This window comes from Streptosporangium sp. NPDC000563, from assembly GCF_040299985.1.
Taxonomy (GTDB): domain Bacteria; phylum Actinomycetota; class Actinomycetes; order Streptosporangiales; family Streptosporangiaceae; genus Streptosporangium.
Map to the genome: position 1 here is coordinate 285,270 of NZ_JBEPDA010000003.1, position 115,343 is coordinate 400,612.

The window sequence follows — 115,343 nt, forward strand, 5'->3', positions numbered from 1 at the left end:
CCGGTCACCGTTCTCCTTCGATCACCCCCCGAACACGTTCCCGTTCGGAAGGCGTCCGCGCGAGTCACGCGGAGCGCCGGTCCCCCGCCCGAGAAATCGAGGAAAGATGACATCCACCAGCGCGCAGCCCGAGTCCGTGGCCGCGGCGCCCACCTCCAGGAGAAAGGTGCTGCAGGCGCTGTCGGGACTGATGGTGGGCATGTTCGTGTCCATCCTGGCCTCGACCGTCGTGGCCAACGCCCTGCCCCGCATCATCACCGACCTGCAGGGCACGCAGACCGTCTACACCTGGATCGTCACCTCGGAGCTGCTGGCCATGACGGCCACGGTGCCGCTCTGGGGCAAGATGGCCGACCTCTACAACAAGAAGTTGCTGATCCAGCTCTCACTGGGGCTGTTCGTGGTGGGCTCGCTGATCGCGGGTCTCACACCGAACGTGGAGATCCTCATCGTCAGCCGCGTAGTGCAGGGCATCGGCGCCGGCGGCATGACCGCGCTCGCGATGATCGTGATGGCGGCCATGATCCCGCCGCGTGAGCTCGGCCGCTACGCCGGCGTCTTCGGCGCCGTGTTCGGCGTCGGCACCGTGGCGGGCCCGCTCATCGGCGGCGTGCTCGTGGACACCTCCTGGCTCGGCTGGCGCTGGTGCTTCCTCATCGGCGTGCCGTTCACGATCCTGGCCATCGTCCTGCTGCAGCGCACGCTCGACCTGCCGGTGGTGCGCAGGGACGTCAAGGTCGACTACCTGGGCGCCCTGCTGATCACACTGGGTGTGTCCACGCTGCTGATCTGGTCGTCCCTGGCGGGCAACCAGTTCGAGTGGGGCTCCTGGTGGACCGTCGCCCTGGTGAGCGGCGCCCTGGTCACCCTCGCGCTCGCCATCTGGGTGGAGTCGAGGGCGGCCGAGCCGATCATCCCCCTGACCATCTTCAGGAACCGCACCGTCACCCTCGCCACCGTGGCGAGTGTGCTGGTCGGCGTGGCCATGTTCGGCGGCACGGTCTTCCTGTCGCAGTACTTCCAGGTGGCGCTCGGCAAGTCGCCGACGGTCGCCGGCCTGCTGAGCCTGCCGATGGTGTTCGGCCTGCTCGTCTCCTCCACCGTGGCAGGCCAGCTCATCACCAAGTGGGGCCGCTGGAAGGGCTTCCTGGTGGCCGGCGGCGTCGTCATGCTCGCCGGGATGGGCCTGCTCAGCACCATCGACGGTCAGACCGGCATGGTGCTGCTCGGGATCTACATGGCGGTGCTCGGCATCGGTGTCGGCATGCTCATGCAGAACCTGGTCCTCGCCGCCCAGAACGACGTACCCGCCCACGACCTGGGGGTCACCACCTCGGTGCTGACCTTCTTCCGCAGCATGGGCGGCGCCGTCGGCGTCAGCGCCCTGGGCGCGGTGCTGGCCAACCGGATCACCGCGCTCATGACGGAGAGGCTCGGCCCGATGGCCGCCGGCGGCGCGGGTGGCGAAAGCGGGGCCGTACCCGACATCTCCAAGCTGCCCGCTCCCGTCGTCCGCATCGTCCAGGACGTGTACGCGACGGCAACCGCCGAACTTTTCCTCATCGGCGTGCCGCTCACCGCGCTCGCGCTGGTGGCGGTCCTGTTCATCAAGGAGAAGCCGCTCAACACGCTGTCGGGCGAGGAGCGGCTGGCCCGGGAGCAGGCCGCGGCCGCCGGTCACTGATCGGACCGCCGGAAACGGCGCTGGGGAGCACGCCGGAATCCGGTGGCGGGCCGTACTCACCGTCGGTTAACGATCTCTTAGCGTGCCCCTAGCAAAGTCTCCGCAAATCTTGACCCATGACACGAATCACCAGAATCACCGTCGGAGCCCTCGCAACCGCCGCCCTCCTCACCGGTGGAGGCGGCATCGCCCTCGCCGCGCACCAGACGGACGGTGCGGCGATCACCGCCACCGCGGCCACGACCGGCACGACCGGCGTGACCGCGGTCGGCACCACGGGTGCCGCCACCGCCCCCGTCACCACCTCGGCGTACATCTCCTCCGGCCAGGCCGTGAAGATCGCCAAGAAGCGAGTCCCCGGCGCGCGCGTGAGCAAGGTCGAGCGCGAGTGGGAGCACGGCCGGCGCGCCTGGAAGGTCGAACTGCACAAGGGGGCCTGGGAGTACGACGTCTACGTGTCCGCGAAGACCGGAAAGATCATCAAGTTGAAGCGCGACTACGACGACTGATCAGCAGGATTTGAGGACGTCCTCCATGGCGTCCTTCTCCCCCTGCGTCACCCACATCTCGTACTTGACCTTCACCTTGATCTGACGTTCCACATAGGGGCACCGGTAGGCGCGGTTCGGCGGCAGCCAGGTCGCCGCGTCTCCGGCGCCCTTCTGGCTGTTCAGCGGCCCGTCCACCGCCAGCAGGTTCAGCGGGTCGTTGGCGAGTTCCTTCCGCTTGGAAGCGGGCCACTGCTGGGCGCCCTTCTGCCAGGCGTCGGCGAGCGCGATCACATGGTCGATCTGCACCGCCATGCTGGTCCGTGTCCCGCGCTCGAACTTGATGGTCTTGCCGCTGTAGGGGTCCTCAAGAATTCCGGACTGCACGATGCAGCCCTCCTCGCCCTTCTTGAAGACCTCCTCCTTGAGGTCGCGAATGAGAATGTCGTTGCGGGTGTCACAGCCGTTCTTGTCGACGTCCGACCACGCGGGACCGAACTTGTCGCGGTTGAATCCCGTCATCGGGGCGCGCCCCTTGACCTCGAGTTTCCTCAGGTCCTTGAGCGCCTCGGAGGCGGAGTTCCTGTCCCCGGAAGCCCCTCCTGAGGACCGCGTCCCCTCGTCCACGCCTCCGTCGGGAAACGGGCCGCAGCCCGCCACCGTGAACGCGATCGTCGCGACGACCACGCCTCGTACCAGTGCCGTCCGCACCCTGCCACCTCTCACGTGCTCACCAACTGAAGCGGCAAATTACCTCAGATGCCGCCCTCAATCTTAAAAGCCTTAAGAAGCCTTTGGGAGAACGAGAGAATTTCTGACCCATCAATCCATGCCTTACCAGCATCTTTCTCGCTCGATACGGACAAAAGCTACCAAAGACACTCCTCTCGGAGCAGCCGGATCAGGTGATCAGGATCCCGCCGTCGACAGGGATCACCGCACCGGTGACGTACGAGGCGGCGTCCGAGGCGAGGAAGATCGCGGCGGCGACGAGCTCGGCCGGGTCTCCCGCGCGCTTCATCAGCACCCGCTGCTCAAGCTGCCTGGCCAGATAACCCTCGGCGTACTGCTCGGTCATCTCCGAGGCGAAGAACCCCGGCTCGACGCAGTTGACCCGGATGCCGCGCCGCTCCGTCCACTGCTGGGCGAGATCGCGCGTGAGGCCGACGACCCCCGCCTTGGAGGCGCTGTAGGCGGCCTGCGGCAGACCGGCGGTCGTCTCGCCCAGAATGCTCCCGATGTTGACGATCGAGGAGCCGGGCCTCATCACCCTGGCACAGGCCTGCGCCATCCAGTAGGTACCGTGCAGGTTGATGTCCACGACCTGCCGGAACTGCTCGGGCGTCTCCTTCAGCGCCGGGACCGCCGAGCCCACACCCGCGTTGTTGATCAGGATGTCCACCGCGCCGAGTTCGGCCACCGCCGTCTCGGCCAGTGCCCGGCAGTCCTCCGGCCTGGTCACGTCGGTGGCGAGGGCCACGCACCGCCTGCCGGTCTCCTCGACCAGTGCGCGGGTCTCCTCAAGGCGGTCCTTCCTACGGGCACCGATCACGATGTCCGCGCCCGCCTCGGCCAGCCCTCTCGCGAACGCGACACCCAGCCCCGAGGACGCGCCGGTGACGATCGCGACCTTGCCGTCCAGCCGGAATCGTTCCAGCATCGGGGTCCTCCCTCATCCGTCCAACATGCCGAATGAGATTCTAGTGACCGTGCCGGAAACCGCCCGCGAGGGGTCGGTCCACTCGCGGGCGACGCGGTGTCCTGTGCTCGCCGGTGATCCTGGCGGGTCACCGGCGATACGGGCTCCGAGTGGGTCACGAATGACCGCGCCCCTCCCTTCCTGAGGCGGCGCGCGGACCACACCTCCCGAAGAGCGGGCGGCGCCACGGACCGCCGGGCACGGCCGTGGCGAGCCGTCCTACAGGCCGTACTCCTTGGTGATCCGCTCGTGCCGCTCCACCTCGACGTCGACGGCCTTGGCCAGGTCGAGCCAGGCCAGCGGGTGCACCCAGCGCTCGGTGGCGTCGTCCAGAAGCGCGTCGAGCTCGACCGGGCTGACATCCGGCGGGACCGCGATCCAGCCGAAAACGCCGGGCAGCGGCTCGCCCGAGGTCGGGTGGGTCACGGTGTAGTTGTCGTCGCTGTAGACCCACATCGGCCAGCCGCGCTCGACCATGACGTCGTTGAACTCCGTCCAGTCGGCCTGGCTGGGAGCGGCGCCGTCGAAGAACCAGCTGGTGTAGCCACCCGGACGGAGCATGCTGACCGCGGCGAAGGGCGGGACGAAACTCTCCTGCTCCTCTGCACTCTCCGGGATCGGCTCAAGCAACTGCGGCTCGAAGACGACCAGGTCACCGGCGTTGTACTCCATACCGGGAGGCTGGGGGATGGCCAGACGCGCCGTCGCGGGGCCGGTGCGCACGCTCAGGACCTGCCGCTGGCTGCCGTCCGGGGCGGGAAGGATGATGCGCACCAGGCCCATCTCCTCCTCGATCGGCCCCTCGGTCGACTGCAGCGGCATCCCGATCTTGGCGGTGCCCAGACGGACGGTCTCCCAGTCCTCCGCGGCCGTCGCCATGACGATCATTCGCCAGACGTCCTGCTGCTCGATCTCCTCCGAGTCGAGGAGATCACGCAGCACGCCGGCGCCCTTGGCGTTGTCGCCGAGCTGCTGCGCCGCGGCCGACCACAGGCGGACCGCCTCGATGCCGCCGCCCGCGGCGACCGCCGCCTCGCCCTCGGCCGCCGCCTGCTCCCAGCGCTCCCGCGAGGTGTACAGGCGGCCCAGGGCCATGTGGCGCTGCGCGGCCGGCAGCCGCTCCGCCACCTGCTCCAGGCGCTCGTCCTGGCGGGCCTCGATCAGCAGGCCGCTGAGATACGAGGCGTCCTGCGGGTCCGCGGTCTCGATGTCACCGGACTCGACCAGCATGGTCCAGTAGATGTCGGCGCCCTTGGCCGGGTAGCCGAGGAAGCCCAGCGTGGTGGTGTGGCGCCGGGTGGCCTCCACGTCACGGCCGGACAGCGGGGCCAGCCAGCCCACCCAGCGCTCCGGGTCGGCGTTGAAGCCGTCTGCTGCGTCGAAGTAGCCGACCAGCTCGTCCGTGGGACCCGGGGCAGGAAGCGCGGTGGCGGAGTCCGCGGCGGCGCGCAGCTCGGTGATCCGCTCGGCGATGTCACCGGGGCTCCTGAGCTCCCCCGCCGCGGACTCCGCCAGGTCGGCCAACAGCCGCGCCTGCCAGATTCCCTGGCGCGCGACCGCCAGGTGCCCCGCGACGAGCGCCAGTTCGACCCGGGCGCGGTAGCCGCCCATCATCGCGAAGTAGTCGATCCACTGCTTGAGCACCCGGCCCAGCTGCCAGGTGTTGGTGATCTGCGTCGCTCCGGTGAGCGCGTGGATGGCGTGCGACCACTCGACCCAGACGCGAGGGTGGTCGCCGACCACGTCGAGGTCGGGCAGGGCGTCGACGGACTCCTGAACCCTGCCGAGGGTGGCGAGCACGAGTGAGCGGAGCACTCCCTCGCGGTGCTCCTTGGCCACCGGGTCGTCGGGCTTGAACCCGGTCGCGGCGTCGAGCGCGGTGAGCGCGTCCTCGGCTCGTCCGGCGGCGAGCAGCGCGCGGGCCGAGGCGGCCCCCAGCTCCCAGCTCGCCTCACGGTCGGCACCGCCGAGCGCCGCCACCGCGGTCTCGGCGTGGGAGACGGCCTCGTCGACGCGCCCCGCGTCGACGAGCGCCGCGACGTACTGCTCGGCGACGGAGGCGAAGGCCAGCGAGCCGGGCTCGACGTCCAGGGCCGAGAGCGCGGCCAGCCGCTCGGCGGCGTAACCGGGACCGTCCGCGTTCGCCTGCGCGATGACCAGCGCCACGACGGCACCGGGCACGGACGGGCACTCGCGGACGTCCTCCCGCTTGGTGAACTCCACCAGCGTCTCGGCGTCGGCGATCGCGACCGTCCCCTGCGCGCGGTCGCCGACGCGGCCGATCAGGTGCCAGTAGCGGGCGTAGAACTCCAACCAGGGCAGTCGCAGGTTCTCCGCCTGCTGCGCGATGGCGGGCGCGAGCACGTCGAGCTGCCCGTACCGGCCTTCCAACGCCTGCGCGGGCACGTCTCCGATCGCCATAGCCAGACCGGTGTTGCCTGCCTCATGCAGTTGCCGCTGGGTGTCGCCCACCCAGGCCCAGATGTCCACGTCCATGGGACGTCAGTCTGCCAGGTCGGGGAGCATGCCCCAAACGGCTTGGCGATCCCGTGCACCTCCGAGGCCTCACGGTATGGCCCCGCACGTGCGGATGAGCGTGTCCCCGCCGGGCGCGGGGCCCGCGGCGACGCCACGAGGGTCACGAAAGATTCACCTCCGCGCCCCGGAGCGTGTCCCCGGCGGGCACGACGCGCCCGCGCGACAGCGCGGGCGGCGAAGGCGGCGACGTCATGCGCACCGCTCGGAACGCGACCGGGACACGTACCACTCCGAACGCGACCACACAGGACACGGCCGAGGGAACGTGCCGTTCGGCGCGTGACCCACACCGGACACGACCCAGGACGCGCACCGCTCAGAGCGTGACCACACCGGAGGCGACCAGGACGGCGGGACCCGCCAGGTAACTGGTGTGTTCGTCGAGAGTGACGGTGACCGTGCCTCCGAGCACCTCCACCGCCCAGGTGCCGCCGCTCTCACCGGCCAGCCGCGCGGCCGCCACCGCCGAGGCGACGGCGCCGGTGCCGCAGGACCTCGTCTCACCCGAACCGCGCTCGAAGACCCGCATGACGACCCGGCGCGGGCCCACCGGATTGAGCAGCTCGATGTTGACCCCGCCGGGGAAGGTCTCGGGGTCGAACGCGGGCTGGTGACTCAGGTCGAGTTGGGCCACCGGGTCGCCGATGACGCAGGCCAGGTGGGGGTTGCCCATGTCGACGTGCAGACCCTCGTACTCGTGGCCCGCGACGGTCGTGCGACTCGATCCCAGCACCCTGGGCGGGCCCATCTCGACGGTCACGTCACCCGTCTCCGCCAGCCGCACCCGCTTGACGCCCGCCCTGGTCGCGACACCGAACTCCCCGGGCGCGGCGAGTCCCGCGTCGACCAGGTAGCGGGCGAAGACCCGCACCCCGTTGCCGCACATCTCGGCGACGCCGCCGTCGGCGTTGCGGTAGTCCATGAACCACTCGGCCTCGCCCGCCTGGCCGGACACCTCCGGGCTGAGCTTCGTCCGCGTCACGCGCAACACGCCGTCCGCGCCGATCCCCGCGCGCCGGTCGCACAGCGCCGCCACGGTCGTCGCGGACAACTCCAGCTCACCGTCCGGGTCGGGGAGGATGACAAAGTCGTTCTCGGTGCCGTGTCCCTTCACGAATCGCATTCACCAACCCTATCCGGGCACGCTTCCGCCCTCATCACCCCGGCCGGTCACCCGCGCCTCCGTCCGCACCCCGGCCGGTCACCCACGCCCGTATCCGCTCCCCGGCCGGTCACCCGGAGCGGTCAGCCGCGAATCGCGGCGAGCGCGCGCCCCAGAAGGTCGGGCTCCTGCTGAGGAAGCCAGATCACGCGAGGATCGCGGCGGAACCACGACTCCTGGCGGCGGACGAACCTCCGCGTCGCCCGCACCGTCTCCTGCTTCGCCTCCTCCTCGGTGCACTCCCCGCCGAGGAAGCGCAGCACCTGCGCGTACCCGAGGGCACGGCTCGCCGTACGGCCTCCGGCGAGCCCGCGCGCGGCCAGCTCCCTGACCTCGTCCACCAGCCCGGCCCGCCACATGTGGTCGACCCGCGCCTCGACCCGGGCGTCCAGCGTCGCCCTGGGCACCTCCACCCCCAGCTGGACGCTCTCGTAGACGGCGTCGTACGACGGCATCGTGGCCGAGAACGGCCGCCCGGAGATCTCGATGACCTCCAGCGCGCGGACGATCCTGCGCCCGTTGCCGGGGAGGATGGTCTCGGCGGCCTTCGGATCACGCTCGCGGAGCCGCTCGTACAGCGGGCCGGGGCCTCGCAGGTCGAGTTCGGCCTCCAGCCGGGCGCGGACCTCCGGATCGGTACCGGGGAACTCCAGGTCGTCCAGAGCGGCCCGCACGTACAACCCTGATCCGCCCACCAGGATGGGCACGACCTCCTTCGCCCGCAGGTCGTCGATGAGCGGCCGGACCAGCGACTGGTACTCGGCCACGCTCGCGGTCGTGGTCACGTCCCAGATGTCCAGCAGGTGGTGGGGCACTCCCCTGCGCTCCGCCACGGACAGTTTCGCCGTTCCGATGTCCATTCCTTGGTAAAGCTGCATGGAGTCGGTGTTGATCACCTCGCCCCCCAGTTCGAGGGCGAGATCCACGGCCAGGTCGGACTTTCCGGCCGCGGTCGGGCCGACGACGGCGATGACGGGTAGCTGAGGCACGAGGTAAGTCTGCCAACTCCCCGGGTATGGATGAGAGGCGATGTGTCCTCACATCGGAATTGGGGGATTCACCATGTCGATCCTCGACAAGGTCAAGCACATGCTGGGTGGCGGCGCCAAGACCGAAGAACTCGCCAAAAAGGGCATCGACAAGGCGGAACGGTTCGCCAAGAAGAAGCTGGGGCCGAAGCACGCCCAGCAGGTCGACACCGCCGCTCAGAAGGCCAGGGAGATGGCCGACAAGATCGACGAGCCGGACCGCACCACACCGCCGGGTACGACACCCGCGCCCGGACGCACCACACCTCCCGGACCTTCCGGGCGGGGAGACACCGCGTCCGGTCCCGGCACAACACCGCCGCCCTCAGGGCCCTAGACGATCCGTCGACGATTTGCCGGGCCGATTCCGGTCCCCGGCGTCAGTCCCAGTCGAGCATCGGCTGCAGGTAGCCCTCCAGGGTCAGCAGCCAGCGCTTCGACTCCACCCCGTCGCCACCGCTGAACCCGCCGAGCCCGTTGCCCGCGACCACCCGGTGGCACGGCACGATGACGGGGATCGGGTTGGCTCCCATGATCGACCCGATGGCCCGCGCGGGAACACCCGTCCCGCTGCGGGCCGCCAGCTCCCCGTAGGTCACCGCCTTGCCGTACGGGACCGTCTCGTACAGCGTGCCGAGCACCCTGCGCTGCACCGGCGAGGTCAGCCGCCAGTCCAACGGCACCCCGAAGACCTTCAGCCTGCCCGCGTAGTAGTCGCCCAGCTCGCCGAGCACGGCCGCCGTCATGCCGGGATCGTCCGTCTCCTCCAACCCCAGCCGTTCGAGCAGGCGTGCCCTGAACCGGGACGGATCCTCCCAGCCGACGCTCACCACGCCGTCCTCGGTCACGGCGACGGCCATGTCCCCCAGCCGCGTCGGAACGCTCCCGAACGCCACGGTCCCCGCCATCGGCCTCGTCTCCCCTTCGCGAGATCGTCGTCACCGACGCCTCTGGCGCCATCCCCGTCCGCCACGGTACAGCCACTTCCCTGCGGGATCACTCCGTCCAGCGGGCGACGAAATAGCCGACGCCGTAGGGCGCGTCGTCGTAGAGGACCTCGCCGCGCAGGGCGCCTCGGCACCCGCCGAGAACCTGCAGGGCCGCACGGCCCGCGACCCACAGCACGGCGGCCTCACCGGGGTCGAGCGCCGGGATCTCGGCGCGGGCCAGTGCCTCGACGATCGCCCGGTTGTACGGTTTCGCGCGGGGGTCCAGATATCCGGGGGACTTCTCGGTGAGGCAGGCCGAACCGTCGGCCATGACGAGCATCGCCACGCGACCGGCCGTGGCCGCCAGCCGCTCTCCCAGGGCCGCGCACTCCCCGGGAGAAGCGTCGAAGGAGATCGCGTGGAATCCCGAAGCGGTCAGACGCTCCGCGTCGAGGAGGCGGCGTCCGATCGTCAGGGACAGCGGCAGGACAGGCTCCCCCTCGCCGCCCCGGACGTCGACGCCCCAGGGCGCGAGGCTTCCCGCCGCGTCCGCGCCGTACGCCGCGGTTCGGTCGGCGCCTCCCACCACCACGACCTCGTCGGCTCCCGCGCCGCGCAACGCCCCGATCGCGGCCGCGCAGGCCGCCCTGAGGTCGTCGAGCTCCGAGGCCGCGGCCCCGGCCAGCTCGGGGACCAGCAGCGGGGGATGCGGGCACACGGCCGCGGCGACAAGCACCTCGCCAGACTAACGGAGCCCTCCCCCGGCGACCGTCTCGCGGTCTCGCGGCGAGGATGGTCTTACAAGATCCGGAAACGCGCCGGGGCGCGGTGCTTCTCGCACCGCGCCCCGGCCGTACCGATCATCTTTGGCTCATCGACCCTGGGTCAGTAGCCGCTCATCTTTGGCTCATCGACCCTGGGTCAGTAGCCGCCGACGGGCCCCTGGGGATGCACATAGCCGGCAGGGCCGTCGCTCAGATCGCCCTCCTGGGTGCCCTGCGGCTTCTGCGGGCTGCTCTGCCGCTGCTTCGACGGCTTGTCCTCCGCGGGCCTCCCGGCGGCCGGCTCGTTCCCGCCCGTTCCGCCGCCCCCGGCGTTGGCGTTGGCGTTGGTGTTGGCGCCTGAGCCACCGCCTCCGGTGGACGTGTCATCGCCTCCGGAGGCGACGTCCGCGCTCTTCTTCGGCTTCTGCTTCTCGTCCTGCGGCGAGCTCTGGTCCGGCTCGGGCTCCTGGACCGCCTCCTGGGCGCTGTCCGGCACCGCCGGCACTCGGGGATCGTCGCCCCCGGCGTTCACGAAGGCGAAGACGGCACCTCCGCCCAGGAGGGCGGCGGCGAGCACGGAGAAGACGGCTATGGCCAGGCCGCTTCTCCGTCGGGGCTTACGGGATTTACGTGACTGTCTGGGCTCGTCGGCGGGTCCGACGATGATCTCTGGTTCCTCGGGACTGCCCGAAGATGGAGGGACGTGCATGGGGAAAACTCCCTGCGGTTCTCGGGGGGAAACCTCCACGGCTTCCGCGGGTGCTGAACCACAGTAGCCACAGCAGGGAAATGCTCGCACATCAATCACGGATGAATCACGAAATATCATCCGTTAAGGGGCCGACGGCTACGGCGCACAGGTACTCCCTGGCAGGAGCGTCGGCGCTGCCGAAATCACCGCCCCCACCGGGGGTTCCGGCGATTCGATCATGGAATCGCACCGCTCGGAGAAGCATCCCAAAAACAATCGGAAGATCTCCTCCGAAGTGAGCAAATCCGAGAAAATCCCTCCTTCAAGGAGAGGGAGCGACGGTCCTCCAGCCGAGGGCACAGGCCCCTGCCGGGAGACGAGCGGGACCTTCTCACCGGGTGGAGCGGGGATTGCGATGACCGGATGCGCCGTGAGCCGCCCCACCGTTCGGCCCGAGCGCTCGCGGCCCACCGACCCCGGAGAACGCCCTCGGCCGCGACGACGAGGCCCGGGGATCACCGGGACCTCGCGGCCGACGACCGTCGTGTCTCCCGAAGGTCCCTCGGAAGGGCGGGACCCCGGAGGTCGGGAGACCGGACCCTCAGGAGACGGAGCAGCCCGAGGCCTCGGGGAGCGGGGCGGGGCGGCCGATCGAGGGCATGCCGAGCATGACCCCGGAACCGGCCCCGGCGGGGGCGCCCTGACGCGCCTGCCAGGCGTCGCCCGCGCGGGTGCGGCGGAGCCTCAGAGCCGGACCGTCGGCGACCAGGTGATGCGGCGCCGCGTACGTGACCTCGGCGCTCACCACGTCACCGGGACGCGGAACCTCCGCACCGGGGGTGAAGTGCACCAGACGGTTGTCGGGGGCCCGCCCCGACATACGGTGGGTCGCCTCGTCCTTGCGCCCCTCGCCCTCGGCGACCAGCACCTCGAGCGTCCGGCCGACCTGCTTCTTGTTCTCCGCCCAGGAGATCTCGGTCTGCAGGGCGACGAGCCGCTCGTAGCGCTCCTGCACGACCTCCTTGGGAATCTGGTCGTCCATGGTGGCGGCGGGGGTGCCCGGCCGGATGGAGTACTGGAACGTGAAGGCGTTGGCGAACCGCGACTCGCGCACCACGTCGAGGGTGCCCTGGAAGTCCTCCTCGGTCTCGCCGGGGAAGCCCACGATGATGTCGGTGGAGATCGCCGCGTCGGGCATCGCCGCGCGGACCCGCTCGATGATGCCCAGGTAGCGCTCGGCCCGGTAGGAACGGCGCATGGCCTTGAGGACCCGGTCGGAGCCCGACTGCAGCGGCATGTGGAGCTGGTGCATCACATTGGGCGTCTCGGCCATGGCCGCGATCACGTCGTCGGTGAAGGCCGCCGGGTGCGGGCTGGTGAAACGGACCCGCTCCAGCCCCTCGATGTCGCCGCAGGCCCGCAGGAGCTTGCCGAAGGCGAGCCGGTCGCCGAACTCCACGCCGTAGGTGTTGACGTTCTGACCGAGGAGGGTGATCTCCAGCACGCCCTGGTCGACCAGGGTGCGCACCTCGTTCAGGATGTCACCGGGACGGCGGTCCTTCTCCTTGCCGCGCAGCGCGGGCACGATGCAGAACGTGCAGGTGTTGTTGCATCCCACGGAGACCGACACCCACGCGGCGTAGGCGGACTCGCGCTTGGTCGGCAGCGTGCTCGGGAAGGTCTCCAGGGATTCCTTGATCTCGACCTGGGCCTCCCGCTGGACGCGCGCCCGCTCGAGCAGCACCGGCAGCGAGCCGATGTTGTGGGTGCCGAACACCACGTCCACCCAGGGCGCCCTGCGGACGATCTCCCCCTGGTCCTTCTGCGCCAGGCAGCCGCCCACGGCGATCTGCATGCCGGGGTTGCCCACCTTCGAGGGACGCAGGTGGCCGAGGTTGCCGTAAAGCTTGTTGTCGGCGTTCTCCCGTACGGCACAGGTGTTGAACACGACCACGTCGGCCGTCTCCCCCTGGGCGGCCGGGACGTATCCGGCGTCTTCCAGGAGGCCCGACAGGCGCTCCGAGTCGTGCACGTTCATCTGGCACCCATAGGTACGGACCTCGTACGTGCGGGCGCTCTCCACGGTGGCAGTCATCTCACGACAAGGGTAGGCGCTCCGCCGAACCTTCAGGTACGCCCTCGACCCACCGAACTCCAGGTAATCGAACGGTCACCCGGCGTCAATCTTCTCGCTAAGCTGGGGTTCCAAAGCCGCATGCGAGAATTAGGACTCGACCGACAGCTGAGAGTGGTGAGCCACGATGGCGATGCTCGTGCAGACCTCGGAGGCCCCGATGAAGGCCAAGAAGCCCGTCCAGAAGCCACGCAAGAAGCCGCAGGCGCCCGTGGCCCCGGCGGCGAGCTTCTGGGAGACGCCCGGCGAACTCAGTGTCGATGAATGGTTCGAGCTCAATTCACGGGACGACGGCGGTCGCTACGAGCTCATCGACGGGAGCCTCACTGTGTCTCCTGCTCCACCCGCCCAGCATCAGTGGATCGGCGACCGGCTCCGCCGGTTTCTGGAAGACGCCGCACCCGAGGAACTGATGGCCATCACCGCTACCGGACTCCTCCTGGATTCCAGGCCTGGCGTTATTCCAGACGTCATGGTGGTGGAGAGGCAGCCGATCCGCAACGGCGCACAGCTCATAGACCCGGAGTGGGTGCACATCGTCGTGGAGATCGTTTCCAGGTCCACCACGGCGATGGATCGGATCATCAAACCAGCCAAGTACGCACAGGCGGGGATACCTCACTTCTGGCGCGTCGAGATGAAGCCATTCCGAGGACAGGGATCCGACGAGCTTCCCGTGATCTTCACATATGTCCTCGACGAGAACGGCGAGTACCAGCTCATCCACCGTGTCGCCACCGGAGCGACCGTGGACCTGACGGAGCCGTTCAAGTTCAGGGTTGACCCTGAGGCTTTGAGCAGGATTTGATGATCAAGGCGTGAGCAGGACGTGATCTGATCGGTACCGCAGGGTTAGCCTCAGGTGCCCTTTACAGAATTACGTTGTCCAGCATGACGGAGAACGGGGACAAGACTCCTCTGGTCGTGCTTGAAGGTGTCAACAAGCACTTCGGCAGCCTGCACGTCCTTCGGGACATCAATCTGACGATCTCCCGCGGCGAGGTCCTCGTCGTCATCGGCCCGTCGGGCGGCGGCAAGTCGACCCTCTGCCGGACGATCAACCGGCTGGAGGCGATCGACGAGGGGACCATCACCTTCGACGGGCAGCCGCTCGCGGTGGAGGGCAAGACCCTGGCCAAGCTCAGGTCCGAGGTCGGGATGGTGTTCCAGTCCTTCAACCTGTTCGCCCACAAGACGATCCTCGAGAACGTCACCCTTGGGCCGATCAAGGTTCGCGGCGTCGCGAAGGAGGCCGCGGAGCGGCGGGGCATGGAGTTGCTGGAGCGGGTCGGTATCGGCGCCCAGGCGTCGAAGTATCCCGCGCAGCTCTCGGGAGGCCAGCAGCAGCGCGTGGCGATCGCCCGCGCCCTGGCCATGGACCCCAAGATGATCCTGTTCGACGAGCCGACCTCGGCACTCGACCCGGAGATGGTCCAGGAGGTGCTCGACGTCATGATCGGTCTTGCCCAGGAGGGGATGACGATGATGGTCGTCACCCACGAGATGGGCTTCGCCCGCCGCGCGGCGAACCGCGTGGTGTTCATGGCCGAGGGCCAGATCGTGGAGGAGAACACCCCCGAGGAGTTCTTCACCAACGCCCGGACCGACCGGGCCAAGGATTTTCTTTCCAAGATCCTCACTCACTGACGGCCTGCTCACCCCTGATGTTCCTGATGTCCCTGACGAAAAAGAGGTAGCAAGAATGCGTGTACGTCGTATTGGAGCCGTGGTCATCGCAGCCGCGGCGGCGCTGGCCGGCCTGACCGCGTGCGGCGACGACGGCGGCAGCGGAGGCGACAAGTTCGTCGTGGGAATCAAGGTCGACCAGCCCGGTCTCGGCCAGAAGCAGCCTGACGGCTCCTTCAAGGGTTTCGACGTCGATGTCGCCCGCTATATCGCCAAGGAGCTCGGCTACACGGACGACAAGATTGAGTTCAAGGAGGCCATCTCGGCCAACCGTGAGTCCTTCATCCAGCAGGGCCAGGTCAACGCTGTGATCGCGACCTACTCGATCACCGACGACCGCAAGAAGAAGGTCGCCTTCGCCGGCCCGTACCTGGTCACCGGCCAGGACATCCTGACCCGGGCGGACGACACCACGATCAACAGTGTCGAGGACCTCAAGACCAAGAAGGTCTGTGGCGCCCAGGGCTCCTCCTCCCCCGCCCGCCTGGTCGAGAAGTTCGGCGACGAGTGGAAGAGCGGCTTCCTCACCGAGCAGCAGGGCTACGGCGCCTGCCTGCCGCTGCTGGAGAACAAGCAGGTCGACGCGATCTCCACCGACGCGACGATCCTGGCCGGCTTCGCCACCCAGTCTCCCGGCAAGTTCCGCCTCGTCGGCCAGCCCTTCTCCGAGGAGAAGTACGGCATCGGCCTGAAGCTGGAGGACACGGAGACCCGCGAGAAGGTCAACGCGGCCGTGGAGAAGATGTTCACGGACGGCAGCTGGAAGAAGGCCATCGACGCCAACTTCGGCGAGTTCGGCAAGTTCTTCACCAACCCGCCGACCGTCGAGCGCTACTGATTCGGTCACACCTCGGCCGGGGCGTACGGACGCCCCGGCCTGTGACCACGGGAGGGATGAGTGCAGGCACTCTTCGATGAATACCAGGTCATTCTGGACGCTTTCTGGCTGACGATCCGGCTCACCCTCGCCAGCGGCCTGGTGGCGCTCGTGCTCGGGACGATCCTCGCGGGCATGCGGGTCAGCCCGCTGCCGGTCCTTCGCGGGATCGCCACGGCGTACGTGAACACCCTGCGGAACACCCCGCTGACCCTGGTGATCGTGTTCTGCGGGCTGGGGCTCGGCCTGGTCCTGGACGTCTCGTTCTCCGAGAGCCTGTCCACCAACTACCTGTGGCTCTCCATCATCGGACTGTCCGCCTACACGGCGGCGTTCGTCTGCGAGGCGATCCGCGCCGGGATCAACACGGTCCCGGTCGGCCAGGCGGAGGCGGCCCGTGCCATCGGGCTCACCTTCGGACAGAACCTGAGGCTGATCGTGCTGCCCCAGGCGTTCCGCGCGGTGATCGCCCCGCTGGGCAGCGTCCTGATCGCGTTGATCAAGAACACCACGATCGCCGCGGCCATCGGGGTGGGTGAGGCGTCCCTGACCATGAAGACCCTGTTCGAGGCGCACGGCGACGCGGTCATCCAGATCTTCGCCGGGTTCGCGCTGGGCTTCCTGATCCTGACCCTGCCGACCGGGCTGCTGTTCGGGTGGCTCGCCAAGCGCCTGGCGGTGGTCCGATGACCGCGGTGACCACGGAGCGACCCCCGGCACGCAAGCGGCGCGCCGAGAGCTCGGAACGCGTCAGCGTCCTGTACGACATTCCCGGCCCCAGGGCCCGGATCCGCAACAACGTTCTCACCGTGCTCGTCATCCTCGCCGTGCTGTTCGCGGTGTACGTGATGGTGACCAAGCTCGGCGAGAAGAACCAGCTCAGCGCCGAGTTGTGGACGCCGTTCCTGCGCGGCGACGTGTGGATCAACCTGATCCTGCCCGGCCTGGTGAACACGCTCACCGCGGCCGCGGTCGCCGCCCTGATCGCGGTGCCCTTCGGGTTCGTCTTCGGCATCGGCAGGCTCTCCACGAACGCCTGGATCCGGCGCGCCGCCGGTGCGGTCGTCGAGTTCTTCAGGGCGATCCCGCTGCTGATCATGATCTTCGCGGTGATGTTCGGCGGCAGCGCGGTCTTCGGGCTCACCGTGACGCCGTTCTGGGCGGTGGTGATCGGCCTCGTCCTCTACAACGGCTCGGTGCTGGCGGAGATCGTCCGGGCGGGCATCCTGTCGATCCCACGGGGGCAGAGCGAGGCCGCGCTCGCGGTCGGCATGCGTCCCGGCCAGGTGATGCGGATGATCCTGCTGCCGCAGGCGGTCACGGTCATGATGCCGGCGATCGTCGCGCAACTGGTGGTCCTCCTGAAGGACACCGCCCTCGGCTTCATCGTGTCGTTCGAGGACCTGCTGAACGCGGGGGCACGCGTGCTGCCCTCCAACTTCAACAACATCATTCCCGCTGTGATCGTCATCGCGATCATCTACATCATCATCAACGTGATGGTGGGCGCCGTCGCCACCTGGCTGGAGAGACGGAGCCGTCGCAGCAGGAAGACCGCGGCCAAGCCGATCGCCCGGCCCGACTCGCCGACGGCGGTCGAGGACGGCCCCGGCAACCCCGCGCCGTAGGAGCCACGCCGTAGGAGTACGGCAGCCGAAGGGCGGTCACCGGATCCGGTGACCGCCCTTCCGTGTGACAGGTGGGTAAAAACCTCCGCAGGCCGATTTATGCCAGAGATCGGGCCAACCGCCCTCACCTCATCATTCCCCCTGATCTCACGGCCCGCTCGGTTCACCGACGGCATATCTCCGATGACGCGAGCGTGATACCGGCGACACGCGACGGGTTATCGGGCAGGATTACGCCATGTCCCCCGAGCAGGTCGTCCTGCCGTACGCCACGTGGCCGTCGCCGGTCTCCACCTCCGACGTCGCCCGTTCCGGGCTGCGCCTCGGATACCCGACTGTTCTCGGCGAGGAGGTCTGGTGGACCGAGGACCGTCCCGCCGAGGGCGGACGGACCACCATCATGCACCGCAGTGCCGACGGAGCCCAGCGCGAGCTGCTGAGCGCGCCGTGGAGCGCCAGGACCAGGGTCCACGAGTACGGCGGGCGGTCGTACGCGGTGGTGCCCGGCGAGGGCGTGGTGTTCACCAACTTCGTCGACCAGCGCCTCTACCTACTGCCCGCCGGCGGTGAGCCCAGACCCCTCACGCCGGAGCCCGAGGAGCCGGCCGGCCTGCGCTACGCGGACCTGGTCGTCCACGACGGGCAGATCTGGTGCGTGAGGGAGCGCCACGACGACGGCCGGGTGAGCCGGTCGATCGTGTCCATCCCGCTGTCCGGTGAGGACGCGCCGCGCGAGCGGGCCGGCGGCCACGACTTCTACGCCTTCCCCACCCTCTCCCCCGACGGCGAGCACCTCGCCTTCGTCTGCTGGGACCACCCCCGGATGCCGTGGAACGGCACCGAGTTGTGGGTCTCCCGGCTCGCCGACGGCACCGCCTGGAAGGTGCGGGGCGGCGTCTCCGAGTCGGTGCTCGCCCCTCAGTGGCGTGACGAGCAGAGCCTCTACCTGATCTCCGACTGGTCGGGCTGGTGGAACCTCTACCTGGTCGGGATATACGGCACCGAGCCAAGGGCGCTCTACCCGGCGGAGGAGGAGTTCGCGGGTCCGCTGTGGCAGCTCGGCGCGGTGCCGTACGCACCGATGGCCGACGGGAGCCTCGCGGTCCTGCATGGGCGGGGCAACCTGCGTCTGGGGGTCTTCGACCCGGACAGCGGCGTGCTGAGCGACCTGGACGTGCCCTACGAGGGCTGGGACGCGGTGCTCGCCACCGACGGGCACGCCCTGGTCGGAATCGGGTACGGTCCCGCGCTGCCCCGGTCCATCATCCGGGTCGACACCGTGACCGAGCGGGTGGAGGAGCTCCGCAGGGACGTCAACGAGCTGCCCGACGCCGGTTACCTGCCACTCGCCAGGCCCGTGGAGTTCGAGACCCGGTTCGGGCGCGAGGTGCACGCGTTCCTCTACCCTCCGTCCAACCCCGAGGCGCGTGGCGAGGGCCCCGCGCCGTACGTCGTGTTCGTGCACGGCGGGCCGACCGGGCACAGTGTCGGCGCACTCGACCTGGAGAAGGCGTTCTTCACCAGCAGGGGCATCGGTGTGCTCGACGTCAACTACGGCGGTTCCACCGGCTACGGCCGCGTCTATCGCGAGCGGCTGCACGGCCAGTGGGGCGTGGTCGACGTCGAAGACTCGATCGCCGCGGCCGAGTGGCTGGCCGCGGAAGGTCTGGGCGACCCGGCGCGGATCGCGATCAGGGGCGGCAGCGCGGGCGGATGGACGGTCATGGCGGCCTGCTGCGCGTCCGAGGCGTTCGCCGGGGGTGTCTCCTACTACGGCGTGAGCGGACTCGCCAACTTCAGCGCGACCACCCACGACTTCGAGTCACGCTACGTCGAGTGGCTGATCGGCCCGGAGGATCCCGCCCTGTACGCCTCGCGCGAGCCTGTCGGCCGCGTGGCGGGGGTGAGCTGTCCCATGCTGCTCCTGCAGGGGCTGTCCGACCCGGTGGTCCCTCCGGCGCAGTCTCAGGCCTTCGTCGACGCTCTCACCGAACGCGGCGTCCCCTGCACCTACCTCACGTTCGAGGGCGAGGCCCACGGGTTCCGCCGCGCCGAGACCCGTAGTGCGGCCCTCGCCACCGAGCTCGCCTTCTATCAGCAGATCTTCCACTCCTGACCGGTCGGCGAGGTCAGCGGCTCAACGGGTTTTCAGCGGTTCGGCGGGGGCGACGGTTCGGCGGGGTCAGCGGGCGAACTCGGTGGCCCGCGATTCACGGACGACCGTGATGCGGATCTGGCCGGGGTAGGTGAGCTCCTCCTCGACCTGTTTGGCGACATCTCGGGCGATCACCTGGGCCTGGATGTCGTCGACCGCGTCGGGCTTCACCATCACCCTGATCTCCCGCCCCGCCTGCATGGCGAAGACCTTCTCGACGCCCTCGTAGGAGGTGGCGATCTCCTCAAGCCGCTCCAGTCGCTTGACATAGGCCTCCAGCGACTCGCGGCGGGCTCCGGGGCGGCCGCCGCTGATCGCGTCGGCGGCCTGGGTGAGGACGGCCTCGACCGTCTTGACCTCGACCTCGTTGTGGTGGGCCTCGATGGCGTGGACGACGTCCTCGTGCTCGCCGTAGCGTCTGGCGATCTCGGCGCCGATGAGCGCGTGGCTGCCCTCGACCTCATGGGTGAGCGCCTTGCCGATGTCGTGCAGGAGCGTGCAGCGCTTGAGCAGTGTCGTGTCGAGCCGCAGCTCGGCCGCCATGATTCCGGCGATGTGGGCGGACTCGATGAGGTGACCGAGCACGTTCTGGCCGTAGGAGGTGCGGTAACGAAGCTGGCCGAGAAGGGTGACCAGCTCGGGATGCATATCGGTGATGCCGAGCTCCACCAAGGCGTCCTCACCGGCGCGCACGCACAATTCCTGGACCTCCGCCTTGCTGCGCTCGTGGGCCTCCTCGATGCGCTGCGGATGGATGCGCCCGTCGAGGACGAGTTTCTCCAGGGTCAGTCGCGCGGTCTCCCTGCGGACCGGGTCGAAGCACGACAGCAACACGGCTTCCGGTGTGTCGTCGATGATCAGGTTGACGCCGGTGGTCGACTCGAAGGCGCGGATGTTGCGGCCCTCACGGCCGATGATGCGCCCCTTCATCTCGTCACCCGGCAGGTGCAGAACGCTCACCACGGACTCGGCGGTCTGCTCGGTGGCCACCCGCTGGACCGCCAATGTGACGATCTTGGTGGCGCGCTTCTCACCCTCCTTGCGGGCCTCGCTCTCGATCTCCCTGATGATCAGCGCGGCCTCGCGCTTGGCCTGGTTCTCGATCTCTCGGACCAACTCGGCCTTGGCCTGGTCGCTGGTGAGTCCGGACACCCGCTCCAGGATGGTCTTACGCTCCTCGGCGACCCGTTCGAGATCCTCACGGCGGTCGGCCAGCTCGACCTCCGTCTCGGCGAGCTTGCGGGCCCGGTCGGTCTGGCGCCTGGCCTCCTCGTCGAGACGCTGCTCCCGCTCGGCGAGCCGGTTCTCCCTGCGTTCGAGGTCGGACCGGAGCTCCTTGAGCTCGTACTTCAGGATCTTGCCCTCGGCCTCGGCCTCCTTGCGCATCTCCGCCGCCGCCTCGACCGCCGTCTCCGACTTGCGCAGGAGCTCTCCGGCGTCATCCCTGGCTCTCGCCCGAATGTCGGCGGCCTCGCGCCTGGCCTCCTCCAGATGGGTCTCGGCCTCGGCCTCCTGCTCAGGGGTGGGGCCCTTCTGCACGGGCCCGGCTCCACCGATACGACGCAGCAACACGACCAGCACGGCTGTCATCACGGCGAGAGCCACAACCGTCACTACCAACATGACGACCACGACCGGATCCATGCGCGCCTCACCTTCCTCGCGTCGCAAATATCAGGCACACGAGGGGTCACACGCACGGCACGGAAAGTCCAGGTGGCAGCGCTGTCGGGACAGAAGTGACCCCAGAGGGGATCACCTACCGGCTCTTCCCGCCGGTCCGTCGTTCCGTCCTCATCCGCCAAGCCTGTTTGCCCGTACTACACCGCTATGACAATCCGCACTGCGCGGAGTAACTCCTCACTGCCGTTGAGATTAAGCGTCAGAGAGGTAACGAGCAAGCAAAGACCCGCTGTCAAGCTGCTTTGGACTAGTCAAGCGGATAGCCCGAATCATCCGTGAATGACGATGTTTCCGCACCCTCGTCCTCCAGCACTTCGCGGATGACGCGAAAGGCCAGGCCGGGGCCGTATCCCTTCCGGGCGAGCATGCCGGCCAGTCTGCGAGTCCTGACCGCGGGCTCCAGGCTTCGGGTCGAGGAGAGCTTGCGCCGAACGAGGCGACGGGCGGTCTCCGCCTCCTCCTCGGGATCGAGCTGATCCACCGCTTCCTTCACGGTCTCCTCTTCCACCCCGCGATGGCGGAGCTCCGAGGCGAGGGCCTTTCTGGCGAGCCCCCGCCCGGCGTGGCGTGAACTCACCCATGCCGCGGCGAACGCCTCGTCGTCGATGAGTCCGACCTCGGAGAAGCGGTCCAGCACGGCGTCCGCCGCCTCCTGTGGCACCTCACGCTTGCGCAGCGCCTCCGCGAGCTGGGCTCGGGTGCGCGGCGCCATGGTCAGCAGCCGCAGACAGATGCCTCGCGCCACCGCCTGCGGGTCGGCCTCGGACTTCCGGCTCACCCCGGCCCGCTCGGCCGATCCGTCGGACCCGCCTGGTCCGTCGGGGCCGTCGGATCCTTCGGGAAGGAAACCCGGGGTAGCCCTCCCTGAGCGCCGCCCGCCACGACGGGAGGCACGTTTCCTCCGGCCGCGGGGTGCGTCGCCCGCAGCTTCCGCGGTCTCCTCGCGGAACCCTTCCTCGAAAGCGGACGAACCGAAGTCGCGCCCACGCCTGCCCGGTGAGGCCGCCCGAGGTTCGTCGGGCCAGGCGCCCCAGTCTCTCGGCCCGGCCTGGTCGGCCGGACCGGAGTCAGGTCCCGTCGTCATCGATCAGCCCGGACTCAGGCGTCACCCGGCTTGGGAGTGGCGGCCTTGGAACCGCGACCGGACCCGGCGGAAGACGCGGCACCGGCCGCACGGCCGGACGCGGCGGCCGGGGCCGAAGCCGCAGGGACGGGCGACGGGGCGGCCGGGCTGTCAAGGCGCGGGCCGACACCCAGCTTCTCCTTGATCTTCTTCTCGATCTCGTTCGCCATGTCCGGGTGGCTCTTGAGGAAGTTTCGCGCGTTCTCCTTGCCCTGGCCGAGCTGGTCACCCTCGTAGGTGTACCAGGCGCCGGACTTGCGGACGAAACCGTGCTCGACACCCATGTCGATCAGGCCACCCTCGCGGGAGATGCCGACGCCGTAGAGGATGTCGAAGTCGGCCACCCGGAAGGGCGGGGCCATCTTGTTCTTGACGATCTTCACCCGGGTGCGGTTGCCGACCGCCTCAGTGCCGTCCTTCAGCGTCTCGATGCGGCGGATGTCGAGACGGACCGAGGCGTAGAACTTCAGCGCCTTTCCACCGGTCGTGGTCTCGGGCGAACCGAACATCACGCCGATCTTCTCGCGGAGCTGGTTGATGAAGATCGCGGTGGTGCCGGTGTTGTTGAGCGCGCCGGCGACCTTGCGCAGCGCCTGGGACATCAGGCGGGCCTGGAGGCCGACGTGGCTGTCGCCCATCTCGCCCTCGATCTCGGCCTTGGGCACCAGTGCGGCGACCGAGTCGATGACCAGCAGGTCGACGGCGCCGGACCGGATCAGCATGTCGGCGATCTCCAGCGCCTGCTCACCGGTGTCGGGCTGGGAGACGAGCAGCGCGTCGGTGTCGACGCCCAGCTTCTGGGCGTACTCCGGGTCGAGCGCGTGCTCGGCGTCGATGAACGCGGCGATGCCGCCGCCGCGCTGGGCGTTGGCCACCGCGTGCAGGGCGACCGTGGTCTTGCCCGAGGACTCGGGACCGTAGACCTCGACGATGCGGCCGCGTGGGAAACCTCCGATGCCGAGGGCCACGTCGAGCGCGATGGAGCCGGTGGGAATCACCTCGATGGGAGCCCGGGTCTCGTCGCCCAGGCGCATGATCGAGCCCTTGCCGAACTGACGCTCGATCTGAGCGAGTGCGGTCTCAAGCGCCTTCTCGCGGTCGTTAGCTGCCATGGGAGCCCCCTGAAGGGTCGCGGGTTGGATCGGTTGCCAGAAAGCTACGGGGTGCCGCCGACATTTTCGGGAGGGCACGCCAGGAGTGGTGGCCTGTTCAATATAGCCGAACGACTGTTCGATCGCCGCCCGTTGGCACCACGGGTTGCGGGAGTCGCGAACCATCGCGGAGGTCACCCGCGCACGACCGGGCGCGACCGGGCGCCGACGAACACAGACGGACGCGGACGAACACGAGTGGGCGCGGACTGCGGGTCCGCCTTGACGGTCCAGATGTCGCGTGGCGGTCCGACGAACACGGGGGCGCGGACGGCGGAGCCACCGGCGAGGCGTGCGTGACACCGGGTGCGACAGGCATCATCGGGCATGAATGGCTACGAAACACATGAATAGCCGGTAACTGGCATAGAACACCACAGGTCTACGCAACCAGGCACGGGCGGCGGGGCCGCCGACGAGGCGCGTGGCGCCAGGCGCCGTGGGCACCGGCGGCGGGAGAACCGCCCCGGAGAACCCGGAACCCATCCGAAAGGCGACATTTCCAAGAATTACCTGGAGCCTGTTGTAACCGGGCTGACCTGGGGTGATCCTGAGGGGAAACGACCCGAGGTGCCCGACGTGCCCAACGCGTTCACACAGCAACGCCTAGCCCATCTCGACTCCCTCGCCGCCGAACTGCGACAACGGGGGATGGCGAGCCGCACCCTCGGCGGCACCGCCCCCGTGCTGTGGGTGTGGCATCCCGACAGTCACCGGCAGACGATCGTCTTCGCCACGCCGGTCAAGGACGGCTGGCTGTTCCTGTGGGCACCGGACGGCGAGGAGAGCGCCGACGATCCCGCGCACGCGGCCGAGGTGGTGGAGAGGCTCCTCGTCCCGCTTCCCGAATCCTGACCGGCTCTCAGCGGAGCCTGGGCGAGACGTCGGTCACCCCGCACACGGCGTGCCAGACCTCCTTCGCCCCCACGCCGTCGGCCAGCGCCTGGACCACGGTCCGGCCGCCGAGGTCGGCGATGACGTAGTCGTTGGCCCATGAATCGGCGTACCGGTCACCGAAGTGTGACTTCATCCGCTTCCAGAATTCCGACAGGCGCATACCCCAAGTATGGGTCCACTCCGGGGTGGGGGAGCCCGTTCCGAGACGCCGCCTGACCGCGAACCACCCCGTCTCCCGATCTCCCGTCCAGGCCCGCCGGGACCGGGACGGGAGACGTACGGGGAAGGGCCGTCGCCGGTGAGAACGCGGGCGGCCGAGGTCCGGGGTGAGGAGGCGGAGTCGTCAGAGCACTCGGGAGCCGTACATCTCGCCGAGGGGGTCGGCGAGCAGCTCCAGGCGTGCGCCGTCGGGGTCGGCGAAGTAGATGGACGCGCCACTCTCGACCTGGTGCGGCACTCCCGCCGCCTCCAGCTTGCCCCGCAGGCGCTCCCACGTGGAGGGATCGACGGAGATGGCGATGTGGTGGAGCCCGCCGAGAACCTCTTTGTAGGGGCCGAGGTCCAGGCCGGGGAAGTCGAAGAAGGCGAGGAGGTTGCCGTTGCCGATGTCGAAGAAGAAGTGGTTCGACCCCCGGTAGTCGCGGTTCTCGAAGATCTCCGTGAGCGGGAACTCCAGGAGGTCCTGGTAGAACGCGATCGTCGTCTCGACGTCGGAGGAGATCAGCGCGAAGTGGTGCAACCCCCTCGCGCTGCTCGGAGGGCGGTGCTCCCTGAGGTGCTCCGCCTTGATCCGCTCGCGTGTCGCCTCGATGGCCTGATGGTCGATGCTCACCGTTAGCTCACCACTCAATGCGTCGTGTGTTCGTCAAAGTCGTGTCCGTGACGACAGGGGGCCAACCTATCCCGGACGCCATGTCATGGCCGCAGGGCGTCGGGAAGACCCCCGGGAGACGTGATCTCCCTCGTTCCCGCCGCGAGGCCGGTTCGTGTGTCCGCAGGTGACGCGCGGTCCGTCCACTCCCGCCCGCCGGTCGGCGGTGGCGGGTTCTGTCGGTGGGACCGTGCAGTATGGGCGGTGACCCGGTTGGTCGGCCGGACCGGGAGCCAGGGGGGCGGCGATGAGCGAGACAACGGGCACGGGCGGCGCGCTCGACCACTTCACCCGGATGACCAGAGACTGGTTCACCGGGGCGTTCTCCGCGCCGACCGCCGCGCAGGAGGGGGCGTGGGCGGCGATCGCCCGGGGTGACAACACCCTGGTGGTCGCGCCCACCGGCTCCGGCAAGACGCTCGCCGCCTTCCTGTGGTCGCTCGACCGGCTCGCCTCCGCCCCTCCCCCCGACGCCGAGACCTCCGGTACGGGTCAGGCGGGCGGTGCGGGCTCGCGGCGCGGGCGGGGGCGTTCTCGCGGGGACGGCGAGCCGGCGAGGCGGTGCCGGGTCCTGTACGTGTCGCCGCTCAAGGCTCTCGCCGTCGACGTCGAGCGCAACCTCCGGGCCCCGCTCGCCGGGCTGAGGCAGACCGCGCGGCGGCTCGGTCTGCCGGTGCCGGAGATCTCGGTGGCGATCCGGTCGGGCGACACCTCCCCCGAGGAGCGGCGCCGGTTCGCGACCAGGCCGTCCGACATCCTGATCACCACCCCCGAGTCGCTGTTCCTGCTGCTCACCAGCCAGGCCCGCGAGGCGTTACGCGACGTGGATACGGTCGTCGTCGACGAGGTGCACGCGGTGGCGGCCACCAAGCGCGGCGCGCACCTCGCCCTCAGCCTGGAGCGGCTCGACACCCTCCTGCCCAGGCCCGCCCAGCGGATCGGCCTGTCCGCGACCGTGCGCCCGGTGAGCGAGGTGGCCGCCTTCCTGGGTGGGACGCGCCCGGCGACAGTGGTCCAGCCGCCCTCCGAGAAGGAGATCGCGGTCGAGGTGGTCGTCCCGATCGAGGACATGACCGAGCTCGACACACCTCCCCCCGCCCCCGCCCCCGACGACGACCGCTGGCTGACGGAGACCCCGGCCAGGCGGTCGATCTGGCCGCATGTGGAGGAGCGGCTGTTCGAGCTGATCGGCGACCACGCTTCCACGATCGTGTTCGCCAACTCCCGGCGGCTCGCGGAGAGACTGTGCACCCGCCTCAACGAGCTGGCGTGGGAGCGACGGGACGACGGCGGGGAGCGGGCGGCGGAGGAGGGCGCGGGAGCGGAGCCGGTGCACTGGGCCGAGGGGTTCCCCGTGCCACCGGCCTCCATCTCCACCCCTGCGGCGATGATGGCGCAGGCCGGTGCGGCCAAGGGGGTCGTCCCTGAGATCGTGAGAGCCCACCACGGTTCGGTGTCGAAGGAGGAGCGCTCCCAGATCGAGGAGGCGCTCAAGTCCGGGCGGCTGCCCGCCGTGGTCGCGACCTCCAGCCTGGAGCTCGGCATCGACATGGGCGCGGTCGACCTGGTGGCGTGTGTCGGGGCACCGCCGAGCGTGGCGAGCGGCCTGCAGCGGATCGGCCGGGCCGGGCACCAGGTGGGGGCCGTCTCGCGCGGCGTGATCTTCCCCAAATACCGGGGGGACCTGGTCCAGACGGCGGTGGTGGCCGAGCGGATGAGGAGCGGGGAGATCGAGGATCTGCGCTACCCGCGCAACCCCCTCGACGTGCTCGCCCAGCAGATCGTCGCGATGACCGCGCTGGACGAGTGGACGGTCGACGAGCTGGAGGAGGTCGTGCGGCGGGCCGCCCCCTACCGGACGCTGCCCAGGAGCGCGCTGGAGGCGACGCTCGACATGCTCGCCGGGCGATACCCGAGCGAGGAGTTCGCCGAGCTGCGGCCGCGCATCGTCTGGGACCGGGTGACCGGCACCCTGCGGGGCCGTCCCGGAGCCCAGCGGCTCGCGGTCACCAACGGTGGCACGATCCCCGACCGGGGGTTGTTCGGAGTGTTCCTGGTCGGGGAGAAGTCCTCCCGGGTGGGCGAGCTGGACGAGGAGATGGTCTACGAGTCGCGGGCCGGGGACGTGTTCGTGCTGGGCGCGACCTCCTGGCGGATCGAGGAGATCACGGCCGATCGGGTGCTGGTCACGCCCGCCCCCGGCCAGCCGGGAAAGCTCCCGTTCTGGCACGGCGACACCGCGGGGCGGCCCGCGGAGCTGGGGAGGGCCATCGGCGCGTTCCTCCGCGAGATGTCGGCGGCGGGCGCGGACGCCGGAGTGGGAGGCGGGGGCACCCGGAGCCCGGGGACGGGAGCGGCGAAAGCCGAAGACGGAGCGGCGGAGGCGAGAAGCGCCGGAGCGGGAGGGACGGGGAAGACCGGAGCGGGAGGCACGGGAGACGGAGAGAGGAGGAAAGCGAAAGCGGGGGACGGGAAGACGGGTAAGGCCGAAGCGGGCGACGCGGCGCGGGAGGGCGCCCTGGAGAGGATCAGGGCGGCGGGACTGGACGAGTTCGCCGCGGCCAACCTGCTCTCCTACCTGGCCGAGCAGCGGCAGGCGACCGGCTACGTGCCGGACGACAGGACGTTGCTGGTCGAGCGCTTCCACGACGAGCTGGGCGACTGGCGGGTGGTGGTGCACTCCCCGTACGGTGCCCGGGTGCACGCGCCGTGGGCGCTGGCGATCGGGCGGCGGCTGCGGGAGCGCTACGGCGTCGACGTGCAGGCCGTGCACTCCGACGACGGGATCGTGCTGCGTGTTCCCGACACGCTCTCCGATCCTCCGTCCGATGTCGCGATCTTCGACGCGGACGAGATCGAGCGGATCGTCACCGAGGAGCTGGGCGGCTCGGCGCTGTTCGCGGCGCGGTTCCGCGAGTGCGCGGGAAGATCCCTGCTGTTGCCGCGCCGCGTGCCGGGCAGGCGGTCGCCGCTCTGGCAGCAGCGGCAGCGCGCCTCACACCTGCTGAGCGTGGCGGGCCGCTACGGGTCGTTCCCGGTGGTGCTGGAGACGATGCGCGAGTGCCTCCAGGACGTGTTCGACGTGCCGGGGCTGGTCCGGCTGATGCGTGACATCGAGGCGCGGCGGGTCCGGCTGGTGGAGGTCGAGACCGGCCAGGCGTCGCCGTTCGCGGCGTCGCTGCTGTTCAACTACATCGGCGCGTTCATGTACGAGGGCGACGCCCCGCTGGCCGAGCGACGCGCCCAGGCTCTCGCGCTCGACACGAGCCTGCTGGCCGAGTTGCTCGGCCAGGCGGACCTGCGCGAGCTGCTCGACCTCGATGTGATCACCGACACCGAGCGGGAGCTGGCCCGGCTGGACAGGCCGCTGCGCGACGCCGAGGACCTGGCCGACCTGCTTCGCTCCCACGGCCCCCTCGTGGCCGAGGACGTCGGCGTGCGCGAGGGCGACCCCGCGTGGCTGACCGCGCTGGAGGGCTCCCGGCGGGCCATCAGGGTGCGGGTGGCGGGGCAGGAGCGGTGGGCGGCGATCGAGGACGCCGCCCGGCTGCGCGACGCGCTCGGCGTGCCGCTGCCCGTGGGTGTGCCGCACGCGTTCCTGGAGCCGGTCGACGATCCGCTGGGCGACCTGCTCGCCCGGCACGCCCGTACGCGCGCCCCCTTCCTCGCGAGCACCGCCGCGGCCAGGTTCGGCCTCGGTGCCGCGGTCGTCACCGAGGCGCTGCGCCGCCTGGCCGCCTCGGGGCGGGTGGTGAGCGGGGAGTTCAGGCCGGGGGGCCGCGGTGAAGAGTGGTGTGACGCGGGGGTGCTGCGGATGCTGCGCCGCCGGTCCCTCGCCAGGCTCCGCAAGGAGGTGGAGCCGGTCTCCCCGGAGACCCTGGCCGCCTTCGCGCCCGCCTGGCACGGCATCAGCGGCTCTCCCCCACGGGGCAGGCCGCCGATCGACGCGCTGGTGGGCGCGATCGAGCAGTTGCAGGGTGCGGCGGTGCCCGCGTCGGCGTTGGAGACGCTCATCCTGCCCTCGCGGGTGCCCGGATACGACCCGTCGCTCCTGGACGAGCTGACCGCCTCGGGCGAGGTGGTCTGGGCAGGGCAGGGGTCCCTGCCCGGCGGTGACGGCTGGGTGTCGCTCTACTTCGCCGACACCGCGCCGCTGCTGATGCCCCCTCCCGCCGACGTCACCCTGACGCCGGTGCACGAGGCGGTGCTGGAGGTTCTCGGCGGCGGGGGCGCGCTGTTCTTCCGCGAGCTGGGCAGCCGGGTCGGCGCGCTCCTGACCGGTTCCGTCCCGGACGACCGCGCCCTGTCCGCCGCCGTGTGGGATCTGGTGTGGTCGGGCCGGATCACCGGTGACACGCTCGCGCCGCTGCGGGCCGTCCTCGGAACGGGACGCCCCGCGCACCGCCCGGCCCCGACCAGGCGCCGTCGGGCGGTGCTGCCGACGAGGAGCGGCCCGCCCACCGTGAGCGGGCGCTGGTGGGCACTGCCCGCCCTCGCGGAGGACACCACCCAGCGCGCCCACGCCCAGGCCGAGGTGCTGCTGGAGCGACACGGCGTGGTGACCAGGGGAGCGGTGACCGCCGAACGGCTGCCGGGCGGGTTCGCCGCCGTCTACCAGGTGCTTCGCGCCTTCGAGGAGAGCGGCCGATGCCGTAGGGGTTACTTCGTGGAAGGGCTGGGCGGCGCCCAGTTCGCCCTTCCCGGCGCCGTCGACCGGATGCGCTCCACATCCCTCTCCCCCACCTCGCCGGAGACGGCGCCGGCGCCCGACCCGTGGAGCACGCGGAAGCCGGAGAGGGCGGAGGCGAGCACCCGGCGGGCGGTGGTGCTGGCGGCCGCCGACCCGGCCAATCCGTACGGCGCGGCCCTGCCGTGGCCCGCCCATCCCGGGGAGGTGTCCCACAAGCCGGGCAGAAAGGCCGGGTCCCTGGTGGTGCTCGTCGACGGGCACCTCGCCCTCTACGTCGAGCGCGGCGGCAAGACCCTGCTCTCCTTCTCGGGTGACGATCGTCTCCAGCCCGCCGTCGACGCCCTCGCGCTCGCCGTGCGCGACGGCGCCCTGGGCAAGCTCACCGTCGAGCGGGCGGACGGCACCGCCGTCAACGACTCCCCCCTGGGCGCGGCCCTGGAGTCCGCCGGGTTCCATCCGACCCCGAGAGGGCTGCGTCTGCGGGCATAGGGCACCGTGACCTGTCGTCCGGTCCCATCTCGCGTCGACGCGCGTGCCACGTGACCTGTCATCCGGCCCTCGTATCGATACGTGCGCTCCATGTCCCGTTGTCCGGTCCCGCCCGTATCGATACGCGCGCTCCATGACCCGTCATCCGGTCTTGCCCGTGTCGGCGCGTGTGCTCGGCGAGGCGATTGCAGTCGTCCACCACTGGTTCGCAACCGGAGGTTGGGACATTGGCCGCGTTGTCAGATCGAAAGGGGAAACAACGATGGCCAAGGCCAAGCCTCAGCTGTCCGAGCTGGCCGGGATCGGCACCGAGCTGGAGGAGAGCCAGCTCGCGCAGGTCAACGGTGGGTACTACTGGGATTTCTACCACTGGGAGGACTTCGCCCCCGGTGGCTGGGCGTACTGACGCCGCGCGGGTAGCCGGACAGGCATGAGAGGACGGGGCGTGGTCGTCGACCGCGCCCCGTCCGTTTTCTCTTCACCCGTTCCTTCCGGCCCTCTCCGAAAGAGGGCCGGGGTTACGCCGCTCAGGACGGGGTCGTCGTCTTCCTGATCGGTTCCGGGAGTAAGCCATCCGGCGGACTCCCGGTGGTGGCCGCCGGCAGGTGAGCACTCTGTGTTCCCTGGCCTTGAGTCCTGATGAAAGACCGCGCCTCTGCCGGCCGGCCGGGAGAAGTGATCGCTTTCAGCGTGGAGACCCCGCCTTCGGGCGCGGGAAGGACGTCATCTCCGAATCGAGATCACCTCGGCGGTCGGCTCGCCGCGCTCGCGTTCCTCACGCTCGCGCTCCTGGCGCCTCTGGATGGCCTGGAAGCCGACCAGGTCGTCCGGGAGCGCGTCGGGGACGTCGGTGTCGAACCTGGACAGCGTGCGGGTCCGCATCGCGACCAGCGCCGTGACCACGATGGCGACGGCGAACAGCACGTACATCAGGCCGACGCCCCGGCCCTCGCCGGTGCCGAGCACGAGGCCGACCGTGTCGGCCAACGGCCCTCCGGGGAGCATCAGCGGTTCGAACAGCTCGCTGCCGTACGGGGCGACCAGGCCGAAGCCGACCGGCAGGGTGGACCAGGCGACGAGCGTGTTGAGCGCGATGACGCGGCCGTGGAAGCGTTGCGGCACCTTGACCTGGATGATCGTCGCGTAGACGCCGTTGAGCATGGTCAGCCAGAACGACATGCCGAAGGCGCCGATCCCGATCAGGATCAGGTTCTGCTGCAGACCGGTGACCAGGCAGAAGACGCCGAGCACGAGGGTGGAGAGCATGACGCCGCGCAGCCGCTGCCGTCGCGGGCCTCCCCAGACGGTCATGGTCAGGCCGCCGAGAAAGACGCCGAGACCGCCGAAGAAGGAGATCCGGCCGACGTCGTCCAGGGTGGCGAAGCCCAGGACGAGCGGTGAGATGAGCAGGAACAGCGGGGACAGGAAGATGTTCAGCACCGCGAAGAAGAACAGCATGCCGCGGAAGCCCCGGTTGCCCCAGGAGAACTTCCAGCCCTCGACCATCTCGGCGACCAGCGACTCCCTGCGCTTCCACGCCATCGTCTTCGGGAAGCGGACGAAGAGCAGCACGCTGATCGCGAAGACGTACGCGGCGACGTCCAGGACGAGGATGCCCTCCAGCCCGATCGCGGCCATCAGACCGACCGCGGCCAGCGGGACGACCAGCTGAGCGGTACCGGTGACCATCTGGACCACACCGTTGGCGTGCCCGAGGAAGCGTTTGGGCACCAGTTGCGGGATGGCGGAGTTGTAGGCGAGGCGCTGGAAGGTCAGCGCGATCGACAGCAGCACCAGGAGCGGGTAGATGTGCCAGATCTGCAGGTTGCCGGTCCACAGCAGGATGCCCAGTGTCAGCTGGGTGCCGAATGCGCCGATGTCTCCGGCGATCATGATCTTGCGCCGGTCGTGGCGGTCGACGAGGGCTCCGGCCAGCGGGGAGACCAGCATGCCGGGAACGAGCGCGAGGACGGAGAAGAGGGCGAATCTGGCGAGCGAGTCGGTGGTGATGTAGATCCACAGCGGGATGGCGAACTCGGTGAGCGACGACCCGACGATCGAGACGAGCTGCCCGGCCGCCACGACGGCGAACCGTTTCATGCTGGGCGGAGGTCCCGAGCGTGCCGGGGTGCCCGTCGCGAGCGGGTCTGTCGTCCCCGGTGGCGCGCCGCCCGTGCCGGAGCCGGGAAGGGCGGACGCCGCGGAGTCAGGACCGGCGGAGTCAGGGCCGGCGGGGGCGACCGGTCCCGCGCCGGTGATCGCGGGTGCCGTCGTCGCCGGGGCGACTTCGGCGAGGTCGTCCTGGGTGGAGACGCCGCCGAGCCACCAGGTGGACCGGTCGGTGCGGGCCAGCTTGGCCGTGTCACCCGAGGCGATGGCCCGGTGAGTGCCGGTCACGATGGTCGCGAGCTCTTCCGCCCGATATTTCAGGAAAAAGTGTCCGGCCTCGTCGAGGACGACCACGGCCGTGGAGCCGGTGAGGAGATGCCACTCGCGATAGCGCTCCTGATAGAACTCGGTGGCCGGGTCGCGGTCACCCGCCACGGAGATGATCGGTGCCTTGAGCGGCTCGACGCCCTCCTCGAAGAGGCGGGTGAAGTAGCGCTCCGCCTCCTTGGTGCCCTTGCGACGGTTGTCGATCATCAGCTTGAGCTGGTCGCGCTCCAGGTCCTCCACGTCGAGACCCGCGGCCTGCAGGGCGTTCGCCCAGACCTGGTCGCTGCGGAGGCGGTCGGTGAGGTTCGACAGCTTGGCCAGCACCGAGGTGGGGCGGGCGAAGGGGAAGATGCCGCCGAGGTAGATCGCCTCGACCGGGCGGCCCGCGGCCTCCAGGCGACGGGCGATCTCCACGGTCAGCATGACGCCGAGCCCGCAGTGCCCGTACAGCGCGAGCGGGCCTCGGATGTCCTTGAGGATCTCGTCCACGCAGCCCTGCGCGACCTCCGCCACCGGCCGGGTCTCCTCGATCAACCCCATCTCCTGGCCGGGGACGGCGACCGCGTGCAGCGCCCAGTTCTGGGGCAGCCTGTCGGCCAGCGGCTGGTAGATGGCGGCGCTGCCGCCGCCGTACGGCACGCAGACCAGGGTCGAGGTGGCCGCGCGGGCCGGGGTGAGCCGGTGCAGCAGCATGCGCGGGCCGTCGTCGGCCGTCTCGACGAGCCGCGCCAGCTCGCGGACGGTCCGGTGCTTGAACAGGTCCAGGATCGTGACCTGGCGCCCGCCTTCAGGAATGGCTTTCCGAAGGCGGGCGACCACCTGCGCGGCGAGCAGCGAATGACCGCCCAGGTCGAAGAAGTCGTCCAGCACGCCGACCTGTACCAGTCCGAGCACCTTCGCCCACACCTCGGCGATCGCCTCTTCGAGAGGCGTCTCCGGCGGGACGAATCCGGCTTCCTGGTCGGGCCGCGCCTCGTCGGGTTCGGGCAGCCTGGCCCGGTCGACCTTGCCGTGCGACTTCAGGGGCAGCTCGTCCAGCCAGACGAACCGCCCGGGGATCATGTACTCGGGGAGCCGCTCACCGAGCCGCGCCCGCAGCTCGCTCACGCTGATCTGGTCTCCGGCGACCTCGCCGACCACGTACGCGACCAGCCGGTCCCCGCGCAGGTCGACGACGGCGTGGGCGATCCCCGGCTGGTCGGCGAGCACCGACTCGATCTCCGGCAGCTCCACCCGGTAGCCCCTGACCTTGACCTGCAGGTCGCGGCGGCCGAGGAAGCACAGGTCGCCCGAGGGCAGCCACCGGCCGAGGTCACCGGTCCTGTACATGCGGGTGCCGGGCCCGCCGTACGGGTCGGGCAGGAATCTCTCGGCCGTCAGGCCGGGCCGCCCGAGGTATCCGCGGGCGAGCCGGTCGCCGCCGAGGTAGATCTCGCCGGTCATGCCGGGCGGGACCAGCCGCAGGTGCTCGTCGAGCACGTAGACCGCGGCCCCGGGCAGCGGTCTGCCGATCGGCAGGTTCAGCGCCCGCTCGTGCTCGCCGGTGACGGCGTGGGTGGAGATGCCGACCGTCGCCTCGGTGGGGCCGTAGTGGTTGACCACCGTGGTGTGCGCGGTCAGCTCGCGGGCCCAGCTCCACCGGGAGGCCTCGCCGCCGAGGACGAGGAGCCTGCGCGGGAGCAGCTGCGCGGGGTCGTCCACCGCGGCGAGCAGCGAGGCGAGGTGGGAGGGGGTCATCTTCAGGTAGTCGGTGCCGCTCAGCAGCCCGGCGAGCTCCTCGGCGGGGGCCTGCGGGTCGGCCAGGTGCAGCTCTCCGCCGGTCATGAGCGACAGGTAGAAGATCGTCACCCCGAAGTCGAACGAGAGCGACTGCAGCAGGGTGTAGACCCCGCCGGGTTCGACCTCGAAACGCTCCTCGACCCCGGCGAGATAGTTGAGCACCTGCCGGTGCTGCACCCCGACGCCCTTCGGCCGCCCGGTGGTCCCCGACGTGTAGATCACGTACGCGAGGTGGTCGGGCGACACCTCCGGTGGCTCGAACCCGGTCTCCTCCAGCGCCTCGGAGTCCAGGCGGATCGCCGGCGTGCCCGTGACGTCGGGAAGCAGGTCACTCAGGGCGGAGGTGGTCAGGACGGCGACGGCCCCGGCGTCGGCGAGCATGTACGCCAGCCGGTCACGGGGCTGCTTGGGGTCGAGGGGCACGTAGGCGCCACCGGCCTTCAGCACGCCGATGACGGCCGCCGCCAGGTCGGTGGACTGGTCGAGGAAGACGCCCACCCTGGTGTCGGGGCCCACGCCGTGACGGTTCCTCAGCAGGGCGGCGATCCTGGTGGAACGCTCGTCGAGCTCGGCGTACGTCAGCGAGCCGCCCGCCGTCGACGCCGTACCCGGCCCTGAGCCGCCGCGCGTGGCGGGCAGCGTGGTCGAGACGGGCGAGCCCTCGTGGACCACGGCCGTCGCACCGGGCGTGAGCGCGGCCCGCGCGGTGACGAGGTCGTGCAGCAGGTCGTGACCCGACGGCCGGAGCGCGGGACCCGAGCCGAAGCCCAGGACCCTCTCCCGCTCCTCGTCGGAGAGCAGCGACAGCTCGCCCACCCGCGTGTCCGGGTCCGCCACGATCGAGCGCAGCAGCGTCTCGAAGCGCGCCGCCAGCAGTTCCACGGTCTCCGGGTCGAAGAGCGCGGTGCTGTAGGCGAGGTGGCCGACCAGCCCGTCCGGGCTCTCGAACAGGTAGAGGCCGAGGTCGAAGCGGGTCGTCCTCGCCGGGAGCGTGAGGTAGGAGACGCGCCCGTCCTCCTCGCCCGCCTTGAAGTTCTGCAGCGCGAAGGTGACCTGCGCGAGCGGCGACCGGCTCACGTCACGGACCACGTTCAGTTCGTTGACCAGCTGGTCGAACGGGAGCTCCTGGTGCGCGTAGGCGTCCAGGGCGCTCTCGCGCGTCCTGGCGAGGAAAGTGGTGAACGACGGGTCGTCGGCCAGGTCCGCGCGCAGGACCAGGGTGTTGACGAACATGCCGACGACCCCGTCCAGCTCGGGCAGCCCGCGCCCGGCGACCGGGGAGCCGACCGCGAAGTCCGTCTGTCCCGAGTAGCGGGCCAGCAGGACCTGGAAGGCGGCGAGCAGCGTCATGTACGGCGTGGCGCCGGCCTCGGCGCCCAGCTCGGTGAGCCGCCTGGTGAGGTCGGCATCCACCCGGACGTCGAGGGCGGCTCCCTCGTGGCGCTGCTCGGCGGGGCGCGGCCTGTCGGTGGGCAGCTCGATCGCGGGCAGCCCGGCGAGCCGGTCGCGCCAGTGGTCGATCTCGCGGCGGTGGTCGCGGCCCCGCTGCCAGAGGGCGTAGTCGCCGTAGCCGACCGGTGCGGGCGGCGGGGTCCCGCCGTCGTGCAGGACGAGCAGCTCGCGGATGAGCAGGTCGCTGGACCAGCCGTCGATGACGGTGTGGTGGGCGGCGATGAGGAGGACGTGGTCGTCGGGCGCGATCCTCACCAGCACGGTGCGGAAGAGCGGGCCGTGCTCCAGGTCGAACGGGACGGCGAGGTCGGCGTCGAGCAGCTCGATCGCGGCGTCCACGCCGTCCGCCTCGACGACGCGCAGCGCGGCCGGACCCGGCTCGTCGATGACGAGTTCCGGGGTGCCGTCGTCGGTGGTGAGGAACCGCGTCCGCAGGGCCTCGTGGCGCGCGACGAGCTCGTCCAGCGCCCGGCGCAGCGCGTCTTCGTCCAGCTCACCGCGCAGACGCACCGCGACGGGGACGGTGTAGGTGGTGGTGCCCGGCCGGTACTGCTCAAGGAACCACAGGCGTTCCTGGGCGTGGGACAGGGGCGGGACGGTTCCTGAGGCGCGGCGGGCGACGGTGGCCCGTGACTCTCCGCGGCTCTTGAGCCGCCTGGCGAGCAGCGCCTTCTTGGCGTCCGACAGTGTTGTCTCGGTCACGCTTGTAACTCCATCCGGAGGGCCGCGAGGAAGAGCGCGGCGTCCCGTCCGTTGATCAGCCGATGGTCGTAGGCGAGGCCGATGTTGGCGACGGTTCTCATCGTCACCGTGCCGTCCTCGGCGAGTCGCGGTTCGGGCTGCGGCGAGGTGATCGCGAGAGCGCAGACCGTACCGGGGAAGATGAGGGGGATCGCGAGGATGACGTCGGCGTCGGTGTGCAGGGTGACGGCGATGTTGGCACCGGTGAGGTCCTTCTCGCGGAAGTCCCCCTCGGTGGCGGCGAGCCGGTAGCGCATGAGCGCGTCGGCGATGGCCTTGAGCGAGCCGGTGTCGTGGACGACCGGCACGTACAGGCCCTCTCCCATGTCGAAGGTGACGCCGACGCGCGGGGCGTCGGCCGGATGTACCCGGTCACCGTCGACCGAGGCGAAGAACAGCGGGAACGCCGGGTGCAGCGCGGCGACGGCCTGGACGAACAGCTCCGCCGGCCCGACCGGCCTGCGTACCTCCCTGCTCAGCCCCTTGGCCCGCTCCAGCAGCGGGCCCACCTCGAACTTCACCACGGTGTACGCGGCGGGGATGGTCGCGTGCGAGGTGGTGACGGCACGCGCGACGGCACGCTGCACCCGCGAGAGGCGGTGCGCGCCCGGGTCCGCGGCCGGTTCCCGCGCGTCCTGCCGCTCCTTCCGCGCGTCTTCGCGCACGTCTTCGCGCACGTCGGAGGCCGTCTGCCCGGTACGGCGGCGGACCAGGGCCTCCACGTCGGTCCTGCGGACGACGGCGAGGCCCAGGGACGCGACCTCGGCGTGGGAGACGCCGAGCTCCTCCATCGCCACCCGCGCGGGAGCGGTGACGACCGGCTCGGCCACCGGCGCGTCCCGCTGCCGCGCCGCGTCCTCGGAGGCCACCGGGGCGGGCACGCCGGTGACCGGCGCGGGCACGCCGGTGACCGGGGCGGGCTGCGGAACCGCCTCGGCGGTGATGCGGGCGAGGAGCGCGCCCGGAGCGATCCAGCTGTCGAGGGCGGCGACGTGGTGCAGGTAGCCGCTCTCCCCCGCCTCCAGTTCGTCGGCCGCCTTGGAGGTCTCCAGTACGGCGATCGGCTCTCCCGCGACGACGGGCTTTCCGTTCCCGACGAGCCACTCGACGACCAGGTACTCGGTGTCGTTGTTGTTGAGTTTGGGAACGTGGATGTCAGCCACGCAGAGCCTCCCGTACGGCGTGGTGGATCGTGGACTCCCCGGCCAGGACCTCGTTCTCCAGGTGCGCGGCGGTGGGGATCACGGAGTCCCGCGAGTGGACGAGGCGGACGGGTCCTCGCAGACGGTCCCAGAGACGGGCGTGCAGCAGGTGGGCGACCTCGCTGCCCCAGGTGCCCCCGGCGGTGCTCTCCTCCGCGACCAGGACGACGTCCCCGAGGTGGGGCAGCAGCGTGTCGACGTCCAGCGGGTAGAGCCGGGAGGGGACGAGCAGCCGGGCGGAGATCTCCTCCTCCATCATCAGGGAGCGCATCGCGCCCAGCACCCGGTGGACCATTCCGCCGGGAGCGATGACCACACAGTCGGGACGGTGACCCGCGTCGCGGATGTCCACCACGGCCAGGTCCCCGTCGCGGCGCATCAGGAACAGCGGGTCCACCCGTTCCATCTGCCGGGTGTAGAGGACCTTGTCCTCGAAGAACACGCACGGCTCGCCCCGTTCCAGCATCGCCGCGAACACCGCGCGGTTGTCATGGAAGGGGGACATCTCGTACAGCGACAGTCCCGGCATGCCGACGAAGTGCTTCTGCAGGCTCTGGCTGTGCGTGGGACCGTAGCCCCGGCCGCCACCGGTGGGGCAGCGCACCACCATTCGCAGCGGCAGCCGCCTGCCGTACATCGACACCGACTTGCCGGCGAAGTTGCACAGCTGGTCGAAGGCGAGCGCCACGAAGTCGCCGAACATGATCTCGGCCACGGCCGTGTTACCGGCGAGCGCCAGTCCCGCCGCGACGCCGGTGAGCGCGCCCTCGCTGATCGGGGTGCCGATCACCCGCTCGGGAAAGCGGGTGGAGAGCCCCTTGGTGATTTTGAAGGCGCCGCCGTACGGGTCGAGGATGTCCTCGCCGAGCACGTAGGCGGTGTGGTCGTCGTTCAGCAGCCCGTGCAGGGCCGCGTTGAGGTTCTCCGCTACACGCACGATCCCTCCCAGCGGGAGAGGGGGCGCGCGGCCACCTCGTCGGCGACGGCCTCGACCTCGGCCTTGACGACGCCGTCGAGCCGGTGGAAGTGCTCGGGGTGGTCGTGGGCGTAGCGGGCGTACCAGTCGTTCTCCCTCGCGGCCTGTACGACGTCGGCCGGGCGGATGTCGTCGCCCTTGCTGTGCGGCCCGAGGCGGTGGGTGACGAACTCGACCACCAGAGGCTGCCCCTCGCGCACCCGCGCGATCTCGCGTTCCAGCGAGAGGCGGATCTCGTTGACGTCGGTGGAGACGACCAGCCGGTGCGCGATGCCGAAGGCCGCCGCCCGGCCGGCCACCGTCCCGGCCATCTGCGAGGCGGTCGGAGTGGACTGGGCGATGCCGTTGTTCTCCACCACGACGAGCAGCGGGAGCCGCCAGAGCGCGGCGAGGTTCAGCGCCTCGTAGACCGCGCCCTCGCCCCAGGTGCCGTCGCCGATGTGGACGCAGGCGAGGGTGCCGGGCTCGGAGCGCTTGAGGTGCAGCGCGACACCGGCGGCGACCGGCATGCTCTCACCCTGAACGCCGGTGGACATGTAGCGGTCGCGGTGGATGTGCTGGCTGCCGCCGACACCCCCGCAGACCGCGCCCTCCCTGCCCATGATCTCGGCGAGCAGGCCGTGCGGGTCGCGGAACCTGGACAGGTAGTGGCCATGCCCCCGGTGGTTGCTGAAGACGTGGTCGGCCGGGCCGAGCAGGGATCGCAGCGCGACCGGGACGTACTCCTGGCCGAGGCAGGTGTGCGTGGTGCCGTTGAGGTCACCCCTGCCGTAAAGCTCCAGGAGCTTGAGCTCGAAGTGCCTCACCAACAGCAGGAGTTCCAGGTCGTCGTCGGCGAGGCGGGAGAGACGGAGGCCGTCGAGGATCTCAGTCATCGCCGAGGGAGTCCACGATCCCGGCGATTGTCGGGTTGTCGAAGAAGTCGTCGAGGGAGACCTCGATGTCCAGGCGCTTGCGCATCCGGGCGATGATCTGCGTGATGGTGAGGGAGTGGCCCCCCAGATCGAAGATGTCGTCGTCATCGGCGATCGGTGATATGCCGAGCACCTCTTCCCAGATCTCGCGTACCTGGTCGTTCAGCGTGGTGACGGAACCCATCTCGTCCTCCAGAATTTCGTGCAGTGTCAGGTTGGGGTTGTGCGTGGCGCGTTCCAGAAGGAGACGCAGGTCGTCGGCGACCCTGGCGGCGTCGGGCACCGTCTCGGGGTCGTGGCGCAGGCTGATCTCCAGCCCGCCGGGACCGTCCACGCACTGCAGGTGCAGCGCGCCGCGTACCGCGTGGTTGAAGACGGTCCACTCCACCGACGCGTCGAGCCCGGTGAACACCGGGTCCGCGTCGCGGCGGGTGCGGTAGCTGACGGAGACGGGGACGAGCGCGGCGTGCGGTCTGAGGCGGGGCATCGCCCGGGAGAGCGGCACCTGGCGGAAGCGGTAGATCTCCCTCAGTTCGGTGCGCAGCGCGGTGGCGAACTCGCGGAAGGTCGCCTCGGGGGACGGACCGGAGGCGACCGGGAGTTCGTTGACGAACAGCCCGATGTGTCCCGCGGCCTCGGGGGTCCGGGTCGACAGGTCGACGGCGGTGGTGACCGCGGTGTTGCCGTAGCCGAGGAGCAGGGTGTGCAGCCCGGCGAGCAGCACCTCGAACCGGGTCAGGACGGGGGTGGAGGAGAGGTCCCGCGACGGGTCCGGCTCGATCGACGGGTTCACGGTGAACCGCAGTACCCGGCCCTGGGCCGCTCGCCGGGATCTCAGCGCGCGGCCGAGAACGACGGTCTCGCCGGGATCGCGCCAGCGGGGCTTCCAGAACTCGCGCGCGGCGGGAAGCAGGGCGGCCACCCGGCCGCGCTCGGCCCGCCCGTGGTCGATTTCCGGCAGCGGGGGCGGCGGCTCGCCGTTGTAGAAGGCGGCCAGATCGCGCACCAGGATGTCCTTCGACTGCCCGTCGAAGATCAGGTGGTGGGCGACGAAGAGCAGGAGGTTCCGTCCGGGACCGATCTCGAACAGGGTGAACCTGGCCAGCGGCCCCTTCTCCAGGTCGAACGCGCGCAGGATCTCCTCCCGCACGGCCCGCCCGTACCGCTCGCCGTCCTCACCGCTCTCGCCGTCCCGGGAAGGCGAATGCGGCGAGGGCGAAAGGTCGCGCGTGTCCCCCGCCGCCCCCGCGGCGACGTCGGCGGAAGAGGGGATCGTCACCCGGCGTACGGGAACCTCGGCTCCCGGCACCAGCCGCAGCTCGTTGTCCACCTCCGCCACCACATCGCGCAGCATCGGATGCCGGGCGACCACCGCCTCGCAGGCCGCCAGGAGCGCTCCGGTGTCCAGATCGCCGCGCAGGTGGACGAGTATCGGCATGTGATAGGCGGCGCCCCCGCCCACGCTCTGCTCGGTCACCCACATCCCCTGCTGGGTGAACGTGACCTCCGGCAGGCCCCCGGACGTGTTCTCCCACGAGGTCTCCGAGGTCTCCGCCACCTCGTTCCGTGAAGTGTGCTCGGCGGGGAGACCGGCCATCACTCGCTCTCCGTCATCCGGCGCAGGGCCTTCTTGTCGACCTTGCCGCCGGCGTTGCGCGGCAGGGCGTCGACCGTGATGACGTGCGCGGGCAACTCGTGCGGGGCAAGGCGGTCCTTGAGGAAGATCCGCAGATCCTCGGGCGCGAGGGCCTCTTCGGTGACGAGGGCCACCGCGACGACGGTTCCGAGCACGGGGTGGGGAACCCCGAACGCGGCGGCCTCGATCACCGCGGGGTGCCGGTAGACGACCTCCTCGATGTGGATCGTGGAGACCTTGAAGGCCCCGGACTTCACCACGTCGCTCTCGCGGTCGACGAGGTAGAGGTAGCCCTCGGCGTCGATGTAGCCGAGATCGCCCATCCGTACCCAGCCGCCGCGGAAGGTCCCGTTCTCGGGGTCGCCGTAGTAGGCGCGCGGTGCCGCGGGGGATCGCATCCAGACCTCCCCGGTCTCTCCCGCCTCCAGTGGCTCTCCCTCCGCGGTGGCGATCCTGACCCGCCCTCCGGCGATGGCGCGGCCGACGCTTCCCGGCCGGTCCGGGTCGAACATCATCACCGTCTGGGCCGGGGCCGCCTCGGTCGAGGTGTAGTAGTTGGTGATCGTCGCTCTGGGGAAGGCCGTGGTCAGCGCCTGGGCGACGGCCGAGGGCAGCGGCGCGGCGGCCGAGCCGAGCAGCAGCACGCTGGACAGGTCGTGCCGTTCGGCCACCTTCGCGTTGATCAGCTCGATGGCCATCGCGGGGACGAGGAAGACCGTTCCCGCGCGGTAGGACTCGATCAGCGAGGCGAAACGGGCCGGGGTGAAGCGCGGCAGCGTCACGACGGCCGGATGGGCGTCGAGCGCGTTGATCAGCATCGCCTGTCCGGCGTTGGTCCCGATCGGGAAGGCGTGGACCAGATGCCGGGAGTGCGCGAACGGGCGGCGTTTGGCACCGCAGCCGTAGGCCAGATTGGCATGGGTCGCCGAGACCCCCTTGGGACGGCCCGTCGTACCGGAGGTGTAGAGGATCTGGGCGAGATCTCCGGGCTCCGGAGGCGCGATATCGGCCTTCTCATAGGAGGTTTCGACGTTCAGAGCGTCGACCGTGGCGCTCCAGCCGACCTCGGGAACCGCGAGACCTTGGGCGTGCACGACGCCGGTCGCGCGGCAGTTCTCCAGCATGAGGCGCAGGTCATCGAGGGCGAGGCGGTCGGAGAGCGGTACGCCCACCGCCCCTGCCGCCAGCACCCCGCAGAACGCCACGGCGTAGTCCGCCCAGTCCGCGGCCCCGAACACCAGACCCACCCGGTCGCCTCGGGTGACGCCCCGTGCGACCAGGCTGTTCGCGAGCACGGTGGACCGCTCGTGCCACTCGCGATAGGTGAGCCGAGCCGAGCCGTGCACGATCAGCGCGACCCCCTCGGGGTCGGCGAGGGCTCGATCCCTGAGCAACTGGGGGACGGTCAGGTTCACCAAGTGAACCTCCCATTAAAGATCGGATGTATGCGCGTTCGATGTGTGCGAGCACCGAAGGCACAACAGGAAAGAATCTTTACTATTTAAAATCGAGCGCTAGTCTTACATGATCGTAAGGCTCACACAAGACTTTGGGGAGGGGGTTCACAAAGGAACTGAAAACGCGCGAAAGTGACCCTTGCGCCCTCAGGACGAAGGTGTAACACTGACGACCGCGGAGCTAACTGAAAGGTTTCTTTCCAGAAAGAGACCTTTCCCGACGCCCACTTAACTGGTCAAATAGGCACAGAGTGGGTTTTTTGCGTACCAACCTCCAACGCGATTGCGTGAACTAACGGGCCCGTGGCCGACAAAGGAGCCCTTTGTGTTCCCACCGGAGACCGTTCCAACCGGTCAAACAGGGACGGAATACCCCCTGTCGTACGGTCAGCAACGGCTTTGGTTTCTCCACAAGCTCGACCCCAGCGACTCGGCCTACAACACATCCTATGTTTACAGGTTGAAAGGTCGCCTTGACAAGATCGCTTTGGCCGCTGCTTTCACCGCCGTGGCGGCACGGCACGAGAGCCTGAGGACCCGGTTCCGTGAAGTGGCCGGGGAGGCCGTCGCGATCGTCGAGCCGCCGTCGCCGGTGACGGTCGAGCACCTCACCGCCCCCGGCGAGCGGGAAGCCGCGGCTCTGGTCTCGACGCTCACCAACACGGCCTTCGACCTGGCCGCCGCGCCGCCGTTCCGCGTCTCGCTGATCGAGCTCGGCCCCGCCGACCACGTGCTCTGCGTCGTCCTGCACCACATCAACGGCGACGGCTGGTCGCTGAGCGTGCTCCGCTCCGAGGTCGCCGTCCACTACGGAAGCCGGGGCGGCGCCCCGCTGCCCGAACTGCCCCTGCAGTACGGCGAGTACGCCCGCGCCCAGCGTCCCGAGGACTCCGAGCTGCGCTGGTGGACCGAGCGGCTGGCCGGGGTGCCTCCCCTGGAACTCCCCACGGACCGGCCGCGCCCGGCCCGGCGGACCGGCGCGGGCGCCCAGGTCGACTTCCGGATCGCCCCCGACCTGATCGCCTCGATCGGCGACCTCGCCCGCCGCACCCGGTGCACACCGTTCATGGTGCTGCTCTCCGCCTACCAGGTCCTGATGCACCGGCACACCGGCCAGAGCGACTTCTGCGTGGGCACCCCCTCGGCCGGTCGCGGCAGCACCGAACTGGAGACCATGATCGGTTTCCTCTCGACCACCCTCGCCCTGCGCTGCGACGTCTCCGGCGACCCCACCTTCGAGGAGCTGCTCAGGCGCACTCGCAGGGTCGTGCTGGACGGGCTCTCGCGGCAGGACGTCCCCTTCGAGCGCCTCGTGGCCGATCTCGACGTGGAACGGGACCTGAGCCGCACTCCCCTGTTCCAGACCCTGTTCGCCTTCCACACCCACGGCGAACCGGACGAGCCGCTGCCCGGCCTCGACGCCACGTACTTCCCCAACGGCTGGGCCCGCGCCCGGCTCGACCTCTCGGTGGACCTCTACCGTGGCGAGGACGGCGCCCTGAACGGCACCGCCATCTACAGCACCGACCTGTTCGACCACGAGACCGTGGAACGGATCATCGCCCGCTTCCAGGAGCTGCTCACGGCCGCCGTGGCGGATCCGGGCGCTCCGGTGAGCTCGCTGCGGATGCTGCCGGACGCCGAGCTCGACCTGCTGGAGGAGTGGAACGACACCGCGACCGAACTACCGGAGCTCACACTCGTCGACCTGCTGCTCGAACAGGTCGCGGCGACCCCCGACGCGATCGCGGTACGCGCCACACCCGCCCCCGCCGCGACGCCGGCCGGGACCACCCCGCTCACCACGAACGAACCGGTGCGCGAGGGAGCGCCGGTGGACGGAACCGCCGCGCGGGAACTGACGTACGCGGAGCTGGCCGGGCGGGCGGCGGAGCTGGCCGGACGGCTGGGCGCGGCCGGGATCGGGCGCGGCTCGCTCGTCGCGGTCCGGATGGAGCGCGGCGCCGACATGCTCGTCGCCCTGCTGGGCGTGGCGATGAGCGGCGCGGCCTACCTTCCCGTCGACCCCGACTACCCCGAGGCCCGCGTCTCGTACGTGATCGAGGACTCCGCGGCGGCGCTCGTCCTGACCGGCCTCGACGACCTCCCCCCGATGACGGGCGAGGCGACCGGCACAGCGACCGGCGCAGTAACCGGCGCAGTAACCGGCACAGTGACCGGCGCGCTGGTCCCCGCGGCACCCGCCCGGCCGCTTCCCGACGACACCGCGTACGTGCTCTACACCTCGGGATCCACCGGCCGGCCGAAAGGCGTCGTGGTACCCCACCGGGCACTGACCAACTTCCTGCTGGCCATGCGTGACCTGGTACGGTCCTCGCCGCAGGACGTGTGGCTCGCGCTGACCTCGCTGTCGTTCGACATCTCCGCCCTGGAGCTCTACCTGCCGCTGGTGACGGGAGGACGGGTGGTCGTCGCCGACGCGGAGACGGCCCGCGACGGGGTACGGCTCGCCCGGCTCGTGCGGGACGAGCGCGTGACCCACGTCCAGGCGACGCCCTCGGGATGGCGCGTCCTGCTCACCGGCGACCTGCCGCGCGTGGTGGGCCTGACCGGCGGCGAGCCACTCGCCCCCCGGCTCGCCCGCGAGCTGCGTCCCCGGGTCGACCGTCTCGTCAACGTCTACGGGCCGACCGAGACCACCATCTGGTCCACGGCCTGGGACGTTCCCGAGGACCCCGGCGAGATCGTCATCGGCCGCCCGATCGCCAACACCGTCGTCCACGTCGTCGACCTCGGCGGCGGGTCGTGCCCGATCGGGGTGGCCGGGGAGCTGCTCATCGGCGGCGAGGGGGTCGCGACCGGTTACCTCGGCCGCCCCGCCCTGACCGCCGAGCGCTTCGTCCCCGGCCCCGGCGGTTCGCGGCACTATCGGACGGGAGACCGCGTCCGCCTGCGTAACGACGGCACCCTGGAGTTTCTCGGCCGGACCGACAACCAGGTCAAGCTGCGGGGTCACCGTATCGAGCTGGGCGAGATCGAGGCCGTGCTCGACGCCTGCCCCGGCGTGCGGCAGGCGGTCGTCGTGGTGCGCGGAGACCGCCTGGTCGCCTTCGCCGTACCCGCCGCCCTCTCTGAGACGGACGCCGCGCCCACCGGACCGGACCGCCCGGAAACGGGCGGCGCGGAAACGGGCGGCGCGGAAACGGGCGGCGCGGAAACGGGCGGCGCGGAAACGGGTCGTGCGCGAACGGGCGGGTCCGGAGCAGGTCACGTGGGAACGGACGGCACGGAAACGGGACGCGCGCAGGGCGTGGGCGCGCTCGACGGTCTTCGGGAACACGCCGCGCGCGAGCTGCCCGGCTACATGGTGCCCAGCGTGTTCGTCGAGGTGGAGACCCTGCCGCTCACCCCCAACGGGAAGGTCGACCGCAACGCGCTCCCCGACGTGGACGCGGCGCCCTCACCGGACGCGATCGCCCCCCGCACCCCGGGCGAACGGATGGTCGCGCAGGTCTTCGCCGAAGTGCTCGGGACCGCGGAGGTCGGGGCGTACGACGACTTCTTCACCCTCGGCGGCCACTCGCTGCTGGCCACCATGGTCACCGCGCGGCTGACGGCGCTGTCCGGGATGGAGGTGCCCGTGCGGGAGGTGTTCCTGCGGCCGACGGTCGCCGCGCTGGCGGATCTGATCGCCACCGCGTCCGTGGCGGATCAGATCACCACCGCGTCCGTGGCGGACCTGATCGCCACCGCGTCCGTGGCAGAACTGATCGCCACCGCGTCCGGCGACAGGAGCGACGGGCCGCGACCTCGGCCGGAGGGGACCGTCCCGCCGCTCTCCTTCGGGCAGGAGCGGCTCTGGTTCCTCAACCGGCTCGATCCCGATGACGCGTCGTACAACATGTGCCTGGTCACGCGGCTGCGCGGGCCGCTGGACCGGAACGCGCTCGCCGGCGCCCTCGCCGGGACCGTCGCGAGGCACGAGAGCCTGCGCACCCGCTTTCCCGAGGTGGACGGGGTGCCGGTCGTGGTCGTCGACCCGCCGGGGCCGGTGGCTGTCGAGGAGACGGACGCGGCGGGCGAGGCCGGGGCGTTGGAGCTGGTCGCGGCCCTGACCAACGCGCCCTTCGAGCTGGGCGCCAGGCCGCCGCTGCGGGTCACCCTGATCAGGATCGCCGAGGACGACCACGTCCTGTGCGTCGTGCTGCACCACATCCTCGGCGACGGCTGGTCGCTCAACCTCATCTTCGACGAGGTGTCGCACCTGTACTCCGGCGCCGGCGCCCTGCCGCCGGTCCCGCTCCAGTTCGGCGACGTCGCCCTCTGGCAGCGCGGGCGCGATCTCGGCGACCTGCTCGGCTACTGGCGGGACAGGCTCGCCGACCCCACCCCGCTGGACCTTCCTGTCGACCGGCCGCGTACCGCGGGTGCCGCCAGGCGCGGCGACGTGGCGAACGTCCGGCTGGACGCGGCGGAGGCCGCCGCCCTCGCCCGGCTGGGCAGGGAGCACGGCGCGACCATGTTCATGGTCCTGCTCGCCGCCTACCAGGTCCTGCTGTCACGGCACACCGGGCACAGCGACATCCTGGTCGGTACGGCCACCGCGGGCCGGGACCGGGTCCAGCTCGAACCGGTCGTCGGCTATCTCAGCGACACCCTGGTCATGCGCGGCGACCTGTCGGCCGACCCCACCTTCGCCGAGTTGCTCCGTGAGACCCAGATCGGCGTCCTGGACGCCTTCTCCCACCAGGGCGTGCCGTTCGAGGAACTGGTGGCGGCCCTGAGGGTCGAGCGCGACCTCACCCGCACGCCGCTGTTCCAGACCATGCTCATCCTGCACACCCAGGACGTCGGCCGGCCCCGCGACGCCTTCGCGGGGCTGACCACGACGGGGTTCGAGCACGGCATGCGGCAGGCCAAGCTCGAACTGATGCTGGAGGCCTGGCAGGACGAGCACGAGCTCACGCTCAGCTTCGTCTACGACGCCGAACTGTTCGACCGGTCCACGATCGAGGCGATGGCCGCGCGGTTCCGCCTGCTGCTCACCGCGCTGCCGGAGGCGTCCGGCGACCGGATCTCCGAGCTTCCGTTGCGCACCGGGGAGGACGACGCCCTGCTGCGGCGCCTCTCGCGGGGACCCGCGCGACCCCCCGCGCTCCCGGTGCCCGCCCTGTTCGCGGCGACCGTACGGGACACGCCGGACGCGACGGCGATCGGATGCGGGGGTGCCACGCTCGGCTACGCCGACCTGGACGCCCGCGCGGACGAACTCGCGGCGCTGCTGCGGGGGCGGGGGGTCGTGCCCGGCGACGTGGTCGGCGTCTGCCTGGACAGGTCGCCCGACGCCGTCGCGGCCCTGCTCGCCGTCTGGCGGGCGGGGGCGGCCTACCTGCCGCTCGACCCGGACCATCCCGCCGAGCGGCTCGCCTTCATGCTGGACGACAGCGCCGCCTCCCTCGTCCTCACCTCGGCGGACCTGGGCGACCGCCTGCCGCCGGGAACGCCACGCGCGCACACGAACGAACGCCCTCCCGCCATGCTGAACGGCACGGTGAACGTCCCGACGAGCGTCCCCGCGCCCGGCTCGGCCGCTTACGTGATCTACACCTCCGGATCCACCGGAACGCCCAAGGGGGTCGTGGTCTCGCACCACAACCTGGCCGCCCGCGTCGCGTGGATGCGCGAGGCGTACGAGCTGGGCCCCGAAGACCGGGTGGTCCAGTTCGCCTCGCTGAGCTTCGACACCCACGCCGAGGAGATCTATCCGGCGTTGGCCGCCGGGGCCCGGCTGGAGTTGCTGCCCGAGGGCGGCGTCACCCTGCCCGACCACCTCGACCAGGTCACCGTGCTCGACCTGCCGACGGCGTACTGGCACGCGCTGGTCGACGACATCGACGAGATCTCCTGGCCTCCGACGCTGCGGCTGGTGATCCTCGGCGGCGAGCAGGTGCACGAGGCGGCCGTGACCCGCTGGCGGGAACGCTTCGGCGACAGGGTGCGGCTGGTCAACACCTATGGCCCGACCGAGGCGACGATCATCGCCACCGCCGCCGAACTGGACGGCTCCCCCGGACGCCCGCCCATCGGCGTCCCGATCGCCGACACCTCGGTCCTGCTTCTGGACGGCTCCGGTGAGGCCGTGCCGCCGGGAGCGCCGGGTGAGCTGTGCGTCGGCGGGGCCGGGGTGGCCGTCGGCTACCTGGGCAGACCGGACCTCACGGGCGAGCGCTTCCCCACCCTCGGTGTCTCCGGTGATCCCGGTGTTCCCGGTGCCCTCGGCGGAGAGCGGATCTACCGGACCGGCGACCTGGCGCGCTGGCGGTCCGACGGGCGGCTGGAGTTCCTGGGCCGCCTGGACGACCAGGTCAAGGTACGCGGCTTCCGGATCGAACTCGGCGAGATCGAGGCGCGGCTGCTCGCCCACCCGGGCGTCGGCCAGGCGGCGGTGGCGGTCCGCGGAGAGACGCTGGTCGGCTACGTCGTCGGCACGGCCACGGGAGACGAGCTGGCCGGATACCTGGCGGCGACGTTGCCCGCCTACATGGTCCCGGCCGCCTGGGTGAGTCTCGCCGTCCTGCCGCTGACCGCGAACGGCAAGCTCGACCGGACCGCGCTGCCCGCGCCCGAGGCCGGCTCCCGGCCGAGGACCGCCCCGCGCGGTGACGCCGAGGAACTGGTGGCCGAGATCTTCGGCGAGGTGCTGGGCGTCGGGGAGGTCGGCGCCTTCGACGACTTCTTCGCTTTGGGCGGGCACTCGCTGCTCGCCACCCGCGCCGTCGCCAGGCTCCGCGCCGCCGTCGAGGTGGAGGTGCCGATCCGCACCCTGTTCGCCAGAAGCACCGTGGCCGACCTCGCGGCGGCGGTGGAGGAGCTGCTCGTCGCCGAGCTGGCTGAGATGTCCGACGAGGAGGCCGAGCGCCTCATGGAAACCGGGAGCTGAGATGGGTCACCGCGTCGTGGTCAACCACGAGGAGCAGTACTCGATCTGGCCGGACGGCCGGGACCTTCCCGACGGCTGGCGAGAGGAGGGCGTCTCCGGCAGCAAGGAGGAGTGCCTCGCCCACATCGACCGCGTCTGGACCGACCTGCGCCCGCTCAGCGCGAGAAGTTCATGAAAAGTCCGGAAATGTTCGACAACTGGATCCGGATCCCGGCGAGCGGCGCCGGAGACCGCAGGAGAGGGGCCCGCAATGGTTAGGGAACGGCTGGCGGCGATGGTCGCCTCGGCGTCCGACGGAGCGGTCACGGCCGGGGAGGCACTCGCCGCCACGGTCCCGCTGTCCGCGCTGGGGGTCACCTCCCTGGCGCAGATGCGGCTGATCGACGCGGTGGAGACCGAGTTCGGGATCGAGATCGACCTGTCCGGCGACGGGTTCGACCTGCTCGACGACCTCGACGCGCTGGAACGCCACATCAACGAGGCGCGAAGCGCGCGTTCCTGAACCCAGCTCCGAACGGGGGAGACACATGGACATCCGGTTCTCGGGGAGCCGCTCGGGAATGGCACCGCTGACCTGGGGGCAGCGGGCCATCTGGGACACGATCAGAAAGACGGCACCGGACGACCACTACTTCAACTTCGGCCGCGTGCTCGCCGTACCCAGGAGAGCCAGGCCGCTCACCGTGGCGGGAGCGGCCGAGGTGCTGCGCACCCTGGTGGAACGGCACGAGTCCCTGCGCACCAGGCTCGGCGAGGCGCCGCACGGGAACGCGGCGCACGCGGGCGGCACGACGCCGTACGGAAAGGCGGTCCACGCGAGCGGCACGACACCCCGCGAAGGCGGCTCCCGCGCAAACGACGGCGCGGAGCCGTGGCAGGTCCTCGTCGCCGACGGCTCCATCCCGGTCACCGTGTCGGAGGGCGACCCCGAGCGGCTGCGGGACGCGCTGGCGAAGACCGCGTTCGACTACGGCGGCGAATGGCCGCTCAGGATCGGGCTCGTCGTCGACCGCGACGAGGTCACCCACATCGTGCTCGTCTTCTGTCACCTGGCGGCCGACGGCCTCGGCGCCGAGGTGGCGATCACGGACCTGCGGCTGCTCCTGCTGCGCGGCTCCGTACCCGGCCCGACCCCGCCCTCACCGCTGGAGCTGGCCCGCTGGCAGGGCTCGCAGCACGGTCTGAAGGTCGCGGCGGTGGCCGCGGAACACTGGGCGAGCGAGTACCGGCGCATCCCCCCGACCGTGTTCGAGCGGCGGACGGACGGCGCCGCCGAGGATCCCCCGATCTGGCGGGCACACCTGGTCTCACGGGCGATGGACCTGGCCGTGCGGCGGATCGCCGCGGTGCGCGGCGCGGCCACCTCGACCGTCCTGCTCGCCGCCGCGTCCGCGCTGGCCGGAAGGGTGACCGGCCACGACCTGGGCGTGATGCTGCCGATCGTGAGCAACCGCTTCCGCGGCGACACCGTCAACGCGGTCACCACGCTCTCCCAGGAGGGCCTGTTCGTGCTGGACCTGCGCGAGGGCGGCTTCACCGAGCTGCTGCGCGCGGCCAAGCCCGCCGCGCTGCGCGCCTACCGGTCCGCATACCACGACCCGGACGACCGGGACCGGCTCACCGAGCGGGCCGGCCGGGAGCGGGGGGTGCGGATCCACCCGTACTGCTGCTTCAACGACATGCGCTTCACCGACCGGGTGGACGCCTCCCCCGACGAGCGAAGCGTGCGGCGGGCGCTGGACGAGACGACCCTCACCTGGCCGCTCAGCCAGGAACGGCTCAACTGCCGCTTCTGCCTGCACGTGACCGACGAGCCCGGCGGGCTGGGCGTCTCGCTCACCGCCGACACCGGCTGTCTTTCCCGCCCCGCCATGGAACGCTACCTGCTCGACCTGGAGTCCTTGCTGGTCGAGGCCGCGTTCCGCGAGGTGCTGGAGCCGGTCGGTTGACGATCCACGCCTACGCCGAGTCGACGTCCTGCGTCCAGGGCGGCGCGCTCCGCTTCCACCTCGCCCGCGCCTCCCGCGCCCCGCTGCGCGGCTCGGTGCTGGTCGAGGACGTGGCCACCGACCTGGCCGTGCTCGACGGGGAGTTCACCGGGCCGCTGTGGACGCTGGAGGTCTCCCCCGGCTGGCGCAGCTCGCTCTACCGGGCGATCTTCCATGCCGACGAGGAGAGCAGCGAGGTCTACTTCGTCGTACGGGCCGCCCGTCCCCGCTCACCGGTCCTGCTGTCGATCCCGTTCCCGACCTGGCAGGCCTACAACCGGGCAGGCATCCCCGGCGAGTCCATCTACTGGACCGAGCAGCCGACCCGCGCCGCGCGCGTCTCCTTCGACCGGCCGGGCGGCGGGCCGCCGCCCGAGCGCTGGGAGGAGGGCATGATCCGCTGGCTGGGCCCCGCCGGGTACGACGTCGACTACTGCTCGGCCCTGGACCTGCACTCCGGGCGCGAGCTGCTCTCCGGTCACCGGCTGCTGATGATCAGCGGACACGACGAGTACTGGTCGGCGGGGATGCGCGACAGCGTGGAGGAGTTCGTCCGCCGGGGCGGCAACATGGCCGTCTTCTCCGGCAACACCTGCTGGTGGCAGTTCCGGCTGGAGGACGAGGGGCGCACCATGGTCTGCTACCGCGACGCGGTCGCCGACCCGATGGCCGCGGTGGATCCCGCCCTCACCACGGTCGAGTGGTCGAGCGCGCCGGTGAACCGCCCGGAGAACGGCCTGACCGGAGTCAGCTTCCGGCGCGGCGCCGGGACGTGGGGCCCGTACATGCGACTCATGCACGAGGAGACCTACACCGTCCGCTTCCCCGAACACTGGGTGTTCGAGGGCACCAAGCTGGACGAGGGCGACACGTTCGGCAAGGGCGCCATCGGCTACGAGACGGACGCCTGCGACTTCGTCGAGGAGGACGGCGTGCCGGTGGCCACCGGACGCGACGGCACCCCGCCGTCCTTCGTCATCCTCGCCACCGCCGACCTGCGCCACTGGCACCGGTACGGCCAGGGCGGCATGGCGACGATGGGCGTCTTCGGTCTCGGCGCCGGGACGGTCTTCACCGCCTCCACCGTGAACTGGGGAAACACCCTGCACGACCCGGTCGTGGACCGGATCACCCGCAACGTGCTGGACCGGCTCTCGGTGCGCGCGGACGGCTGGGAGACCATCGGCGCCGCGGACGAGATCCAGGCGCTGACCGTGTTCGACTCCCTGCTGTACGGTGCCACCTCCGGCGGCTCGCTGCTCACCCGCGAGGTCTCCGGCCAGAACCTGCGCTGGCGTCCCGCGGGCACCGCCCCCGCCCTCGTCGCCCTCGCCACCCCCAGGGAGGCCACCACCGTCCACCCGATCGGCCTGTACGGTCTCACCGCCGACGACCGGCTCGTCCACCGCGACCCCGAGCACGGCTGGATCACCCTCGCCGACGGGCCCCGCGGCGGGGTCGGCCTGGGCATGGTGAACGGCGAGCTGTTCGCCGCCGCCGCGGACGGCCTGTGGCTGCTCGACCCGGAGACCTCGGCCTGGAGCCTGGTCGAGGCCACCTCCGGCGCCGTGGCCCTGACCGCGATGAACGGCCGGCTGTACCTGGCGGACGCGGACGGCAGGATCCGCACGCGACTGCCGGTGGCGACCCCGGCCGGATGGACCGACCTGTGCGACGCGGGCGGCTGCACCGTGCTGACCGGGCACGCGGGCACCCTGATCGGCACCGCCCGCGACCGCCCCCTGCTCCGGCGCGCGAACCTCCTGAAGAAGGCGGCGCCCACACCGTGACCCCTTCGCGGCCACCGTCGTTCATGTCGCGGCGGAGGTCCCGGCGAGCGCCGGGTAGTCCTTGAGCCTGATGTCGGTGGCGAACCTGTCCGTCAGTCTGAGCAGCGCCCGCAGCAGGAACCGGCGCTTGAAGATCCAGTTCCGCATCCTGATCCGCCGCCACGTCGCCGGGGCGAGGAAGGGCCCGGCGCTGCCGCTCCTCGACACCCTCGCGTAGCCGCGGAAAACCTCCTCGTACTCGCGAAACGCCGTCCGATGGTCGCCACCGGCCGCCGCCAGCTCCCCGGCCAGCACGTACGCGCCCACGACGGCCAGACCGGTGCCGAAACCTCCCAGGGTGTTGCCGTAGGCGGCGTCGCCGAGCAGCACCACCCGGCCCTTGGCGTAGTGGTCCATCTCGACCCTGCTGATCGAGTCGAGATAGAGGTCACGCGCCTCCGGCAGCCCGGCCATGAGCTCGGGAACCCGCCACCCCATACCCCGGTAGGCGTCCGCCAGGATGCGTTTGTGTCCCTCCACGTCGTAGCGGTCGTAGTCGAGCCGCTCGGAGGCGAAGACGAGGAACGTGGGCGACTTGGGTCCGCCGAGCGCCACCATCCGGCCGGGCTCGTTGTACATCACGTTGCCGGCACCCGTGTCGAGGTCGACCAGCGCGTAGTAGTGGCCGAGGAAGCGCACGTGGTCGGACTCGGGGCCGAAGGCGAGCCGCCGCACATTGGAGTGGATACCGTCGGCGCCCACCACGAGGTCGAAGGTACGCGACGCGCCACGCTCGAAGGTGACGTGCACGCCGTCCCCCGTGTCGGTCAGTGAGGTGATGGAGTCGCCGAAGACGTACTCGCAGTCTTGTTCGGTCCTCTCGTACAGCAGGGCGGCGAGGTCGCCGCGGAAGATCTCGATGTCACCGCCGCTGAACTCACCGGGCATGACCGCCAGCCGCCTGCCGTCCGCGTCGACGATGGTCTGGTCGGTCCCGCCGGTCTGTCGCCGCCGCACCTCCTCGAGGATTCCCATCCGTTCCAGCACGACGCGGTGGGTCTCCCCCTTGAAGTCGACGGCCTGGCCGCCCGGACGGAGCGCGGGCGCTCGCTCGACGACGGTGACGGTGTGGCCGGAGCGGCTCAGCCAGTAGGCGAGTGCGGGTCCGGCGATGCTCGCCCCGGAGATGAGGACCGTGGTGTTCTTCATGCCCACGAGGTTCGTCAGGAGCGCTGACATCCCACTGACCACCGTCTGACAGCCTGACGCCCTCCGCGCCGAGTGCCGTCAACCACCCTCGTCGCCGAGCGTTTCCCGCCGTCGCCCGGACCGGGCACCTCGTCAGGGCGCGCCGGACGCCCGCACCTCTCCCCGGAGCGAACGACCTCGGCCCTCTCCCGGGGCGTACGCTTTCACTCGTCTTCCTGGCCGAGTTCCGCGATCACCTCGTCATGGCGCATCGCGACTCCTCGGGCGTACGCCGACGCGAACGCCTCCGCGCCGACCAGGTCGCGAGCGCTCGCGGTGACCCCCGCGACGTCGCGGTCTCGGGCCACGGCCGTCCCACGCAGTGCCACCGCCATGCCGAGCAGCAGCGCCGCCCGTGTCCCCGCCTTCTCGAGCAGTGCCGCTCCCGCCAGGCCCTCGACGGCGTCGGCGAGGTCCACCGCCAGCGGCGACCTGCGCGCGTGGGCCTGCGCCCGGCGATGGTGTAGCGCCGCCCCCGCGAGGTCGCCCTCGGCCTCGGCCAGCCGTCCCAGCTCGGTGAACGCGCGTGCCCGTGCCGACTCCGCGCCGAAGGCCCCGGTCGCCGCCCCTCGAAGCGCCAGTTCGATCCGGCGACGGGCCTCGGTGAGATCACCCTCGAGCCGCGCGATCTGTCCGAGCCCGAGATGTGTCACGACGGGCACGTCCGGCGCGCCCGCCCTCCGGGCGAGTTCTCCGGCGCGCCGGTGGTCGGCGGCAGCGGCGTCGAGGTCGCCCTCACGCGTCAGTGCCTCGGCCCTGCGCCCCAGTACGTCCGCGCTCTCCTGCAGGGCACCGAGTTCCTCCAGCAGTTCCAGTGCCTCCCGCCACAGGTCGTAGGCGCGTGTCCACTCACCGCGCCAGCCCGCGACCAGAGCCAGCCAGTCGAGCCCCTGAGCCGTCCCCCAACGTTCCCCGAGGGACCGGAAACGGGCCAGCGCTCCCTCCAGATCCCGCTCGCCCTCGGCCGGATCACCACCGAGCACCTTCAGCAGGGCACGGCTCAACCCGGCCAGGGCCAGGCTCCACGGATCGGAGCCGAACAGCCGGTCGCTCTCGGGCCCGGTGGGCGGCGTCGACTCCGGCGGACCGGCTGACATGCCCCACAGTGCCGCGGCGAAGGGGTAGCGCAGCGGCCCATCCCGCGACCACATGATCGCTTCGGCGCGTTCCCAGTGTTCGGGCAGCGCCCGGGGTACGGCGTGCGCCACGCACATGACGTACTCCTCCTCCAGCCCGGCGAGAGGGCGGCCGGTCGCCGCGAGCAGCTCGGCCGCCGCCTCCCCCGCCTCGCCGCGTCGGCCGCACAGCCACCAGTACGCCGCCAGCGCGGCGACGAGCCGCAGCCCCGTCTCCCTGTCGTCGCGCACGGCCCAGCGCAGCGCGGCCGTCAGGTTGCCGTGCTCGGCGGAGAGCCTGGCCAACCACCGGAGCTGTTCTGCCCGGCGCAGGTGGGGATCGGCGCGCCGCGCCAAGTCGAGGAAGTGGCGGGCGTGATCGCCGCGCAGGCGCTCCTCCTCCCCCGCCTCGGCCAGCCGTTCCGCGCAGAACAGCCTGATCGTGTCGAGCATCCGGTAGCGGTCGCCGTCCGTCTCGACCAGTGACCTGTCCACCAGGTCGGCCAGCAGCCCGGCCGTGTCCTCCACCTCGCAGACCGCCTCCACCGCCTCCAGGGACGCGCTTCCCGCGAACACGGAGAACCGCCTGGCCAGCACCTGCTCACCGGGCGAGAGCAGGTCCCAGCTCCACTCCACCACCGCGCGCAGGGTCCGGTGACGGGCCGCCGCCGTGGGGTCGCCACGCGACAGCAGCCGGAACCGGCCGTACTCCTCCAGACGCGTGGCGATCTCCTCGACGGTGAAGGAACGCAGCCGCGCGGCCGCCAGCTCGATGGCCAGCGGCAACCCGTCCAGCGCCGCGCAGATCCGGACGACCGCCCCCACGTTGTCCTGCCGCACCTCGAATCCCGGCCGTACGGCCGCCGCCCGGTCGGCGAAAAGCCGCACGGCCGGACAGGCCAGGGCGACGGACGGCGGGGAGTCCGGCGGCGGGCTCTCCAGCGGTGCCAGCGGCACCAGCGTCTCGCCGGTGATGCCGAGAGGCTCACGGCCGGTGGCCAGTACGGCCAGCTCGGGGCATTCTCCCAGCAACCTGCGGGTCAGCACGGCGACGGCGGCGTTCACGTGCTCGCAGTTGTCGAGGACCAGGAGCAACTCCTGCCCCGCGAGCGCCGCCACCAGGTGCTCCGCGAGATCGGCCGGGCGCGGCGCGTGGAACCCGGGCTCGCGCAACCCCAGCGCGGCGAACACCGCCCGCGCCACCTGGTCACCGCCACCGGCCTGGACAGGACCGTCGAACGGGACGGAGCCCTCGGACGGAGCGGGATCGCGGGAGGGGGGCCGCCCACCGGGTGGAGCGAGGCCGTCGAGCGGGGAGAGGTCGACGAAGCACACCTCGCGCCGCCCGAGTCCGGCCGCCTCGATCGCGAGCCGGGTCTTGCCGGTGCCGCCGGGCCCGGTGATCGTGATCAGCCGCGAATCGCGCAGCGCGGCGATACGCTCCAACTCCCGCTCGCGTCCCACGAAACTGGTGAGCTGGGCCGCGAGCCTCCGCCGTGCCGGCGGCGCGGGCCGCTCGGCGCGCAGGACGGCCAGATGGATCGCGGCGAGTTCGGGCGAGGGATCGACACCGAGCTCCTCGGCGAGCAGCCGTCTACCCTCCTCGAACAGGACCAGCGCCTCGGCCTGCCGCCCCGCCGCCCGCAGGGCGAGCATCAACCGGCCCCTGAGCCGCTCCCGCAGCGGATGCGCCGTTACCAACCGCCGCAGCTCCGCCACCGAAGCCGCCGAACCGCCCTCGGGAAGGGCCGACTCCGCCTCGGCGAGATCCTCGATCGCCGCCAGCCGGAGCTCCTCCAGCCGGGCCGCCGACGCCCGCCCGAAGGGCAGGTCGACCAGCGCGGGCCCACGCCACAGGGCGAGCGCCTCCCGCAGCGGGCCTGCGGCGACCGCGTGACGACCCGCCGCCAGTAACCGCCGCCCCTCGCGGGCCAGCCTTTCGAACCGGTGGACGTCGACGTCGTCGGGATCGGCCACGAGCCGGTAGCCGGTCGCGTGGAACTCGATCACGTCGCCGGGCAGGCTACGGCGGAGCCTGGAGACCTGGGCCTGCACCGCGTTGACGGCACCGGCGGGGGGATCGTCACCGTACTGGCCGTCGACCAGACGCTGGACGCCGACCACCCGGCCCGCGTCGAGCAGCAGCATCACGAGCAGGGCACGCGGCCGGGGCCCACCCACGGAGATCTCCTCACCGCCGGGGGACCGCACCTCCAGGGGACCGAGGACGCCAAACCGCACAACCTCGATTCTCTCCTGCGAGGGAGCGAGCATCCGTACGGGCGGGACCGTAGTTCCACGAGATACGGAATGACCTCCGGGCTCACCGGCTGAACCGGAGTAAGGGCACGGACGAGCGCACCGGGAGTATCAGGTCAGACGGAGACCGGGCCGTAGAGGGCGGCCGGGGAGCCGGTGGCCAGGGCCCAGTAGCGGTCGCCGTAGGACCAGTGCCACCACTCGGTGGGGTAGTTGACCAGCCCTGCCGCCTCCAGGGCGGTGCCGAGGAGCTTGCGGTGGTGGCGGGCCTCGGGGGACAGCCCGGGGGCGTCGGTGTAGCAGGCGCCGTCGCTCTGCTCGGGGGTGGCGTTGAGCCGGGTGCCCATGTCGAGCTCGGTCCCGTCCTCGGTGGACAGGGTGAGGTCGACCGCCGCTCCCGCGGTGTGCGGGGCGATCTCGACGGGCGAGACGTAGCGGCTCGCCGCGGCTCGCAGCTCCGCGGGCGACATTTCCGGATGTAGCGTCCTGAGCTCCGCCGAGTAGCCGTCGAAGATCTCCTTCTGCGTCGCCGGTGGCCGGTACCCCTCCACCACCAGCAGCCGGTATCCCTCCGGCAGCTGCGCCTGGGCCTCCTCCAGCCGGGTGAGCAGCCCGAGCCGCAGGTGGGCGAAGGCTCCCGCCGGGTCGGCGAGCCGCCCGTCCGTCCGCAGCCGTCCCCGGACGTCCACCAGCCGCTCTCCCGACTCCTCGACGGGGATCGAGACGACTCGGGCATCGGAGATCAGAACGATGTCGCGCATGGCGGTAATTCTTCCCCAAGCATCACAGTGCGCAGACCCCGCTCACGGGGGAACAGGGGTGCCGAACCGTGTCCGGAAACACCCGCTCGCGGTACCGCCGGTCCGGCACCGGCCTCGTCGCACGGGACAGCGGTCCGCGTTTCGCGGCCAAGCCTCCACCCGGGCCCAACGAACCGACCGAGTCATTCGACGACGTATAAGTGCAAACAATGCCCAAACAGCCGCTCTATGGCGAGAATTTGGGCGCATCGCTTGAGGTTCCAGCGGGTGGAAGGTGCAGATTCGAGCCATGAACGACGCGACGGATCTCTACACGATCGGGCAGCTGGCCCGGCGCACCGGGTTGCAGGCGCGCACGATCCGCTTCTGGTCCGACAGTGGCGTCGTCCCCCCGGCCCGCAGGTCGAGCGGGGGATACCGGCTTTATGACGCGGAGGCGGTCGCACGGCTGGACCTGGTCAGAACCCTTCGCGATCTCGGGCTCAGCCTTGATGCCATCCAGCAGATCCTGGAAAAGCAGGTCCCACTGAGGGAACTGGCGGAGACGCACGTCAAAGCGCTCGACGCGGAGATCCGCACCTTGAAGGTACGGCGTGCCGTCCTGCGCGTTCTCGCCAAACGTGACAGCACCACCGAGGAGATCACCTTGATGCATGCACTGGCCCGACTGTCGGCGCGGGAACGCCAGCAGATCATCGACGAGTTCGTCGACGGGGCATTCGCCGACGTCATCGACGAGGACGCCACCCTCGTCGCGGAGTGGATGCGCGACGTCCCCTCCGAGCTTCCCGAAGAACCGACGTCCGAGCAGGTGGACGCCTGGATGGAGCTGGCCGAACTGGTCGCCGACGAGAGCTTCCGGCGGACGGTCCGGCAGATGGTCCTGAGCGGAAGGCAGGACAATCGCCTTGAGTTCGGGCTCAACCTACGGCCCCTGGTCCTCCAGCACGCAGCCGACGCCCTTGAGAAGGGAATCCCACCGGAGTCGCCCGGCGCGAGCGTGATTCTGGACCGGATCATCCCCGTGGAGCTTCCCGCCGAGGAGACCGTCTCCCTGACGGACTGGCTGGAACTGGTCGCCGAGCCGCGGGTGGAGCGGTACTGGCAGCTTCTGAACCTCCTTCGGGGTCTGCCACCGGCCCCGGAGGCGGTGCCGGCCTTCCAATGGCTGCTCGCCGCGCTGCGCGCCCACCGCTGACCCAGTCCCGTCCTTCCTCATCGGGGCCCCCGCGGGTGAGGGCCCGCCGACCGGGAAGCGGGAGGAGGCGGTGAAGGCCGTGTGCGGGCCGGCCCTCGCCTCGTAGGACCCCGTCGGGCCGGGCTCCGCCCAGGCGGCACACCGGTTCCCACGACCGAGGCCATGCTCCCCGACATGACCTGGGGAAAGTCCACAGGTGACCGGCATCCCCGAACGCGATCTCGGAGGTTGAAGAACAAGATCAGACCGTGTCCGAGAACACCTGCTCACGGGCCTGGTGCAGCGCCGACACCAAGGCACCGCGCAGCACGGGGTTCCCCCTGACCCGGGAGACCATGACCCTGGGCCGGCTCGGGCAGAACCGGGCCACCGCGTCCTGCACCCTGTCGGCGAGCGCGTCTCCCCCGGCCCTGCCGACGTCGCCGCTGAGCACGATCAATCCGGGGTCCAAAACCACCGCGACGGCGGCGACACCGATGGCCAGCCGCCCGGCCAGCTCGTCCAGAAACGCCTCGGCGCCCTGGGCGACCGCCGTACGGACATGCTCTCCCACGGAGTCGGCGTCGGGGTCGCCTCCGGAGGCTCTTGAGACCCCCGAGGCGAAACCGATGCCGTGGGCGCTCGCGAGCCCGGCCACGGCGTCACCGCCGACCAGGCGCTGGAACGAGCCCGACTGGGGCTCGCTCACGTCGGTGGGGAGCGGTTCGCCGGGGACGGGGAGCCAGCCGATCTCGCCCGCGCCGCCGGTGAAGCCGCGGTGCAGCCGTCCGCCCAGCATGACGCCGAGTCCCTGGCCGACCCCCGCCCAGACGAGCACGAAGTCGTCGACGCCCAGCGCCGCCCCGTACGCGCGTTCGGCCAGCGCGGCCAGGTTCACGTCGTTCTCTATCGTCACCGGCACCCCGAGGTCGCGGCGGAGCTCGGCGAGCACGCCGTTGTGCCAGGAGGGCAGGTCGAAGGAGAAGCGCACGTCACCGGTGCCGGGGTCGACGACGCCCCGGGTGCCGATCACGAAGGCGCGCAACCGGTCGGCGCCGATGCCCGCCGCCTCGCACGCCTGGCCGAGCGCGCTCCGCACGAGCCGTACCGGGTCGTCGTGCCCGCTGGGGTCCGCGGCGACCTCGGCGACGAGGGTGCCGGTGATGTCGGCGACCCCGGCGCTGATCCTGCCGGGCAGCACGTCGAGCCCGGCCACGTACGCGCAGGAGGGCACCACCCCGTAGAGGGCGGCGTTGGGCCCGCGTCCGCCCGCCTGCTCGCCGACCACCGCGACGAGGCCGCGATCCTGGAGTCTGGAGAGCAGCTGACCGGCGGTCACCTTGGAGAGCCCGGTGTATTCTCCCAGCTCGGCCCGGGTGAGAGGGCCGCTGGACAGTAGGAGTTCCAGCGCTGCGCGGTCGTTGAGCTGGCGCAGCAGCCGGGGGGTCCCCGGGCGTGTGGGCAAGGTCGTCCTCCCCGTCACGATCCGCTAACGATCGTTTCTTTTAAGAAAGTTTCTTGTTAGTTTAACCCTAGTCAGCCCGCAGGCAAGCGATCGGAGCCGCGGGTTGCGGTAAACCCGACAGCTCCCAGTGCGTGCAGAGGGTCACGGGGACCCCGGCCATAACAGATGAGCGCAAACCCCGGCGAAAGCCTGAAAGGGAGAACTCCAGTGAAGTTCGCGAGAATCGCCACCACGACGGCCACCACGGCCGCCCTCGCCCTGGGTCTCGCCGCGTGTGGCAGCAGCGAGCCTGCCGCTCCGGCCGCCGGCTCCGACGCGACGGCCCCCGCCGCGTCCGGCCCCAAGTTCGCAGGTCAGACGCTGACCGTCTGGCGCCTCGGCGCTCCGGACGAGAAGCAGGACAAGCTGATGGCCGACCTGAACGCCAAGTTCAAGGAGACCACCGGCGCAGACGTCAAGGTCCAGTGGGTCCCCTGGCCCGACGCGCAGGCCAAGTGGACCGCCGCCCTCGCCGGCGGCGAGGGCCCCGACGTCACCGAGTTCGGCAACGACCAGGTCGCCGCCTGGGTCGCGCAGGACGCGCTGACCGACATCACCGACGTCGTCAAGAGCGCGCCCGACTTCCAGCAGATCCCGCAGAACCTGTGGGGCTACGAGACGGTGGACGGCAAGATCTACGCCGCCCCGTGGGGTGGCGGCACCCGCGCCGTCCTCTACCGCAAGGACTGGTTCGAGGACCTGAAGATCGAGGTCCCCAAGACCTGGGAGGACCTCGTCGCGGCAGGCAAGAAGATCGTCGCGGAGAAGGGCAAGGACGTCGACGGCTTCGCCTTCAACGGCGGTTCCGACGCCAACATGTCGCTCTCCCCGTTCGTCTGGTCGGCCGGTGGCGACTTCGCCGCCTTCGAGGGCGGCAAGTGGGTCGGCAAGCTGACCGATCCCGGCTTCAAGGAGGGCTTCCAGTACTACACCGACCTGGTGACCAAGCACGGCGTCTCGCGCAAGTCCGCCCTCACCCAGAACTCGGTGGACATCGCGACCCGCTTCGCCAACAGCAAGGTCGGCATGTACGTGACCGGCGGCTGGGACATCACCACCATCAAGGAGCAGAGCGGCGGCAAGGTCGACGACTCGAAGATGGCCTTCTTCTCGCTCCCGGCCAAGGACGGCAGCGGCCCGGCCCCGGCCTTCCAGGGCGGCAACGACATCGCCATCTGGAAGGACACCAAGAACGCCGAGCTGTCCGCCGAGTACGTCAAGCTCGCCGCCGGCAAGGAGTTCGGCACCCGCTACGCCAAGGAGGGCGGCCTGCTGCCGCTCTACCCCGAGGCTCTGGCCGAGTACGCCGCCGACCCGGTGCAGGCGCCGTTCGCCGAGACCTTCAAGGTCGCCAAGGGCTTCCCGAACGACACCAACTGGGCCGAGGCGAACGACACCAAGGCGGTCCTGCAGAGCGCGGCCCGCTCGGTCATCGAGGGTAAGAAGGACGTCGACACCGCGCTGACCGACGCCAACAAGGAACTCGAAGAGATCCTGAACCAGTAACCATGGCGAACACCTCAACCATCGCCCGGGACGGGGGCTCCCCCTCCGTCCCGGCGCGGGGGCACCGAGGCACCACGCCCCCGCGCGGGTCCAGGGGTCTGCCCGCCTGGGCAGTCCCCTACGCGCTGCTCGTCCCCGGCCTGATCGTCATCGCCGGCCTGCTGCTCTACCCGCTGTACCAGATGGTCGTCATGTCCTTCCAGAACGTGGGACTGCGGCAGATCCGGGGGGTACCGGCCGAGTTCGTCGGCGTCGAGAACTACCAGAAGCTGGTCGAGTCCGAGCTGTTCTGGACGTCGCTCCGCAACACCGTCGTCTTCGCCGTCGTCACAGTGGCGTGCACCCTGATCCTCGGCACGCTGGTCGGCCTGCTCCTGCACAAGCTGGGCAAGAAGATGTCGACCTTCCTGATCGTCGGCATCATGGCCGCCTGGGCCACCCCGCAGATCGCCACCGCGATCATCTGGCGCTGGCTGTTCGACGCCGAATCCGGCGTGATCAACTGGGCGCTCAACGCGCTGCCCGACTGGTTCTCCTCCCTGCTGTTCGGCCGCTCCGACTGGACCGGCGAGCCGTGGCTCAACGACGCGTTCACCATCTACGTCGTACTGATCATCGCGGTGGTCTGGGCGTCGTTCCCGTTCATCGCGGTCTCGGTGCTGGCCGGGCTGAAGAGCATCTCCCAGGAGCTGTACGAGGCCGCCAGGGTGGACGGCGCCTCCGCGTGGCGGATCTTCTGGAGGATCACCTTCCCGCTGCTGAAGCCTGTCTTCGCGGTGCTGACGGTGCTCTCGGTGATCTGGGACTTCAAGGTCTTCACCCAGCTGTTCGTGCTCGCGGGCGGCACGTCCAACCGGGAGGCGTTCAACCTGTCGCTGTTCGCCTTCACCCAGGCCTTCAGCGCGCCGCCCAAGATGGGCATGGGCGCGGCGATCGCCGTGGTGCTGACGCTGATCCTGCTCGTCATCACCTTCTTCTACGTCCGCCAGATCGTGAAGACGGAGGACGTGCGATGACCACCTACGACACACGGGCATCCCGGCGACGGCGGCCCGCGTCCGGGACGCGGAGCGGTCCCAAGCGGCGCAGGACACTCGGCAAGGTCGGTCTGAACACAACAGCCGTCCTGGTGTTCCTGTTCGCGGTGTTCCCCGTCTACTGGATGGTGAGCACGGCCTTCAAGAGCAGCGAGCAGATCTTCACGACGGACTTCATCCCGTTCCCCACCGATCCCACGCTCGAACACGTGAAGCGGGTCTTCACCGAGGGCGTCGCGGGCCACTCCATCTGGCGCTACCTGCTCAACAGTTCCATCGTCGCCATCGGCACCGTGCTCGTCGGCGCGGTGTTCGCCCTGCTGGCGGCGACCGCGGTGGCCCGCTTCCGCTTCCGCGGACGCACCTCGTTCCTCATCCTGCTGCTCATCGTGCAGATGGTCCCCGGCGAGGCGCTGCTCATCCCGCTGTTCCTGATGGTCAGGCGGGCCGGGCTGTACGACCAGCTCCTCGGCCTCGTCGTGGTGAACGTCGCCATGACGCTGCCGTTCGCCATCTGGATGCTGCGCACCTTCGTCGCGGCGGTGCCCAAGGAGTTGGAGGAGGCCGCCTGGATCGACGGCGCGAGCCGGTTCGCCACCTTCTGGAGGGTGTTGTTCCCGCTGGTGGCCCCCGGGCTGGTGGCGACCAGCATCTTCTCGTTCATCACCGCGTGGAACGAGTTCGTCTTCGCGCTGACGCTCATCGGCGACCAGAGCAACTTCACCATGCCCGTGGCGCTGCGCTACTTCGTCAGCCAGCGGTCGGTGGACTGGGGCGGCATCATGGCCGCCTCCACGCTGATGACCATCCCGGTCATCGTCTTCTTCCTCCTGGTGCAGCGGCGGATGGTCTCCGGGCTCGTCGCGGGCGCCGTCAAGGGCTGACCCCATCGGTGCCGGCACGGCACGCACCCACAAGGCGCGGACCGTGCCGGCCCTGCCCGTTTTCCTGTTGCTCACTTCCATGTCCGACACCCCCACATCTCAGGTAAGGAACACCTACCGCCATGTCTGAGCTCATCGCGGATCGCGGCGACCAGGGGCTGCGTCGTCTCGCCGCCGGCACGCTGCTCGCCGCGTTCCAGGGCACCGAGGCACCCGAGTGGGTCCTGCGGGAGCTGGAGAACGGTCTCGGCGGCGTCACGCTCTTCGGCTTCAACGTCGCCGACGCCGCCCAGCTGTCCGCTCTCACCTCCCGGCTGCGCGCGTCCGCCGATCCGGTCATATCGCTGGACGAGGAGGGGGGTGACGTCACCCGGCTCGCCTACCACGTCGGCAGCCCGTATCCCGGCAACGCCGCCCTCGGCGCGGTGGACGACGTCGAGCTCACCCGGCGGGTCTACCGGTCCATCGGCGACGAACTGGCCCGCTGCGGTATCAACCTGGACATGGCGCCGTCCGCGGACGTCAACACCGCCGCCGACAATCCGGTTATCGGTACCCGCTCGTTCGGGTCACAGGCCGCGCTCGTCGCCCGGCACACCGTCGCCGCGGTCCACGGCCTGCAGGCGGCCGGAGTGGCCGCCTGTGTCAAGCACTTTCCCGGCCACGGTGCGACCCGGCAGGACTCCCACCTGGAGGTCCCGCTCGTCGACGCCTCCGTGGAGTTGCTGCGCGAGCGCGAGCTCGCCCCCTTCCGCGCCGCGATCGAGGCCGGGACCAGATCCATCATGACCGCGCACGTACGCGTCCCCGCCGTCACCGGCGCGCTTCCCGCGACGCTCTCCCCCGCCGCCCTCACCGGCCTGCTTCGCGGCGAGATGGGCTACGAGGGCGTGATCATCACCGACGCCCTCGACATGGGGGCCGTCACCGCCGCCTACGGTCTCGCCGGGGGCTCGGTGCTCTCCCTCGCCGCCGGAGCCGACCTGCTCTGCCTCGGCCCGATCCCCACGGAGAGCGACGTCCGCCTCATCGTGGACGAGATCGTCGCGGCCGTCCACGACGAGCGGCTTCCCGTGGCCCGCCTGGAGGCGGCGGCCGAGCGGGTCGCCGCCCTGCGCGCCTGGTTCGGCACGCCACGCACCGGCGAGGCCGAGCGGGACGTGATCGGTCTCACCGCCGCCCGTCGCGCGGTCAGCCTCACCGGCTCCGCCCCGTCCCCGGTCGACCCGCTGGTGGTCGAGGTGGACACCCCGCCGACCATCGCGGTCGGCGACGTACCGTGGGGCTTCACGCCGCTGCTGCCGCAGGCGGAGGTGCTGCGGGTCAAGCCGGAGATGGCCGACGTGGCGGACATCCTGGAGCGCGCCTCGGGCCGCTCCCTGATCGTCGTCGTCAAGGACGCCCATCGCTACGAGGCCAGCCAGTCGGTGGTCTCCGCGTTGCTGGCCGCCCGCCCCGACGCCACGGTCGTCGAGATGGGTCTGCCGATCTGGCGTCCCGAGGGTGTCACCTACCTGGCCACCTACGGCGCCGCCCGCGCCAACGCCCAGGCCGCCGCCGAGCTCCTCGGCGTCTGACGACACCGGTCACCCTCGCCTGCGGGGGATCGCCCCTTCCCCCACGGACGGTTACGTCACCTTCCCGAGGTCCGGGACGAGCGGGCCGGTCGCGGGAGGCTTCTCCTCAAGCGTGGCATCGGCCGATTCTCCGGGCATGGAATCGGCCGATGCCACCAGACCCGCGACCTTCGCACGGGGGTGCTCGGAGACGGCGCGCAGCAGCACGCGCAGGTGACCCGCGATCGCGGACACATCGTCGTGGCCGATCGCGGTGGGGTTGAAGCGCAGGCCGAGGGTGAGGCTCGACCCGGCGTCCACGGCCTGGACGTGCAGCGCGCCGTGGGCGGTTCCGTTGAAGACGGTCCACTCCACACCCGCCCCGACACCGGGAAACTCAGGGACGGCCGTCCTTCTGCGGTAGCTGAGCAGCACCGGTGAGGAGGGCGGCTCGGGAGGCGCGTGCCGGAAGCGGTACATGGCCTGGAGCTCGGTCCGGACCGTACGCAGATAGCCGGGAAAACCCTCTTCGAGGCCGGGGTGCGGAACGAACGGCACCCTCGCCACGAAGGGCCCGACGCGGTCGCGCGTCTCGCGCGTGCGGGTGCCGAGATCGAGGGCGAGCGGTGACGCGGAGGTACCGTAGCGGCGCAGCAGCACGCCCACGGCCGCGAGCAGCAACTCGAACCTGGTGGCGCCGAGCTCTGTGGCGGCCTCGGTGAGGGCCCCGGACTCCGCGCCGCCGAGGACCATCTCGACGATCTCCCCGGGGCCGGTGCCGCGCGGGACGGCGCGCAACCCGGGCAGGATCGGTTCCGCGGGCTCGCGGTCGCGCTCCTTCCAGAACTCCTCGGCTCCGCAGGGCGTCGCCGGAGACGCCTCGTGGTCCGCCCCCGAGCCGCCGTGCCGTCCCGTCCGCGTGGACGGGACGGCCTGCGCCGAGCCGTACGACGGCGAGACCGGCGAGGAGTGCGGCGTCGGCACCGGCAGGGTCGCCCGGGAGAAGTAGGCGTCGGCGAGGTCGCGGACCAGGACGTCCTTGGAGGCCGCGTCGAACACTCGTCCGTGCGCGGTGAAGAGCAGCCTGACGCGCTCGGGACCCACCGTGACCAGCGTGAACCGGGCGAACGGGCCGCGTTCCAGGTCGAAGGGGCGCGTGGCCTCCGCCGTGGCAAGCTCGTGGTAGCGCTCCGGGGTCGACTCCGCGCGGGTGACCCTGACGCGCCCGAGCACCGGATGCCTGCCGGCCACGTCGGCGCACGCCTCCGTCAGCGCGAGGACGTCGACGGGGCCGTTCAGGTGGAGCGCCAGCGGAATTCCCCGCAGGTCGAAAGGACTGTGCGACATCCTGTCCGTCTCCCTCGGGGGTGGCTCACCTCGGGCAGGCGCCGGGGCCTCCTCGCCTCCGACGTGCGATCTCGACGCTTAATTATTAGGAAAGTTTCTTGTTTATTTAAACAACCAGAATGCTACACACGAGACACGCCTGAGACAAGCGACCTGCCACGAACCGGTCAGGGCACGGTGACGACCGTCCGCGATGCCCGAAAGAGCGCACCGAACGGCGCGAGCCCCGAACCGGCCGGACTCATCGGCACGGGGGTCGCGGGCAGGCGATTCCAGCTCCGGGAGCCCGGACCTCGGAAACCTCCGGCCAAGGACTCCCGCTCCAGGAACCGGGCCCCAGGAACTCCCGGCCAAGGAATCACCGGGGACTCAAGGCCCGGCGACAGAACCTCGGGCCCTCAAGAAGTCAGGAGGATCAGGAGGATCAGGAGGTGAAGATCTCTTCCCTCGCCTGTTCCAGTGCGGCGATGACGGCCCCGCGCAACACCGGGTTGCCCTCCACCTCGCTCGCCACCACCTGCGGCCTGACCGGGCAGCTCCTCGCCACCGCCTCCTCGATCCTGGAGGTGAGCTCGTCGCCTCCGGCCCTGCTCACCTCACCCGCGAGCACCACGAGCCCGGGGTCGAGCACGACGCACACCGACGCCACCCCCAGCGCGAGCCGCCCGGCGATGTCGTTGATCAAGGGCTCCCCCCGCTCCCCCGCCGCGACCGCCGCCGCGACGCACTCGGCGGCACTCTCCCCCTCGAAGCCGTACGTCGCGGCGAGCTCGGCGACCGCCTCGGCGCTGACCAGGGACTGCAGGCCCCCGGCGAGCGACGGCAACCTGCCCGGCACGGCCCGCACGTCCTCGGCCAGCGGCACCCCGGGCACCGGCAGGTAGCCGATCTCGCCCGCGCTGCCGGAGCGGCCCCGGTGCAGCCGGCCTCCGAGCACGACACCGAGACCGATGCCGCGCCCCACCCACAGGAGCACGAAGTCGTCGACCTCGCGGGCGGCACCGAGGGTGCGCTCGGCGATGGCGACGAGGTTCACGTCGTTCTCTATCCTGACGTCGCGGCGCAGGTCACGGGCGAGCGCCTCGTGGATGCCCTCGTGCCAGCCCGGCAGGTCGAAGGAGAACCGCACGTCCCCGGTGCGGGGGTCGACCACGCCGGGGGTGCCGATGACGACCGAGCGCAGCTTGGAGAGCGCGACCTTGGCCGACCGGCACGCCTTGACCACCGCGCTGTGCACGAGGGCCACCGGATCGTCGTGTCCTTTCGGTGCCACCTGCACCTCGGCGATGATCTCCCCGTGGATATCGGCGATGGCGGTCGTGACGAATTCCGGGCCGACGTCCAGACCCGCCACATAGGCCGAGGAGGAAATAATCCCATAAAGGGCGGCATTGGGCCCCCGGCCTCCCGCCTGCTCCCCCGCCACCTCCACCAGCCCGCGCCCTTCCAGGCGGGCGAGTGTCTGCGACGCCGTCACCTTGGAAAGGCCCGTGAGCTCGCCGATCTGCCCCCGCGTCAGCGGTCCGGAAGCGAGCAGCAACTCCAGGGCGGCCCTGTCGTTGATCTCCCTCAGTAGCCTGGGCACGCCAGGACGTCGCTCCATACGCATGCTCTCTTGCTCGCCGCTTCCTCTTTTGCTCGTCGCTTCCCCGTCGCGATTACTTTCAATCAAGAATAAGAACTCTATTCTTAATAAGGCTTCCTGACAGTTTAGCCCCGCCCTCACCCCGCGAGGGCTGCGGAGGACACGCCGGCGCCGCCTCTCCCGCTCGTCGCCGTTTCACCGCACGTCTCCAGCACCCGCCGCCGCGGCGCCCGTAGGGCGAGGGGCCGCGGCGCCCGCCCGGTGCGTGGAACGCTCCCAGAAGCGGCAGAGATTCTTTCCGGCAAGCCCTCACGGCAGGGGTGGGGCAGACTTCGACACGGACACCATCGCCACGATCCGGTCCGGAGCCGGGGCGGAGGTGTCCAAGCTTCCGACATTACGAATATATCGGGAATTTCGCCTATCTGGCACGATCGGGAACGGATCACACCGCCCCCTACCGAGTGAGCGGCGGCGCGGTGGTACCACCGGGCCCACGAGAGCACCCAAAGGCGTCTCATCCTCGTGGCACACACTCCCGACACACCTCTGAGCTGCGACATCACTTCCGAAAACCCGAGGAGATCCCCACCGGCCGCCTCGCTCCGCCGCCGGACCGTACCCCCGCGGCGGCACCTCACCACCGTGTCACGCACCCGCCGGGACACACCGGCGCGTCGCTCTACGTGCCCGTTGTCACCGAGAGCGACGGGGGTGATTTCACCTCCTTCGGCCCCTCGCGCGTAAGGAACCAATAGCAGGCGGGATAATCGGCTACATGCGCCTATCCGCTCGTGTCGACTATGCCCTCCGTGCCGCCGCCGAACTCGCCGCCGCGGGTGACGGCCCTACCACGGTGGGTGAGCTGGCCAAAGAGCAGGACATGCCTCCCAAGTATCTTGAGAACATCCTGCTTCAAATGCGCCGCGCCGGACTGGTTCGCGGCCAGCGCGGCCCGGAGGGAGGCTACGTGCTGGCCCGCCCGCCCGCCGAGATCAGCCTCGCCGATGTGATCCGCGCCGTTGACGGCCCGCTCGCCAATGTCAGGGGGGAGCGGCCCGAGCACGTCGGATACCGAGGTCCCGCCGAATCACTGCAGCAGGTCTGGATCGCGCTGCGCGCCAGCGAACGGGCGATCCTGGAGGAGGTCACCCTGGAGAACGTGGCCACCGGAGCCCTCCCCGAGCGGGTCCGCAGCCTGTCCGCGGACCCCGCGGCCTGGGACTGACCGTGCCGGGGTGGCCGCCCACAGGGTTCCGGCCGGCCGAGTCCTTCCGGAACCGGCCTCCCGTCCGAGACCGGCTCATCTCAGGAGACCTCGTCTCACCCGACCGCCCCGCCACCCGAGACAGGTCCGGCTCGCGGGATCCATCCGTCTCACTCGACCGGCTCACCGCACGGGAGCGGCCCACGTCTCGGGGCGGGCGCCGTGCCCGAGGGTGACGTCGTCCACCGCTCCGCACTGCGGCTCGGCCGGGCGCTCGACGGACGGATGCTCACCCGCTCGGACTTCCGCGTGCCCCGCCACTCCACCGCCGACCTGACCGGACGCGCGGTGCTGGAGACCGTATCGCGCGGCAAGCATCTGCTCACCAGGGTCGAGGGCGGGCTCACCGTCCACACCCACCTGCGGATGGAGGGCCACTGGCAGATCTCACCCGCGGGACGTGGGCTGCCCGGCGGCGATGTCGTCCGCCTGGTGCTCGCCAACGCGACATGGCAGGCGGCGGGGATACGGCTGGGCATGGTCGATCTGGTGGCGACCGAGCGGGAGGAACTGCTCGTCGGGCACCTCGGACCCGATCTGCTCGGGGAGGACTGGGACGAGACCGAAGCCGTACGGCGGCTGGCACGGCGGCCTGAAACGAGCATCGGGATCGCGCTGCTCGATCAGCGCAACCTGGCGGGAATCGGCACCATCTATCGCGCCGAGACGCTTTTTCTCGCCGGAGTGTCGCCGTGGCGACCCGTAGGGGCCATTGAGGATCTGGGGGCGATCGTGTCGATCGCACGGCGGCTGCTGGACGCCAACAAGGAACGCCCGAGTAGAACGACGACGGGCGACCTCCGTCCGGGACGGAGCACCTGGGTCTACGGCAGGGCCGGGCGGCCTTGCCTGCGCTGCGGGCGTCGGATCAGTCGTGGGGAGATGGGCGAACAGCCGCAGGAACGGCTGATCGTCTGGTGCCGTCACTGCCAGCCGGAAGAACCGACCGGCTAGGCGGCGACCATGTCGTTGACCTCGGGGAACACGGAATCAGGCACGGTTTCGGGAATCGGCAGACGCTCCCGTTCGGGAACATCGTTGGCCAGGACCGGAGCATGCTGCAGCTCGGCCAGGGCAAATTGATCGGAAACCTCACGGAGAACCTGTGAAAGCGGCACGCCCAAGGCACCGCAGATCGACGCGAGCAGCTCCGAAGAGGCCTCCTTCTGGCCGCGCTCCACCTCGGACAGATATCCGAGAGAAACCCGAGCCAATGTGGACACCTCACGAAGGGTGCGACTCTGGCGCACCCTAAGCCGCCGCAGCACGTCACCGAGCAGCTGACGCAGCAGGACCATCTGTCGCTCCCTCCCCGGCGCGGGCGTCTTCACGACACTCCGCGCTATCGGTTCGTGCCGCCCGTTCTTCGAACGCGACCCTTGGTACATACTCCTCGCCGTCATCATCGCTTGACCTTTACCTCACTCACAGTTCCACCGTACCTGTATCCACCGACAACGCGGCAGACCATGTGGAGCATGTTCGCTGGGGACGTAACGCGGTAATCATCCCGAATGTTCCCTCACGTTCGCCTCCAGCACACCTCGGAGGAGGTCTACGGCCTCATTCACGGTCGCCTCCCGGATCTGATCGCGCGTCCCGGAGAGCCGCGGATCCCGGTGCCATACCCGCCCTCCCGGACCGCTAACAGCGAGATGCACAGTGCCGACCGGTTTACCATCCTGCGGCTCAGGGCCGGCCACCCCGGTGACCGCCAGACCGTATGTGGAACCGACGAGGAGGCGTACCCCTTCGGCCATGGCGGCGGCGACCCCTGGGTGCACCGCCCCCTCACGGGCGAGCAGGTCCGCCGGAACGTTCAGCAGCCGGTGCTTGAGTTCGGTGGCGTAGGAGACGACCCCGCCCAAAAAGGCCGCCGAAGCCCCGGGAGGGCCGGTGAGGGCCGCGCAGATCAACCCGGCGGTCAGCGACTCGGCCACCGCCACCGTTTCGCCCCTGCGGACGAGAAGGGAGAGGATCTCGGCGGTCACGGGCGGGCGTCGGCTCATCTGGCCCGTGCCCGCTTCGCGACCTGCCGCAGCTTGATCGCCCGGATCACGTAGTCGAGGCCGGTGACGACGGTGACGAGGGCCGCCGCGCCCATCACGACCCAGCGGATCAGGTCGGGCACGCCCGGCCAGATGTAGGAGACGATCGCGGCGATCTGCAGGACGGTCTTCACCTTCCCGCCGTAACTGGCCGGGATGACACCGTGCCGGATGACCGCGAACCTCAGCGTGGTGACACCCAGCTCCCTGCCCAGGATCACGGCGGTGACCCACCAGGGCAGCTCTTCCAGGATGGAGAGACTGACCAGGGCGGCGCCGATGAGGGCCTTGTCGGCGATCGGGTCGGCGATCTTCCCGAAGTCGGTGATCAGGCCGTAACGGCGGGCCAGTTCGCCGTCGAGCAGGTCGGTGAGCGAGGCCACCAGAAAGACCACCAGCGCCGCGGCCCGCCAGCCGGTTCCGGGGAGGAAGAGGCAGGCCGCGAAGAACGGAACCATCGCCAGCCGTATCACCGTCACGACGTTGGCGATGTTCCAGGCGCTCACCTTGGGGCGCGCGGATGCCGCTGTCGAGTCGGTGCCGGTCTCTGGCGTGTTGGTCATACGCTCTCCCGGCCCGGCGGCGCACTCATGGGGCCGCCTTGATGCGGGCGATCAGGTCGACCCCCTCCGAGTCGACCACGACGGCCCGGACGATCTGGCCCGGCACCAGCCCGATGCCCTGGACCGTCACGGATCCGTCCACCTCGGGCCCCTGGTGAGCGGCGCGGCCCTCGTAGCCGCCGTCGCCCAGGTCCTCCTCGATCAGGACGTCGACCTCGGTCCCGATCCGCTCCTCGGCCCGCTGAGCCATGAGCTCCTCGGCCAGTTCGGTGAGGGCGGACACCCGGGCGTCGACGATCTCCTGGTCGAGCTTGCCGGGGAGCGAGGCCGCCTCGGTGCCGTCCTCGTCGGAGTAGCCGAAGACGCCGATGACGTCGAGCCTGGCCTCCTCCAGGAAGCCCACCAGCTCCCCGAACTCCTCCTCGGTCTCGCCGGGGAAACCCACGATGAAGTTGGAGCGCACACCCGCCTCGGGCGCGTGGGCACGAATCGACTCCAGGAGGTCCAGGAAACGCCGGGGGTCACCGAAGCGGCGCATCCGGCGCAGCACCGGGCCACTCGCGTGCTGGAAGGACAGGTCGAAGTAGGGGGCCACCCCCTCGGTCGAGGCGATGATCTCCAGCAGTCCCGGGCGGAGCTCGGCGGGCTGCAGATAGCTGACGCGCACCCGCTCGACGCCCTCGGTCGCGGCGATGGAGGGCAGGAGCTTCTCCAGCGCCCTCAGATCGCCCAGATCCTTGCCGTAGGAGGTGGAGTTCTCGCTGACCAGCACCAGCTCCTTCACGCCCTGCTCGGCCAGCCAGGCGGCCTCGCCGAGGAGCTCCTCGGCACCGCGCGAGACGTAGGCTCCGCGGAAGGCGGGGATGGCGCAGAACGTACAGCGCCGGTCGCAGCCGGAGGCGAGTTTCAGTGACGCCACCGGGCCGTCACCCAGGCGCTTGCGGAGCGGCCGGGGGCCGCTCGCGGGGGCCAGGCCCTCGGGCAGCTCGCCGTGGCCCGGAATACCGGTCCTGGGAGCCGCGGCGCGTTCCACCGGGGAGATGGGCAGCAGGGTCCTGCGGTCGCGGGGACTGTGCGGGACGAGCGGCCTGCCCTCCAGCACATCGTCGAGACGCGTGCCGATGTCGGTGTAGTCGTCGAAGGAGATGACGGCCGCGGCCTCGGGCAGCGCGTCGGCGAGCTGGTCGCCGTATCGCTCCGCCATGCAGCCCGCGGCGACCACCTTGGCCCCGGAGTCGGCCGCGGCGAGCAGCGTGTCGATGGAGTCCTTTTTCGCCGAGTCGATGAAGCCGCACGTGTTGACGACGACGACGTCGGGATCGTCGTCGCCCAGCTGCCAACCGGCAGCCTCAAGGCGAGCGGCGAGTTCCTCGGAGTCGACCTCGTTGCGTGCGCAACCAAGCGTGATCAGCGATGCGGTTCGGCGGGATGACATGGTGAACACTACGGTATCGGGAGTTGGCCACTACCCGATGCACCTCCCCCCATTGAGGCCCCCATCGAGGCCCCCATCGAGGCCCCGCCCAGCCCTCCGTGCAGGCACCGCCCCACCCCGGGCACGCCGCCGTCGCGGGCGGTCCCGGGGCTCCGCGGGCCTTCCCGGACGCGCGGCGCGTGAGGCGTTCCCCATGGCCTGACCTAGCGCTTCTTGGCCGCGGGAGCCTCGTAGGAGCGGTTGACGACCTGTCCTCGGCGGCCGGGGGCGCCCACGTCCTTGCCGTTCACCTTCAGCGAGACGGCTCCTCCGTCACCGAAAGTGACCCTCATGCCGACCTTCGCCTTCCAGGTCGAGGTCTTGCCCGCCGCGAGCGTCCCCGAGAAGATCCTCCGGCCGCCCGCGTCCTGCACGTCGAGCCAGGAGGTGCGCTTCGCCTTGACCTGGAGGACGACCATGTCGCGCCGCTTCCCCTCGGCCAGCGACGCCGCCCGGCGCGGTGAGTCGTGACCCGAGCCCGCCGAGGGCGGCGGCACGGCGGGCACCGGCATGGGACGGAGATCCGCCACGGGAGTGTCTCCCCCGCCCATGGTCCGCACCACACCGAAGATGACCACGATGCCCAGCGCCACCGCCATCGCCGTCGTCCAGTTGGGCGAGCGGCGCTCACGGATCTTCAGGGGCATGTCGGCCTGGAAGACGCTGGAGGCCCGCACCGGCAGCGGCACGCCCCCGTGCTGCTCGTCGTAGCGGTGCACCAGCGTCTCGGGATCGAGATCGACGACCTTGGCGATGTTTCTTATATGGCCTCGCGCGTAGAAATCTCCCCCGCATTGCGAGAAGTCGTTCCTCTCGATCGCCTGGATGAGAACCTCGCGAATGCGTGTCCGCGCGCTCAACTGCCCGACGGTCATCCCCATCGACCGCCTGGCATCCGCCAGATCGCTTCCAATGCCCATGGCGCACGCCTCCCAGCCCCCGACGTTGCGTAGCGATACCTATTCAATCAGTAACCGGGCGGAAGGTGTGCGGCGGGGGTGCCGTTCCCGTAAGGTGCCGTCAGCCCCCGCGCAGGTCGGCCAGGAGGCCGGGCAGATCGTCGGGTTTGACGATGACCTCCCTCGCCTTCGACCCCTCGCTGGGCCCGACGACGTTCCTGCTCTCCAGCAGGTCCATCAGGCGACCCGCCTTGGCGAAGCCGACCCTGAGCTTGCGCTGGAGCATCGAGGTCGAGCCGAACTGGGTGGTCACGATGAGCTCGGCCGCCTGGACCAGCAGGTCGAGGTCGTCGCCGATGTCCTCGTCGATCTCCTTCTTCGCGGTCGCCACGACGGACACGTCCTCGCGGTACTCGACCGTCATCTGGGCCTTGCAGTGCCCGACGATCTCGCCGATCTCCTTCTCGGAGACGAAGGCGTTCTGCAGCCGCATGGGCTTGCTCGCACCCATCGGCAGGAAGAGCGAGTCGCCCTGCCCGACGAGCTTCTCGGCACCCGGCTGGTCCAGGATGACCCGGGAGTCGGCCAGCGAGGAGGTGGCGAAGGCGAGCCGGGAGGGCACGTTGGCCTTGATCAGACCGGTGACCACGTCCACGCTGGGGCGCTGGGTGGCGATGACCAGGTGGATGCCCGCGGCGCGGGCCAGCTGGGTGATGCGGACGATGGAGTCCTCGACGTCGCGCGGGGCGACCATCATCAGGTCGGCGAGCTCGTCGACGATCACCAGCAGGTACGGGTAGGGCTGGTAGACGCGCTCGCTGCCCGGCGGCGCCACCAGCTTGCCGGCGCGGACCGCCTTGTTGAAGTCGTCGACGTGCCGGAAGCCGCTGGCGGCGAGGTCGTCGTAGCGGCGGTCCATCTCACCGACGACCCACTCCAGCGCTTCGGCGGCCTTCTTGGGGTTGGTGATGATCGGCGTGATGAGGTGCGGGATACCCTCGTAGACGCTGAGCTCGACCCGCTTGGGGTCGACGAGGACCATGCGGACCTCGTCGGGGGTGGCGCGCATCAGGATCGAGGTGATCAGTCCGTTGACGCAGACCGACTTGCCCGCGCCGGTGGCGCCCGCGATGAGCAGGTGCGGCATCTTCGCCAGGTTGGCCACTATCGTGCGCCCCTCGACGTCCTTGCCGAGTCCGACGATCATCGGGTGATGGTCGGCCTGGGCCACCGGGGAGCGCAGGATGTCGCCCAGCGAGACGAGGTCCTTGTCGGTGTTGGGGATCTCGACCCCGATCGCCGACTTCCCGGGGATCGGAGAAAGGATCCGGACATCGGCCGACTTGACCGCGTACGCGATGTTCTTGGTGAGCGCGGTGACCTTCTCGACCTTGACCGCCGGGCCGAGCTCGATCTCGTAGCGCGTCACCGTCGGCCCCCGGGTGAAGCCGATCACCTGGGCGTCGATGGCGAACTGCTCCAGCACACTGGTCAGCGCGTTGACGACGACGGTGTTGGCCTTCGTCTGCGGCTTGGGCGCGGTGCCGGGACGCAGGAGCTGCGGCTCGGGCAGGGTGTACGGGCCGGCCTGGGAGGACAGGACGAGCTGCTCGACCTTGCGCGGGGCCGGGGACGGCTCGGGGGGCGCGGCCCTGACCACCGCCTCCTCCGCCGCCTCGTCCTCCACCAGGCCGGGCACGATCTCCGGGGAGTGTTCCGGGGACCCGCCGGGCGTCTCGGCGACCAGGGGCGTGTCGTAGGGCTTGACGTGGTCGCCGAGCTCGTCGCCCTCGGACTCCGGCTTCTTACGGGTGGAGGGCTTCTTCCTGGACACGCGCGGCGCGGGGGGCATATCCCGGTTGAAAAGCATGTGCCGGATCTCTGCCAGCCGTTCGGGGACCCGGTGCACCGGCGTCGCGGTGATCACCAGGATGCCGAAGCCCGACAGGATCAGCAGCAGCGGGATGGTGATGAAGGACGGCAGGATGCTCGCCGGGGGCGCGGAGACGATGAAGCCGACCATGCCTCCGGCGGCCGAGACCTTGTCCATGCCGTCGGATTCTCCCCCGGACGGGTACGGGGTGTTGTGGACCACGTGCACGACGCCGAGCACGCCGATGGTCAGGGCGGACCAGCCGATGATCATCCGGCCGGTGTCGGCGTTCTGGTCGGGGTGGCGTAGCAGCCGCCAGGCCAGCAGCACGAGCAGGATCGGGATCACCCAGGTCAGCGAACCGAAGACGCCGCGCATGACGCCGTCGACCACGGTGGAGACGGTGCCGGTGTTCTTCCGCCAGGTCATGGCGGCGAGCACGACCGCTCCGGCGAACACCGCCAGGCCGAGCCCGTCGCGGCGGTGGACGGGGTCGAGCTCGCGCGCGTTCTGCCCCAGCGCCCGCGCGGCGCTGCCGATGCCCCCCGCCAGGAGCATCCAGATGCCCATGAACAGCTTGCCGATCATGATGAGCACCCAGCTGATCGGGTCGTGCTGGGGCGAGGGCCTGCGGGCCTGGCTCGTGCTCCTCTTCCGGGCGGCGGGCGGCCGCCTGGCGGAGGCCGTACGGGCCTGGGAGGTGCCCGAACGACCGGAGGACCCCTTCCCGGGGGGCTTTCCTGAGGATCCTTTAGACGTACGGGTGGCCATGCTAGGGAGGTTAACGAGACGGGTGGTGGATTGCGCGCCGACTCGCCGGAGCGATCGACCCTCGGCCGCATTTCGCCAGATCGGTCAATACTTCACAAAAAGCAATGAAGGGCAACGAATGTCCCATTGGCCTGCTGGAAAGCGTTCTTCCATGCCCCGGCAAGGCCCGTACGGCGGCCGGTGAGGCCGCCGTACGGTGCGAAGGTCAGACCTCGACCACCACAGGAATGATCATCGGACGACGGCGGTAGGTGTCGCTCACCCAGCGCCCCACGGTCCTGCGGACCACGCGGCGGACCTGCTGGATGTCCACCACCCCGTCGGCCGCGTTCTCCTGCAGCGCCCTCTCGACCTGCGGAAGGATGTCGTCGAACATGGCCGGGTCGATGCCGGATCCCCTGGCGTGGATCTCCGGGCCCCCGGCGAGCTTGCCGGTGGCGGTGTCGACCACGATGACGATGGAGATGAAGCCCTCCTCGCCCAGGATGCGGCGGTCCTTCAGCGCGAAGTCGGTGACGTCGCCCACCGAGGTGCCGTCCACGTAGACGTAACCGGCGGGAACCGCACCCACGATCTTGGCCCGGCCGTCGATCAGGTCCACCACGACGCCGTCCTCGGCGATCACGATGTGGTCGTCGGGAACCCCGGTCAGCGCGGCGAGCTTGGCGTGTGCCCGCAGGTGACGCCATTCACCGTGCACCGGCATGAAGTTGGACGGCCGCGTCAGGTTGAGCACGTACAGCAGCTCGCCCGCGGCGGCGTGCCCGGAGACGTGCACCTTCGCGTTGCCCTTGTGCACCACGCGGGCGCCCCAGCGGGACAGCCCGTTGATCACGTTGTTCACCGCGGTCTCGTTGCCCGGCACCAGCGAGGAGGCCAGCAGGACCGTGTCGCCTTCGGCGATCCGGATCGGGTGGTCGCGGTTGGCCATGCGTGACAGCGCCGCCATCGGCTCGCCCTGGGAGCCGGTGCAGATCAGCACCACGTCCTCCGGCGGACGGCCCTCGATCTCCTTGGCGTCGACGATCAGGCCGGGCGAGACCCTCAGGTATCCCAGGTCGCGGGCGACGCCCATGTTGCGCACCATCGAACGGCCGACCAGCGCGACCTTGCGGCCGTGCTTCTCCGCCGCGTCGATGACCTGCTGGACGCGGTGGATGTGGGAGGCGAAGCTCGCCACGATCACCCGCTTGCTCGCGGTGCGGATGACCTCGTCGATGACCGGCGCGATCTCCCGCTCACTGGTGACGAAGCCCGGCACCTCGGCGTTGGTCGAGTCGGACATCAGCAGGTCGACGCCCTCGGCGCCGAGCCTGGCGAACCCGCCCAGGTCGGTCAGCCGCCCGTCACTGGGCAGCTGGTCCATCCGGAAGTCACCGGTGTGCAGGACGATGCCCGCGGGCGTCCTGATCGCGACGGCGAGCGCGTCGGGAATGGAGTGGTTGACGGCGAGGAACTCGCACTCGAACGGCCCGAACCTGTGCCGCTCCCCCTCCACGACCTCACGTCTGGTCGGCTGGATGCGGTGCTCGGTGAGCTTGGCCTCGATCAGCGCCAGCGTCAGCTTCGATCCCACGATCGGGATGTCGCGGCGCTCGCGCAGCAGATAGGGCACGGCACCGATGTGGTCCTCGTGCGCGTGGGTCAGGACCACGGCCTCGACGTCGTCCAGGCGGTCCCGGATGTATTCGAAGTCGGGCAGGATCAGGTCGATGCCGGGCTGGTCGGGCTCGGGGAAGAGCACCCCGCAGTCGACGATCAGCAACCGGCCTTCGTACTCGAACACGGCCATGTTGCGGCCGATCTCACCGAGCCCGCCCAGCGCGACGATGCGCAGGGCACCGTCGACGAGCGCGGGCGGCAGCCCGAGTTCGGGATGGGGGTGACTCATCCGGCCACACCTCTCTCAGAGGTCTCACATGCGACGGAAGCCCTCGTGGGCAGCAGGACTACTCCCTCGCCGAGCACTCCGTCCCCCAGCGGACCCTTGTGTCTTCTCTCGCGCAAACTCTCGTTCCTCCCGGATGCGGCCGGTGAGGGCCGCGGTGTCTTGTCTCACGTCACAACTTCGTCGGGCAGCTTCACACCGCCCGCGATCAAGTCTTCGCGCAGCCTGGCGAGCTGCTCCCCCGTCGCCTCCACCAGGGGAAGCCGCATCGGCCCCGCGGGCCGTCCGACCAGGGAGAGCGCCGCCTTCGCCATGATCGCGCCACCGGCCTGCATCATGATCCCGGAGACCACGGGGAGCAGCCTGCGGTGGACGGCGAGCGCGCCCGCGACATCCCCCGAGCGGTACGCCTCGATCATCGTGGCGATCTCCGCGCCCGCGACGTGGCCGATCACACTGACGCACCCCACGGCTCCCACCGACAGCCACGGCAGGTTGAGCGTGTCGTCACCCGAGTAGTAGGCGAGGCCGGTGGACGCGATGACCTGCGTCCCCTCGAACAGATCGGCCTTGGCGTCCTTCACCGCGACGATCCGCTCGTGCCGGGCGAGCCTGGCGAGCGTCTCGCTCAGGATCGGCACGCCGCTCCGGCCGGGGATGTCGTAGAGCATGGCCGGCAGGGCCGTCGCGTCCGCCACGGTGACGAAGTGGCGGTAGATCCCCTCCTGGGGAGGCTTGCTGTAGTAAGGCGTCACCAGCAGGAGACCGTGGGCCCCGGCGCGCTCGGCGGACCTGGCGAGCTCCACGCTGTGGTGGGTGTCGTTGGTCCCGGCTCCGGCGACGACCGTGGCGCGATCACCGACCGCCTCGACGACGGCGCGCAGGAGACGCTCCTTCTCTTCGTCGGTGGTCGTCGGGGACTCCCCCGTCGTACCGCTCACGACGATGCCGTCGTTGCGCTGCTCGTCAACCAGGTAGGTGGCGAGGCGCCCCGCTGTCTCGTAGTCGACCGCTCCGTCACGTGTGAACGGTGTGACCATGGCGGTCAGCATGCGGCCGAAGGGGGCGTCGGAGGTTCCAGTTGGCGCTGCCATAGACCGAACGCTACCCGGATCCGCTGAAACGGTGGACCCCGCCACCCCGCCTAACCTCCGTCCACCGATGAGCCCAAGAGCGAACATCCCCCCGAGGTGCCCGCTGCACACCGTACACGTGGATATAAGCCGTCACGGCGGCGGACCCCGGCGACCACACCCTTGACCCATTTATAGACAAATAAGTCTTTTGTCCACTTTGGCGGCGACACGGACTTCCCCGAACGAGAAAGAGGCCGCCGATATGTGCTCGGGGGTACACACATCGACGACCTCTACCGTTGAATCGGCGGTCCTTACGCGGGCGTTACAGGGTCTCTGAGATATTTTTGGATCCCTCTGGGGACAACGGTAAAGTTGGAGCTCCAAATCGGGTCCATTACCCTGCGTCGCGTATCGAATACGGCAGGATGGGGCAACGCCCCAGACCCCAGGGATGGACACGTGGCAAGCTCCGATCCTGTCTACCTGCGCGTCGTCGCCGACATCCGGCGCCAGATCGTCGACGGCTCCCTTCCCCCCGGCACCTCGATCCCCTCGCGCGCCCAGCTGACCAGGAAATACGGCGTGGGCGAGACGGCCGCCCGGCACGCGCTGCGCGTGCTCGCCGCCGAGGGCCTCATCGTCGGCCGCGTCGGCTCGGGCCACTACGTACGGGAGCAGCCGGTGCTGCTCCCGCTGCACCGATGGCGTTTCCACGACCACCCCACCCCCTTCGGCGCCGACATCCAGTCTCAGGGCACCCGGGCCACCTGGGACTGGCGGGCCGAACCCGCCGACGCCACCCCCGACATCGCCCACCGCCTGCGGCTGGACGAATCGGCCCCGGTCACCCGCACCCACTACGTCTTCCGCGGCGACGGCAAGCCGATCCAGCTCGCCACCTCCTACGAGCCCGCCGAGTTCGGTGAGATCACGGAGGAGGGCCCCCGAAGCCTGATCGCCCGCCTGTCGGCGGTCGGCGTCAAGATCACCGAGATCGTCGAGCAGGTCTACACCCGCGTCCCGCAACCGGCCGAGAGCGACGCCCTCGCCCTGTCCTCGGGCGTCCAGGTCCTGCATGTCGAACGCACCCACTGGGCGGGGGACCGCCCGGTGGAGACGAGCGACATCGTCATCCCCGGCGACCGCTTCCGCCTCGTGTACACCCACCCCCTGCACCCCTGACCGCCGCGTCCACCGCGGCGGGAGGGCACCGCGGGACCCGTGAAGGTCGACCCGTGAAGGTCAGGGACGTGGGCGGGAGCGGAGGACTTCGAGCGCGTGGTCGGCGTGCGCCTCCATGGAGGTCTCGCTGTGGATCACCTCCAGGAGGCGATGGTCCACGTCGATGACGAAGGTCATCCTGCGGGTGAGAAACGGTCCCACCGCGACGGTACGGCGGGCGCCGAGGCGACGGGCGACGGTGCCGTCGGGGTCGGAGAGCAGGGGAAAGCCCAGCTGGTTGGACGTGGCGAACCTTGCCTGCCGCTCGACCTGGTCGCGACTGATCCCGATCCTGGTCGCTCCCTCGGCCGCGAACTCGGCGGCCAGGTCGCGGAAGTGACAGCTCTCGAGCGTGCACCCGGAGGTCATCGCCGCCGGATAGAAGAAGAGCACCACCGGCCCCTTGGCCAGAAACTCGCCGAGCCGCCTCGGCGTGCCCGTCTCGTCGAGGAGTTCGAAGTCCTCGACCACATCTCCCACCGCGAGGCCCATGCCCACGAGTCATCTCCTTAGGTTCACCGGAGGATCTCCGCTCACCTCGGCCGTCGTGATCGGCGAGGCTGAGAGTCGGAGTCCCAACCCCATTTCTAAGCGATTCACCGTTCGAGCGACAGGCCCACAACCGACTCACCGTGGAATATCCGTTCTTCCCGTCCGGAAACCGGAAAACGGCGGATCATCACCGGCTCCCCCGGTCCGGTCGTCCCCGGAACCCGTACGGGTGCGCGACGGCGAGTGCGAGGAGCGTGAAGGCCGGGGCGACCACACCGGCCCAGGGCGGCGCGAAACGCAGGAGCAGGGACGCACAGAGGGCACCGAGGACGAGAGCGACGACGATGGCGGCGCGACGCCGGTTGTCGGTGGACCAGCCCGACGCCGAGCTCTCGAACAGCGAGGTGAGGGTGCCCGTGACGAACGTTGCCGTGATACCGGCGAGGTCGACCCGGCGGGCCGCCGCGGCCTGCATGCCCATGGCGCAGGATCCCACCCCGATCAGCACGAGGATCACGGCCGGGCCGGGTGCGCCCCCGCCGAGCGCCCAGCCGGCGAGAAAGGCGCTCTGGAGGGCCAGGTCGGCCCACAGGAGCCTGATGACGGCCAACGACCACAACGCGTTCCCCTCGTGACGCCCGGGCATCGTGAAGCCGATGAGAAGCCCCGCGCAGAACCCCGCGCAGGCGAGGCCGGACCGCAACGCGTGGAGCACCCAGTCCTCGCGGCCGGCGAGGGCGAAGAGGATGAGGTTGCCGGTCATGTTCGCGGTGAAGACACCACCGAGCCCGAGGAAGGCGATCGCGTCCATCGCCCCCGCCGCCAGCGTCAGCAGCACGAGAGCGGCATGGCCGCGCCGCCGCACGGACCCCGCCTCGGGGGTTCGCGCCGGAACGGGCTCACCACCGCACGGGAAAGCCGGATCACCTTCGGAGGCGGCAGGCACGACGCTTCCTTTCCACCATGCCCCGCACCCCCGCGATAACTTCGTTCACATTTGCACCTGTGCGTCACGTCCTTCATGAACATCTCAGGAGCGGGCCCGCTGCGTCAGGGCGACGCACGCGAGGACGGCCAGCGCCGCCGCGACGGTGACGGGACCGAAGAGCTCGCCGAGCAGCAGCCAGGCCCACAGCAGCGTCAGCAGCGGCTGGGCGAGCTGGGTCTGCCCGGCGCGGGCGATGCCGCCCATGGCCAGGCCCGCGTACCAGGGGATGAAGCCGAGGAACATCGAGACCAGGCCGACGTACGCGAACCCGGCGAGTGAGGCGGCGGTGGGCCGCGGGTCGGTGGCGAGCGCGAGCGCGACGGTGATCGGCACGGTCAGCGGTGCGGCGAGGACGAGGGTGTGGGAGATCACCCTCCAGCCGGGGGTGTCGCGGGACAGGCGCCCGCCTTCGGTGTAGCCGACGGCGGCCGACAGCAGCGCGCCGACGAGCAGCAGGTCGGCTCCGGTGATGTGACCGCCGCCCATGCTGAGGGTGAAGACGGTGATCGACACGGCTCCGAGGCCGCAGGACACCCAGAACAGCGCCCTGGGCCGCTCCCCCGCCCGCAGCACCGCGCAGGCGGCGGTGGCGGCGGGCAGCAGCCCGATCACCACTGCGGCGTGCGAGGTGGAGGCCCCGGCGTGAAGCGCGAGACCGCTGAAAAGCGGGAAGCCGAACACCACGCCCGCCACGATGACGCCGTACGACCGGAGCTGGGACCTGGGCGGCAGCAACGGCACTCTCGCCGCGAGCAGGAACACGGCGGCCGCGACCGCGGCGACGACGGCCCGGCCGACGGCCACCAGGTAGGGGTCGAAACCCTCCATCGCGAAGACCGTCGCCGGGAACGACCCCGAGAAGGCCAGCACCCCGAGCCCGGCCAGCAGGGTCCCCCGCCACGCCCTGCCCGGCGCCTCCGGCGGCGTCGCACCCCCCGGCCGCCGATCGTGACGCGCCTTTGCCGGTGAGGCGAGGCCGGACAGCACCTCTGCGGGCGGGACCGTACCCGCCGCTATCCGATTTGGCACGATAGCGCTACTCTTTTCACTCATGAATGACGATAGCAGTATCGTCCGGCTCACCGCCACGCTCCGTGAGGAGGTGTCGCGGCTCCGTCCGGGCGACCGGCTGCCGTCGAGCCGGGAGCTGGTCCGGCTGCACAACGTGAGCCCGGTGACCGTGTCACGCGCGATCGGCAGGCTCGCCGCCGAGGGACGGGTGATCACCAGACCCGGCAGCGGGGCCTACGTGGCTCCGGCGATCACACGGGGCGGCGACAACGCCGACATGTCATGGCAGACGGTGGCGCTCGGCGACAGGGTGGTGGACGACAGCGAGGTGAGCGGCCTTCTCGCCTCGCCGCCCGAGGGGGTCATCCCGCTCACCGGCGGCTACCTCAACCCGGCTCTGCGCCCCTCCAGGGCGCTGTCGGCCGCCGCCTCCCGCGCGCTGCGCCGTCCCGACGTCTGGGAGATGCCGCCGCTGAGCGGTCTGCCCGAGCTGCGCAGGTGGTTCGCCCAGGAGTTGGGAGGTGACGTCACCCCGTCGGACGTCCTGATCGTCAGCGGCGGGCAGACGGCGCTCATTCACGCCTTCCGTGCCCTCGCGGCCCCCGGGACCCCCGTACTCGTCGAGACCCCCACCTACCCGGGCGCGCTCGCGGCCGCGCGGGCCGCGGGGCTTCGCGCGACGGCCGTGCCCATGGACCGCGAGGGGGTGCGGCCCGAACTCCTCGCGGAGGCGTTCGCCGTGACCGGCGCGCGGGTGTTCCTCTGCCAGCCGACCCTGCACAACCCCACGGGCGCGACCCTGCCCCTGGAGCGGCGCGAGCAGGTGCTGGCGATCGCCCGCGCCGCCGGGGCGTTCGTGATCGAGGACGACTACGCGCGCTACTTCACCACCGCCCCCGCACCTCCGCCGATGGTCGCGCTGGACGCCCACGGCACGGTCGTACACATCAACTCCCTGACCAAGGTCCTGTCGCCGAACCTGCGGGTCGCCGGGGTCGTCGCCCGAGGTCCCGCCGCGCGGCGCCTCCGGGCGAGCCAGCTCGTGGAGTCGTTCTTCGTCGCCAGGCCGCTCCAGGAGACGGCGCTGGAGTTCGTCGGCTCGCCCGCCTGGCGGCGCCACCTCGCCGCGCTCGGCACCGAGCTGGGGCTGCGCAGGGACACCCTCGCCGCGGCCCTCACCGCCCGGATGCCCGGCGCCACGATCCACCTCGTTCCTCGCGGCGGTCTGCACCTGTGGGTACGGCTCCCCGAAGACCGGGACGAGGAGAGTGCGGTGGAGGCCGCCAGGAGGGCGGGAGCCCTGGTGAGTCCCGGGCGCATCTACTACCCGGCCGAGCCGCCGGGCCCGCGCATCAGGGTGACCCACTCGGCGGCCGTCCACACGGCCGAGCTGGTCGAGGGCGTACGCAGGCTGGCGACGGCCCTCAACGACCACTGACCGTCTGGTCACCCTCGCGGGGGCTCGGAGGCGCCCCCTGCCCCCGAACCCCCGCGAGAGTGGTCAGCCGAGCGCGAAGACCTCCTCTTCACACCCTCATGATCATGATCTCTCCTCCGGTACGACGTGCGCCTGCCGGCCTCCTTGAACGCGAGATAGACCAGGTACCACATGCACACTTCCCATCAAAACACCATCTATCGCGTTATGCAGGTGTTGAAAGTAACACAACCCCCTAATGCCGTACAGTGGTTGCGAAGAGGGAAGAGGTGAGCGACGCCATGGGCAACCCCTCCGACCTGGTGATCGACTTCGTGAACACGTACGACGTCGAGGAGCGGGCCGACTCGATCCCCTCCCCGGCCGCGCTCACCGCCTGGCTGGCCGGGCGGGACCTGATCGGCCCCGGGGACACCGCCGACGAGCGGGATCTGGCGACGGCCGCCGATCTTCGCGAGGCACTCCGCGAGGCGCTCCGTCACAACCACGACCGCCCCGGCGAGACCGGCGACGGTCACGGGGCGGAGCTGTCGAGGCCCTTCGCCGCCCTCCCGCTGCGCGTCGCCCTCACCGCCTCAGGGCCGGTGCTCGAACCGGTCGCGACGGGGGTGCCCGGAGGGCTGGCCGGGATCGTCGCCGCCGTGATGGACGCCCGTTCCGACGGGATGTGGCCGCGCCTGAAGGTCTGCACCGAGAGCACCTGCCAGTGGGCGTTCGTCGACTCCTCCAAGAACCGCTCACGCTCGTGGTGTTCCATGAAGGTCTGCGGCAACCGTACGAAGACAAGGGCATATCGGGCCCGACGGCAGATGGAGCCGGGTTCACGTCATCTCTGAGTCGGATTCCCCGATACGGTGTAAGAGCCTGTCTCACGGATCCACCCGCCTGATGCCCGCTCGCGTGGCACGAGATCCACGAGACAGCGCGTTCCGAGGCGACGGCAGACGGCAGAGAAGGAGCGGGCCGAGATGGCAGACGTAGGCGTGCGGGCGGCTCGGCACGATGATGTCGCCGCGGTGACGGGCACCCAGATCCGCGCGTGGAGATACGGCTACCGGGACTTCCTTCCCGAAGGCCCGCTGGAGCAGATGACCGGCCCCGCGGCCGAGAAAATGTGGCGGCAGCAGTGGGAGGACGCGATCACCTCGCCGCCCAGCCGCCGGCACCGCGTACTGGTGGCCGTGGAGCAGGTCGTCCTCGACACCGACGCCTTCCCGGCGCTCGGCCCGGGCGGCATCGAGGCCATGGCCGCCCTGCAGGGCGCGGAGAAGATCGCCGGTCTGGCATCACACGCCCCGGCGGAGGATCCCGACCTCGACCCGACCACCGCCGGGGAGATGCTCACGTTCCTGATCGACCCCGACCACGTCCGGCGCGGCCACGGCAGCAGGCTGCTGAACGCCACGGTCGACTACCTCCGTGACGACGGCTACCACACCATCGTGACCTGGGTCTTCGCCGAGAACTACGCGGTGCGGGGCTTCCTGGAGTCCGCCGGGTGGGGCGCCGACGGGGCCGAGCGGGTCATCGACATGGGCCGTACGGTGCGGATGATCCGCCTGGCGACCGACATCAGCTAGAGCCCGAGAGGAACGCCGCAACGCCATGGCCACCCCGAGCCAGTGGATCGCCGGAGCACGCCCGCGCACCCTCCCCGCCGCCGTCGTCCCCGTCGCGATCGGCACCGGAGTCGCGATCGGATACGGCGGAGGAGTGTGGTGGCGGGCCCTGCTGGCCCTGTTCGTGGCCCTCGCCCTCCAGGTGGGCGTCAACTACGCCAACGACTACAGCGACGGGGTGCGCGGCACCGACTCCGACCGGGTCGGTCCGATGCGCCTGGTCGGCTCGGGCGCCGCGCCCCCTCGTCAGGTCCTCGTCGCGGCCCTCGCCTGCTTCCTCGCCGCCGCGGTGGCCGGCCTGGTGCTCGTCGCGGTCACCGGGGCCTGGTGGCTGCTGCTGGTCGGCGCGGCGGCGATCGCCGCGGCCTGGTTCTACACCGGCGGCTCCAGCCCGTACGGCTACCGGGCGCTGGGCGAGGTCTCGGTCTTCGTGTTCTTCGGCCTGGTGGCGGTGACGGGCACCACCTACGTCCAGCTCGAACACCTGCCCGCTCTCGCGGTGGTGGCCGCCGTCCCGGCCGGCCTGCTGGCCTGTGCGATGCTCGTGGTCAACAACCTGCGCGACATCGTGACCGACGGCCCCGCGGGCAAGCGCACCATGGCCGTGGTTCTCGGTGACACCCGCACCCGCGTCCTCTACACCCTCTGCCTCGTCCTGCCCCTGGTGATCGCGCTCGCGCTCGCGCCGTGGCGGCCCTTCGCGGCCCTGGCGCTGCTCGCCGCCCCGCTCGCCGTCGCCCCGGTGAAGGCGGTCCGGGCGGGCGCCACAGGCCCCGCGCTCATCGCGACGCTCCAGCAGACGGGCCGCTTCCAGCTCGTCTACGGCCTGCTGCTCACCGTCGGCCTCGCCCTCTGACCTTCAACGCTCCCCGGCCTCACCAGGCCGAGGCCCTTCACAGGATTCGGCGCATCACGACGCGGGGGACGATCTCGATACCCAGTTCCCGCTCGTGGCGCACCAACTCGGCCATCTCCGGCCCCCACTCGGCCGGGTCGAGCACGGCGAAACCGCGCCGGGCGTACCAGGGGGCGTTCCAGGACACGTCGCGGTAGGTCGTCAGCGTCACGGCGGCGGAGCCGGTCGAGGCCGCGTGCTCGCAGACGGCCTCCAGCAGGCGCCCACCGGCACCCCTGCGCCCATGGTCGGGATGGACGGCCAGCTGGTCGAGGTGGAGTTGCCCGTCGACCAGGCCGACCATGGCGAACCCGATCGGCGGGTCACCCGCGACGAGCACCCGCTCTGGGTCCTCGGTCTCCTCGATCATCGTGGTCCCCGGTGGAAAGGTGATCCCGACCTCGGTGAACAGCCCGTCGGCCGCCAGCTCCACCGCCACAAGTCCGGCCAACTCCTCCGACCGCGCCCAGCGAACCTCAGTCGAAGTCGAAGATCGAGTGCTTGTCATGGAACTGGAGGATATAGCGGCATCGCTCGCAGATCATCAGGGTTAACCGGTGCGAGGTGATGCCCCAGCGACTGTCGAGCCTGCCCGTCTCCTTACGGAACTCCGTGCCGCGACAGAGCGGGCAGGCGAGCTCAGGGTGCGTCATACTCGCGCAACGAGCGGCGCCAGGCCCGGGGTTCCAGGGCCTGCGGGGCAGGTGCTCAGAGGTCGAGAAGGGGCTCCAGGCCGACGGTCAGGCCGGGCAGCTCACGGACCCGGCGCACGCCCAGGAGCACCCCCGGGGTGAACGACGAACGGTTCATCGTGTCGTGGCGGATGGTGAGGATCTCGCCGTCGCCGCCCAGGATCACCTCCTGGTGGGCGATGAGCCCGGCCAGCCGCACCGCGTGCACCCGGACCCCGTCGACGTCGGCGCCGCGCGCCCCGTCGAGCTCCGTGCTGGTGGCGTCGGGCATCGGCGCGGAGCCCGCCTTGCGCCGGGCCTCGGCGATCAGCTCGGCCGTGCGGCGGGCGGTGCCCGAGGGCGCGTCGGCCTTGTTGGGGTGGTGCAGCTCGACGATCTCGGCCGACTCGAAGTAGCGGGCGGCCTGCTGGGCGAAGTGCATCATGAGCACGGCCGCGATGCCGAAGTTGGGGGCGATCAGCGCGTTGACGCCGGGGTTGGCGTCCAGCCAGCCCTTGACGGTCGCCAGCCGCCCGGCGTCGAAGCCGGTGGTGCCGACCACCGGGTGGATGCCGTGGGAGACGCACCATTCGAGGTTGCCCATCACGACGTCGGGGTGGGTGAAGTCGACCACCACCTCGGCGCCTTCCAGCGCCTCGATCGGGTCGCCCTGGTCGACGGCCGCGACCAGCTCCAGATCGTCCGCCGCCTCGACGGCCCTGCACACTTCGACACCGACGCGCCCTCGGGCGCCGAGAACTCCAACCCTGATCACGGCCCCAAGGCTATACCGTACGAGTCCGCCGGGCTGTCGCGGACCACCGGGTCCGGCCCTCCAGGAGCGCCCTCGGAGACACGGGCGGCCCCGGCGCGGAATGCGCCGGGGCCGCTCGCGGACGGGGTCGTCAGCCGGTGACGACCGCGCTGAAGTCCCTGTCCTCCTCGTAGGGGCCGATGACCGCGAGGGACATCGGGCGGGTGAGGACGTCCGAGGCGACCTCGGCGATCTGCTCCGGGGTCACCGCGTCGATCCTGACGAGCAGGTCGTCGACGGAGAGCAGCTCGTCGAAGACCAGCTCGCCCTTGCCGATCCTGGACATCCGGGAGCCGGTGTCCTCCAGGCCGAGCACGAGACCGCCGCGCATCTGGCCCTTGCCGCGGACGATCTCCTCCTCGGTGATGCCGTCGGTGACCACGCGGAGCACCTCCTCGCGGCAGATCTTCAGCACGTCGTCGATCTTCGACGGCAGGCAGCCGACGTAGATGCCGAACTGGCCGGTGTCGGCGAGGGCGGAGGTGTAGGAGTACGCCGAGTAGGCCAGGCCCCTCTTCTCCCTGATCTCCTGGAACAGCCGCGAGGACATGCCGCCGCCGAGCGCCGCGTTGAGCACCCCGAGCGCGAAGCGGCGCTCGTCGGTGCGGGTCAGCGCGGTCGTGCCGAGGACCAGGTTCGCCTGCTCCGTCGGCCGGTGGACCACCCGCGTGCCGGAGCGCAGCTCCACGCCGGGCCCCGACACGCGCGGGGGCACCGGCGAGGCGTCCCCGCCCAGGGCCCCGGCCCGCTCGTAGGCGGCGGCGACGAGAGCCACGACCCGCTCGTGGTCGACGTTGCCCGCCACCGACACCACGGTGTGGGTCGGCAGGTAGAAACGCCGGTAGTACTCGGCGATCCGGTCGCGGGTGACCGCGGTGATCGAGTCGACCGTGCCGAGGATCGGCCTGCCGACCGGCGTGTCACCGTACAGCTCCGCGGAGAACTGCTCGTGCACCACGTCGGAGGGGTCGTCGTCGTGCATGGCGATCTCCTCCAGGATCACGCCACGCTCGGCCTCGACGTCCTCCTCGGTGATGAGCGAGGAGGTCACCACGTCGGCGAGCACGTCGATCGCCACCCGCAGGTCCTCGTCGAGGACCCGCGCGTAGTAGCAGGTGTACTCCTTGGCGGTGAAGGCGTTGATCTCACCGCCGATGCCCTCGATGGCCGCGGAGATCTCCAGGGCGTCCCGGGTCGGCGTGCCCTTGAACAGCAGGTGCTCAAGGAAGTGGGAGGAGCCCATGTGCTGGGGGGACTCGTCTCTCGATCCGATGCCGACCCACATGCCGACCGCGACGGAACGCACGGTCGGCATGGACTCGGTCACCACCCGGAGCCCACCGGGAAGGACGGTGCGCTTCACGACCCCGGCGCCGTCCTTGCCGGGGTGCAGAGTGGTGGTGATCACGAGTTGCGGTCTTCCCCTCCGCCGCCACCGCGGTTGCCACCGCCGCTGTTGCTGCTGCGGGTGCGGGTGCGACGGGGCCGCTCCTCACGGGGCCGCTCGTCGGCGGACGCCTCGGCCGCCGGGGCGGCCGACGTCGCCGAGGGCTCGGTGTCGCCGGACTCGGCCTTGGCCGCGGCTTCCTTCTCGATGACCTCGACGGGCACCAGGGAGAGCTTGCCGCGGGAGTCGATCTCGGCGATCTCCACCTGGACCTTCTCGCCGACGTTCATGACGTCCTCGACGTTCTCGATGCGCTTGCCGCCGTGCAGCTTGCGGATCTGGGAGACGTGCAGGAGGCCGTCCTTGCCCGGCATGAGGGAGATGAAGGCGCCGAAGGCCGCGATCTTGACGACCGTGCCCAGGTAGCGCTCGCCGACCTCCGGCATGTGCGGGTTCGCGATGGCGTTGATCGCCGACCTGGCCGCCTCGGCGGACGGGCCGTCGGTGGCGCCGATGTAGATGGTTCCGTCGTCTTCCAGGGTGATCTCGGCGCCGGTGTCGTCCTGGATCTGGTTGATCATCTTGCCCTTCGGGCCGATGACCTCTCCGATCTTGTCCACCGGAATCTTGATCGTGATGATGCGCGGAGCCGTCGCGTTCATCTCCGCCGGGGAGTCGATGGCCTCCTGCATCACGTCGATGATCGCCAGGCGGGCGCCCTTGGCCTGCCTCAGCGCGGCCGCCAGCACGGAGGCCGGGATGCCGTCCAGCTTCGTGTCGAGCTGGAGCGCGGTGATGACGTCCTTGGTGCCGGCGACCTTGAAGTCCATGTCGCCCATCGCGTCCTCGGCGCCGAGGATGTCGGTCAGCGTGACGTACTGGTCGCCCTCGTTGATGAGGCCCATCGCGATGCCCGCGACGATGCCCTTGAGCGGGACACCCGCGTCGAGCAGCGCCATCGTCGAGGCGCAGACCGACCCCATCGAGGTCGAGCCGTTGGAGCCCAGCGCCTCGGAGACCTGGCGGATCGCGTAGGGGAACTCCTCGCGCGCCGGCAGCACCGGCAGCAGCGCCCGCTCGGCGAGCGCGCCGTGCCCGATCTCGCGCCGCTTGGGCGAGCCCACCCGGCCGGTCTCACCGGTGGAGTAGGGGGGGAAGTTGTAGTTGTGCATGTAGCGCTTGGTGCGCTCGGGGTTCAGCGTGTCGATCATCTGCTCCATACGGAGCATGTTGAGTGTGGTGATGCCCAGGATCTGGGTCTCGCCGCGCTCGAACAGGGCCGAGCCGTGCACCCGGGGTACGACGTGGACCTCGGCGCTGAGCTGCCTGATGTCCTTGACGCCGCGGCCGTCGATGCGGACGCCCTCGGCGATGACCCGCTCGCGCATGAGCTTCTTGGTCAGCGACCGGAACGCGGCGCCGAGCTCCTTCTCGCGGCCCTCGAAGTCGGGGCCGACCTTCTCCAGCACCAGGGCCTTGACCCTGTCGAGCTCGATCTCGCGCTCCTGCTTGCCGGCGATGGTGAGCGCGGCGGCGAGCTCGCTGCGCACCGCGCCGGTCACCGCCTCCAGGACGTCGTCCTGGTAGTCGAGGAACAGCGGGTATTCGGCGGTCTCCTTGGCGGCGACCTTCGCGACCTTGGCCTGCGCCTCGCACAGCACCTTGATGAACGGCTTGGCGGCCTCAAGGCCCTGGGCCACGGTCTCCTCGGTCGGAGCCACCGCGCCCTCGGCGACGAGCTTGAGCGTGTCGCGGGTGGACTCGGCCTCGACCATCATGATCGCGACGTCGCCGTCGTCCAGGACCCGGCCCGCGACCACCATGTCGAAGGTGGCACTGGCCAGCTCGGTGTTGGTCGGGAAGGCGACCCACTGGCCCTCGATCAGCGCGACGCGGACGCCGCCGATCGGGCCGGAGAACGGCAGCCCGGCGAGCTGGGTGGACAGGGACGCGGCGTTGATCGCCACGACGTCGTACAGGTGCTCGGGGTGGAGCGCCATGATGGTGGCGACCACCTGGATCTCGTTGCGCAGGCCCTTGACGAACGAGGGGCGCAGCGGCCGGTCGATCAGGCGGCAGGTGAGGATGGCGTCCTCGGAGGGACGGCCCTCACGCCGGAAGAACGAGCCGGGAATGCGGCCCGCGGCGTACATTCGCTCCTCGACGTCCACCGTGAGGGGGAAGAAGTCGAGGTTCTCCTTGGGATTCTTGGACGCGGTGGTCGCTGAGAGGACCATCGTGTCGTCGTCGAGATAGACGACGGCGGAACCCGCCGCCTGGCGCGCGAGCCGCCCGGTCTCGAACCGGATGGTACGTGTGCCGAATGAGCCGTTGTCGATGACGGCTTCGCTGCTGTGGACACCCTCCACGGGGGACCTCCTTGTGGATCGGTCGCCCGCGTCCGGCCAGACGCACGTGTCGCGCCTGGTTCGTCGTGTTTTGCCGGCTCCCCGTAGGTGCAGCGCCGGTCTTCGATCGAAGCGCCCGGTTCCGTATGGCTTTGTGCCATGATGACCGGGGGCCACTACCGAGGACCGGCCCTCCGACGCCGTGGGGCGCGCTTGCTTGCGGACGCGGGGCACTGTCTCGGCTATTCAGTTTGCTCACCGGGGCGACGTCTTCGTGGCGCGACGCGCCGACATCGTCCCCCATGAGATGAGGGAGCGGCGCGAACGCCACTCCCTCACAACACTATCGGCGCAGGCCGAGCCGCTCGATGAGCGAGCGGTAGCGCGCGATGTCCTTGCTCTGCAGGTACTTCAGCAGCCGGCGGCGGCGGCCGACGAGCAGCAGCAGGCCACGGCGGCTGTGGTGGTCGTGCTTGTGCACCTTCAGGTGCTCGGTGAGCTCGCTGATGCGCTTGCTCAGCAGCGCGATCTGCACCTCGGGGGAACCGGTGTCGGTCTCACCCTTGGCGTAGTCACCGATGATCTTCTTCTTTGCTGCGGTGTCGAGAGACACTTTTCTCCTTGGACCTCTGCGGGCACGCGCAATTCCGGCTCCCCGAACGACCGTGCGTGCCTACAGTCGCCGTGGCGAGATCAGCACCGGGATCATACGACACCGGTTACAGAGCTGACATGCCAGGCTACCACCGGCTTCGCGACCCCCGCACATCCTGTGAGAGCCCGGCGAGCCTCACCCGAAACCCCTACAGGACCGGCATTTCGGCCTCCGAGGTCGACGTGACGTGAGGGCCGTGTGACACGGGGGCCGGGTGGGACCGGACATGAGATCGAGCACAGGATCGCGCACGGAACCGGGCAGGGGATCGGGCACGGAACCGGAATTCCGGGGTCCTGGGTCGGCGTGGCATGAGGACCGGCCGGGACCCCCGCGGGCCCCCTCCCGGAGGAGGTCAGCTCGTCAGGCGCCGGACCTCGTCCACGTCGGCGTGGATCTGCGCGACGAGAGCCTCGATCGAGTCGAACCTGGTGTTGCCGCGCAGCCTGGGCCCGAAGTCGACGGCCACGTGCGCGCCGTAAAGATCGAGGTCGTCGCGGTCGAGGGCGTACGCCTCGACGGTGCGGGGCACCCCCTCGAAGGTCGGGTTGGTGCCCACGGAGATCGCCGCGGGCCAGCGCTCGCCGCCGTACACCGCGGGCAGGTTGCCGGTCTCGACACCCTGCAGCCAACCGGCGTAGACGCCGTCCGCGGGGATGGCGGTGAACTCCGGCGACTCCAGGTTCGCCGTCGGGAAACCGAGCTGCCGGCCGCGCTGGTAGCCGCGGACGACCACGCCCTCGACCCGGTGCGGACGGCCGAGCGTCTGCCGGACCGCCTCCATGTCGCCGGAGGCGATCTGCTCGCGGATCAGGGTGGAGGAGATCGTCTCCCCGTCGCTGACCAGCGGGACCGCCTCGGCCACGAAGTCGTACTTCTCCCCCAGGGTGCGCAGCGTCTCCACGTCGCCGGATGCCTTGTGGCCGAAGCGGAAGTTCTCCCCCACCACGACCCCGGCGGCGTGCAGCCGGTCGACGAGGACGGTCTGCACGAACTCGTCCGGGCTCATCCGGGAGAACTCCAGCGTGAACGGCAGGACGCACACCGCGTCGACGCCCAGGCCCGCGAGGAGCTCGGTGCGGTGCCTCGCCGTCGTCAGCCTCGGAGGGTGCGTGCCGGGCCGCACGACCTCCTCGGGATGCGGGTCGAAGGTCACCACCACCGAGGGAACCCCGAGACGAGCGGCCATCGCGACGGCACGGGCCACCATCTGCTGGTGCCCGCGGTGAACGCCGTCGAAGACGCCGATCGTGACGACGGACCTGCCCCAGTCTTCGGGCACGTCGTCCAATCCGTGCCAGCCTCGCACCGCAGCCTCTTCCCTCGTAGCGGATGAACCCCTAAAGCCTGCCATGCTCTGAGCCCTTCCCCCCAATCGGGGAGCCCCTTGCCCGTGGCGCGCCCCTCGCCGCGAAAGGTCCGGGACGACACCCGGGACGACGACGGACGACCCGTCAGGGGACGAAGACGGCCAGGGACCTGGCGACCTGGCCACGCTCCTCCATCAGCGCCACCAGGGTGCCGTCGGGGGCGAACACCCCGATCGGCCCGCTCCCCGCGCCCAGCGCGGGCAGCCGCCCGCCGTGCGCGACGGTGGCCGCCTCCTCGGCGGTCACGTCCCGGCGGGGAAAGGCCGCCGCGACCGCGTCGGCCATCGGCAGGATCACGCACTCGGCGGCGAGGTGCTCCAGGGTGTGGGCCGTCGACAGGTCGTAGGGGCCCACCCGGGTACGGCGCAGGGCGGTCAGATGACCGCCGACGCCCAGGTCGGCGCCGAGATCACGGGCGAGCGCGCGGATGTAGGTGCCACTGGAACAGGACACCGAGGCGTCGACGTCGACGAGCTCGCCGAACTCGCTGTGCCGGCGCACGGCGGTGATCTCGAAGCTCGACACGGTCACCTGGCGAGCCTTGAGCTCGACCTCCTCCCCGGCCCTCGCCCGTTTGTAGGCTCGCTCGCCGTTCACCTTGATCGCGCTGACCTGCGGCGGGATCTGCATGATCGGGCCGGTCAACTTGGCGACGCCCTTCCTGATGTCCTCATCGGTGACCCGCGCCGCCGACACCGACGCGATGATCTCGCCCTCGGCGTCGTCGGTGTTGGTGGTCTGACCGAGGCGGATCGTGGCGTCGTAGCCCTTCTCGGTGAGCGCGAGGTGGCCGAGCAGGCGGGTGGCCTTCTCGACACCGACCACCAGCACGCCGGTGGCCATCGGGTCGAGGGTGCCCGCGTGACCGACCTTGCGGGTGCCCGCGATGCCGCGGAGCTTGGCCACCACGTCGTGCGAGGTCCACTCGGCGGGCTTGTCAACGATGATCAGTCCGCTCGGCGGCGGGGTGCGCTTGGCGCGGGCCGTACTCATTGTGGTCCTCACAGGCGTGCGGTGAAGGGCTTACAGCAGTGCCCGGAGACTCGCGATCGTCTCCTCGACGGGCTGGTGGGAGGTGAAACCCGCCGCCTTGGCGTGCCCGCCGCCCCCCAGCGCGACGCTGACGCGCGAGACGTCCACCCCGCCCTTGGAGCGCATGGAGACCTGCCAGACGCCGTCGTCGTCCTCCTTGAGAATCGTGGCGACGTCCGCCTCGTCGGTGCGCCGGATCACGTCGATCATCCCCTCGATCTCGTCGTACGGCAGCCCGTACGCGGCGCGGTCGGCTCGGGTGACGAACGTCCAGACCAGGCCACCGCCCACCTCGGGCTCCAGCCGCACCCTGCCGAGCACGACGCCGAGCACCTTCAGGTAGCCGAACGGAGAACGATCCCACAGCTCGCGGGAGATCTTCTCTGGATCGAGCCCGGTGTCGAGCAGCCGGGCGGCCATCGCGTGCGCCTCCGGGGTGGTGGAGGAGTGCCTGAAGGAGCCGGTGTCGGTGACGAGCCCGACGTACAGGCAGGTCGCGATGTCCTTGTCGATCGGCAGGCCGAGCCGGTGGATCAGCTCCTCGGCGAGCACGGCGGTGGCCGCGGCGTCGGGATCGACCAGGTTGAGAGTGCCGAACCCGGTGTTGGACGGGTGGTGGTCCAGCACGACCAGCTCGTTCGCCTTGACCGTGTTGCCGGTCAGCACGCCGAGACGCCCGACGGTGGGGACGTCGAAGGTGACCATCACCTCGGGCGCGGCGGGATAGTGCGCGGGGTCGGCCAGCAGTTCCTGCCCCGGCAGGAAACGCAGCAGCCTGGGCACACTGAAGCGCCGGTCGCCGAAGGAGGCGGTGACCCGCTTGCCCGCCGCGCGCAGTGCGAGCCCGACGGCGAGCATGGAGCCGAGCGCGTCACCGTCGGGTGAGACGTGACAGGCGAGCGCGATCTCGTCCGCGGCGGAGATGAGCTCGACGGCCCGCGCCCAGTCCCGACCGGACACCGGGCCGGCCGAGCCCGCCGAGCCCGCCGAGCCATCGTCACGCGAGGCGGGCGTCACGTCGCGGAGCGTCCCGCGCGTTCCGGGGATTCGTCTTCCTCGTCCCCGGATTCGTCGCCGTCTTCCCTGTCCTCGGGCCTGCGGTAGGGATCGGCGTCCCCGGCGTGCGACGCCCCTTCGGCCCGCTTGGCGATCTCCACGTCCCTGGCCTTCGCCTCGGCGAGCAGATCCTCCAGATGACGGGCGCTGTCAGGGAGCGGGTCGTGGGTGAACGTCAGCGTCGGCGTGTGGCGCAGCCCCGTCTGGCGGCCCACCTCCGAGCGGATGAGCCCCTTGGCGCTCTCCAGTGCCATGGCGGAGTCGGCCCGCTCGGCCTCGGAGCCGAACACGGTGTAGAACACCGTGGCCTCACCCAGGTCGTTGGTGATGCGCGTGTCCGTCACGGTCACGAACCCCAGCCTGGGGTCCTTGATGCGGCGCTCCAGCATCTCCGCCACGATCTGCTGGATCCGATCGGCGATCTTGCGCGCGCGTGCGGCGTCCATAGCTCCCCCCTTCTCACGGGGATGGCCGGTGACGGTAGGGGTTCTTCCGCGACCGGCCGTCTCCGTATCTAGTCTTCGTCCTCGTTGTAGAGCCGATGTCTGGCGGACAGCAGCTCGATCTCCGGGTGGAAGGCGATCAGGCGCTCGCAGTCGTCGAGCACCTCACCGCAGTTGGCGGCGGTGGCGGAGACGACCGCGATTCCGATCTCGGTACGGCGATGCAGGTCAAGATGACCGGTCTCCGCGACGGCCACATTCGGGAACCGTCGCCGCACCTCCGCGACGATGGGACGCACCACCGAGCGCTTCTGCTTCAGCGAGTGGACGTCGCCGAGCAGGATGTCCAATGTCAGTGCACCTACATACATGGTGGGTCACTCGCCACGATCGACACCGTGCCACGGGCTCGGGTCCCGCCCACCGGCCGCGCACCCGAGGATGCGCGGCCGATGGAAAGGTTTCCCTGCCTGTCGAGGCATCAGGTTCGCGGCTTCTCCCGCATCTCGAAGGTCTCGATGACGTCATCGATCTTGATGTCGTTGTAGCCGACACCGATACCGCACTCGAACCCTTCGCGGACCTCGGTCGCGTCGTCCTTGAAACGGCGCAGCGAGGAGACGGTGAGGTTGTCGGAGATGACGACCCCGCCGCGGATGATCCGGGCCTTGCTGTTGCGGACGATCGTGCCCGAACGGACCAGCGCACCGGCGATGTTGCCGATCTTCGGCACCTTGAAGACCTCGCGGACTTCGGCGGTGCCCATCTGGACCTCTTCGAACTCCGGCTTGAGCATGCCCTTGAGGGCCGCCTCGATCTCCTCGATCGCCTGGTAGATGACCGAGTAGTAGCGGATGTCGACGCCCTCGCGCTCGGCCAGATCGCGCGCCCTGACCTCGGGACGCACGTTGAAACCGATGATGACGGCGTTGTCGTCGGCGACCGCCAGGTTGACGTCGTACTCGGTGATCGCACCGACGGCGCGGTGGAGCACCCGCAGGCGCACCTCGTCGCCGACATCGATCTTGAGCAGCGCGTCTTCCAGGGCTTCGACGGAACCGGAGACGTCACCCTTGATGATGAGCTTGAGCTCGTCGACCTGGCCCTTCTCCATCTCGCTGAAGAGCTCTTCGAGGGTGCGGCGACGGCCGGACCTGGCCATGTCCGCGATGCGCTTGCGCGCGGCGCGCTGCTGGGCGATCTGGCGCGCCATCCGGTCGTCGGTGACGACGATGAAGTTGTCACCGGCTCCCGGCGTCGCGGTCAGACCGAGGACCTGCACCGGACGGGACGGGTCGGCCTCCGGGATCGCCTCGCCCTTGTCGTCGAGCATCGCCCGGACGCGGCCGAAGGCCTCGCCACAGACGATCGAGTCGCCGACGCGGAGCGTGCCGCGCTGGACCAGCACGGTCGCGACCGGGCCGCGGCCCTTGTCGAGGTGCGCCTCGATGGCGACGCCCTGGGCGTCCATCGTGGCGTTGGCCCGCAGGTCGAGCTCGGCGTCCGCGGTGAGCAGGATGGCCTCGAGCAGCTGCTCGATGCCGATCCCGTTCTTGGCGGAGATGTCGACGAACATCGTGGTGCCGCCGTACTCCTCGGCGACCAGACCGTACTCGGTGAGCTGGGCGCGCACCTTGCTCGGGTCCGCCCCCTCCTTGTCGACCTTGTTGACCGCGACGACGATCGGCACGTCGGCCGCCTGGGCGTGGTTGAGCGCCTCGATGGTCTGCGGCTTCACGCCGTCGTCGGCCGCGACGACCAGGACGGCGATGTCGGTCACCTTGGCGCCTCGGGCACGCATGGCGGTGAACGCCTCGTGACCCGGGGTGTCGATGAAGGTGATCTTCCGCTCTTCGTCCTCGTGCGTGGTGGCGATCTGGTAGGCACCGATGTGCTGGGTGATGCCACCCGCCTCCCGCGCCACCTCGTTGGTGTTGCGGATGGCGTCGAGCAGCTTGGTCTTACCGTGGTCGACGTGACCCATGACGGTCACCACCGGCGGGCGGGCGACCAGGTCGGACTCGTCGCCCTCGTCCTCGCCGAACTCGATGTCGAAGGTCTCCAGGAGCTCGCGGTCCTCCTCCTCCGGGCTGACCACAAGCAGGTTGTAGTCGAGCTCGGCGGCCAGAAGCTGGAGCGTCTCCTCGTTGACCGACTGCGTGGCGGTCACCATCTCGCCCAGGTGCAGCATGATCTGCACCAGGGACGCCGGGATCGCGCCGATCTTGTCGGCGAAGTCCGACAGGGAGGCGCCGCGCGACAGGCGGATCGTCTGCCCGTTGCCGCGAGGAGCCTGCACGCCGCCGATCGCCGGGGCCTGCATGTTGTCGAATTCCTGACGCCGCTGGCGCTTGGACTTGCGACCGCGGGTCGGGCGTCCGCCGGGACGGCCGAACGCGCCCGCGGTGCCTCCACCGCGACCACGGCCACCACCACCGGGACGACCGGCGAAACCGCCGCCGCCACCACCGGGGCCACCGGTTCCGGTGCCGGGACGACCCGCGCCGCCACCGCCACCCGGGCGACCGGCGAAGCCGCCGCCACCACCGGGACGACCGCCGCCACCGGGACGACCGGCGCCGCCACCCGGGCGACCGGCACCCGCACCGCCGCCGGGACGACCGGCGCCGCCGCCGCCGGGACCGGCGGGCCGGCCCTGGGGCATCATCATCGGGCTGGGACGCGGACCACCCGGACGCGGGCCACCGGGACCGCCGGCGCCGCCACCGGGACGCGGGCCACCGGCGCCGGGACCCGGACGCGGGCCACCCGATCCGGGCGGGCCGGAACGAGCACCGGGCGGACGGGGACCGGCGTTGTCGCGGTCCTGGCGAGGACCGCGGTCCTCGCGGGGGCCGGGACGCGGACCTCTGTCGCCGGGGCCGCCGTCACGGCCGGGGCCACCGGGACCACCGGGACCGCCACCGCGCGGCGGACGGGCCTGGCCCATGCCGCTCGCGTTCGAGGAGAACGGGTTGTTGCCGGGGCGCGGACCGCGCGGGCCCGGACGCGGGCCGGGCTTGGGCGCACCGGCACCGGGGGCACCGGCACCGGGCCTGGGGCCCGAGGGCGCTCCACCGGGACCGCCCGAGGGACGACCGCCCTCGGGGCGCGCCTCGGGGCGCTGTGCGGGACCCGGACGCGGGGCGGGCCTGGGACCCGGCTTGGGGCCGGGGGTCGGGCGCCCGCTCTCGGTGCGGGGCGCCTCGAACCGCGGTGCCTGCACCTGCGGCGGCTGCTGACGCGGCGGCTGCGGGGGCTGGACCGGCGGAGCCGGAGGAACCACCGGCGGGGCCGCCTGCGGCGCGGGGGCCGCGGGACGGGCCTGCACGGGCCCCGGACGAGGACCCGGCCTGGGGGCCGGACCCGGCTTGGGGATGGATGTCGGCGCCGAGGTGGCACCGTTTGGCTGGCCGTCACCCGGCCGAGGGGCCGCCTGAGGCGGCCTGGGGCCTCTGCCCCTGTCGGACGAGCCCTTACTGGGGCCGCCCAAAGCTTCCGTGAGCCTGCGGACTACCGGTGCTTCGATAGTCGAGGACGCCGAACGCACGAACTCGCCCATCTCCTGGAGCTTGGCCATCACGACCTTGCTCTCCACACCGAACTCCTTGGCGAGCTCGTATACCCGGACCTTCGCCACTGCACTCCCTTGTCTCGGCCCGGGAGGCGGTGCCGCCGGACCGTCGTTACGTTGACGTACTCATCGCCGCATGCTCATCAGGCGCTCATAGCTATCTGACCAGCCCATCAGTTCGGCGTCCTACATGACAGTCGGTAACCATTTCACCCGATCCTTTCAGCCTGTTGCTCTTCCAGGTGGCCGCGCAGTCGCGACAGGTCGAGCGATTCCGCGACGCGAAAAGCCCGCGAAAACGCTCGGCGACGCTCTGCGAGTTCGAGACAGCTCAAGGTGGGATGCAGTGAAGCACCACGCCCTTGGAGCCGTCTTCGCAGGTCAGGGACGATAACGCCCTCGACCACCACCAGGCGGAGCAGCTCGGAGGAAACCGTGCGAACCCGGCACCCCACACATGTTCTTCGTGGGGCAGCCTGGCCACCATATTCCAGCTTACCGTGTGGGCGCATCTGCGGCACCGGCCGCGTCCCCCGGCTGGGTGTCGGGACGGATGTCGATCCGCCAGCCGGTGAGGCGGGCGGCGAGCCGGGCGTTCTGCCCCTCCTTGCCGATGGCGAGGGAGAGCTGGTAGTCAGGCACGGTCACGCGCGCGGCGCGGCCGTCGAAGTCGATCACCTCTACGTGGGAAACGCGGGCCGGGGACAACGCATTCCCGACGAACTCCGCGGGATCCTCCGACCAGTCGATGATGTCGATCTTCTCGCCGTGCAACTCCGTCATCACGTTGCGTACCCGCGAGCCCATCGGGCCGATGCAGGCACCCTTGGCGTTCACCCCCGGGCGCCGGGACCGGACCGCGAGCTTGGTGCGGTGACCGGCCTCGCGGGCGACGGCGGCGATCTCGACCGTGCCGTCGGCGATCTCGGGCACCTCCAGCGCGAAGAGCTTCTTCACCAGGCCGGGGTGGGTGCGCGACAGGGTCACCGAGGGACCCTTGTGGCCCTTCTTGACCTGCACCACGTAGCAGCGGATGCGGTCGCCGTGGACGTATTCCTCGCCCGGGACCTGCTCGCTGTGCGGCAGCACCGCCTCGATCTTGCCCAGGTCGACCAGGACGACCCTCGGGTCCTTGCCCTGCTGGATGACCCCCGCCACGAGTTCGCCCTCACGACTGGCGAACTCACCGAAGTTGATCTCATCCTCGGCGTCGCGGAGCTGCTGCAGGATCACCTGCTTGGCCGTGGTCGCGGCGATGCGGCTGAAGTTGCCCGGGGTGTCGTCGAACTCCCTGAGCACCTCCCCGCTCTCGTCGTCGAGCTCGGCCGCGAAGATGGTCACGTGCCCTGACTTGCGGTCGAGCTCGGCGCGCGCCTTGGCCGCCGCGCCCTCACTCCGGAAATACGCGATCAGCAGCGCGTCCTCGATCGCCTTGACGACCAGGTCGAAGGAGATGTCCTTCTCCCTCTCCAGGCTGCGCAGGACGCTCATGTCGATGTCCACGAGGCTTCCCCCTTAGCCCTCGTCGCCGTCTTCGCCGTCGTCTTCGGCGTCGTCGAGCCGGCGGAATTCCACCTGCACCCGTCCTCGGGTCAGGTCCTCATAGTCGATGCGGCGCGGTGCGCCGTCGACGTCCAGCTCCACTCCGGTCTCGTCGGTGGCGACGATCCGGCCCTCCACGGCGGTGCCGTCCCGCAGGTCGGCCTTGACCAGCCTCTTCACCGCGCGGCGCCAGTGACGCGGCTCGGTGAGGGGACGGTCGACCCCCGGAGAGGAGACCTCCAGCACGTACGGGGTGGTTCCCATCGCCTCGTCGGCGTCCAGTGTCTCGGAGACGACGTGGCTGATCTCCGCGACGTCGTCGAGGCTCACGCCGCCGTCACGGTCGACCACGACACGCAGCAGCCGCCGCTTGCCCGCGGGGGTGACCGTGACGTCCTCCAAGTCGAGCCCTCCGGCTCCGACGACAGGTTCCAGAAGCTTCATCAGGCGGTCGCGGGATGTGGCGCTGCCCATGCCGACCTCCCATTGTCACGATCTCAGCCGGGCGGACCTCGCCCATGCGATTAACCAGCCTATCCACACCAGGGCGTAGAAACAGCGCCACTCGGTGTGGCGGAGCCGCCCGAGAAGCGAGGTGAGTGCCATTATTCCAAGCCCGTACGATGCTAAGTGCGTCAGCTGCCCGACACAGAACCGGAGGTCGTCGTGCGTTCCGTCTCCCGGCGCGCCCTGCTGAGGGGCGGCGCTCTCGGGGTGGCAGCCGTGACGGCCGCGGGGTGCGCCACCGGTGAGCCGGTGCCGCCCGTGGCCGCGCCGCCCGACCCCGAGACGCTGCTCCTGCGCGAGCTGATCGCGGGCAAGGAGCGGACCGTGGCGCTGTACGCCTCGGCCGCCTCGCCCCGGCTGGAGCCCTTCAGGCAGCGGCACGAGGCCCATCTCGCCGAGCTCCGCCGCCGCCTCCCGCCCGCTCCGGCGTCCACGGCCGCGCCCCCCTCTGCTTCGCCCACGCCGTCCCCGTCAGCCGGCCCGGCTCGGAGCACGTCGGTGCGGGCCCTGCGCGACCTGGAACGCAAGGCCGCGGCACTGCGCACCCGTCAGATCGAGGGGGTCTCACCCCCGCTCGCCCAGTTGCTCGCGTCCATCGGCGCCTGCGAGGCCGCGCACGCCCTCGCCCTGTCGAGGCCGCTGTGAGAGGCGCGCGGGGGGCCGCGGGGGCCGATCAAGGGCTCGGCGCGGCGCTGGCGGCCGAGCACGCCGCCGTGTACGCGTACGGGATCCTCGGGGCCAGGACCACGGGCAGGCTGCGGGCGGCGATGACGACGGCCTACAACGCCCATCGCGCCCGCCGCGACCAGCTCCGCACGATGATCACCACCGCGGGCGGCACACCCGCCGAGCCCAAAGCGGTCTACGAGCTTCCGATCACGCCCTCCGGCCCGGACCAGGCGGTGGAGCTGGCCGTGCTGGTCGAGCGCGGGGTGACCGGCGCCTATCTGGAGCTGGCCGCGACCACCGACACCACGCTGCGCAAGATGGCCGCGCTGGTCATGCAGGAGTGCGTCACCCGCTCCTACAGCCTGCGGCCCGAGATCGACGCCTTTCCCGGCATGCCGCCCAGGACCGCGCCGCCGAACCCGGAGCCCACTCCCACCCCGGCCACGTCCCAGTGACCTTTCCTTTCGCATTTCACGAGTGACCCCTTCCGGCACAACGGACTGGTCAACGTGGAAATCGATCTCCAATGGAGGCCGCCTGGGGCGCGAGTCGCGAATCAAACCCGCTTTCGACCACGTTTGCACCGTGCCTGCCGGGTAGTTGGATCTCGCCGAATACGCCTAAGGAGGAAGTAATGGGCTGGGGATACCGGAAATCCATGAAGTTCGGTCCGTTCCGTCTTAACCTTTCGCGGAGTGGAGTGGGCCACAGCTGGGGAAACCGCGCCTTCAGGGTCACCAGAACGGCCGACGGGCGCCGCACGCTGAGCATCAATCTTCCCGGTGGCTTCCACTGGCGCAAGACCGTCAGCAGCAGCCGTCGCTGATGGGCATCACTCCGGAACCCTTCGCGGACGCCGCTCGTTCTCACCAGACGACACGGCGTTTCCGCGAGTCCGGGGAGAAGGCATTGGGCTGGGGATACAGAAAGTCAGTCAAAGTCGGTCCTTTCAGGATCGACCTGTCCCCGCGCGGGATCGGCCACAGTTTCGGCGGTCGCGGATTTCACGTCAGCAGAACTCCCGACGGCCGCACATACGTGACCGTCAACCTGCCCGGCGGGTTTCACGTGGGTAAGGCGATCGGCCCGAACTCCCGGCGTCGACACCACCACTACTGACGCGCGGCCACACACTCGAAAAGAGCGGCCCGCCCCTTCCAGGGGGCGGGCCGCTCTCACGCGTTCGGGGATCACCCGCCGCGAAGCCGTGCCGCGCGTTCGGAAATCACCCCCGACGGGCCGTTCTCACCCCTGGCAGGCCGCCACGACGCGGTCGACGGCCTCGGCGAGCGGGATCTCCTCCTTGGCGCCGGTGGCGCGGTCGCGTAGCTCCGCGACCCCCTGGGTGAGACCTCGGCCGACGATCAGGATCGTCGGCATGCCGAGCAGCTCGGCGTCCTTGAACTTCACCCCCGGGGAGACGCCGGCCCGGTCGTCCACCAGGACGCGCAGCCCGCGGGCCTCCAGCTCTTCGGCGAGGCGGGTGGCGGCCTCTATCTGGCCGTCCTTGCCGGTGCCCACGACATGGACGTCGGCGGGGGCGATCTCACGGGGCCAGACCAGGCCGAGCTCGTCGTGCCTCTGCTCGGCCAGCACCGCCACGGCCCGGGAGACGCCGATGCCGTAGGAGCCCATGGTGACGCGAATGGGCTTGCCGTCGGGGCCGAGGGCGTCGAGCTTCGCGGCGTCGGCGTACTTGCGGCCGAGCTGGAAGATGTGGCCGATCTCGATGCCGCGGTCGATGGACAGGCCGGAGCCGCAGACCGGGCAGGCGTCACCCGCGCGGACCTCCGCGGCCTCGATGGTGCCGTCGGCGACGAAGTCACGGCCGGCGACGACGTCCACCGCGTGCTTGCCCGGCTCGTTCGCGCCGGTCACCCAGGCGGTGCCGTCGACCACGCGGGGGTCGACGAGATAGCGGATGCCGAGGTCCTTGAGGACCTGGGGGCCGATGTAGCCGCGGACCAGGCCGGGGTGCCTGGCGAAGTCCTCGGCCTCGAAGATCGCGGGCTCACCGGGGGCGAGGGAGGCCTCCAGCCGCTTGAAGTCGACCTCGCGGTCTCCGGGAACGCCGATGATCAGGGTCTCGGTCTTGCCGGTGCCGGGAACCGTCACCTTGACCACGATGTTCTTGAGCGTCTGGGCGGCGGTGATACCGAGGCCGTAGTGCTCGTTGACGTGGCCGACCAGCGACTCGATGGTCGGGGTGTCGGGGGTGTCGAGCACCCGCGTCGCGGGCCGCTCACCGGTGACCGCGGCCGGCGCGGGGGTGACGACGGCCTCCGCGTTGGCCGCGTAGCCGCAGTTGTGGCAGGCGACGAAGGTGTCCTCACCGGTGGCAGCGGGAGCGAGGAACTCCTCGGAGGCCGACCCGCCCATCGCCCCCGAGGTGGCGAAGCAGATCTTGTAGGCGATGCCGAGGCGGTCGAAGGTCTTGATGTAGGTCTCGCGGTGGCGCTCGTAGGAACGCTTGAGGCCGTCGTCGTCGAGGTCGAAGGAGTAGGAGTCCTTCATGACGAACTCGCGTCCGCGCAGGATGCCGGCCCGGGGACGGGCCTCGTCGCGGTATTTGGTCTGGATCTGGTAGAGGGTCACCGGATAGTCCTTGTAGGAGGAATACTCCCCCTTGACCATGTCGGTGAACATCTCCTCGTGGGTGGGCCCGAGGAGATAGTCGGCCCCCTTGCGGTCCTTGAGGCGGAAGAGCGTGTCGCCGTACTCGGTCCAGCGGCCGGTCGCCTCGTAGTATTCGCGGGGCAGCAGGGCGGGGAAGAGCACCTCCTGACCGCCCATGCGGTCCATCTCCTCGCGCACGACGCGCGTGACGTTCTCCAGGACCGTCTTGCCGAGCGGCAGCCAGGAATAGACGCCAGGCGCGACGCGGCGGACGTAACCGGCGCGGACGAGCAGCTTGTGGCTCGGGACTTCCGCGTCTGCCGGGTCGTCCCTCAGCGTTCGAAGAAACAGCGACGACATGCGCAGCAGCACGGCTACTCCTAGCTAGCGAGGTTCGATGCCCTACAGGCTATCGAGTCTCGCAAGCCGATTGTCTGCGGTCGGCGGCTTCCGAAGCCCCACCGAACCGCCACCGACCCCCCGCCGCGCCTCTCAGAGCCCGGTGAGGAAAACGAAGTACGAGGCCCCGAGGACGATTGCGATCAGCGCGGAGCAGACATGGTCGCGTCCGCGCCCCAGCGAACCCAGCATCCCCACCGCGATCGCGACTACCGCCGCGACGCCCCACGGCCAGAAACCCGAGACGTACTCGGGCCCACCGGGCATCGTCTTGTCGATCCCGTCGAGCAGCGCCAGCCCGGCCGCGCCGCCGGCCGCGGTGGTCCCCCAGCGGTCGCGGCGTTTGGCGAGGTAGGAGAGGATGCCGATCGCGACGAGGTTCGTGATCATGAGGTTTATCGAGATGCCGTCGTCGCCGAGGCTCATGCTCCAGGCACTCGACTCGAAGATCGCGGCGACGAGCAGCGAGAGTATCGGCCCGAACGTGGCCAGCACGCTGGAGAGCACCGCCCAGCCGAAGCCGGTGGCGGTCCGCCCCACGACGACGACGAGGAGAAGGTAGGCGTACGGGTTGTAAAGCGCGTACAGCAGATCGGGCCCGTAGGCCGCCAGCGCTCCGACGCCCCCGAGCAACATTCCCACGAAGAGCGAGAGGAGCATGTGCCGAAGGATGGCGCGGTCCCGGCGGTCTCCCGCGGCGAAGTCAAGCGTGTAATTGCGTTCCACCAAAGCCACTGATCCCCCGATCACATTTGCTAGTGGCCATCGGCAGTCTATCTGACCTGCGACAACACCTCGAACAAATCAAATTCGCAAAGCAGGTGGGCACTTGGCCAAGCTGCCGGCTCCCGGCTTTCCTTGAGCGTTTGATTAATATTTCACAGAACTCCGCCGAAGCTCCGCGACGCCGCCCGCGCCTTTCTCCGGCGGTATTCCGGCCTCCGGACGCCCCGGACCGGTCCACCGTCGGGTGGGCGGGGGTCCACTCGGGAGAACACGGGAACACGTCCCCGACGCTCCCCTGGAGGATCTTCCAACGGCGGGAGGCGGAACCCGGCACCGGATGACATCCTGATCACCGCATCCGCCGTTCACCGAAGAAAGGCTCGATCGTGTCGGCGCGTGAGTCTGGCAGTCGCCCCCCTCGGTGATACAGAATCAAGCAGGGCGTCGCGTTCATGACATCCAACGCCGAGGAGGCGATATGTCACTGCGAGTCGCGATCGTGGGGTCAGGACCCGCCGGGATCTACACCGCCGAGGCTCTGACGAAACAGGCCACCGTGCCTCTCAGGGTGGACGTGCTGGAAAGGCTGCCGACGCCGTACGGGCTGGTGCGGTACGGAGTGGCTCCCGATCACACCTCGATCAAGTCGATAGCCGGATACCTGCGCGGCGTGCTGGAGCTTCCCGAGGTGCGGTTCCTCGGGGGCGTCGAGCTGGGCAAGGATGTCGACGTCGCCGACCTGCTCGACTGCTACGACGCCGTGGTCTACTGCACCGGCGCGATGGTGGACCGGCGAATGGGCATTCCCGGCGAGGACCTGCCGGGCAGTGTGGCCGCCACCGACTTCGTCAACTGGTACTGCGGTCACCCCGACATGCCCGCCGACCGTTTCGTCCTCGACAGCCCCGAGGTCGCGGTGATCGGCGTGGGCAACGTGGCGGTCGACGTGGTGCGCGTCCTGGCCAAGACCGCGGAGGAGTTGCGCGCCACGGACGTGCCGGAGGAGGTGCTGACCCGGCTCGCCGCCAGCGAGGTGAAGACCGTCCACATGATCGGGCGCCGGGGGCCCGAGCACGCCAAGTTCACGTTGAAGGAGCTCAGGGAGCTGGGCGAGCTGGCCAACGCGGACGTGCGCGTACGGCCCGAGGAGTGCGTGGCGGACGTCACGGCGGCCTCCCGGCAGGTCCGGGGGAACGTCGAGGTGCTGCGGAGCTGGGCGACCCGCCCCGCGAGGGGCCTCCCCCGGCGGCTGGACGTGCGGTTCTGGATGCGCCCGGTGGAGATCCTCGGCGAAGGGCGGGTGGAGGCGCTCAGACTGGAGCGCACCCGGCTGGAGGACGGCCGGGTGGTCGGCACCGGCGAGTTCGAGACCCTCCCGGTCGGCATGGTGTTGCGCTCGGTCGGCTACCAGAGCGTGCCACTGCCCGGTGTTCCCTTCTCGGAGACCACCATGACCGTGCCGAACGAGGCCGGCCGGGTCCGCGACCGCGAATACGTCGCGGGCTGGCTCAAGCGGGGTCCCACCGGTGTGATCGGCACCAACAAGTCCGACGCCGCGGAGACGGTCCGCACCCTCCTCGCCGACCTGGCCGACCTCGATCCTGTCCGCCGCGCGGACCCGGACGAACTTCTCGCCTCCCGGGGCGTCTCGCCGATCACCTACGAGCACTGGCTCGCCATCGAGGCGGCCGAGGCGGCTCTGGCCAGGTCCCTCGACCGAGGAGAGCGGGTGAAGCTCCTCGGTCTCGCCGCCATGCTCACCGCCTGTGATCGGGAGCTGTGGTCGGGAGGCGATCTGGAGGCCGGCCGAACCGGCCAGGCGGGCTGAACCGGCGACCGGCCGGGCAGCCCTTACCGACCGAACCGGCCAAAAGTCGGGAATGGTCGGTGAACCGGGCGATTTCGCACTCGCGCCCCGGTCGAACCGGCACGCCCGCCCCGAACCGGCCCCCGCGCGAACCGGCACGTCCAGGAGGAGCACCAGCATGCGCGTCACGCTCGCCGACCCGTCCGCCCTGATCCCGGGTTTCGAGCAGACCCACCGTGAGCAGTCCGCGCTGTACCCGTACCGACCGGCCGACTGGCAGCCCGTGCACACGGTCTACGTTCCCGCCGACCGGTTCGACGCCGGGACGACGCGGGAGTGGGGGGACGCGGCGCTGGAGCTGTTCCGGCGGCACCTGCCGGCGGGCGACCTCGCCGTGATCCTCGGCACGACCCCCGGCGTTGTTCTCGGTGCCCCCGGTGCCCCCGGTGCCCCCGGTGCCCCCGGCGCCCCCCTCGGTGCGCCCTTCGGCGCGGGCGAGGACGTCGCCGGAGCCGTGCACCGGATGGTGGCCGCCAAGCTCGCCGGGGAGCCCGTCGAGGACCTGCGGATCGACTTCGAGGACGGCTACGGGACGCGCCCCGGGGAGGAGGACGGCCACGCCTCCTCCGCCGCCAAGGCGATCGCGGCCATGCACGCGGCCGGGACGCTCCCCCGCCGCTGGGGACTGCGGGTGAAGTCGTTCGCCGACGGCGACCCGGTCCGCGCCGTCAGGACCCTGGACGGTTTCCTCACCGGCGTGCTCGATCGGGCCGGGCACCTGCCCGAAGGCTTCGTGGTCACCTTCCCGAAGGTGCTGATGAGGGACTACCTGTACCAGTTCGCCGACTGTCTCGACGTGCTGGAGGACGGACTGGGTCTCGGCCGGGGCGCGCTGAGGTTCGAGATCCAGGTGGAGGCGCCGCAGACGGTGCTGTTCCTCGACGCGGGCCTGGTGACCTCCCTGCGGGGCAGGCTGGCCGCGGCCCACTTCGGTGTCTTCGACTACACGGCGAGCTGCGCCCTTCCACCGCACGAGCAGCGGCTGGACCACCCCGCCTGCGACCACGCCAGACACGTCATGCAGACCGTCTTCGCCGGGACCGGGGTGGAGCTGTCCGACGGCTCGCTGGCCGCCTCTCCCGCCTCGGACGGCGGGAGTGACGTGCGGGCCCTGTGGCGGCGCCACGCGGAGCTCGTCGGGCACTCCCTGAAGCACGGCTTCTACCAGGGCTGGGACATGCACCCGTCACACCTGGTCAGCCGGTACGCGGCGGTCTATGCCTTCCACCTGTCCCGGTACGGGGAGTACGCCCACCGGGTACGCGCCTGGGAGGAGCGGCGCGACGCCGGTGAGGGGGTGATGGACGAGCCCGCCACGGTCAAGACCATGGCCGCCGCTCTCCGCCGCGCCGACCTGGCACTGGGCGACGGCCTCGCGAAGCCACCGGCCTGACCCCGGTCACCTCCAGGGTCCGGTCTCGGCCACGGGTGCCGGGCACGGGTTCCCCCGGGGGAGGCCCGATCCGGGTGGCACGGCGGGGATCCCACCGTCTCTCGCGGCCGATCATCGCGCCCCCACGGGGCCTCGTCGAGGCCCGACGAGGCCCTGCGGGGCTCAGTCGATCAGGGTGCGCCACTCGCGGACCCGGCGGGCGTCGACCGGGTCCGACCAGGACGCCCGCACGGCGCTGCCGACGTGGAAGGCCCGCACGCCGTACTCCATCAGCGCTCCGACGTGGCAGGGCCGCAACCCACCCCCGGCCATGATCAGCGGGCCGTCGCCGGCCTCGCACCGGGTCTTGAGCACCGGCAGCCCGTCCGCCACGCCACCGGGCGCACCCGAGGTGAGCACGGTGGCGAGGTTGGGCAGGAGACGGACGGCACGCCAGCTCGCCTGGATGTCGGCCGCGTGGTCCACCGCCCGGTGGAAGGTCCAGGGCAGCGGCGCGACCGCGTGGATGAGCGTCTCGGTGGCGGCCAGGTCGACCGCTCCCGCCTCGTCGAGGAAGCCGAACACGAACCCGGCCGCGCCCGCGTCGGCGAGGGCCCTGGCAGCGCGGCTCAGGGCCTTCAGCGACTCGGGCGTGGCCAGGAACGACGCCTCCGCGCGCAACATCACCATCTGAGGAAGCGCGCACTTCCTGGAGATCGCCGCGACCGTCTCCACCGCCGGGGTGACCCCGTCGGAGGTCATGTCGGCGACGACCTCCAGGCGATCGGCGCCGCCCGCTTCCGCGGCGACGGCGTCACGCACGTCGAGCGTGATCACCTCAAGTAAGGATCCGGTCATGGATGGAGGTTATCGGATGGTTTTGTCCTGGGATCGCCGTGGTTCAGACATGCTCGGGGACGAACGCTCCGCGCCGGTCCGAGAAGGGCAGCGCGAGGCCGGACGCGCGAGCGCGCAGGCCCCCCGGCCGCTGGAACAGGGCGCCGGAGGCGCGGTGCGGCAGGTCGACCGTGCGGAGATGCGCGAAACGCTGTCCCCGATAGTAGTCCTGCAACCTTGAGTTGTCCTTGGAGCAGTCAAGCCTGAGCCATCTTTTCCCCAAGGCCAGGGCCCGCAGGCCCGCCCAGTCGAGGAGCGCCTCTCCCAGGCCCGTACCGGCGTGGTCGCGCGCCACGGCCAGCTTGTGGACATAGAGCGCCGAGGAGGGATCGTCGTCCCGGCTCCAGAACTCGGGGTCGGCGTGGCCGTCCAGGGCGAGGGTGGCGACGGGTCCGCCCTCCCGGACGTGTCCGTCGTCGGCGTCCAGGTCCGGCCTCTCCTCCTCGGCCTGCCTTTCCAGCAGGTACAGGACCCCCTCGCCGATCAGCGGGGTGATGCGCCCGGCGGGGAAGCCGTCCGCGGGCCACTGCCGCACGCCGCGGCCGTTCAGCCATCCGGCGGTCTCGGCGAGGAGCGCGAGCACTCCGTCGAGGTCACCGTCCGTGGCCCTGCGCAGCGTGAACGGGCGCGTGGCGGTGGGACTGGCGGTGTTCGAGTGCATGGTTCATCCCTTCGTTGCGTTTGGTGCGTGAGATGACACGGAGCGTGACCATGTGATGGCGCACGGCAGCCATGCCGGGCTAGGCGGATGCCTAGGGGTCTGGGGTGAGCGGCGGGGCCGCGCCGGGGAGAGGAGGCGGGGAGAGGCCCAGCGGAACGAGAGGCGCGGGCGGGCGCGGAGAGCGGCGTCTAGCCACCCGGCGGGCGCGACCCTGTGTTCGCCCGCGGCGCGGGCGGAACGGCGGCCGGCCCGTCAGGGCGGTCACGGAGACGTCAACGGCTTTCCAGCTCGTACCGGATCAGGTGCTTGTCCGCGGGCAGGACGGAGACCGCCACGCGCACGGGGGTGTCGTCCTCGTCGTAGCCGACCCGGATGTAGACGACGACCGGCGTGCCGAGCTGGAGCTGGAGTCGTTCGCTCTCGGCGCTGTTGGGCATCCGCGCCCAGATGTCGTCCACCACCCGCACCTGGCGGTGGCCGAGTTCCTCCAGGACCTTGTTCGCCCCGCGCTTGATGTCACCGGGGCGGGTGATCTCGGAGTCCGCGACCAGGGCGAGGGGGAAATAGGAGTCGTTGGTGTTGTACGGCTGGCCGTCCACGAAGCGCAGCCTGCGGCGGACCACGGCGAGCTCCTCGTCGGAGAGCTCCAGCCTGCTGGCGATCTCCTCGGCCGGCTGCACGATCGAGACCTCGATCTCCTGGCTCGGCGCGCGCCCCTCCTGGGAGACGGCCCAGGCGAAGGCCTCCATGGTCTCCTCGCGCCGCGGCTGCAGCTCGCGCTGGGGATGCATGAGCAGCGGGCGGCGTTCCCTCACGACGGTGCCCCTGCGGGGGGTGCGGGTGACCAGGCCCTCGTTCACGAGCTCGCCGAGGGCGAGCCGTACGGTGTTGCGGCTCACCTGGTGCACGAGCATGAGTTCCGCCTCGGTCGGCAGCTGATCTCCCGGTCCGAGCGCACCGGAGTAGATGGTCCTCCGCAGGTCGGAGGCCACCTGTTGATACAGCGTTGACCGTGCCATTAAGTCCCCTTTGTGCCAACAAAACTAGACGATCTGGTTCTAGTGGGGAACAGCCCCTTGACCCAACCTCCCAAGACCCGCATCATCCAATCGTTGGTACAAATCCACCGAAAGGTCTACGAGGGGGTGGAAGCCGGTGCTGTCGGTCCGCACGAACACGCCGCACGCGCCCTGGCGTGAGCCCCGCGAGGCGACGCGTCTGCTGCGTTACGCGTTGCACCGTCAGGGATTCACCCACACCTACCAGAGCAACGGAAACGGCATGTCCGTGCTCTCGGTAATGACCGATCTAACCGTTTGGTGTAAAAACGGGTTGTTTGTCTGGAATGAGGATGGCATCGAGTCGTCCCACCCGGCCGACGACCCGGCGGGAGCGGCCCGTCTCATCTCACGGCACTACCGGCGGCCCACACCCGACGACGACCTCCCGGAGGAGGCGGCGGACCTTTCGGTCCGCGCCTTCGCCGCCACAGGCTCCGAGCGCGACTAGCGGACCGAGGACCCCATCCCTCGCCGGGGTCCTCCGTCGCCGCGCCGGGGGCGGAACGCGTCCTGGCGGGTCCCCCACGCCCGCCAGGGCGCGCTTCCCATCACG

General features: G+C 70.5%; 93 protein-coding genes. 36 read left to right on the forward strand and 57 right to left on the reverse strand.

From position 1 onward, the window contains the following. Positions 1-106: 106 nt before the first annotated feature. Together ABT352_RS12020 and ABT352_RS12025 are read left to right on the forward strand one after the other, a co-directional pair. Positions 107-1,684: an MDR family MFS transporter gene (locus ABT352_RS12020; protein ID WP_350944612.1), complete on the forward strand. Its 1,578-nt coding sequence runs from the start codon at positions 107-109 to the stop codon at positions 1,682-1,684. 116 nt (positions 1,685-1,800) lie between these two features. Beyond that, the gene (locus ABT352_RS12025) at positions 1,801-2,193 is read left to right on the forward strand and encodes a PepSY domain-containing protein (RefSeq protein ID WP_350944614.1); all 393 of its coding nucleotides are present in this window, start codon (positions 1,801-1,803) and stop codon (positions 2,191-2,193) included. Here the strand turns inward: ABT352_RS12025 and ABT352_RS12030 are convergent, their stop codons facing one another. The 5 genes from ABT352_RS12030 to miaA form a co-directional block, all read right to left on the reverse strand. Next, positions 2,194-2,883 carry an HNH endonuclease family protein gene (locus ABT352_RS12030; protein ID WP_350944615.1) on the reverse strand — a complete coding sequence of 230 codons (690 nt, stop codon included), beginning with the start codon at positions 2,881-2,883 and terminating at the stop codon, positions 2,194-2,196. A 190-nt stretch (positions 2,884-3,073) separates the two neighbouring features. Continuing rightward, positions 3,074-3,832 carry an SDR family NAD(P)-dependent oxidoreductase gene (locus ABT352_RS12035; protein WP_350944616.1) on the reverse strand — a complete coding sequence of 253 codons (759 nt, stop codon included), beginning with the start codon at positions 3,830-3,832 and terminating at the stop codon, positions 3,074-3,076. A 258-nt stretch (positions 3,833-4,090) separates the two neighbouring features. Continuing rightward, positions 4,091-6,367 carry a tetratricopeptide repeat protein gene (locus ABT352_RS12040; protein WP_350944617.1) on the reverse strand — a complete coding sequence of 759 codons (2,277 nt, stop codon included), beginning with the start codon at positions 6,365-6,367 and terminating at the stop codon, positions 4,091-4,093. A gap of 358 nt (positions 6,368-6,725) precedes the next feature. After that, positions 6,726-7,532, reverse strand: coding sequence for a diaminopimelate epimerase (dapF, locus tag ABT352_RS12045; protein WP_350944618.1), 807 nt, complete (start codon positions 7,530-7,532; stop codon positions 6,726-6,728). A gap of 122 nt (positions 7,533-7,654) precedes the next feature. Then, positions 7,655-8,560 carry a tRNA (adenosine(37)-N6)-dimethylallyltransferase MiaA gene (gene miaA, locus ABT352_RS12050; protein ID WP_350944620.1) on the reverse strand — a complete coding sequence of 302 codons (906 nt, stop codon included), beginning with the start codon at positions 8,558-8,560 and terminating at the stop codon, positions 7,655-7,657. Between the two features lie 73 nt (positions 8,561-8,633). On the opposite strand from miaA, the gene ABT352_RS12055 reads away from it, so the two are divergent. After that, the gene (locus ABT352_RS12055) at positions 8,634-8,936 is read left to right on the forward strand and encodes an antitoxin (protein ID WP_350944621.1); all 303 of its coding nucleotides are present in this window, start codon (positions 8,634-8,636) and stop codon (positions 8,934-8,936) included. A 43-nt stretch (positions 8,937-8,979) separates the two neighbouring features. Here the strand turns inward: ABT352_RS12055 and ABT352_RS12060 are convergent, their stop codons facing one another. From ABT352_RS12060 to miaB, 4 genes are all read right to left on the reverse strand, one after another. Beyond that, entirely contained in the window at positions 8,980-9,507 is a 528-nt protein-coding gene (locus tag ABT352_RS12060; protein WP_350944622.1) for a methylated-DNA--[protein]-cysteine S-methyltransferase, read from the reverse strand. 88 nt (positions 9,508-9,595) lie between these two features. Beyond that, a complete protein-coding gene (locus ABT352_RS12065; RefSeq protein ID WP_350944623.1) occupies positions 9,596-10,264 on the reverse strand; it encodes a class III extradiol ring-cleavage dioxygenase family protein in 669 nt (222 codons plus the stop codon). A 185-nt stretch (positions 10,265-10,449) separates the two neighbouring features. Next, positions 10,450-11,001 (reverse strand): hypothetical protein, encoded by a 552-nt coding sequence (locus ABT352_RS12070; protein WP_350944625.1) that lies wholly within the window; start codon positions 10,999-11,001, stop codon positions 10,450-10,452. Between the two features lie 583 nt (positions 11,002-11,584). After that, a complete protein-coding gene (miaB, locus tag ABT352_RS12075) occupies positions 11,585-13,078 on the reverse strand; it encodes a tRNA (N6-isopentenyl adenosine(37)-C2)-methylthiotransferase MiaB (RefSeq protein ID WP_350944626.1) in 1,494 nt (497 codons plus the stop codon). Positions 13,079-13,244: 166 nt separating this feature from the next. On the opposite strand from miaB, the gene ABT352_RS12080 reads away from it, so the two are divergent. The 6 genes from ABT352_RS12080 (at position 13,245) to ABT352_RS12105 (ending at position 19,424) form a co-directional block, all read left to right on the forward strand. Beyond that, positions 13,245-13,925: a Uma2 family endonuclease gene (locus ABT352_RS12080; protein ID WP_350944628.1), complete on the forward strand. Its 681-nt coding sequence runs from the start codon at positions 13,245-13,247 to the stop codon at positions 13,923-13,925. Positions 13,926-14,008: 83 nt separating this feature from the next. Further along, entirely contained in the window at positions 14,009-14,764 is a 756-nt protein-coding gene (locus ABT352_RS12085; RefSeq protein ID WP_350944629.1) for an amino acid ABC transporter ATP-binding protein, read from the forward strand. A 55-nt stretch (positions 14,765-14,819) separates the two neighbouring features. Next, positions 14,820-15,641 (forward strand): glutamate ABC transporter substrate-binding protein, encoded by an 822-nt coding sequence (locus ABT352_RS12090; RefSeq protein ID WP_502992858.1) that lies wholly within the window; start codon positions 14,820-14,822, stop codon positions 15,639-15,641. Between the two features lie 60 nt (positions 15,642-15,701). Further along, the gene (locus ABT352_RS12095) at positions 15,702-16,370 is read left to right on the forward strand and encodes an amino acid ABC transporter permease (RefSeq protein ID WP_350944631.1); all 669 of its coding nucleotides are present in this window, start codon (positions 15,702-15,704) and stop codon (positions 16,368-16,370) included. 5 nt (positions 16,371-16,375) lie between these two features. Then, a complete protein-coding gene (locus ABT352_RS12100) occupies positions 16,376-17,308 on the forward strand; it encodes an amino acid ABC transporter permease (RefSeq protein ID WP_502992859.1) in 933 nt (310 codons plus the stop codon). A gap of 238 nt (positions 17,309-17,546) precedes the next feature. After that, positions 17,547-19,424, forward strand: a complete 1,878-nt coding sequence (locus ABT352_RS12105) for a S9 family peptidase (protein ID WP_350944634.1) — start codon at positions 17,547-17,549, stop codon at positions 19,422-19,424. Positions 19,425-19,490: 66 nt separating this feature from the next. Here the strand turns inward: ABT352_RS12105 and rny are convergent, their stop codons facing one another. The 3 genes from rny to recA all read right to left on the reverse strand — a co-directional run bounded on the left by rny (position 19,491) and on the right by recA (position 23,381). Beyond that, positions 19,491-21,107 carry a ribonuclease Y gene (rny, locus tag ABT352_RS12110; RefSeq protein WP_350944636.1) on the reverse strand — a complete coding sequence of 539 codons (1,617 nt, stop codon included), beginning with the start codon at positions 21,105-21,107 and terminating at the stop codon, positions 19,491-19,493. 286 nt (positions 21,108-21,393) lie between these two features. Further along, positions 21,394-22,230: a recombination regulator RecX gene (recX, locus tag ABT352_RS12115; protein WP_350944638.1), complete on the reverse strand. Its 837-nt coding sequence runs from the start codon at positions 22,228-22,230 to the stop codon at positions 21,394-21,396. A gap of 14 nt (positions 22,231-22,244) precedes the next feature. Further along, a complete protein-coding gene (recA, locus tag ABT352_RS12120; protein ID WP_389769913.1) occupies positions 22,245-23,381 on the reverse strand; it encodes a recombinase RecA in 1,137 nt (378 codons plus the stop codon). 618 nt (positions 23,382-23,999) lie between these two features. Here recA and ABT352_RS12125 point away from each other — a divergent pair. Next, positions 24,000-24,275, forward strand: coding sequence for a hypothetical protein (locus ABT352_RS12125; protein ID WP_350944639.1), 276 nt, complete (start codon positions 24,000-24,002; stop codon positions 24,273-24,275). Positions 24,276-24,282: 7 nt separating this feature from the next. Here ABT352_RS12125 and ABT352_RS12130 read toward each other — a convergent pair whose 3' ends face one another. Beyond that, a complete protein-coding gene (locus tag ABT352_RS12130; protein ID WP_350944641.1) occupies positions 24,283-24,477 on the reverse strand; it encodes a DUF3046 domain-containing protein in 195 nt (64 codons plus the stop codon). A gap of 183 nt (positions 24,478-24,660) precedes the next feature. Next, on the reverse strand, positions 24,661-25,149 hold the full coding sequence (locus ABT352_RS12135; RefSeq protein ID WP_350944643.1) for a VOC family protein: 489 nt from the start codon (positions 25,147-25,149) through the stop codon (positions 24,661-24,663). Between the two features lie 286 nt (positions 25,150-25,435). Between ABT352_RS12135 and ABT352_RS12140 the strand changes: the two genes are divergently transcribed. After that, positions 25,436-30,367 (forward strand): ATP-dependent helicase, encoded by a 4,932-nt coding sequence (locus ABT352_RS12140; protein WP_350944644.1) that lies wholly within the window; start codon positions 25,436-25,438, stop codon positions 30,365-30,367. Positions 30,368-30,629: 262 nt separating this feature from the next. Beyond that, the gene (locus tag ABT352_RS12145; RefSeq protein WP_350944646.1) at positions 30,630-30,773 is read left to right on the forward strand and encodes a hypothetical protein; all 144 of its coding nucleotides are present in this window, start codon (positions 30,630-30,632) and stop codon (positions 30,771-30,773) included. Between the two features lie 317 nt (positions 30,774-31,090). Here the strand turns inward: ABT352_RS12145 and ABT352_RS12150 are convergent, their stop codons facing one another. Genes ABT352_RS12150 through ABT352_RS12175 form a run of 6 tightly spaced genes read right to left on the reverse strand, consistent with a single transcriptional unit; the run spans position 31,091 to position 42,918 of the window. Next, positions 31,091-36,736: a non-ribosomal peptide synthetase/MFS transporter gene (locus ABT352_RS12150; RefSeq protein ID WP_350944648.1), complete on the reverse strand. Its 5,646-nt coding sequence runs from the start codon at positions 36,734-36,736 to the stop codon at positions 31,091-31,093. Further along, complete coding sequence (locus tag ABT352_RS12155) at positions 36,733-37,938, reverse strand: 2-oxo acid dehydrogenase subunit E2 (RefSeq protein ID WP_350944649.1); 1,206 nt, start codon at positions 37,936-37,938, stop codon at positions 36,733-36,735. Before ABT352_RS12155 ends, ABT352_RS12150 begins: the two co-directional genes overlap by 4 nt. Then, positions 37,931-38,914, reverse strand: coding sequence for an alpha-ketoacid dehydrogenase subunit beta (locus ABT352_RS12160; protein WP_350944650.1), 984 nt, complete (start codon positions 38,912-38,914; stop codon positions 37,931-37,933). The genes ABT352_RS12155 and ABT352_RS12160 overlap by 8 nt, the downstream gene beginning before the upstream one ends. Continuing rightward, complete coding sequence (locus ABT352_RS12165; protein ID WP_350944652.1) at positions 38,905-39,828, reverse strand: thiamine pyrophosphate-dependent dehydrogenase E1 component subunit alpha; 924 nt, start codon at positions 39,826-39,828, stop codon at positions 38,905-38,907. The genes ABT352_RS12160 and ABT352_RS12165 overlap by 10 nt, the downstream gene beginning before the upstream one ends. Further along, on the reverse strand, positions 39,821-41,464 hold the full coding sequence (locus ABT352_RS12170) for a condensation domain-containing protein (RefSeq protein ID WP_350944654.1): 1,644 nt from the start codon (positions 41,462-41,464) through the stop codon (positions 39,821-39,823). Before ABT352_RS12170 ends, ABT352_RS12165 begins: the two co-directional genes overlap by 8 nt. Continuing rightward, positions 41,464-42,918: a class I adenylate-forming enzyme family protein gene (locus ABT352_RS12175; protein WP_350944655.1), complete on the reverse strand. Its 1,455-nt coding sequence runs from the start codon at positions 42,916-42,918 to the stop codon at positions 41,464-41,466. The genes ABT352_RS12170 and ABT352_RS12175 overlap by 1 nt, the downstream gene beginning before the upstream one ends. A 367-nt stretch (positions 42,919-43,285) precedes the next feature. On the opposite strand from ABT352_RS12175, the gene ABT352_RS12180 reads away from it, so the two are divergent. The 5 genes from ABT352_RS12180 to ABT352_RS12200 all read left to right on the forward strand — a co-directional run bounded on the left by ABT352_RS12180 (position 43,286) and on the right by ABT352_RS12200 (position 53,639). After that, positions 43,286-49,861 carry a non-ribosomal peptide synthetase gene (locus ABT352_RS12180; RefSeq protein ID WP_350944657.1) on the forward strand — a complete coding sequence of 2,192 codons (6,576 nt, stop codon included), beginning with the start codon at positions 43,286-43,288 and terminating at the stop codon, positions 49,859-49,861. A gap of 1 nt (position 49,862) precedes the next feature. Beyond that, positions 49,863-50,036, forward strand: coding sequence for an MbtH family protein (locus tag ABT352_RS12185; RefSeq protein ID WP_350944658.1), 174 nt, complete (start codon positions 49,863-49,865; stop codon positions 50,034-50,036). A gap of 75 nt (positions 50,037-50,111) precedes the next feature. After that, on the forward strand, positions 50,112-50,363 hold the full coding sequence (locus ABT352_RS12190) for an acyl carrier protein (RefSeq protein ID WP_350944660.1): 252 nt from the start codon (positions 50,112-50,114) through the stop codon (positions 50,361-50,363). 25 nt (positions 50,364-50,388) lie between these two features. Continuing rightward, positions 50,389-51,810 carry a condensation domain-containing protein gene (locus ABT352_RS12195; RefSeq protein ID WP_350944661.1) on the forward strand — a complete coding sequence of 474 codons (1,422 nt, stop codon included), beginning with the start codon at positions 50,389-50,391 and terminating at the stop codon, positions 51,808-51,810. After that, entirely contained in the window at positions 51,807-53,639 is a 1,833-nt protein-coding gene (locus tag ABT352_RS12200) for a N,N-dimethylformamidase beta subunit family domain-containing protein (protein ID WP_350944662.1), read from the forward strand. Before ABT352_RS12195 ends, ABT352_RS12200 begins: the two co-directional genes overlap by 4 nt. 21 nt (positions 53,640-53,660) lie before the next feature. Here ABT352_RS12200 and ABT352_RS12205 read toward each other — a convergent pair whose 3' ends face one another. From ABT352_RS12205 to ABT352_RS12215, 3 genes are all read right to left on the reverse strand, one after another. Then, positions 53,661-54,827 (reverse strand): FAD-dependent monooxygenase, encoded by a 1,167-nt coding sequence (locus ABT352_RS12205; protein WP_350944663.1) that lies wholly within the window; start codon positions 54,825-54,827, stop codon positions 53,661-53,663. A gap of 203 nt (positions 54,828-55,030) precedes the next feature. Continuing rightward, positions 55,031-58,222 carry an AfsR/SARP family transcriptional regulator gene (locus ABT352_RS12210; RefSeq protein ID WP_350944664.1) on the reverse strand — a complete coding sequence of 1,064 codons (3,192 nt, stop codon included), beginning with the start codon at positions 58,220-58,222 and terminating at the stop codon, positions 55,031-55,033. A 134-nt stretch (positions 58,223-58,356) separates the two neighbouring features. Next, entirely contained in the window at positions 58,357-59,001 is a 645-nt protein-coding gene (locus ABT352_RS12215; RefSeq protein ID WP_350944665.1) for a M15 family metallopeptidase, read from the reverse strand. Positions 59,002-59,290: 289 nt separating this feature from the next. Between ABT352_RS12215 and ABT352_RS12220 the strand changes: the two genes are divergently transcribed. After that, a complete protein-coding gene (locus ABT352_RS12220) occupies positions 59,291-60,199 on the forward strand; it encodes a helix-turn-helix domain-containing protein (RefSeq protein ID WP_350944666.1) in 909 nt (302 codons plus the stop codon). Positions 60,200-60,440: 241 nt separating this feature from the next. Here ABT352_RS12220 and ABT352_RS12225 read toward each other — a convergent pair whose 3' ends face one another. Next, positions 60,441-61,643 carry an ROK family transcriptional regulator gene (locus tag ABT352_RS12225; RefSeq protein ID WP_350944668.1) on the reverse strand — a complete coding sequence of 401 codons (1,203 nt, stop codon included), beginning with the start codon at positions 61,641-61,643 and terminating at the stop codon, positions 60,441-60,443. A 207-nt stretch (positions 61,644-61,850) separates the two neighbouring features. Here ABT352_RS12225 and ABT352_RS12230 point away from each other — a divergent pair, with 207 nt between their 5' ends. The 4 genes from ABT352_RS12230 to ABT352_RS12245 all read left to right on the forward strand — a co-directional run bounded on the left by ABT352_RS12230 (position 61,851) and on the right by ABT352_RS12245 (position 66,686). After that, entirely contained in the window at positions 61,851-63,188 is a 1,338-nt protein-coding gene (locus tag ABT352_RS12230; RefSeq protein WP_350944669.1) for an extracellular solute-binding protein, read from the forward strand. A gap of 2 nt (positions 63,189-63,190) precedes the next feature. After that, positions 63,191-64,204 (forward strand): carbohydrate ABC transporter permease, encoded by a 1,014-nt coding sequence (locus ABT352_RS12235; RefSeq protein WP_350944670.1) that lies wholly within the window; start codon positions 63,191-63,193, stop codon positions 64,202-64,204. Then, positions 64,201-65,109: a carbohydrate ABC transporter permease gene (locus ABT352_RS12240; RefSeq protein ID WP_350944672.1), complete on the forward strand. Its 909-nt coding sequence runs from the start codon at positions 64,201-64,203 to the stop codon at positions 65,107-65,109. Before ABT352_RS12235 ends, ABT352_RS12240 begins: the two co-directional genes overlap by 4 nt. A gap of 122 nt (positions 65,110-65,231) precedes the next feature. Beyond that, positions 65,232-66,686: a glycoside hydrolase family 3 protein gene (locus tag ABT352_RS12245; RefSeq protein ID WP_350944673.1), complete on the forward strand. Its 1,455-nt coding sequence runs from the start codon at positions 65,232-65,234 to the stop codon at positions 66,684-66,686. Between the two features lie 51 nt (positions 66,687-66,737). Here ABT352_RS12245 and ABT352_RS12250 read toward each other — a convergent pair whose 3' ends face one another. Both ABT352_RS12250 and ABT352_RS12255 read right to left on the reverse strand, forming a co-directional pair. Beyond that, entirely contained in the window at positions 66,738-68,012 is a 1,275-nt protein-coding gene (locus ABT352_RS12250) for a condensation domain-containing protein (RefSeq protein WP_350944674.1), read from the reverse strand. A gap of 424 nt (positions 68,013-68,436) precedes the next feature. Beyond that, positions 68,437-69,615 carry an ROK family transcriptional regulator gene (locus ABT352_RS12255; protein WP_350944675.1) on the reverse strand — a complete coding sequence of 393 codons (1,179 nt, stop codon included), beginning with the start codon at positions 69,613-69,615 and terminating at the stop codon, positions 68,437-68,439. Positions 69,616-70,375: 760 nt separating this feature from the next. On the opposite strand from ABT352_RS12255, the gene ABT352_RS12260 reads away from it, so the two are divergent. Further along, positions 70,376-70,825, forward strand: a complete 450-nt coding sequence (locus tag ABT352_RS12260; RefSeq protein WP_326637143.1) for an RrF2 family transcriptional regulator — start codon at positions 70,376-70,378, stop codon at positions 70,823-70,825. A gap of 201 nt (positions 70,826-71,026) precedes the next feature. Further along, on the forward strand, positions 71,027-71,818 hold the full coding sequence (locus ABT352_RS12265) for an Fpg/Nei family DNA glycosylase (RefSeq protein ID WP_350944676.1): 792 nt from the start codon (positions 71,027-71,029) through the stop codon (positions 71,816-71,818). On the opposite strand, the gene ABT352_RS12270 is transcribed toward ABT352_RS12265, so the two are convergent. The 8 genes from ABT352_RS12270 to dapA form a co-directional block, all read right to left on the reverse strand. Further along, a complete protein-coding gene (locus tag ABT352_RS12270) occupies positions 71,815-72,162 on the reverse strand; it encodes a helix-turn-helix domain-containing protein (RefSeq protein WP_350944677.1) in 348 nt (115 codons plus the stop codon). The two genes, ABT352_RS12265 and ABT352_RS12270, sit on opposite strands and share 4 nt — an antisense overlap. Before the next feature lie 207 nt (positions 72,163-72,369). Continuing rightward, positions 72,370-72,855 carry a CinA family protein gene (locus ABT352_RS12275; protein WP_350944679.1) on the reverse strand — a complete coding sequence of 162 codons (486 nt, stop codon included), beginning with the start codon at positions 72,853-72,855 and terminating at the stop codon, positions 72,370-72,372. Between the two features lie 14 nt (positions 72,856-72,869). Next, complete coding sequence (gene pgsA, locus ABT352_RS12280) at positions 72,870-73,475, reverse strand: CDP-diacylglycerol--glycerol-3-phosphate 3-phosphatidyltransferase (protein WP_350944681.1); 606 nt, start codon at positions 73,473-73,475, stop codon at positions 72,870-72,872. Positions 73,476-73,500: 25 nt separating this feature from the next. After that, complete coding sequence (rimO, locus tag ABT352_RS12285) at positions 73,501-74,910, reverse strand: 30S ribosomal protein S12 methylthiotransferase RimO (RefSeq protein ID WP_350944682.1); 1,410 nt, start codon at positions 74,908-74,910, stop codon at positions 73,501-73,503. Between the two features lie 203 nt (positions 74,911-75,113). Further along, positions 75,114-75,869, reverse strand: a complete 756-nt coding sequence (locus ABT352_RS12290; protein ID WP_350944684.1) for a helix-turn-helix domain-containing protein — start codon at positions 75,867-75,869, stop codon at positions 75,114-75,116. 100 nt (positions 75,870-75,969) lie between these two features. Continuing rightward, positions 75,970-78,492, reverse strand: coding sequence for a DNA translocase FtsK (locus tag ABT352_RS12295; protein WP_350944685.1), 2,523 nt, complete (start codon positions 78,490-78,492; stop codon positions 75,970-75,972). Positions 78,493-78,697: 205 nt separating this feature from the next. Next, positions 78,698-80,383, reverse strand: coding sequence for a ribonuclease J (locus ABT352_RS12300; RefSeq protein ID WP_350944687.1), 1,686 nt, complete (start codon positions 80,381-80,383; stop codon positions 78,698-78,700). A 164-nt stretch (positions 80,384-80,547) separates the two neighbouring features. Beyond that, positions 80,548-81,474 (reverse strand): 4-hydroxy-tetrahydrodipicolinate synthase, encoded by a 927-nt coding sequence (gene dapA, locus ABT352_RS12305; protein ID WP_350944689.1) that lies wholly within the window; start codon positions 81,472-81,474, stop codon positions 80,548-80,550. A 444-nt stretch (positions 81,475-81,918) separates the two neighbouring features. Here dapA and ABT352_RS12310 point away from each other — a divergent pair, with 444 nt between their 5' ends. After that, a complete protein-coding gene (locus tag ABT352_RS12310) occupies positions 81,919-82,641 on the forward strand; it encodes a GntR family transcriptional regulator (protein ID WP_350944690.1) in 723 nt (240 codons plus the stop codon). A gap of 60 nt (positions 82,642-82,701) precedes the next feature. On the opposite strand, the gene ABT352_RS12315 is transcribed toward ABT352_RS12310, so the two are convergent. From ABT352_RS12315 to ABT352_RS12325, 3 genes are all read right to left on the reverse strand, one after another. Continuing rightward, the gene (locus tag ABT352_RS12315) at positions 82,702-83,172 is read right to left on the reverse strand and encodes a peroxiredoxin (RefSeq protein WP_350944848.1); all 471 of its coding nucleotides are present in this window, start codon (positions 83,170-83,172) and stop codon (positions 82,702-82,704) included. 187 nt (positions 83,173-83,359) lie between these two features. After that, on the reverse strand, positions 83,360-84,037 hold the full coding sequence (locus tag ABT352_RS12320; RefSeq protein ID WP_350944692.1) for a YoaK family protein: 678 nt from the start codon (positions 84,035-84,037) through the stop codon (positions 83,360-83,362). Positions 84,038-84,202: 165 nt separating this feature from the next. After that, a complete protein-coding gene (locus ABT352_RS12325) occupies positions 84,203-85,189 on the reverse strand; it encodes a DMT family transporter (protein ID WP_350944693.1) in 987 nt (328 codons plus the stop codon). A gap of 22 nt (positions 85,190-85,211) precedes the next feature. Here ABT352_RS12325 and ABT352_RS12330 point away from each other — a divergent pair, with 22 nt between their 5' ends. The 4 genes from ABT352_RS12330 (at position 85,212) to ABT352_RS12345 (ending at position 89,084) form a co-directional block, all read left to right on the forward strand. Further along, positions 85,212-86,609 carry an aminotransferase-like domain-containing protein gene (locus ABT352_RS12330; RefSeq protein WP_350944694.1) on the forward strand — a complete coding sequence of 466 codons (1,398 nt, stop codon included), beginning with the start codon at positions 85,212-85,214 and terminating at the stop codon, positions 86,607-86,609. A gap of 269 nt (positions 86,610-86,878) precedes the next feature. After that, positions 86,879-87,445, forward strand: a complete 567-nt coding sequence (locus tag ABT352_RS12335) for a CGNR zinc finger domain-containing protein (protein WP_350944696.1) — start codon at positions 86,879-86,881, stop codon at positions 87,443-87,445. Positions 87,446-87,577: 132 nt separating this feature from the next. Then, positions 87,578-88,189, forward strand: coding sequence for a GNAT family N-acetyltransferase (locus ABT352_RS12340; RefSeq protein WP_350944697.1), 612 nt, complete (start codon positions 87,578-87,580; stop codon positions 88,187-88,189). Positions 88,190-88,214: 25 nt separating this feature from the next. Continuing rightward, a complete protein-coding gene (locus tag ABT352_RS12345; RefSeq protein WP_350944698.1) occupies positions 88,215-89,084 on the forward strand; it encodes a 1,4-dihydroxy-2-naphthoate polyprenyltransferase in 870 nt (289 codons plus the stop codon). A 37-nt stretch (positions 89,085-89,121) separates the two neighbouring features. Here ABT352_RS12345 and ABT352_RS12350 read toward each other — a convergent pair whose 3' ends face one another. The 15 genes from ABT352_RS12350 to rimP form a co-directional block, all read right to left on the reverse strand. Next, positions 89,122-89,631, reverse strand: coding sequence for a GNAT family N-acetyltransferase (locus tag ABT352_RS12350; RefSeq protein ID WP_502992860.1), 510 nt, complete (start codon positions 89,629-89,631; stop codon positions 89,122-89,124). Next, a complete protein-coding gene (locus tag ABT352_RS12355; RefSeq protein WP_350944702.1) occupies positions 89,600-89,776 on the reverse strand; it encodes a hypothetical protein in 177 nt (58 codons plus the stop codon). Before ABT352_RS12355 ends, ABT352_RS12350 begins: the two co-directional genes overlap by 32 nt. A 55-nt stretch (positions 89,777-89,831) precedes the next feature. Continuing rightward, positions 89,832-90,569 (reverse strand): 4-hydroxy-tetrahydrodipicolinate reductase, encoded by a 738-nt coding sequence (gene dapB, locus ABT352_RS12360; RefSeq protein WP_350944703.1) that lies wholly within the window; start codon positions 90,567-90,569, stop codon positions 89,832-89,834. A 130-nt stretch (positions 90,570-90,699) separates the two neighbouring features. Continuing rightward, positions 90,700-92,013: a M16 family metallopeptidase gene (locus ABT352_RS12365; RefSeq protein WP_350944849.1), complete on the reverse strand. Its 1,314-nt coding sequence runs from the start codon at positions 92,011-92,013 to the stop codon at positions 90,700-90,702. Next, positions 92,013-94,364, reverse strand: a complete 2,352-nt coding sequence (locus tag ABT352_RS12370; RefSeq protein WP_350944704.1) for a polyribonucleotide nucleotidyltransferase — start codon at positions 94,362-94,364, stop codon at positions 92,013-92,015. The genes ABT352_RS12365 and ABT352_RS12370 overlap by 1 nt, the downstream gene beginning before the upstream one ends. A gap of 322 nt (positions 94,365-94,686) precedes the next feature. Then, entirely contained in the window at positions 94,687-94,956 is a 270-nt protein-coding gene (gene rpsO, locus ABT352_RS12375) for a 30S ribosomal protein S15 (RefSeq protein WP_350944705.1), read from the reverse strand. A 397-nt stretch (positions 94,957-95,353) separates the two neighbouring features. Continuing rightward, positions 95,354-96,307: a bifunctional riboflavin kinase/FAD synthetase gene (locus ABT352_RS12380; protein ID WP_350944706.1), complete on the reverse strand. Its 954-nt coding sequence runs from the start codon at positions 96,305-96,307 to the stop codon at positions 95,354-95,356. 145 nt (positions 96,308-96,452) lie between these two features. Beyond that, a complete protein-coding gene (gene truB / locus ABT352_RS12385; protein WP_350944707.1) occupies positions 96,453-97,361 on the reverse strand; it encodes a tRNA pseudouridine(55) synthase TruB in 909 nt (302 codons plus the stop codon). A gap of 30 nt (positions 97,362-97,391) precedes the next feature. After that, a complete protein-coding gene (locus ABT352_RS12390) occupies positions 97,392-98,417 on the reverse strand; it encodes a DHH family phosphoesterase (protein WP_350944708.1) in 1,026 nt (341 codons plus the stop codon). Next, complete coding sequence (rbfA, locus tag ABT352_RS12395) at positions 98,414-98,902, reverse strand: 30S ribosome-binding factor RbfA (protein WP_350944709.1); 489 nt, start codon at positions 98,900-98,902, stop codon at positions 98,414-98,416. Before rbfA ends, ABT352_RS12390 begins: the two co-directional genes overlap by 4 nt. 68 nt (positions 98,903-98,970) lie before the next feature. After that, positions 98,971-99,270, reverse strand: a complete 300-nt coding sequence (locus ABT352_RS12400) for a DUF503 domain-containing protein (RefSeq protein ID WP_350944711.1) — start codon at positions 99,268-99,270, stop codon at positions 98,971-98,973. A 110-nt stretch (positions 99,271-99,380) separates the two neighbouring features. Further along, positions 99,381-102,539 (reverse strand): translation initiation factor IF-2, encoded by a 3,159-nt coding sequence (gene infB / locus ABT352_RS12405; protein ID WP_350944713.1) that lies wholly within the window; start codon positions 102,537-102,539, stop codon positions 99,381-99,383. Between the two features lie 143 nt (positions 102,540-102,682). Next, a complete protein-coding gene (locus ABT352_RS12410; protein WP_350944851.1) occupies positions 102,683-102,985 on the reverse strand; it encodes a YlxR family protein in 303 nt (100 codons plus the stop codon). Further along, entirely contained in the window at positions 102,969-103,976 is a 1,008-nt protein-coding gene (gene nusA, locus ABT352_RS12415; protein WP_350944715.1) for a transcription termination factor NusA, read from the reverse strand. The genes ABT352_RS12410 and nusA overlap by 17 nt, the downstream gene beginning before the upstream one ends. 12 nt (positions 103,977-103,988) lie before the next feature. Next, on the reverse strand, positions 103,989-104,489 hold the full coding sequence (gene rimP, locus ABT352_RS12420) for a ribosome maturation factor RimP (protein WP_350944716.1): 501 nt from the start codon (positions 104,487-104,489) through the stop codon (positions 103,989-103,991). A gap of 156 nt (positions 104,490-104,645) precedes the next feature. Between rimP and ABT352_RS12425 the strand changes: the two genes are divergently transcribed. The 4 genes from ABT352_RS12425 to ABT352_RS12440 all read left to right on the forward strand — a co-directional run bounded on the left by ABT352_RS12425 (position 104,646) and on the right by ABT352_RS12440 (position 106,310). Then, positions 104,646-105,167, forward strand: a complete 522-nt coding sequence (locus ABT352_RS12425) for a hypothetical protein (protein WP_350944717.1) — start codon at positions 104,646-104,648, stop codon at positions 105,165-105,167. Then, entirely contained in the window at positions 105,164-105,646 is a 483-nt protein-coding gene (locus ABT352_RS12430) for a ferritin-like domain-containing protein (protein WP_350944718.1), read from the forward strand. Before ABT352_RS12425 ends, ABT352_RS12430 begins: the two co-directional genes overlap by 4 nt. A 179-nt stretch (positions 105,647-105,825) precedes the next feature. Next, complete coding sequence (locus ABT352_RS12435; RefSeq protein WP_350944719.1) at positions 105,826-106,017, forward strand: DUF4236 domain-containing protein; 192 nt, start codon at positions 105,826-105,828, stop codon at positions 106,015-106,017. Continuing rightward, positions 106,017-106,310 (forward strand): DUF4236 domain-containing protein, encoded by a 294-nt coding sequence (locus ABT352_RS12440; protein WP_350944720.1) that lies wholly within the window; start codon positions 106,017-106,019, stop codon positions 106,308-106,310. Before ABT352_RS12435 ends, ABT352_RS12440 begins: the two co-directional genes overlap by 1 nt. 126 nt (positions 106,311-106,436) lie before the next feature. Here the strand turns inward: ABT352_RS12440 and ABT352_RS12445 are convergent, their stop codons facing one another. Continuing rightward, positions 106,437-108,179 (reverse strand): proline--tRNA ligase, encoded by a 1,743-nt coding sequence (locus ABT352_RS12445; RefSeq protein ID WP_350944721.1) that lies wholly within the window; start codon positions 108,177-108,179, stop codon positions 106,437-106,439. A gap of 120 nt (positions 108,180-108,299) precedes the next feature. Next, complete coding sequence (locus tag ABT352_RS12450) at positions 108,300-108,866, reverse strand: hypothetical protein (RefSeq protein ID WP_350944722.1); 567 nt, start codon at positions 108,864-108,866, stop codon at positions 108,300-108,302. A 544-nt stretch (positions 108,867-109,410) separates the two neighbouring features. On the opposite strand from ABT352_RS12450, the gene ABT352_RS12455 reads away from it, so the two are divergent. Together ABT352_RS12455 and ABT352_RS12460 are read left to right on the forward strand one after the other, a co-directional pair. Continuing rightward, positions 109,411-110,760 (forward strand): FAD-dependent oxidoreductase, encoded by a 1,350-nt coding sequence (locus ABT352_RS12455; protein ID WP_350944723.1) that lies wholly within the window; start codon positions 109,411-109,413, stop codon positions 110,758-110,760. Between the two features lie 157 nt (positions 110,761-110,917). Further along, complete coding sequence (locus ABT352_RS12460; protein WP_350944724.1) at positions 110,918-112,192, forward strand: DUF6986 family protein; 1,275 nt, start codon at positions 110,918-110,920, stop codon at positions 112,190-112,192. A gap of 162 nt (positions 112,193-112,354) precedes the next feature. Here the strand turns inward: ABT352_RS12460 and ABT352_RS12465 are convergent, their stop codons facing one another. From ABT352_RS12465 to ABT352_RS12475, 3 genes are all read right to left on the reverse strand, one after another. Beyond that, positions 112,355-113,029 (reverse strand): copper homeostasis protein CutC, encoded by a 675-nt coding sequence (locus ABT352_RS12465; RefSeq protein ID WP_350944725.1) that lies wholly within the window; start codon positions 113,027-113,029, stop codon positions 112,355-112,357. A 43-nt stretch (positions 113,030-113,072) separates the two neighbouring features. Beyond that, a complete protein-coding gene (locus tag ABT352_RS12470; protein WP_350944726.1) occupies positions 113,073-113,729 on the reverse strand; it encodes a GNAT family N-acetyltransferase in 657 nt (218 codons plus the stop codon). Positions 113,730-114,001: 272 nt separating this feature from the next. Next, on the reverse strand, positions 114,002-114,748 hold the full coding sequence (locus ABT352_RS12475) for a GntR family transcriptional regulator (protein ID WP_350944727.1): 747 nt from the start codon (positions 114,746-114,748) through the stop codon (positions 114,002-114,004). A 136-nt stretch (positions 114,749-114,884) separates the two neighbouring features. Here ABT352_RS12475 and ABT352_RS12480 point away from each other — a divergent pair, with 136 nt between their 5' ends. After that, positions 114,885-115,238, forward strand: coding sequence for a hypothetical protein (locus ABT352_RS12480; RefSeq protein ID WP_350944728.1), 354 nt, complete (start codon positions 114,885-114,887; stop codon positions 115,236-115,238). The last annotated feature ends 105 nt before the right edge of the window (positions 115,239-115,343 follow it).

Excerpts from the sequence above, each read along its gene's own strand:
- ABT352_RS12020 (WP_350944612.1), top strand. The coding sequence starts at position 107 with ATGACATCCACCAGCGCGCAGCCCGAGTCCGTGGCCGCGGCGCCCACC.
- ABT352_RS12025 (WP_350944614.1), top strand. The coding sequence starts at position 1,801 with ATGACACGAATCACCAGAATCACCGTCGGAGCCCTCGCAACCGCCGCC.
- ABT352_RS12035 (WP_350944616.1), bottom strand. The coding sequence starts at position 3,832 with ATGCTGGAACGATTCCGGCTGGACGGCAAGGTCGCGATCGTCACCGGC.
- ABT352_RS12040 (WP_350944617.1), bottom strand. The coding sequence starts at position 6,367 with ATGGACGTGGACATCTGGGCCTGGGTGGGCGACACCCAGCGGCAACTG.
- dapF (WP_350944618.1), bottom strand. The coding sequence starts at position 7,532 with ATGCGATTCGTGAAGGGACACGGCACCGAGAACGACTTTGTCATCCTC.
- ABT352_RS12055 (WP_350944621.1), top strand. The coding sequence starts at position 8,634 with ATGTCGATCCTCGACAAGGTCAAGCACATGCTGGGTGGCGGCGCCAAG.
- ABT352_RS12060 (WP_350944622.1), bottom strand. The coding sequence starts at position 9,507 with ATGGCGGGGACCGTGGCGTTCGGGAGCGTTCCGACGCGGCTGGGGGAC.
- ABT352_RS12070 (WP_350944625.1), bottom strand. The coding sequence starts at position 11,001 with ATGCACGTCCCTCCATCTTCGGGCAGTCCCGAGGAACCAGAGATCATC.
- miaB (WP_350944626.1), bottom strand. The coding sequence starts at position 13,078 with ATGACTGCCACCGTGGAGAGCGCCCGCACGTACGAGGTCCGTACCTAT.
- ABT352_RS12080 (WP_350944628.1), top strand. The coding sequence starts at position 13,245 with ATGGCGATGCTCGTGCAGACCTCGGAGGCCCCGATGAAGGCCAAGAAG.
- ABT352_RS12085 (WP_350944629.1), top strand. The coding sequence starts at position 14,009 with ATGACGGAGAACGGGGACAAGACTCCTCTGGTCGTGCTTGAAGGTGTC.
- ABT352_RS12090 (WP_502992858.1), top strand. The coding sequence starts at position 14,820 with ATGCGTGTACGTCGTATTGGAGCCGTGGTCATCGCAGCCGCGGCGGCG.
- ABT352_RS12105 (WP_350944634.1), top strand. The coding sequence starts at position 17,547 with ATGTCCCCCGAGCAGGTCGTCCTGCCGTACGCCACGTGGCCGTCGCCG.
- rny (WP_350944636.1), bottom strand. The coding sequence starts at position 21,107 with ATGGATCCGGTCGTGGTCGTCATGTTGGTAGTGACGGTTGTGGCTCTC.
- recX (WP_350944638.1), bottom strand. The coding sequence starts at position 22,230 with ATGACGACGGGACCTGACTCCGGTCCGGCCGACCAGGCCGGGCCGAGA.
- recA (WP_389769913.1), bottom strand. The coding sequence starts at position 23,381 with ATGGCAGCTAACGACCGCGAGAAGGCGCTTGAGACCGCACTCGCTCAG.
- ABT352_RS12130 (WP_350944641.1), bottom strand. The coding sequence starts at position 24,477 with ATGCGCCTGTCGGAATTCTGGAAGCGGATGAAGTCACACTTCGGTGAC.
- ABT352_RS12140 (WP_350944644.1), top strand. The coding sequence starts at position 25,436 with ATGAGCGAGACAACGGGCACGGGCGGCGCGCTCGACCACTTCACCCGG.
- ABT352_RS12145 (WP_350944646.1), top strand. The coding sequence starts at position 30,630 with ATGGCCAAGGCCAAGCCTCAGCTGTCCGAGCTGGCCGGGATCGGCACC.
- ABT352_RS12165 (WP_350944652.1), bottom strand. The coding sequence starts at position 39,828 with ATGACTGAGATCCTCGACGGCCTCCGTCTCTCCCGCCTCGCCGACGAC.
- ABT352_RS12170 (WP_350944654.1), bottom strand. The coding sequence starts at position 41,464 with ATGGCCGGTCTCCCCGCCGAGCACACTTCACGGAACGAGGTGGCGGAG.
- ABT352_RS12185 (WP_350944658.1), top strand. The coding sequence starts at position 49,863 with ATGGGTCACCGCGTCGTGGTCAACCACGAGGAGCAGTACTCGATCTGG.
- ABT352_RS12190 (WP_350944660.1), top strand. The coding sequence starts at position 50,112 with ATGGTTAGGGAACGGCTGGCGGCGATGGTCGCCTCGGCGTCCGACGGA.
- ABT352_RS12195 (WP_350944661.1), top strand. The coding sequence starts at position 50,389 with ATGGACATCCGGTTCTCGGGGAGCCGCTCGGGAATGGCACCGCTGACC.
- ABT352_RS12205 (WP_350944663.1), bottom strand. The coding sequence starts at position 54,827 with ATGAAGAACACCACGGTCCTCATCTCCGGGGCGAGCATCGCCGGACCC.
- ABT352_RS12215 (WP_350944665.1), bottom strand. The coding sequence starts at position 59,001 with ATGCGCGACATCGTTCTGATCTCCGATGCCCGAGTCGTCTCGATCCCC.
- ABT352_RS12220 (WP_350944666.1), top strand. The coding sequence starts at position 59,291 with ATGAACGACGCGACGGATCTCTACACGATCGGGCAGCTGGCCCGGCGC.
- ABT352_RS12235 (WP_350944670.1), top strand. The coding sequence starts at position 63,191 with ATGGCGAACACCTCAACCATCGCCCGGGACGGGGGCTCCCCCTCCGTC.
- ABT352_RS12240 (WP_350944672.1), top strand. The coding sequence starts at position 64,201 with ATGACCACCTACGACACACGGGCATCCCGGCGACGGCGGCCCGCGTCC.
- ABT352_RS12245 (WP_350944673.1), top strand. The coding sequence starts at position 65,232 with ATGTCTGAGCTCATCGCGGATCGCGGCGACCAGGGGCTGCGTCGTCTC.
- ABT352_RS12250 (WP_350944674.1), bottom strand. The coding sequence starts at position 68,012 with ATGTCGCACAGTCCTTTCGACCTGCGGGGAATTCCGCTGGCGCTCCAC.
- ABT352_RS12255 (WP_350944675.1), bottom strand. The coding sequence starts at position 69,615 with ATGGAGCGACGTCCTGGCGTGCCCAGGCTACTGAGGGAGATCAACGAC.
- ABT352_RS12260 (WP_326637143.1), top strand. The coding sequence starts at position 70,376 with ATGCGCCTATCCGCTCGTGTCGACTATGCCCTCCGTGCCGCCGCCGAA.
- ABT352_RS12270 (WP_350944677.1), bottom strand. The coding sequence starts at position 72,162 with ATGGTCCTGCTGCGTCAGCTGCTCGGTGACGTGCTGCGGCGGCTTAGG.
- pgsA (WP_350944681.1), bottom strand. The coding sequence starts at position 73,475 with ATGACCAACACGCCAGAGACCGGCACCGACTCGACAGCGGCATCCGCG.
- rimO (WP_350944682.1), bottom strand. The coding sequence starts at position 74,910 with ATGTCATCCCGCCGAACCGCATCGCTGATCACGCTTGGTTGCGCACGC.
- ABT352_RS12290 (WP_350944684.1), bottom strand. The coding sequence starts at position 75,869 with ATGGGCATTGGAAGCGATCTGGCGGATGCCAGGCGGTCGATGGGGATG.
- ABT352_RS12295 (WP_350944685.1), bottom strand. The coding sequence starts at position 78,492 with ATGGCCACCCGTACGTCTAAAGGATCCTCAGGAAAGCCCCCCGGGAAG.
- ABT352_RS12300 (WP_350944687.1), bottom strand. The coding sequence starts at position 80,383 with ATGAGTCACCCCCATCCCGAACTCGGGCTGCCGCCCGCGCTCGTCGAC.
- dapA (WP_350944689.1), bottom strand. The coding sequence starts at position 81,474 with ATGGCAGCGCCAACTGGAACCTCCGACGCCCCCTTCGGCCGCATGCTG.
- ABT352_RS12315 (WP_350944848.1), bottom strand. The coding sequence starts at position 83,172 with ATGGGCCTCGCGGTGGGAGATGTGGTCGAGGACTTCGAACTCCTCGAC.
- ABT352_RS12330 (WP_350944694.1), top strand. The coding sequence starts at position 85,212 with ATGAATGACGATAGCAGTATCGTCCGGCTCACCGCCACGCTCCGTGAG.
- ABT352_RS12340 (WP_350944697.1), top strand. The coding sequence starts at position 87,578 with ATGGCAGACGTAGGCGTGCGGGCGGCTCGGCACGATGATGTCGCCGCG.
- ABT352_RS12345 (WP_350944698.1), top strand. The coding sequence starts at position 88,215 with ATGGCCACCCCGAGCCAGTGGATCGCCGGAGCACGCCCGCGCACCCTC.
- ABT352_RS12350 (WP_502992860.1), bottom strand. The coding sequence starts at position 89,631 with ATGACAAGCACTCGATCTTCGACTTCGACTGAGGTTCGCTGGGCGCGG.
- ABT352_RS12355 (WP_350944702.1), bottom strand. The coding sequence starts at position 89,776 with ATGACGCACCCTGAGCTCGCCTGCCCGCTCTGTCGCGGCACGGAGTTC.
- truB (WP_350944707.1), bottom strand. The coding sequence starts at position 97,361 with ATGAGTACGGCCCGCGCCAAGCGCACCCCGCCGCCGAGCGGACTGATC.
- rbfA (WP_350944709.1), bottom strand. The coding sequence starts at position 98,902 with ATGGACGCCGCACGCGCGCGCAAGATCGCCGATCGGATCCAGCAGATC.
- ABT352_RS12400 (WP_350944711.1), bottom strand. The coding sequence starts at position 99,270 with ATGTATGTAGGTGCACTGACATTGGACATCCTGCTCGGCGACGTCCAC.
- ABT352_RS12410 (WP_350944851.1), bottom strand. The coding sequence starts at position 102,985 with ATGCGCCCACACGGTAAGCTGGAATATGGTGGCCAGGCTGCCCCACGA.
- rimP (WP_350944716.1), bottom strand. The coding sequence starts at position 104,489 with ATGGGCAGCGCCACATCCCGCGACCGCCTGATGAAGCTTCTGGAACCT.
- ABT352_RS12435 (WP_350944719.1), top strand. The coding sequence starts at position 105,826 with ATGGGCTGGGGATACCGGAAATCCATGAAGTTCGGTCCGTTCCGTCTT.
- ABT352_RS12440 (WP_350944720.1), top strand. The coding sequence starts at position 106,017 with ATGGGCATCACTCCGGAACCCTTCGCGGACGCCGCTCGTTCTCACCAG.
- ABT352_RS12450 (WP_350944722.1), bottom strand. The coding sequence starts at position 108,866 with ATGCTCCTCTCGCTCTTCGTGGGAATGTTGCTCGGGGGCGTCGGAGCG.
- ABT352_RS12455 (WP_350944723.1), top strand. The coding sequence starts at position 109,411 with ATGTCACTGCGAGTCGCGATCGTGGGGTCAGGACCCGCCGGGATCTAC.
- ABT352_RS12460 (WP_350944724.1), top strand. The coding sequence starts at position 110,918 with ATGCGCGTCACGCTCGCCGACCCGTCCGCCCTGATCCCGGGTTTCGAG.
- ABT352_RS12465 (WP_350944725.1), bottom strand. The coding sequence starts at position 113,029 with ATGACCGGATCCTTACTTGAGGTGATCACGCTCGACGTGCGTGACGCC.
- ABT352_RS12470 (WP_350944726.1), bottom strand. The coding sequence starts at position 113,729 with ATGCACTCGAACACCGCCAGTCCCACCGCCACGCGCCCGTTCACGCTG.
- ABT352_RS12475 (WP_350944727.1), bottom strand. The coding sequence starts at position 114,748 with ATGGCACGGTCAACGCTGTATCAACAGGTGGCCTCCGACCTGCGGAGG.